Source organism: Hyphobacterium sp., from assembly GCF_965229905.1.
Taxonomy (GTDB): domain Bacteria; phylum Pseudomonadota; class Alphaproteobacteria; order Caulobacterales; family Maricaulaceae; genus Hyphobacterium.
On record NZ_OZ245930.1, the window covers coordinates 229,316 to 340,018 of the forward strand.

Genomic DNA, 110,703 nt, shown 5'->3' on the forward strand with positions numbered 1-110,703 from the left:
AAGGTCCGGCAGCTGGCCCGCATCACCTTCGATGCCGCCGCCCGGCCCTCCTTTGAGGCGCTTGTGGAAACCCTGATGGGTAAGAAACCCGAGTTACGCTTCCAGTATATTCAAGATCACGCGCCGCAGTTCGGACAGGCCTCGCTCGACGTTTGACCTTCCTGCCGCGAACCGATTGAATACCCGCTCGCGTATCCAAGCGGAAACACGGGGTGGAACATCATGGCATTGGATTTGAGAGCCTGGGCGGCGCTGCTCGCGGCCGGGCTGCTCGCCGCCTGTTCGGGCGGTGAAAACGGCGAGAGCGAAACGGACACCGCAACGCCTGACGGTGAGACGGAAACGGCGGCGATCAATCTGGATCCCTATCCGTCGACTTATACGCCGCTGCCGGGCGAGACGACGCTCGTAACCGGCGCCACGATTTTCGACGGGGTCGGCGGTGAAATCGAAAATGGCGACATCCTGATCGAGAACGGCCGGATTGCTGCGGTCGGTCAGGGGCTGGACGCCCCGGAGGGCGCCCTCGTCATTGATGCGTCCGGCCGTTACATTACGCCGGGTGTGATCGATATCCATTCCCATCTTGGCGATTATCCAACGCCCTATGTTGATGCGCATTCCGACGGCAATGAGCTGACCCAGCCGAACACCGCAGAGGTCTGGGCCGAGCATTCGGTCTGGCCGCAGGATCCCGGCTTCGCCCGGGCGCTCGCCGGCGGGGTGACGACGCTGCACGTGCTGCCGGGGTCGGGAAACCTGTTCGGCGGCCGCGGGATCACGCTGCGCAATGTGCCGTCGCGCACCGTACAGGGCATGAAATTCCCCGATGCGCCCTACACGCTGAAAATGGCGTGCGGCGAAAATCCGGCGCGGGTGTATGGCGGCCGTAATTCGTCGCCGGCGACCGATATGGGCAATATGGCCGGCTATCGTGCGGACTGGGTGCGCGCGGTCAATTATCGTGACAGCTGGAACGATTATCGCGACGATCCGGACAATAATTCAGCGCCGACGCGCGATCTCGAACTCGACACGCTGATGGGCGTGCTGGAAGGCGACATTCTCGTCCAGATGCATTGCTACCGTGCCGACCAGATGGCGCAGATTATCGATCTGAGCCGCGAGTTCGGTTATCAGGTCTCGACCTTCCATCATGCCGTCGAAGCCTACAAAATTCCGGATCTGCTCGCCGAAGCCGATATCTGCGCAGCGGTGTGGGCCGATTGGGGCGGCTTCAAGATGGAAGCCTATGACACCATTCGCGAAAACCTGGCCCTCGTGCATGCCAATGGCGGCTGTGCGATGATCCATTCCGACGATGCGCAAGGTATCCAGCGTCTCAATCAGGAAGTTGCGAAAGCGCTTGCTGACGGGCGCCGCATGGGGCTGGAGATCAGCGATGCGGACGCCGTTGCCTGGTTCACCTCGAATCCGGCACGCGGGCTGGGCATTCTCGATGAGACGGGTTCGATCGAGACGGGCAAGCGCGCCGATATCGTGATCTGGTCGGCGCATCCCTTGTCGACGTATGCGCAGGCCGATCAGGTCTATATCGACGGCGCCCTGCTTTTTGATCGCGCTACCGGCCAGCAGCCGGTCAGCGATTTCGATCTGGGACAGATTGGCGAGGGAGACGACTGATGAGACATCTTGTTGTACTCGCGGCCGCCAGCCTCGCGCTGTCCGGCACCGCCCTCGCCCAGGATCTCGCCGTCATCAATGGCCGGGTCATCACCAACACCGCTCAGGGCCAGATCGAATCGGGCGGCGTGCTGATCCGCGACGGCCTGATCGTGGAGGTCGGAGCGGATATCGCTATTCCGGACGGCGTCACCACTATCGACGCCGATAGCGGCTGGATCACGCCGGGCCTGTTCGCGGCCTACTCCCAACTCGGCCTCATCGAGGTGGCGCTCGAAGACGCCTCGAACGACGCCGCAGCAGCCGAAAGCGCATTCTCAGCCGCGCTCGATGTCGCGGACAGTTACAATCCGAATGGCAGCTATCTGGCGACCCACCGTATGGAAGGAATCACCCGCTTCGCGGTTTTCCCGTCCACCGGCCAGAATATTTTCGCCGGACAGGGCGCGCTCGGTCATACCGGCGGCGGCATGGATTCGCTGTTTGCGACGCGCAGCTTCGTGTTCGCCGATCTGAGCCAGTCCGGTGCCGCGACGGCGGGCGGGTCGCGTTCGGCCGCCTGGGCCTATCTCGAAGCGGCGTTCGGCGATGCGCGCGCCTATCCGGGCCGGTATGCCAGCGGCAATGGCGATGCGCTCAACCGCTACGATGCCGCCGCGATGGTCGATGTGGTCCGCGGACGCATTCCGCTGGTCATGGAAGTGGATCGGGCGACCGACATCCGCCGCGCCATCCGCTTTGCCGCGGAAAACGCGCCGGTCCAGATCGTGATCTATGGCGGGGCTGAAGCGTGGATGGTGGCCGAGGAGCTGGCGGCGGCGCGCATTCCGGTGCTGATGGACCCGATCGGCAATCTGCCGGTCTCCTTCGATGCGCTGGGTCACACTCTGGAAGCCGCCGGCCGGCTCAATGAGGCCGGCGTAACGGTCGCGTATACGACGCAAACCGCCGATGGCTATTTCAATGCCCGCCTGCTGGCCCAACATGCCGGCAATGCGGTCACTAATGGGGTGCCTTGGGCGGATGCGTTCCGCGCCATCACGCTGACCCCGGCAGAGATATATGGCGCGGGTGATCAGTTCGGCGCGCTGGCGGCCGGCTATGTCGCCGATGTCGTCGTTTGGGACGGCGATCCGCTGGAGGTCATGTCGGCCCCCACCCATGTCATTATCGAGGGCGAACAAACGGATCTGACCTCGCGCCAGACCCGCTTGCGCGATCGCTATGCTGACATGGAGGACACAACGCCGTTCGGATATCGCCACTAGGCGTGTGTGCTAATTGACAGGGCGGTGGCCATTCGTATGGTGCCGCGAACTTTGAGACGGTCGCGTTTTGAGGAAAACGCGGCCGTTGTCCTGTCAGGTCGAAAGCGCCCTTCGTATGACGACATTTGCCGACCTCGGTTTAGGCCAGAAACTCCTCGATGCACTTGACGCCGCCGGCTATAAGGAGCCGACGCCGATCCAGGCTGGCGCGATCCCGCCGGCGTTGACCGGACGCGATGTTCTCGGCATTGCCCAAACCGGTACCGGCAAGACCGCCGCTTTCACGCTGCCGCTGATCGAAAAGCTCTCGAAAGGCCGCGCCAAGGCGCGCATGCCGCGGTCTCTGATCCTGTCGCCGACCCGCGAACTGGCGGCGCAGATTGCCGAGAATTTCGACAATTATGCCAAGAATACCAAGCTGACCAAGGTCTTGCTGATCGGTGGCGTCGCATTCGGACCGCAAGAGGAAATCCTCAATCGCGGTGCCGATGTCGTGATTGCCACGCCGGGCCGTCTGCTGGACCAGTTCGAACGCGGCAAGGTGCTGCTCAACGGTGTTCAGGTGCTGGTGATCGACGAAGCCGACCGGATGCTCGACATGGGCTTCATCCCGGATATCGAACGCATCCTGAAAACGCTGCCTGCAAAACGGCAGACGCTGTTCTTTTCGGCCACCATGCCGCCGGAAATCCAGTCCCTGGTCGATCGTTTCATGAACGATCCCGAGCGCGTCGAAGTCTCGCGTCCGGCGAGCACCGCCTCGACGATCAAGCAGCTGCTGGCGCGGGTGAAGGACAAGACCCCGAAAACCAAGCGCGACATGCTGCGCAAGGCGATCGAGCGCGACGGCGTGAAGAACGGCATTATTTTCTGCAACCGCAAGCGCGACGTCGATATCGTAGCCCGCTCGCTCGCCAAGCACGGCTTGTCGGCCGCCCCTATTCACGGCGATCTCGACCAGTCTGTACGCACCAGGACGCTCGACCAGTTCAAAAGCGGCGAGCTACGTTTCCTGGTGGCCAGCGATGTGGCCGCCCGCGGACTCGACATTCCCGCCGTAAGCCATGTTTTCAACTACGATATTCCTCACAATTCCGAGGATTATGTGCACCGCATCGGCCGCACCGGCCGGGCCGGGCTCGAAGGCGAAGCGGTGACGATATTCGCGCCGGGTGACGAGAAAAATCTCGCCGCAGTGGAAAAGATGATCGGCAACAAGATCGAAACCGCCGACTTCGCGGCGGGCGGCAAGACCAGGGTGGCGAAACCTGCGGAAGCCGCACCGAACAAAAAGACCAATTCCAAGTCCGGTCGCGACGACAAGCCGCCGCAGAAAAAGCATTCGGAGAAAGCCTCAAAACCGGCCGACCGCGGCGGCGCGCGGGGTGAGCGCGGCAGCTCGGTGAAGGGTTTCGGCGAAGACGTGCCGGATTTTTTCAATCTCGGCTAGGCGCTTTCCACCCCTCGTTTACGGCTTCTTTTCCTTTGAGGGCGATTTTTTCATTGTATCGAATCGCCGGGGTGAGTTCGATCTGTTGCAGTTGAAGGGGTTGGTCGTGAACGGACGCTTGCAGGGACCTGAGGGTCGAACGCTCGCTAAAGAGACACTCGACTTGATGGAGCGGTATGACATCGCGCCGACGCCCGAGAATTACGCGGTCTATTCCTGTTTCGTTTCCGATTCCATTCCCGAGCTCTGTGAGGCTGTGACCGCCCGGATTGATGCCGGCGAAGCCCTCGATCAACAGTTTTGCGACACGCTCTACAACGAGCACTTTGCCATCGCGAAAATCCAAGAAGCGGTCATGGCGAGCTCGGGAGCCATGGCGAAGGAGCTCGTCCAGGTCCGCGAAACGCTCAAGGTCGCCGAGCGGCACACGGCCGAATACGGTGAAACGCTGGCCGGCGCCGAAGGCGCATTCGATGAAAGCGCGGATCCCAGCCGTATGCGCGACGTTATCCGCTCGCTGGTGTCTGCGACCACGAACATGCAGCAGCGCTCCCGCGATCTGGAGCGCCGCCTGCACGAAACATCGAGCGAAGTGGTCAAGCTGCGCTCGAATCTGGAACGGGTACGCGAAGAGGCGATGACCGACGCGCTGACCGGTATCGCCAATCGCAAGCGGTTCGACGAGATGCTGCGCAAGGGCCGGCGTTCGGCCGATGCCAATCGCGAATCGATGTGCCTCATACTGTGCGACATCGATCATTTCAAACGCTTCAACGACACGTGGGGGCATCAGACCGGCGACCAGATCATCCGATTCGTTGCCGGCTGCATGACGCGCAGCGCGGCCGATCATCACACGGTGGCGCGTTATGGCGGCGAAGAGTTCGCCATTGTCATGCCCAAGACAGAGATCGGCGAAGCCAAGGCCACGGCCGAAAAAATTAGGCTCACGGTGGAAGGCAAGCGGCTGCTTCGGAAATCCACGAGCGAGGATCTCGGAAACATCACCATCTCGCTTGGCGTGGCCGAATACCGGCATGGCGAAGCCATCGAGGATTTGATCGAGCGGGCCGACGCCAATCTCTACAAATCGAAGAAAGAGGGCCGTAACCGCGTGACGACCGATGTTGGCGCCGGGGTGCGTTCGGCGGCCTAGCAGCGCCGCTCAATTCCACCTAGGTTTAGCCCCGGACAGGCCATCCGGGGCATTTGCATGACCGAACATACTTCGTCGGAACGCTATTTTGTGTGGCGCGGCCGCAATGTGACGCGGGTGGAAAACCTGTCCGACATCGTTTTCGCGCTGTCGTTGACGCTCATCGTCGCCTCCTCCGTGCCCCACAGTTTCGATGGATTGATTGCGCTTTGGCGCGAGGCCATTGCTCTTGCAATGTGCTTTGCGCTGATCCTTTTGATCTGGTCGAAGCACCACGCTTTCCATCGCCGCTACGGACTCGATGACGGACCGACGATCTTCCTCAACTCCATCGTGCTGTTCCTGATCATGGTCTTTGCCTACCCGCTGAAATTTCTGGCTCTATTCCTCGTCAATTTTTTCACGGGCTTCTACAGGACGGGCGCCGAGATCAACGCGGTCATGCCGCTCGACAGCGTCGCCTGGTTCATCATCATCTATGCCACCGGCTATGCTGCCGTTTTCGGCATCTTTGCGCTGCTCTATGCGCACGCCCTGCGGCGGAAGGAAGATCTGGGCCTGAGCGAGTCAGAAGTCATCATGACGCGACTGGAGGTTCAGCAGGGAATCGCGTCGATCCTGATTTCATTGCTCGCCGCAACCGTCGCGCTGTTGATGCCGTATGGTTTCGCGCCCTTCGGCGGCAGCGTCTATTTCCTGATGTGGCCGGTCATGTCTTTCCTGTCGCGCCGGGCACGAAAGCGCGCCGAACTGGTTTACGCGTCCGCCGGCGGCTGAGTCGCCTGGAATGACGGGCGTTCCGCCCATTTGCCGTAAAATGCCGCCAAGCGGTCGCGCCCGTTCCGCCACTCACTCTCGGGATAGCGGAAGTCGAGATAGCCAAGCGCAATGGCGATCGACATCGCGCCGAGATCGAAGGCGCCGGCAAACTTGTCGGCCTCGGTTTCCAGCAGGTCGAGCGCCCTGCCAATGCCGCTTTCCTGCCGCTTGACCCAATAATCGTGCTGCTTGTCATCCGGCCGGGTCAGCTCGATGCGGCGGCCGACGGTCAGATCCAACATGCCATCGGCGAGCGCCTGAAAGCGCAATACGCGCCAGCGCGCCGCGCCGGATGCCGGAATCCAGCGATCATCGTCGAGACTGTCGATATATTCGCAGATCAAGGGGCTGTCGAAGATGGGCGCGGCATCGTCGCGGATCAGGGCCGGCACCTTGCCCAGCGGATTGCTGGTCAGCAATTCAGCCGGGTCATTGAGCGGCGGCGCTTCGACTTCCGTAATCCGGCTCGTCAGCCCCTGCTCGCGGATCAGCACCCGGCATTTTCTCGCATAGGGCGAGGTTTCGGTCATCAAGAGCTGCAAGGTCCGGCCCCCTGGCTTTGCGGCGTTGGAACCCCCCGCCGCCATATCCCGGGAACATAATGCGCGCTATGGCCGGCTGCGAACGGAAATTGGCAGTCGCAGCGCAGTTTCCGTCAGGCGGGTTGCGCGGGAACCAGCGTGACGCTTTCGCCGCAACCGCACGCGTCGGTCTCGTTGGGATTGCGGAACACGAAACGCGAGGAGATCGGTGTCACTTCCCAGTCGATCTCGCAGCCGAGAAGGAAGAGCAAGGAGGTGGCATCGATGACGATGGTCACGTCGCGGTCCTTGACGACTTCATCGAGCGGATCGGGCTCGGCGACATAGTCCATGACATATTCCATACCCGCACAGCCGCCTTTCTTCACGCCGACGCGAAGATAGCCGGCATCACGGCTTGCCATGATCTCTTTCACCCGCTCTGCGGCGCGTTCGGATATCGTCAGGGCCTGTTTCTGGGTCATGATCGGCGTTCCTAGAACATGTTGAGGGCGAGCCGCGCCTCGTCGGTCATGCGATCCGGCGTCCAGGGCGGGTCGAAGACGAGGTCGACCTTCACCTGCTCGACCCCCTCGACGGTCGCGGCCGCATCATGCACCCACATCGGCATCTCGCCGGCGACCGGGCAACCCGGCGCGGTCAGCGTCATCTGGATGTGCAGGGTGCGATCGTCATCAAGATCGACCTTGTAGATCAGGCCAAGCTCATAAATATCCACCGGAATTTCCGGGTCGAACACGGTTTTCAGCGCGGTCACCACGTCCTGGGTGATCCGCTCCAGCTCCTCTTGAGGAATACTGGTCGCGGGCACGGGGGCGGACGCGGCCGGCTGCACTTCACGGCGATCCGAAAGATCGATCATATCGCGGGTCGTGTCGGTCATATCCATATTAGATGAGAAAGCTCCTGGACTTATTCAATGCCTCGACGAAAGCATCGACATCGGCGGACGTATTGTAGATCGCGAAACTGGCCCGCACGGTCGAGTCGACGCCGAAGCGCCGCATTAGCGGCTGAGCGCAGTGATGCCCGGCGCGAACGGCAACGCCATACTTGTCCATCAGCTGGGCCAGATCATGGGCGTGTGCCCCCTCCATCGCGAAGGAGAGAATAGCGCCCTTGTCCTGGGCCATGCCGATCAGTTTGAGCCCGTCCATGCCGTCAATGCCGCGCATCGCGCGGTCGAGCAGGCTGCGCTCGTGTTCGATAATGGCAGCGCGGTCGAACTGGCCGAGCCAGTCAATGGCGGCGCCGAGCCCGATCACATCGGCAATCGCCGGCGTACCGGCTTCGAATTTGTGCGGCACATCGGCCCAGGTGGAATGATCTTCGTGCACATCGGCGATCATCTCGCCGCCGCCTTGCCAGGGCGGCAGACGGTCCAGCCAGTCGCCCGCCGCATACAGCGCTCCCGCGCCGGACGGTCCGTAAAGCTTGTGACCGGTGAAAACAAAGAAATCGCAACCGATCTCGGTCACGTCGACCGGTAAATGGACCGCCGATTGCGAGCCGTCGAGCAATACGGCGGCGCCATTGTCGTGCCCGAGGCGGACGACGCGCTCGGCATGGTTCACCGTGCCCAGCACGTTCGACATGTGCACGATCGCGATCAGGCGGGTTTTGGCGCTCATCAACCCGGTCAGCGCATCATAGTCGAGCTCGCCCGTCTCGGTGACCGGGCACCATTTCACGACGGCGCCGGTGCGCGCCGCCAGCAATTGCCAGGGCACGATGTTGGAATGGTGCTCCATCTGGCTGATGACGATCTCGTCACCCGGCTTCAGATCCTGACCGAAGCTGTGCGCGACGAGATTGATGGCTTCGGTCGCGCCCCGCGTCAGCACGATCTGGTCGGCCCGCCCGGCCCCCAGGAAGGCCGCGATTTTTCCGCGCGCCGCCTCGAAGGCCTCGGTGGCTTCGTTGGCCAGCGTGTGCAGGCCGCGATGCACGTTTGCGTAGGACTGGCGATACACATTGGCGACCGCTTCGATCACCGCTTCCGGCTTTTGTGCCGAGGCGGCATTGTCCAAATAAACCAGCGGATTGCCGTTAATCTCGCGAGACAGAATCGGGAATTGCGACCGGATCGCCGCCAGATCGAGTTTCGGTTTGGGTGCGTGATGATTCATGCCATCCGCTCCAGCTTCTTTTTCAGCAGGTCGAGAAACACGCTGCGTGCCTTTTCATGGCGGATCGCTTCCAACGGCTCGGACAGGAAACTCTCGATCAGCAGGCCGCGGGCCTTATCCTCTGTCAGGCCCCGCTGGCGCATGTAAAACAGCGCCAGATCATCGAGCGCACCGATCGCATTGCCGTGCGCACAGGCGACGTCGTCGGCATAGATTTCCAACTCCGGCTTGGCGTCGATCTCGGCGCCCTCCTCCAGCAACAGGCCGCGATGATTCATCTGCGCATCGGTCTTCTGGGCCTCCCGGTTGACCAGGATTTTACCCTGAAAAACGCCGTGCCCGCCCTTGGCGACCGCACCCTTGGCAAGCTGTTCGAGTGTTCCGTCCGGCTGCGCCATGGTTGCCAGCGAGGTGAAATCCGCGTGACGTCCCTCGCCGAGCAGATAAACCGCATTCATGGCCGCCTCGGCGTCATGGCCGCCATGCTGCAGCCTTGTTTCCTGGCGGAACAGTTTGCCGCCGAAGGTAAAGGCTGTCTGGTGCAGCTTTGCGCCTTCCGCGAGCGTGACGCCGGACGTGCTCAGGACGATCGCGTCCGGATTCTCGTCGATCAGGATCAGGCGTTCGAGTTCGGCATTTCGCCCGATGGAATACTGCACCGCCACCATCGCCATGGCCTGCGCGGCGGTCTGATAGCGCTCGACGACGGTCGCGATCGAATTCGGCTTCACATTGACCAGGACCGAGGCGAAGGAAACGCCTTTCCCGGCGGAAAAGTCGATATCCAGCGTCTGGCGCGAATGCACGTCGAACAGCGCCGTGCGCTTGGCGGCCGCATGGGCCAGCGCACCAAATGAAAACGTGTCGTCAGCCGGCATGTCGAGGCGGGCCCAACGCGGGCGGGTTGTCGCGCGCAGCAGCAGTTCGCCGTGGCCGGTGATGTCGCGGCTCGCCTTGCGGACATCGCTCCACTTCCAGTCCTCGTCTCGTCGCGTCGGCAGTCCGCGCGATTCAAATACAGAACGCACCTTTGCGCGCCACGGCTCGGGATCGTTCAGCGCCTCGAGAATCGCGGTTTCCGCGTCATTGGGTTTGAAATGCACCCCCATCAGGCCGCCTTCACATACTTATCATAGCCGTCAGCCTCGAGTTCCTTGGCAAGCTCGGGTCCGCCGGTGGCGACGATGCGGCCATCGCTCATCACATGCACCTTGTCGGGCGTGATGTGATCGAGCAGGCGCTGATAGTGGGTGATGACGAGCATGCCGCGCTCGGCCGAGCGCAGAGCGTTGACGCCATCGGACACGACTTTGAGCGCGTCAATATCGAGGCCGCTATCGGTCTCGTCGAGGATCAGGAAGCGCGGCTCGAGTACGGCCGCCTGCAAAATCTCCATCCGCTTCTTCTCACCGCCGGAAAAGCCGACGTTAAGAGGGCGCTTTAACATATCCGGAGAAACATTCAGGAGTTTTGCCTTTTCCCGAACCAGCTTCATGAATTCCGGGGCCGAGAGCTCATCCTCGCCGCGCGCCTTGCGCTGGGCGTTCAAGGCTTCCTTGAGGAAGGTCAGCGTCGGCACGCCTGGGATTTCGACCGGGTATTGGAACGAGAGGAACAAGCCTTTGGCGGCGCGCTCGTCGGGATCCATCTCCGAGAGATCATGGCCGTCATAGGCCATCTCGCCCTCGGTGATCTCGTAGCCATCGCGGCCGGTCAGCACGTAAGACAGGGTCGACTTGCCCGACCCGTTCGGGCCCATGATGGCATGCACCTCGCCCTCGGGGACCGACAGGTCGAGCCCTTTGAGGATCGGCTTGTCGATTTCACCGACGGAAGCGTGGAGGTTTTTGATCTCAAGCATGATTATTTTCGTCCGTATCTGATTGTTTTGCTGGCACCGACAGCGCATGCATGGCCGCAAACAGGACTGCCATCCCGCCGAGCAGAGTCCCGAGAAAAACCATGACGCCGAATGTGCTGTCCAAGCCGACAGACCGCGCTACTGAACTTGTCGCCAAAATCAGCGCCAATATGCCAACAGCCAGAGCTACAAGGCCCATCGGGAGAGTGGGGAGGTAGCGAACATTTGGGCTCCACGCCGGGCCAGCGTTGCGCTCATACTTGACAAAGAGCGGTTTCATTCCACACCCTCCGGCAAATAAGCCACGCAGGCGATCTCGACCCGCGCGCCGAGCGCCAGGGCCTGCACTCCGGCGGTCACCCGTGCCGGCTGATGGCCGTCGAGTGCCGCCGCATAAGCCTCGTTCATGGCGTCATAATCCGCGATGTCGGTCAGATAGACCGTACAGGACACAAGATCCTGCAGGGTCGCACCGGCCAGGGCGAGCGTTGTTTCGATATTGGCCAGCGTCTGCGCCGTTTCGGGCCCGGCGCCGCCCTCGACAATGTCCGTCGTTCCCGGATGCCGTCCAAGATGACCGGAGACATACAGCATGTCGCCGGCGCGCACGGCCGAGCTGAAGGGCGCCCAGTCCGGCAGGCCCTCGACCCGGTAGGTCTGCGGCCCGTGCTGCGCGGACGCAAGGCCCGCCAGAGCCGTTGCGGTACAGATTGCAGTCAGAGCACGGCGCATCACACCTCTCCTTCCCAGAAATCGACCTCGTCGGCCTTGCGGCCGAGATGGTGGAAAGGCGCATCCTTCACCAGCTGGTGACGCTTGAGATGTACGGCCCGGAACTTTCCGCTGTCGGGATACTCGACGATGTCGGTTTCAGGCATTGTCGAGACGCACAGATATTTCAGATCCCGTACACCAGTATTGACGATCTGGTGGGCGGCGTCCTGCTCGCCCGCCGGGAAAGACACGACATCGCCGGCTTTAAGCTTGTCGGTGCGGTTGCCCAGTCGCAGCTCACCCTCACCCTCCAGCACAATCACCAGTTCTTCGATGGCATGGTGATTGTGAAACGGAAAGGCTGCCTTGCCGGGCGGCGTGACTGTCAGCATGCAGCCGAGCTCCTTGGCGCCCAACGCCGGCCCCATCCGGCCCAGCCTGGCCGCGATCATGCCCTTGCCGCCAAAATCCTCCAGCGCCACATCGGCAATATTGATGACCGGTGACTGGCTCATTCCGTTAGCACCGCTCCGCAATAGAAGTCTTCGCCGAGGTCGTCACCACCCTCGACCAACCGGCAGGTCGGCCCTTCGCCCTCGCCAGAGTGCTCATAGGAGATCGAGACCGACGCGATGGCATTCACCGTCCCGTCCTCGAAGGCGAAGAATTCGGCCCAGTAGGCGGCCGCGCTTTCGCGCGAATGCACAACGAACATGCCGTGCGGCGCCGGTTCGATCGTGTGACCATGGGTGCGGAACGGATCGGTCAGGAAACCGTCATCAAGCCCCATGAAGACGGCATAATCCGTATTCACATTGCCGGTGATGAGCGGCACCAGGATCTCCTCGCGCCCGTCCACATTGATGTCCTCGAGCGATGGGTAGAGGAAACTTTCGGTCTCGAACTCGAAGACCTGCAACAGGCGGCCTTCGCCGGTGTTCACTTCCATGCGGCCATTCTGGCCCCACTCACCGTCCGCGAAGGTGAAAGTGACAACCAGCTCGCGGCCATCCACCGGCTGCAAAGCGCAGTCCTCATGCCGGTCATTGCTTTCCAGCCGGTCGCACGCCGGCAGCCCGCCAGCCTCCGGGGTTTCGGACGGGGCAACATCCTGCGCCATCAGCGCGGCGGCGAGTGCGAAAGCGATCATGAAATCTCTCCCGTTTTCTCCCCCTGCTTGCGGGGGGAGTGGCCCGAAGGACCGAGGGGGGCGATTCCCCCTCCGTCAGCTCCGCTGACACCTCCCCCGTAAACGGGGGAGGAAAACAGTCGCGCCTGCGGCCCCATCACCCCACACTCCCTTCGAGCGAGACCTTGAGGAGCTGCTGGGCTTCGACGGCGAACTCCATCGGCAATTCCTGCAGAACCTCGCGCGCGAAGCCGTTGACGAGCAGCGCCGTCGCGGTTTCCTCGTCCAGTCCGCGCTGGCGGGCATAGAAGAGCTGGTCTTCCGAGAGCTTGGTCGTTGTCGCTTCGTGCTCGAGCTGCGCTTTGGGCGTCTTGCATTCGACATAGGGCACGGTGTGAGCGCCGCACCGATCGCCGATCAGCAGCGAGTCACATTGCGTGAAGTTGCGCGCGCCTTCCGCCTTGGCATGAACCGAGACCAGGCCGCGATAGGTATTGTCCGACCGGCCGGCGGAAATGCCCTTGGAAATGATCCGCGAGCGCGTGTTCTTGCCAAGATGGATCATCTTGGTGCCGGTATCGGCCTGCTGCGCGCCATTGGTCACGGCGACGGAATAAAACTCGCCGACCGAATTGTCGCCGCGCAGGATGCAGGACGGGTATTTCCAGGTGATCGCGGAGCCGGTTTCGACCTGCGTCCAGGAGACCTTTGAATTGGTGCCCCGGCAATCGGCGCGCTTGGTCACGAAATTGTAGACCCCGCCCTTGCCGTCTTCATCGCCCGGCCACCAGTTCTGGACGGTCGAATACTTGATCTCGGCATCATCAAGGGCGACGAGTTCGACCACAGCCGCGTGCAGCTGGTTCTCATCGCGCATCGGCGCGGTGCAGCCTTCGAGATAGGAGACATAGGCCCCCTCGTCCGCAATGATCAGCGTGCGTTCGAACTGGCCCGTGCCTTCCGCATTCATGCGGAAATAGGTGGAAAGCTCCATCGGGCAGCGCACGCCCTTGGGCACGTAAACAAATGTGCCATCGGAAAAGACCGCGCTGTTGAGCGTGGCGAAATAATTGTCCGTCGTGGGCACAACCGAGCCGATATATTTCTTCACCAGTTCGGGATGCTCGCGGATGGCTTCCGAAATCGACATGAAGATGACGCCGGCCTTGGCAAGCTCTTCCTTGAACGTCGTCGCCACCGAGACGCTGTCGAACACGGCATCGACAGCAACGCGCGGGGTTTCGCGCGCCTGCGCAGCCGTCTCGGCCGCGCCCTTCACGCCGAGAAGGACTTCCTGTTCCCGCAGCGGGATCCCGAGCTTCTCGAAATCGGCGAGGATTTCCGGCGGCACGTCATCGATCGAGTCGTATTTCGCACCGGACGCCGGCTCGGCGTAATAATAAATGTCCTGATAATCGATCTTCGGATAATCGACCTTGGCCCATTCGGGCTCGACCATTTCCAGCCAGCGCTTGTAAGCGTCCAGCCGCCAGGCGAGCATCCATTCCGGCTCGTCCTTCTTGGCCGAGATATAGCGGATCGTGTCTTCGGACAGCCCCTTGGGCGCACGTTCCTGTTCGATATCCGTGGTGAAGCCGTACTTGTACTTTCCGGCTTCCAGACGCTTCACGTCTTCGATGGTTTCCTTGACAGCAGGCATTATATCTCCGATCGCCCTAGGCGATCTCCTTCAGGCGCGGCTTGACCCGCGCAAATTCGCTCGACCAGGCGCGGATGAAGGCCTCCACATCCGCTTCGGTCGTGTTCCAGCCGAGGCTGACGCGGATGGTGCAGCCGGCCGACTTCTCACACATCATCGATGACCAGGTTTTCGACACGCCGGCCTTCCCCGAAGAACAGGCCGAACCGGAGCTCACGCACACACCGGCGAGGTCCAGCGCGATGACCTGCATTCCGCCTTCCCAGCCGAGCTTGCAGATTGCCGAGGTGTTGGGTGTGCGCGGCGCATTCTTTCCGAGAATACAAAGGTTTGAATCGGTCCTCAGAAGTTCCGATTCAATGCGGTCGCGCCAAGCTTCGATCTGTTTCCATTTCTCACCGTCGGCCAGACAGGCTTCCAGCGCCTTGGCGAACGCCCAAGCCCCGGAGACATTCTCCGTCCCGGACCGCCGGCCTTTTTCCTGACCGCCGCCGCGCTTTTGCACCTCGAACGGTGCATCGCAGGCGAGCATCAGGGCCCCGATGCCCTGTGGCCCGCCCACCTTGTGCGCGGAGATCGCCGCATAATGCGCACCGGACGCTGCAAAATCGAACGGGATTTTCCCGAGCGCCTGCACGGCGTCGATATGGAACAGGCCGCCCGCCTCGCGGATGATCCGTCCCGCCTCTCCGATCGGCTGGATGACGCCGGTCTCGTTGTTCGCCGCATGCAGGCAGACCAACACGCGTTCGTCATCGCCCAGATCGGCCAGCCGCTTTTCCAGCCAGGCGAGATCGGCGATGCCGTCGCGATTGATCGGCAGCAACTCGACGGGCAGGCCAGTACACTCCGCGCCACGGGCTACCGCTTCATGTTCGCTGACGGTGTGGATGATGCGCGTCACGCCGCCGCCCCTCACCGCCCCTTCGATGGCGAGATTGTCGGCTTCGGTGCCACCCGAGGTGAAGATGATGTCGTTCGGCTGGGCGCAGACCGCCTTGCCGATCAGCAGCCGGGCCTGCTCGAGGATCGCGCGCGCGCCACGGCCCACGCTGTGCACCGCCGAGGCATTGCCACAGCGGTCGAGCGCATCCAGAAGCGCCTGGCGCGCTTCGGGGCGCACCGGCGTTGTCGCATTGTGATCCAGATAGACCGGCATTGACCCTCTTTCCTGTTCGCCTATTCCGCGGCCATGACCTCTGCGGCCATTTCATTGGCGCCGCGGGCCGCCCCCATGACCCGCCCGGCAATCACGTCTTCGAGTGTGATCGATCCGAGGAAGAGATAGATGTGACGACTCAACTCATCCCACAAATCATGAGTGATACAGCGACGGCCGTCGTCCATACAGCCCTTGGCCTCACCCTCGCATCGCGTGACGTCCACGGATTCGTCGACCGCGGCCATGATATCAAAGACGCGGATACTCTCCGCCGCGCGTGACAACGTGTAGCCGCCGCCGGGACCGCGGACGGATTCGACGAGCCCGGCTTTTCGCAGGCGCGCGAACAATTGCTCGAGATAGGACAGCGAAATCGACTGCCGCGACGCGATGTCGGCGAGCGTTACCGGCGCCTTCACCGAACGGCGGGCCAGATCGGCCATCGCCATCACCGCGTATCTTCCTTTGGTGCTTAACTTCATGTCTTCACTCCCCAAAACCCTCGCAATTTTCGGCCGGTGTGTGCTATCACCCGGCCAGCCTTGTTCGGGTGGTTGGACCAATACACGCAGTGAGATGTATCTCCGAGTGTTTTAGTCAACTTTTTGCTGCCCGAAAACACATATCGGACGGTTTGTCGCAGTTGAAAGACCCGACAATTCGTTTGGACATGAAAAAAGAGACGAGATTTTTATGCCTGACGTGATTATCCCCGGCCCGGAAGGGCGCCTGGAAGGCCGCTATGCCCCGGGCGAGGCGGACAATTCTCCAATTGCCCTGATCTGCCACGCCCACCCGCTAGGCGGCGGCAATATGGAAAACCATACGTCAGTGATGATGTATGACATTTTCCGCAAGCGCGGTTTCGCGACGCTGCGGTTCAATTTCCGGGGCGTTGGGCGCAGCCAGGGCAGCTATGATCAGGGGCTCGGAGAGCTCTCCGATGCGGCAACCGCGCTCGACTGGGTACAGGCCTATAACAACAACGCGCCGTTTTCCTGGGTCGCGGGACATTCCTTCGGCGCCTGGGTGGGCATGCAGCTTCTGATGCGGCGCCCGGAAGTGGCGGGTTTCATCTCGGTCGCGCCGCCGACCAACATGTATGATTTCAACTTCCTCGCCCCCTGCCCGGCCTCCGGCATCATCCTGCACGGTTCCGAAGACAAGATCGTTCCCTATGACGACATGGAACGGATGATGAGCAAGGTCCGCGTCCAGAAGGGCATCGAGATCGAACGCGAGGAAGTGCCGGGCGCCGGCCACATGTTCTCAAGCCATCTCGAAGAACTCGAAAAGCGGATCGAGGCGTATCTCGACAAGCGCTTGCCGATCGTCATCGAGGAGCGCAAGAACCAGCGTCCGCGCCGCTAGCGCGCCTTCGCGAGCCGGCCACCCGTTGTCGGCTCCGGCACGCCCGTGGTCGACGGCAGGCTCAAGGGTTTGCCCTCCCGGGCCCGCACCGCCAGCCAGGCAAAAGCCTGGGCCTCCATCAGATCGCCATTCCAGCCGACCGTTTCGACCGGCTCGACGGGGCGTCCGAGCTCGCTGGCGATCGCCGCCATCATCACCGGATTCTTGCGTCCGCCTCCGGTTGCAAGCACCCGCTGCGGCAGACCCATTTTGCGGATCGCATCGGCCACCGTTCGTGCGGTAAAGGCCGTCAGCGTTGCGGCTCCGTCTTCCGGCGACAATTCGCTGACGGGATCCAGCGAGAAATCCCACCGGTCGAGTGATTTCGGCGGTTTGAGGTCGAAATAGGGATGATCGAGCAATTGCGCGAGCGCCTCCGCCTTCACCTCGCCGCGGCCGGCGAGCTCGCCGTTCAAGTCGCAGGACCGGCCGACCGTCTGCTCGCACCAGGCATCCAGAAGCCCGCTGGCAGGGCCGGTATCGAAGGCACACGGATCGCCCTCGCCCAGCCAGGAGACATTGGCGACGCCGCCGAGATTGAGCACCGCGACCGGACCGGGCAGCGCATCGCGCTTGAACAGCGCTTCGTGATAAAGCGTCGCCAGGGGGGCGCCATGGCCGCCTGCGGCGACGTCGGCGCTGCGGAAGTCATAGACCACGTCGATCCCGGTCGCGCGGGCCAGCGCTTCGCCATCGCCAAGCTGGCGGGTCGCCCCCTTGCGGTCCTTGGCCGGCGCGCGGTGCAGCACGGTCTGCCCGTGAAAGCCCACCAGGTCGATGTCTCCGGCCTGCAGTCCCGCCATCGCCAGAATGTGGGCGACGGCCGCCGCATGGGCTTCACCGAGCGCGGTCTCCGCCGGTCCGAACGCGTCAGGTTCGGGTCCGTCAAACCGCCAGGCGAGCGCCGCATCGACCGCGGCCTGCAACAGGCGGCGCTGTTCGGGGTGATAGGGATGCTCGGCGCCGGGCCCGAAGCGGATATCGGAGCCGCCATCGGTTTCGATCAGGGCGGCATCGACGCCATCGAGCGAGGTGCCGCTCATCAATCCGATCACGCGATACATGCTGCCCCCTTCCGGCATCCGCCGAGCGCCGCTAAAAGACGCCGCTCACTCCTAATCAGGCCGATGCCATGACCGAATACAAGTCCGATCTCATCCAGACGCTGGTTTCGCGTGGATACCTCAATCAGGCGACCGACATCGAGGCGCTCGATGCCGCTGCCAACGACGGCCGGATCACCGGCTATATCGGCTTCGACATCACCGCCAGCTCGCTGCATGTCGGCTCGCTGGTGCAAATCATGATGCTGCGGCGAATGCAACAGGCGGGACACCGTCCTATCATCCTGATTGGCGGCGGGACGACGAAGATCGGCGATCCGTCCGGCAAGGATCAATCCCGCCAGATGATGAGCGAGGAGAAGATCGCGGCCAATGTCGCCGGTATCCTGAAACCGTTCGAAAGGCTGATGACGATTGGCGACGGGCCCACCGACGCCCTGGTCGTCAACAATGACGAATGGCTGTCGAAATTCGGTTATCTCGACTTTCTGCGGACTTATGGACCGCATTTCACGATCAACCGGATGCTGACATTCGAATCGGTGAAGCTGCGGCTGGAACGCGAGCAGCCCCTCACCTTCCTCGAATTCAACTACATGCTCCTGCAAGCGGTCGACTTCCTGGAACTGGCGCGGCGCTATGACTGCACGCTGCAGCTCGGCGGCGGCGATCAGTGGGGCAATATCATCAATGGCGTGGAGTTGTGCCGCCGGATCGACCAGCGGACGGTGTTCGGCTTCACGACGCCGCTGATCACGACGGCCTCCGGCGCCAAGATGGGCAAGACCGCCGATGGCGCGGTCTGGCTCAATGACGACCTGCTCAGCGCCTATGAATACTGGCAATTCTGGCGCAATACCGAAGACGCCGATGTCGGCAAGTTCCTGAAGCTGTTCACGGATCTGCCACTGGATGAGATCGCGCGGCTGGAGGGCATGGAAGGCGCAGAGCTGAACCAAGCGAAGGTGGTCCTGGCCAATGAAGCGACGGCGATGTTGCACGGAGCCGAGGCCGCCAAAGCCGCCGAAAAAACCGCACAGGCGACATTTGCCGCGGGCGGTGCGGGTGGCGCCCTACCGACCTTCGAGGTCGAGACCGCGCAGCTGTCGTCCGGCCTGCCGGTCCTGGCCTTGTTGACCGGCGCGGGTTTTGCGGAATCAAACGGCGAGGCCAAGCGCCTGGTGAAAGGTGGCGGCGTGCGCGTGAATGGCGAGATCGTCAAGGATCCACAGGCAACGGTGAGCGTCGCGGACCTGCAGGATGGCGCCATCAAGATTTCGGCCGGCAAGAAGCGGCACGCCCTGGCCAAGCCGGGCTGATCAGGGCTCGGGCGGTCCGTCATCGTCTGACGGATCCGTCTCCGCTACGGGTGTGTCCTCGTTCGGCGCGGTGCCGGCGGCCGCATCCTGGCGCGCGCGTTCGCGCTCAGCCGCCGTGCCCTCGAACAAGCGGCGCAAGACGCCCGGCGCGAGCACCGAGAGCGGATTGGCGGCGACCGTCGGCTGGTCAAACGGTCCTTCGATGGAGAAGGTGATCCCAATCACGCCCTCACCAGGGCGCGAGATCAGGGCTTCGCCGACGACCGGCAGATTGCCGACGAAGGAATTAAGCCCGTAAGACGGGGCCAGCACGCCATCGAGCGCGAGGCGTTCAGCGCCGAGATTGATTTCACCCGCCGTGGTGACGCCGAGCGATGGTCCGCTGGCCCGCGCCTCGCTGATCGAAATCGCGTCATTGCCGATCGCCACGCCGGCCTCGAGACGGTCGAAGGCGATCCCGCTGTCACCGCTCAGCAAAGCGGCCAGACCCGGTAGTGAGCCGGCCGCCAGCACACGGGCCAGGACGGGCATTCTGACCAGCGTAAAAGCCTGACTCTGAATGGCGAATTCGGACATGCCGGATTGCCCGGCCGGCGGGATGGAGCCGGTGATCGACAGGCTGCCGCCCCGGACGTTCTGATAGAGGTCGAGCAGGCGCAGCAATTCGCCGAAATCCGGCGCTTCCAGCGCGACCTGGCGGCGGGCGCCGGGTTCGGCCGCCAGATCGAAGGTTAACGGTCCGGACGGCGTTTCCGCCCTGACCGTCATCAACTCGCCAGCCGCCGCATCGGACCGCCAATCAAGCCGCAGCGCTTCATACGTCGTTTCCGGTGCCACGCGCACCTCGTCGAACGCGACGGTCAACGCCAGGGGCGGCGGCGCGCCTGCGCTGCCGGAAAAGTCCGCCAGGCTGGCAACCAGGCCCGTGGCATTGAAAAATGGCCCGGCAATGTCGAAGGCCAGCGCGCTGTCCGGCCCGTCGGGACGCCAGGCGGTGCCGGTGGCATCGACCACGCCTTCAACAAACAGGCGCGACACATCCGCCGACAACAAACGGCCATCACCGGCGAAAGCGGCCCGCGCTTGCACATCGGCACGCTGCGCATCGAGGGTGAATTGTTCCACCTCGACCCGGCCTTCACCCGGAAACCGGATTTCGGCCGTCGCGATCGCCGTATCGCCGGCCGGCTTGGCGAACGGGCTTCCCGGCCACTCGACGCGGGCTGCCGTGAGATCGGCCGTTAGAGACACCTCGTCGAATTCGAAGGCGTTGCCGAGCGTCGCCAGGCGCACATCGACATCGCCATCGACAAAACGGCGCAGCGGAATTCCGAAGCGGTCCAGGCTGCCGGCTTGCAGGCGCGCATCGATTTCCATGCGTGTCGAGGCGGCGTCCTCGCCGAGGCCAAACGTCTCGACCCACCGGATGCGGGTCTCGGTTTCACCCAGCCGCGCTTCGCCGACCGCCTCGAGGGCTTCCGGTGTTGCGGTCAACACCACTTCGCCATCGGTCAACACGGTCGAACGGAATCCGGTATCCAGCGTGACGTCGGAAAAATCCGCGCGGATGTCATAGCCGACATTCTCGACGGCCACTTCGCGGCGCATCGGCCGCTGGATCTCGAAGCGGATTTCACCGGTGCCGGTAATGCTCCCGGGATCGAGGCCGTATTCCGACACCAGGTTGAGCGGCGGCTCGTCGATGAGCGAGAGCACGTCCTGCGCCTGCGCGGTTGCTTCACCACCGAAACGGGCCAGTGCACCGCGCGGATTAAGGCGCGGAATGTCGACGAAGCCGTTGCGGACCGGCGTGTCGCCGATAAAGCCTTGGTCCATGCTCAGGGCGAAAGCATTGCCGAACAGCGTCGCGCGGCCGCGCCCTCGGGTGACCGGGGTCATCGTCGAGATATACCGGAATGCGGCATCTTCGAAGGCGAAGGTCAGGGTCATGCGTTCGTTCGGCAGCCGCCGTGCGACCAGAGATTCCGCATTCAGATCGAGGTCGAGATGGGCGTCATACAAGCGCCCGCTGATGACCGCGCCTTCAATCCAGTCGCGCGCGCCATCCGCCAGTTCGACCGGCCAGAACAGCAGAACGAGTTCGGGCGATACATCGCCCTCGACCGGGCCGACCAGGCGGACATCCGGCAGCCAGCGCCCGTCCTCGACCTGGCGCAAGCGCGCTTCGCCAGTGAAATTGGCGGTGATCGGGCCGATATCCGCGAGCAGCGTATCGAACCCGATTTCAAACGCGCGGGCATTCATCTCACCCGCCAGGCTGATCGACTGCCATTCCGGCGGCGCCTCGAAAACGCCGCCGAGGTCCAATCGCCCCTCGCCTACGGCAAGCTCGTAATTCCAGCGCCTTGGAAAGGCATCGTCGAATTCCCGCAGATCGTAGATCCGCCCGGTCAGGGTCGTGGACAGCCGGTCCGTGTCGAGCACCATCTCGCGGATGTGGATAGCCCCGTCGATCGGTTCATAGTCGACGATCGCTGTCATGCCTCGCACCTGCTGGGCGGCCTCTCCTCGGCCGATCAGCCCCTCACCGACAGCGAGGTTCACATTAGCGGCGCGTATTCCGTCGCGGCGCGAGGCGTTGGCGAAGATTTCCAGGTTGATCGGCGCATTGATCTCGCCAGCGGCCGCAAAGGGGCCGGCCAGCGGCGCAATCGCGCGCGGCGACAAGTTTTCCGCGCTGGCCTCAATCAGGAAGCTGTCGAGATCGGCGGCGGCTTCCATGCGGATCGCGACCGGCGCGAAGCCGGCCGTCGTCACGAACCGACCGGCCAGCTCGGCCTGCAGACGCTCCGCATTGCGTTCCAGACGCAATTCGGCGCGGTCGATATACCAGTCGAGCCCGTTGACATCATCGACGACACGTACCGATGCGGAATGGATCGAGACATCGGTCAGCCGGCCGAGGGCGGCACTGTCATCGGGATTGCGCAGCAATTCGAGTATGGCATCGACATCGCGCCCCGATCCCGGCGGCCGGGCGTCCAACGCCACCCGCTCGGGCGATCCGAGACCGGCGCCGACGGCCCCGTCCGGACGGCGCACGATCGAGACTGCGCCGCCTTCGAGCGTCACACGCGACGGCGCCAGGCGGCCCGTAAACAGGCTGTCGAGCCCGAAACCGGCTTCGATCAAAGGCGCCCGCGTCACGATTTCACCGCCGCGCTCGGCGACCGTGACGTCGCGCGCGGTGAAGAACAAGAGCGCGGTGTCGGGATCGAAGCGGGCTTCGAGCGTACTCAACGATACGAGATCGCCCTCAAACGCCGCGCCGAGGCGCTGTTGCGCGTCCGCCAGCAAGAAATCAAGCTCCAGCGGTCCTTGCGACAAGCGCCACAGCAAGGCGCCGCCGGCAAAAAGTGAGAGCGCGAACAGAACCGCGATCGCTTCCAGCGCGTAAATGACAACGACGCGGAGCGAACGTCTGATCATGGCGTCTCAACTCGTGCAGAAGGCCGGGATGTGTTCACCCGGAAATCTTGTAAGACAGACGTAAACGTATTGCACCCAGCCGCAACAGGGAGAGCCAAGATGACCACTTTAAGCGAAGGCCAGCGCGCCCCGGACTTTGACATGCCAACGGATGGTGGCGGCACCATCCGGCTATCGGATCTCGCGGGCAAGATCGTGGTTCTGTATTTCTATCCCAAGGACAACACGCCGGGCTGCACCACTGAGGCCATCGATTTCTCGGCCCATGCCGCGGCCTTCGCAGAGGCGGGTGCGGTCATTGTCGGTGTCTCCCGCGACAGCGCAAAAAAGCATGACAACTTCAAGTCAAAGCACGATCTAAAGGTGATATTGGGGGCCGATACCGAAGGAAAGGTCACCGAGGATTATGGAGTCTGGATTAAAAAACAGATGTACGGGCGCGAATACATGGGCATTCAGCGCGCAACCTTTCTGATTGATTCGGCAGGCGTAATCCAAAAAATCTGGCCAAAGGTCAAAGTGAAGGGTCACGCGGAGGAGGTTCTGGCGGAAACGCGGGCGCTTTCCTCCTGATTTTGCATCTGTTATCTGGCCTGCCTATTGCATAACGAAATGTTGATATGTCGGGCTGTTTCGTGTCCTATGCCCGACGGATTGGGCGAAGACAGTACAGGTGCGGACCGACGGCATGATTTCTGGCGTCTTTCAAAAGGTTTGGGACATTGCCGAGCAATGGTTCCCCAATCGGCAGATCTACCATCGTAGTGAAGGTCAGGTCCGCTATTTCGAGCTGACCACGACGATGCAGGTCGGTGCACTTGGTGGCGCGATTGCATTAACCGGATGGCTCTGTTTCACGACCGTATCCGTGGCACTGCACGGCTATCAGATGTCGCAGCAAACCGCCGAGATGGAACGGGTTCGCCGCGAGTCGTCCCGCATGGTCAACGAGGCCATGGCCAATGAGGCCGCGACCCAGGCGCTGTTCGAGTCGCAGGTCGAGAATTTCGAATCCACCGCTGAAGAATTCCGCGCGCGTCACGACACGCTGCGCCAGCTGATCGCGCTCGTCGAGGACATCGACGGTGATGATTACGATCCGTCCCCGGCGCTCGACAACGGACGGCTGCTCATGGCGGCAACGCCAGCAGATCCGACGCCGCGGCGGGCGCGTGACGATGTCCTGCTGAGCCTGAATGATCCGAATGCGCCGACCGATCGCGTGAGTTCGCTGATCGAGCAGCAGGATGTGGTGCTGGCGGAAGCCGAGGATGCCGCCGAGGCGCGACTGGAGAATTTGCGCGCCGTGCTGCGCCTGACGGGGCTGCGACCTGACGATGTCCTCGCGGAAAACCGCGAGAATGAGGAAAGCGGCGGTCCCTTCCTGTCGCTTGCCAGCTCGGCCTTCGGCGCGGAACTGGACATGGACGATGCGTTTTCTGCGCGGGTGGCCCGGATTGCCACGCGAATGATCGAAGCGCGCGAGATCGAAGCCGCAGTCCAGGCTCTTCCGCTGCATGTCCCGATTGGCGCCGAATACCGCGAGACCAGCGATTACGGTCCGCGCATAGATCCGTTCACCGGCCGCCCCGCCTTTCACTCAGGTCAGGATTTCGTGGCTTACCGCAATGCCCCCATCCTTGCGGCCGGACCGGGACGCGTCGTTTACGCGGGCTGGCGCTCAGGTTATGGTCGCACCGTAGAGATCGACCATGGGTACGGGTTCATGTCCCGGTATGGTCACCTCAACTCGATTGATGTCAGACGTGGTGATACGGTCCAGGCTGGCCAGCGCATCGGTGGTATGGGATCGACCGGCAGAAGTACCAGCACGCACCTGCATTACGAAGTCTGGAACAATCGGCAAACGCTTGACCCCGAACGCTTTATGAGAGCCGGACAGTATGTTCAACAGAACTAAAGACACCGCCGCCGACAGCGCCGCCAGCGCTGCCCCTCCGCCCCCCGCCAAAAGGTCCGCCATGAAATCGAAAGCCCCCTCCATCATCAGCGCAGACGTGGTGCTGCAAGGTTCTGTCAATTCCGACGGCGAAGTTCAGCTGGACGGCACGGTCGAAGGCGATCTGCGCGCCGGCTCGCTGACCATTGGCGAGGAAGCCTCTGTCGACGGTGAAGTGATCGCCGAGAATGTGATCGTCCGCGGCCGCGTCAAAGGCTCGATCCGCGCCCGTCAGGTGCAGCTGGCCGCAACCGCCCGCATCGAAGGCGATATCGTGCATTCCTCGCTATCGATGGAAAGCGGTGCCTTCTTCGACGGTCATTGCCGCCATTCGTCCGATCCGGTCGCCGACAGCGGCGCGTCCGGCAAGTCGGCGAAACCGCCGAGCAGCCTGCCGTCTTCGCAATCGTCCTCGTCTGCGCCGAAGAGCGAGAGCGGCTCCGGCAGCAGCGGTTCGAGCAGCAGCAATCCTTCGCTGGACCTGCCGAAAGCCAAGACCTCGGCCTAGCCGGCCAAGTCCAATCTGTTCAGGAAGCGCCGCCGACGCCTAGTTGGCGGCGTTTTCATTTTTATCTTCGCCCAGTTGCGCGGCCAATGCCGCGGCCATGAACTCGTCCAGATCGCCGTCGAGCACGCCTTGCGTGTTCGAGGTCTCCACATTGGTGCGCAGATCCTTGACCATCTGGTAGGGCTGCAAAACATAAGAGCGGATCTGACGGCCCCAGCCGATCTCAGTCTTGGCATCCGCTTCGGCCTGGGCGGCAGCTTCGCGCTTCTGCAATTCCAGCTCGTAGACCCGGGCGCGCAACATGTTCCAGGCGGTCGCCCGGTTCTTGTGCTGCGAGCGGTCATTCTGGCACTGCACCACGATGGCTTCGCTCTCGCCCGGCGGCGTGTAGGTCAGGCGGATCGCGCTGTCGGTCTTGTTGACGTGCTGACCGCCAGCGCCGGAGGCGCGGTATGTGTCGACGCGCACATCACTTTCCGGGATCTCGACCTCAATCGTGTCGTCGACCAGCGGATAAGCCCAGACGCTGGCAAAGCTCGTATGCCGGCGCGCCGAGGAATCGAAAGGCGAAATGCGTACCAGGCGGTGAACACCGGCTTCGGTCTTCAGCCAGCCATAGGCATTTTCGCCCCTGATCAGCAGGGTCGCGGATTTGATGCCCGCCTCGTCGCCCGCCTGTTCCTCGATAATCTCCACCTTGTAGCCGTGATCATTGGCCCACCGCGTGTACATGCGCTGCAGCATTGCGGCCCAGTCGGTGGCTTCTGTGCCGCCCGCCCCGGGATGGATTTCCAGATAGCTGTCATTGCCATCGGCTTCGCCCGACAGCAGCGCTTCCAGCTCGGCGCGGCCGGCCTTTTCACGCGCGCGTTCAAGCGCGGAAACGGCCTCCGCGAAGAGGTCGTCATCGCCGTCGGCCTCGGCCAGTTCCGCCAATTCAAGATTGTCGGCGAGATCGCCTTCCAGCTCGCGAATCGCCTTCATGGCGGATTCCAGCCGGTTGCGTTCGCGCATCAGGGACTGGGCTTTTTGCGGGTCGTCCCAGAAGGACGGGTCCTCCGTCCGGGCGGTCAGCTCGTCAAAACGTTTTTCGGCCGTATCCCAGTCAAAGACGCCTCCTTAGCAGTCCGACCGACCGCTGGATTTCGTCTGACAATGCCTGGATGTCTGCGCGCATATTCATGCCCCGTTGCGTCAACTCACCGGATAGCGGCGCCCGCGCGGCCTATCAAGCCGGAGCGCTGCTACGAGAGCGAATGGGTTAGTAGATCCCGCCGAGATCCTCGTCCTCATCCCCGTCGCCGCCGGAGACCGAACCGCCGGTGAAGGTCAGCCCGGTCTCGCCATCATCGCCGCTCTGGCTCGGCTCCGAACCCGGCTGGAATGCTTCGAGGATGGTGCCGGGACGGCCCAGCACAGACGGTTCACCGGAGCGGGAATCGATCGGAACGAGACTAACGCCTTCCGGCACGCGGAAGGGGGCGACGGGATAGTTCTCCAGCGCCACTTCGAGGAAATCCCGCACGATGGGGGCGGCAACACGGCCGCCCGCCTCGCCCGAGCCCATCTCCTGCGGCGTGTCGAAACCGACATAGGCGCCGACCACAATGTCCGGTCCGAAACCGACGAACCAGGCATCGCGGAAGTCGTTGGTGGTGCCGGTCTTGCCCGCCAGCGGCCGGCCAAGCGATCGCAGAGCATTTCCCGTACCGCGCTGAACCGCGCCTTCGAGGATATGAACAATCTGATAGGCAGTGACCGGCGATATGACCGCTTCACCGAGATCCGGCACCTCCGGTTCGATCAGAGCGGGCGACCACTCCTCAACATCATAGGCTTCACTGGCGCGCGGATCGTGGACATAGATAGACTCGCCTTGACGGTCCTGGACCCGGTCGAGAATGGTCGGCTCGATACGGGCGCCGCCATTGACGAGTGCGCCATAGGCCGTAACCAGACGCCACAGCGTCGTCTCGCCGGCGCCGAGCGACATGGCGAGCACCGGTTCGAGATCGTCATATATGCCAAAACGCTCGCCGTATTCGGCGATCGGCTCCATGCCCATTTCCTGGGCGAGGCGGACGGTCATGACGTTGCGCGACAATTCGAGGCCGAGGCGCAGGGTCGACATGCCGTAAAAGCGTTCGGAATAGTTTTGCGGCCGGTAAAAGCGCAGGTCCGGCCCGCCCGATGCCACGAAGGGCGCATCGAGGATCATCGAGACCGGCGTGTAACCATTGTCCAGTGCCGCTGCGTAGACAAAGGGTTTGAAGGACGATCCGGGCTGACGCCGCGCTTGTGTGGCGCGGTTGAACTGGCTCTGCTGGAAGGAATAGCCGCCGGCCATGGCCAGCACCCGGCCGGTATGCGGATCGAGCGCCAAAAGCGCGCCATTGATGGCCGGGACCTGACGCAGGCCGAAGCCATCCGGCTCACCCGCTTCATCGGTCAGGGATTCCACCAGAATGACATCGCCTACCGACAGGACATCAGCCGGGGTATTGATCACCGGTCCCATGAGGCCGTCTTCCAGTGCCTGGCGGGCCCATTCCAGTTCGCTCAAGGCGATCTGTCCCTCGGCCGGGTCGAGCTCGATTTCTTCCTCGTCTTCGTCCTGGCGTTCGATATCGATGACTTCGCTGCCCTCATCCTCGGGCGCGATCAGATAGCCAATGCGCACATCTTGCGCATTCACGGCGAGGACGACAGCCGGCAGCCATTCTGCGTCGACATCGGACGGCATGTCTTCGAAGGCGGCGAGACGCTCCGGCCAGCCCTCCCCGGCCTCGATCTCGCCAAGCGGGCCACGATAGCCATGGCGCCGGTCATAGGCTTCCAGCCCGTTGCGCAACGCCGTCCGCGCGGCAAGCTGAAGCCGCGTATCCAGCGTGGTGCGGATCGACAGGCCGCCATTGTAGAGCTGTTCTTCGCCATAGGTGTCGAAAAGCTGCCGGCGGACTTCTTCCACGAAATACTCGGCCGCGAGATATTCCTCGCCCTGGAAGCGCTCGATGACGCGCAGCGGTTCGTCGGCTGCGGCCTCGGCTTCTTCCTGTGTGATGAATCCTTCTGCGGCCATGCGTGAAAGCACCCAATTGCGGCGGTTCAGGGTGCGTTCGGGATGGCGGATCGGGTGGAAGCGCGCGGGGCCGTTGACGACGGCAGCCAGGAAGGCGCTTTCCGAAAGGGTCAATTCATCGAGCGACTTGCCGAAATAGTTCATCGCCGCCGCCGCAACGCCATAAGACCTCCGGCCGAAGTAGATCTCGTTGAGATACAGTTCGAGTATCTCGTCCTTTTCGAAAGCCCGCTCGATGCGCCGCGCGAGCAGCATTTCGCGCAGCTTCCGCTCAAGGCGCTGCTCGGAGGACAGAAGGAAGTTCTTCGCCACCTGCTGGGTGATGGTCGAAGCGCCTTCCAGCCGGTCGTCGCGGATCACATTGCCGACATTGTTGATGGTCGCGCGGACGATGCCGACGAAATCGAGCCCGCCATGCTCATAGAAATTGGCGTCCTCGGCCGCGAGGAAGGCATTGGTCAGGTCCGGCTGCAGGCGCTCGATCGGCACGAATACGCGGCGTTCGCGCGCGAATTCCGCAATCAGGCGGCCGTCGCCGGCATGCACCCGGCTGGTGATCGGCGGCTCGTATTCGGCCAGCTCGTCAATACTGGGCAGGTCTTGCGACAGGCGACCGAGATAGACCAGCAGGACGATGAGGCCCAACAGTCCGACGGCCAGCAATGTGCCGCCACCCCAGATCGCTGTCCGGAAGAAATTACGCCAAGTGAAAATTTTCATGCCGGTTCCGTTTGACGCCGAGTCATGGCTTTGCCAAGGGGCGATATTATGGCGAAGCCGCTGCGAGAGCGAAAGACGTTTATCGCGTGAAGTGTTTTATGGAATGGGCGTAAGCTGCGCGGAGCGCACCGGATTGTCGTCTGCGACATCGTCGCGCGCAAAATAGGCATCGATCGCGTCGGCGAGCGATTGCATCAGGCGGCCGCGATAGGCGCCCGAATTGAGATTGGCCGCGTCCTGCCGGTTGGTCAGGAATCCCATCTCGACCAGCACCGCCGGCACTTGCGAGTCCAGGAGAACATAAAAGCCGCGCTGGCGATGCCCGTTGGTCAGCACCGGCCCGACTGTTGCCATCGAATCGAGGGCGATTTCGGCGAAGACTGCCGAGCGGTTGCGTTTTTCGCGCAAGGACAGGGATAGCAGGATGTTGCGGACCACGGGCGGCTGGCTGCTGCCCGAGATGTGGGTCCAGTCGCTGGCATTCTCCGGCAAGCGCTGGGCGCGGCCGGCCCCGCTGTCCGACAGCGTGTAGACCGCCGCGCCGCGCGCCGAAGAGCCGGCGCCGGCGCTGTCGGCATGCAGTGACAGGAACAGGTCAGCATTGGCCGCGCGCGCCACATTCACGCGCTGTTGCAGGGTGAGATATCGGTCGTTCTCGCGCGTCATGATCACGTCATAGCGGCCGGTCGCGAGCAAGCGGCGGCGCAAATCGAGCGCTGCGGCTAGATTGACATCCTCTTCATGCACGCCATTGGCAACTGCCCCGGGATCATGCCCGCCATGTCCGGCATCGATGACGATCACACGGCGGGCGCGGTCGGGCTCGGCGAAAGTCGCATCGCCGCGTTCGGCGATCAGCTGACCGAGATCGGACGGTTCCGGAAAGCCGGACTCCTCTTCGAATTCGGATGATTCAACGCGGCGCAGATCAATCACTAGCCGATGATGCGGGTTGTCGGAATTGGCGGGGATGCCGAACTGGTTGACGATCACTGCCGGATTTTCGAGCTCGAAAACGAGGCGCGATGCATCAGCCGAACGGTCAAAAAAGCGGAATTCGTCGACCAGGCCGAAGCCGAGCCCCTCGCCCAGATCGAGCCCGTCGACCGACCAGGCGGCGCGCGGAAAATCCAGCACCAGGCGCATGGTCGGTTCGGACACTGTGAAAGCGCGGAATTCGAGATCGCTTGAGACTTCGACGACGACGCGGGTTTCGTCCTCACCGCCGCCAAAGCGGACCTGCCGGATTTCGGACGCGTCGAGCGCCATGGCCGGGGCGGCGAGCCCCGCCATCAAAGCTGAAATCAGGAATGCGGCCATTCTGCGCATAATTCCACCATCGCAAACGCCGCGATTCGGTGCACGGCTTTTTTCCATTCTTACCTGCTTTGCATTGACGTTTGGTTGACGTGCCGCCATTTGCGGACGCGCTGAACAAGCGCTTTCAAATTGTGGCGCTTTGGGGCATGTTGCGAAGCGTTCCGGAGGGCGAGGCGCATAGCGCCGCCCGGCCGAGGTCCTTGTCCGGAACGCGCCGAGGCGGTCAGCCGCCAAAACGCATCCCATCCGCGGTCCCGCGCTTTGCCGCCGGCCTGCGACCCGAACCGCCGCGAAGTGGCCGCAAGCCGCTTTCGCACCAGGAAAGTTTAACATGCGCGTCGCGCCTGAGCTCCAGACCCCATCAAGACTGACACACGGGCCTGTCCGCCGCGCCGCGCCGCTGCGTCCTTTCCGGACGCGCGCAGGAGCCAATTTGCATGTCAAGGAAAATGCTGATCGATGCGAGTCACTCGGAAGAGACTCGTGTCGCCATCGTCGAAGGAAGCCGCGTCGAGGAGTTTGATTTCGAATCCGCGTCGAAGAAGCCGATACGCGGAAACATTTATCTGGCGAAAGTCACCCGGGTCGAACCGTCCCTGCAGGCCGCGTTCGTCGAATATGGCGGCAATCGCCACGGTTTTCTCGCCTTCAACGAAATCCATCCCGACTACTACCAGATCCCGCATGAGGACCGCCTCGAGCTTCAGGCCGAGGAAGAAAAAGCCGTTGAAGAAGCGCTCGCCGAGACCGAAGAATCCGAGGGCGACGAAAACGGAGAGGCTGCCGAGCACGGCGAGGACGATACCGACGCCGAAGTCGAGGCCGTCGCCCGCAAGCGCCGGCAATTCTTCCGCAAATACAAGATCCAGGAAGTCATCAAGCGGCGCCAGATCCTTCTGGTGCAAGTCGCCAAGGAAGAGCGCGGCAATAAGGGTGCAGCGCTCACCACTTATCTGTCGCTGGCCGGCCGCTATTGCGTGCTGATGCCGAATACGCCGCGCGGCGGCGGCATTTCGCGCAAGATCGCCAATGGCAAGGACCGCAAGCGGTTGAAGGAAATCGTCTCCGATCTTGAACTGCCGACCGGCATGGGTCTGATCGTGCGGACCGCCGGTGCGACGCGCACCAAGGCCGAGATCCGGCGGGACCATGATTATCTGCGCCGCGTCTGGGACGATATCCGCACCAAGACGCTGGAATCGGTCGCGCCCAGCCTGGTCTATGAGGAGGGCGATTTGGTGCGCCGCGCCATTCGCGACATGTATGACCGCGACGTCGAGATTGTGCTGGTTGAGGGCGACGCCGGCTATAAGGACGCCAAGACCTTCATGAAATTGCTGATGCCCTCGCATGCCTCGAAGGTGCAGCAGTACAAGGAGCCGATGCCGCTCTTTGTCCGGCACCATGTCGAAGACCAGCTCGAAGCGGCCTATAATGCCGAAACGTCCCTGAAATCGGGCGGTTACCTCGTCATTCACCAGACCGAAGCGCTGGTGGCGATCGATGTGAACTCCGGCCGCTCGACGCGCGAGCGGAATATCGAGGACACGGCACTGAAAACCAATCTGGAAGCCGCCGACGAGGCGGCGCGCCAGATGCGGTTGCGGGACCTGGCCGGCCTGTTGGTGATCGACTTCATCGACATGGAAGAAAACCGCAATGTCCGCGCCGTCGAGAAACGGATGAAGGACGCGCTGAAAAAGGACCGCGCCCGGCTCCAGATGGGCCGCATTTCGCAGTTCGGCCTGATGGAAATTTCGCGCCAGCGCCGGCGGACATCCATCCTCGAAGGCTCGACCAAGACCTGCCCGCATTGCGGCGGCAAAGGCTATCTGCGGACCGCGCAGTCAAGTGCGCTGGTGGCCCTGCGGGCGCTGGAGGAAGAAGGCGCGCGCAAACGGGCCACCAAGGTGCGGATCAACCTGCCCACCGATGTCGCCCTCTATCTTCTGAATGAGAAGCGCGATCACGTGCTGTCGCTCGAACAGCGCTACGATTTCAGCATCCAGATTTCGGCCGATCCCGATCTCATCCCGCCCGATCATCGCGTCGAGGTTGTTGAAACCCGCAAGGATGCCGACGGTAATGACGTCAAGGAAGCGCCGCCCGCCACACCCGAACCGGTGGAAGAGAAGCCGGCGACGGATGAAGGCAATGGGTCCGGGCGCCGACGCCGCCGACGCCGCCGCAAGAAGGACGAAGAGGCTGCCAGCAACACCGAGGATGCCGTCCAAGAGGATGCCGGTGACGCCGATGCCGAGAGCACGCCCGCTTCCGAGGATGAGGACAGCGCACCGCGCAAGCGCCGCCGCCGTGGCCGCCGCGGTGGCCGCGGACGCCGCCGCAACCGTCCGGCTGAAAATGCCGAGGCCGGATCGGAATCCGGCGACGGCGACGCCACGTCCGACGGAACAGCTGCGGACGATGTGCCCGCCGCCGAAGCCTCCGATGAAGGTGCGCCTGACGCGCTGAAAGTGATCGATCCGGCTGACATGGCCGCCGATATTCCGACCGCCGAGACCGAGCCGGTCAAGCCAAAGCGCCGGACCCGCCGGAAAAAGGCCGCGCCTGACGCCGAAGCCCAGGCCGAAGCGAAAGACGATGCGTCTTCAGCCGAAGCCGCAGCGCCGGCTGAAGAGAAGCCCAAGCGCAAGCGGGCGCCCCGGAAGAAGGCTTCAGATGCCAAGGCGGATGCGACAAAACCGGACGCCGAAGCGGCATCGGACGAGAAGCCGAAGCGCAAGCGCGCACCACGCAAGAAAGCGGCCGAGCCTCAATCGGAGGCCGCAGAGGCAGACAACGCCTCAAACGAGGCGGCTGCCGACGACAAGCCCAAGCGCAAGCGGGCACCGCGCAAGAAGGCCGAGGAAAATCCCAAGCCTGACGAGTCGGCGGCGGAAACCGCCGAGGCTGCCGACGACAAGCCGAAACGCACGGGCTGGTGGCAACGCGGTTCGAAACTGTTCGGAAAATAGATCAATGCATATTGCAGCAACGGGTCGGGCTTGGCCCGTCCGTTAGCTGTGATAGGTTCCAAGTCAGCGGGGGCTGGTTGAAGGAAGTTTTCATGCGTGCCCTTATCGCTCTGATTTCGTTGTTTGCGTCGATCCCGTTGGCGGCCGCGCCTGCCGCTGCGCAATCGCTAATCCGCGATACCGAAATCGAGATCATGCTGCGCGATTACACCGACCCCTTCCTGGAGGCGGCCGGATTGGTGCCGAACGATGTCGGCCTCTACATCGTGGCCGACCCGTCGATCAACGCGTTCGTGACCAATGGGCAGAACATTTTCATCCACACCGGGATGATCCTGGAGGCGGAGAACCCGCTGCAGGTCCAAGGGGTTCTGGCGCACGAAACCGGTCACATTTCCGGGGCTCACCTGGCACGAACCGGCGAAGCGATGAACCAGGCGGCCATTCCCATGTTCGCCACGCTGGGCCTCGGCGTGATCGCCGCACTGGCCGGCGAAGGACAGGCCGGGGCGGCGCTGATGGCCTCCAGCCAGCAATTCGGCGCGCTGCAATTCTTCAGCTATACGCGCACCCAGGAATCCGCTGCCGACCAGGCGGCGCTGCGCTATCTTGAAGCGACCGGCACCTCTCCCGCCGGCCTGATGCAATTCTTCGAGCGCTTCCGCTATCAGGAAGCTTTCAGCCCGGCGCGCCGCTTCCCGTATTTTCAGACTCACCCGCTGTCGTCGGTGCGCGTGACATCCCTGCGCGAGAGCGTGGCCAACTCGCCCTATATCGATCAGGAACCGCCGGCCGAGGAAGTCGAGCGGTTGGCGCGGCTGCAGGCCAAGATCTATGGCTTCATGGCCGAGCCGGGGCATGTCTTCTATCGCTATCCGATCACCGATCAGAGCCTGCCGGCGCGATATGCACGTGCGGTTGCCTACTATCGCGATGCGCAGATGCCGCTGGCCCGGCGCGAGATTGAATCGCTGATCGCAGAAGAACCCAACAATCCGTTTTTCCAGGAGCTCTACGGCCAGATGCTGTTTGAAAGCGGGTTCGCCGAGGAGTCGATCGACTACCATCAGCGGTCGGTCGATCTGTTGCCGCAAGCCCCCCTGCTCCGCATCAATCTCGCCATGTCGATGATCGCATCGGAAGATCCCGAGCATCTGGAAGCGGCCGGCCAGCACCTCCGGGTGGCGCTGGATGTCGAACCGGACAACAGCTTTGCCTGGTACCAGCTGTCCATCGTTCACGAACGCAATGGCGATACGCCGCGCGCGCAGCTCGCCATCGCCGAACAGGCTTTCGCCGTGGGCGACAACAGCCGCGCCATGCAGTTTGCCGCGCGTGCCCGGCCGCAGCTTGAGGCCGGGTCCGTGGACTGGTTCCGGGCCGGCGAGCTGATGGCGGTCGCACAGGCCAGCATGAGCCCCAGTGAATTGCGTGCCCCGCGCCGCGAGCGATAACAGCATCGTCATTGGCAGTTGACCCGGCAGCCGCTAAATCAGGGCGGGAACTCCAAGGGGCTTGTCCATGAATGCGTTGATTGCCGCTTTGACCGGTTGTTTTGCCGCGCTGGCCGTTTTTGCCGCGCCCGCTTACGCGGATGACGGCGACGATGTCTTCAGTGAGGCCCAACGCGCGGAAATCCGCGAGATGGTGGGCAATTACATTCTCGAAAACCCGGAGATTATCGAGGAAGCGCTGATCGAATTGCAACGCCGTGCGCGCCAGCGCGAAACGGCCGCGATGATGAGCGCGATCCGGTCGAATGCCGACCTGATCTATGGCGATGAGCGCGACCCGTCCTTCGGCGATGCGGATGCGCCGATCGTGATCGTCGAGTTCATGGACTACAAGTGCGGTTATTGCCGGATTGCCTCGGAATGGGTGAATGAAGCCCGCGAAGCCTATGGCGAGCATATCCGTTTCGTATTCAAGGAATATCCGATCCTCGGGCCGGAATCGCGTGAAGCCGCCCGCGCCGCGCTGGCGGTGTTGCGTCAGGGCGACGATGTCTACTGGCGTTTCCACACGGCGATGATCCAGTCGAGCGGCCCTTTGCCGGCCGGACGGATCGAGAATTTCGCGCGCCTGGCCGGCGCCGATGTCGACCGGATGCGGGACGACATGGACGATCCGGCGATCCAGACGCATCTCGAGCAGGTCTATGCGCTCGGCCGCGCCATCGGGGCGGACGGCACGCCCTTCTTCATCATCAATGGACGCCCGATCTCGGGCGCCAACCGCGCCGCGCTGGATGAAACTCTGGCGAATGAAATTGCCGCCCTGCGCCGCGCCGAAGCCGGCGGCGGTGAATAGGCGCTACATATTCTCGTCTTGCTCCGGTTAAACCGGAGCATCTCGAACCAAGGGCGCTATCCATTGAGGTCCTCCGGTCAAGCCGGAGGAAGGCGGAACCAAATAAGTCCCAACCCAAAACGCCTCGTCTCGCTCCGGTTAAACCCTCGTCTTGCTCCGGTTTAACCGGAGCATCTCGACCGAAGGGCGCTAAGCATCGAGATCCTCCGGTCGAGCCGGAGGAAGACGGATTTCTATAGATTTCAACCCCACATTACCTCGTCTTGCTCCGGCCCGGCCGGAGCATCTCTATGTGTGCCAGAGCGTTTCGGACAAATCGCGCCAATCCTGATTGCCGGACTCGATAAGCTCGATTTTCCAGGCGCGCAGCCAATGCTTCAGCCGCCGTTCGCGTCCAATCGCAGCTGACATCATCTCGTGCACTTCATACCAAACAAGGCGACGGCAATTGTATTTCGACGTGAAGCCACCGCGAAGCCGCGCCTGATGCTCGTATACCCGGCGAACCAAGTCATTCGTGACGCCGACATAGATCGGACCGTCCTTCCGGCTCGCCATCATGTAGACGGCAATGCAGGGGTAGCGCGTCGACATGACTGCAATCTTTGATTGCATTTCATTTTTAATCAAGGCCGAGGGGCCGAAGAGGTCCTCCGGTCAAGCCGGAGGAAAGCGGGTTTATTTTGATTTCAACCCCACATGACCTCGTCTTGCTCCGGCTCGACCGGAGCATCTCGAACGAAGGGCGTCCTGCCTCGAGATCCTCCGGTTAAACCGGAGGAAGACGGGCGTACAAAAACCTAAATCAGCCCGCCCAGCGGGCTCGACGGGTCGGCATAGCGCTTCTTCGGCATGCGGCCGGCGAGATAGGCGTCGCGCCCGGCGATCACGGCATGCTTCATGGCGCGCGCCATGCGGACCGGATCCTTGGCCTCGGCGATGGCCGTATTCATCAGCACGCCATCACAGCCCAGCTCCATCGCTTCGGCCGCATCAGACGCCGTGCCGACGCCGGCATCGACGATGACCGGGACCTTCGCCTCTTCGATGATGAGACGGATATTGACCGGGTTCTGGATGCCGAGCCCGGAGCCGATCGGCGCACCCAGCGGCATGATCGCGCAACAGCCGGCTTCTTCGAGCCTCTTGGCGTAGACCGGATCGTCCGAGCAATAGACCATCACGTCGAACCCGTCCTTGATCAGCATCTCGGCGGCACGCAGGGTTTCCGCCATGTCGGGATAGAGATGTTTCGGGTCAGACAGGACTTCGAGTTTCACCAAATCCCAACCACCCGCTTCGCGCGCCAGGCGCAGCGTGCGCACGGCGTCCTCGCCTGTAAAACAGCCCGCCGTATTGGGCAGGAAAACGTATTTCTCCGGATCGATAAAGTCGACGAGGCGCGGCTGGTCGGGATCGGTCAGGTTCACGCGCCGCACGGCGACGGTGATCATTTCGGCGCCGGAGGCTTCCAGCGCGCGGGCATTCTGCTCATAGCTTTTATATTTGCCGGTGCCGATGATGAGGCGCGATTTCAACTCTCGGCCGGCCACAGTGAGCGATGTGTCTTGCATGGATCTATCCTCCGCCCACGAACTGGACGATTTCGATTTTATCGCCATCGGCAAGCACCGTTTCCGGATGCAGCGATTTGGGCACGACTTCCAGATTGCGCTCCACCGCGACTTTTTTCGGGTGGAGGCCGAGCGCCTCGACCAGACCGGACACGGTCAGCCCGTCCGCAAACTCGCGCACCTCGCCATTGATCGTCAGTTTCACGTCAGCGGCCTCATTGGCTTGATATCTCCCTTCCGGAGGTCGTAGAACCCGCCTCTCACGTCAAGGGGCAAGGCGCAGATGGCACGAACGCTGATGATCCTCAACGGACCCAATCTCAACCTGCTCGGCACCCGCGAGCCGGAGATTTACGGCCATGAGACATTGGCGGATATCGAGGCCATGTGCGCGAAAACGGCGCGCGAGCACGGGCTGACCATCGATTTCCGGCAGTCAAACCATGAAGGCGAGCTGATCGACTGGGTCCAGGAAGCGCGCAACGGGTTTGCCGCGATCATCATCAATCCGGCCGCATACACGCATACATCCATTGCTTTACACGACGCTTTAAAGGCGGTTTCCATACCCGTTATCGAAGTGCATATCAGCGATCCGAAGTCGCGCGAGGCTTTCCGGCATGTCTCCTATGTCGAGCCCGCCGCGGCACGGAGCATCGCGGGCAAAGGTGCCGCCGGATATGCCGAGGCGGTGGCGGTCGCCGCCAAGCTGATCTAGAACACGCGCGAATCCGCGTTCAAAGAGGGCAAGCAAGCATGACCACGTCATCCAAGTCCGGTGCGAAGAAAGAGACCGCGATCGAACCGAAACTGGTGCGGGAACTCGCCGAGATTCTTCGGGCAACGGAATTGACCGAGATCGAGGTCGAGCGGGGCGAGCTGCGTTTGCGCGTTGCGCGGACGATCCAGGCCGCGCCGATCCAGCAGGTCGCGGCGATGCCCGCAGCGGCTCCTGTTGCCGCCGCTCCGGCCCCTGCGGCCGCCGCGCCCGCCGCACCTGCGTCATCCGCAGGAGAGGCCCCGGCGAATGCGACGCCGTCCCCGATGGTCGGCACGGTCTATCTGCGGCCCAATCCGGATGCCGATGCGTTTGCCGAGGTTGGCAGCGCGGTCAAGGAAGGCGACACCATCCTGCTGGTCGAGGCGATGAAGACCTTCAACCCCATTACCGCGCCGAAATCGGGCAAGCTTTCCGCCATGCTGGTCGAAGACGGCCAGCCGGTGGAATTCGGCGAACCGCTCTTCGTGATCGACTGACCGGCGCTGCGAGATGTTCGATAAAATCCTCATCGCCAATCGCGGCGAGATCGCGCTCCGGGTTCACCGCGCCTGCCGCGAAATGGGCATCAAGACGGTGGCCATTCACTCCGAAGCCGACCGCGACGCAATGCACGTCAAGCTCGCCGACGAGAGTGTCTGCGTCGGGCCCAACCCGGCCAGCCAGTCCTATCTGAAAATCCCGCAAATCATTGCGGCGTGCGAGATCACCGGCGCGCAGGCGATTCACCCTGGCTACGGTTTCCTGTCGGAAAACGCCCGCTTTGCCGAGATCGTTGAAGCGCACGATCTCGTCTTTATCGGGCCGACGGCCGAGCATATCCGGCTGATGGGTGACAAGATCACCGCAAAGCAGGCGGTGAAGGATGCCGGCATCCCGGTGGTACCCGGTTCGGACGGCGGGATCACCGATATCGACGAGGCGGCCAAAATCGCCAAGGAGATCGGCTTTCCGGTGCTTGTGAAAGCCGCCGCCGGCGGTGGCGGGCGCGGCATGAAGGTGGCGCAGACGCCGGACGATTTCCGCGAGGCCGTCGAGACCGCTTCGCGCGAAGCGGAAGCGGCGTTCGGTGACGGGGCCGTCTATCTCGAGAAGTATCTGGGCCAGCCGCGCCATATTGAGATCCAGGTGCTGGCCGACCAGCACGGCAATGTCGTGCATCTCGGCGAGCGCGACTGTTCGCTGCAGCGGCGCCACCAGAAAGTGCTGGAAGAAGCCCCCTCGCCGGCGCTGGACGCCAAGGCGCGCGCCAGGATCGGCCAGATCACGCGCGATGCGGTCGCCGCGATCGGCTATCGCGGGGCTGGCACGGTCGAATATCTCTACGAGAATGGCGAGTTCTACTTCATCGAGATGAATACCCGCCTGCAGGTGGAACACCCGGTCACCGAGGCGATCACCGGCCTTGACCTGGTGCGCGAGCAGATCCGCGTCGCGGCGGGCGAAAAGCTCGGCTACACGCAGGAGGATATCACCTTCGAAGGCTGGGCGATCGAGTGCCGGATCAATGCCGAAGACCCGCAGACCTTTGCGCCCTCGCCGGGCAAGGTCACCGAGTTTCACGCGCCGGGCGGTCTCGGCGTGCGCCTCGATAGCGGGCTTTATGCCGGTTATTCGATCCCGCCTTATTATGACAGCCTGATCGGCAAGCTGATCGTGTCCGGCAAGACGCGCGAGGAGACGCTGCTGCGCCTGAAGCGGTCGCTGGAGGAAATGGTCGTCGGCGGCATCAAGACGACGATCCCGCTGCACCTCGCCCTGCTTGAGGAAGAGGCGTTCCGGTCCGGCGATTACCACATCCGCTGGCTGGAAAGCTGGCTCGCCGACCGCGCGAAAGACTAGACATGCCGGGCTTTGGGCCGGCCGATCTTCTCGACTGCTATCGCACCGGCGTCTTTCCGATGGCGGATTCGGCCGACGATCCGAACCTGTATCTTATCGACCCGCCGGTGCGCGCCAACATTCCGCTGGACACATTCCACGTTCCGCGGCGGTTGCGGCGCACGGTGCGCCAGGACCGGTTCGAGATCTCGATTGACCGCGATTTCCACGAAGTCGTCGCGCGGTGCGCCGAACCGGCACCGGACCGCTCCAATACCTGGATCAACCGGCCGATCCGCTGGCTCTATGGCGAGCTATTCGAGATGGGCCATGCCCATTCGGTCGAATGCCGGAAAGACGGCGAGCTGGTCGGCGGGCTTTATGGTGTGACGCTGGGGGGCGCATTCTTCGGCGAGAGCATGTTTTCACGCGTCACAGACGCCTCGAAAGTCGCGCTGGTGCATCTCGTCGCGCGCCTGAAGATGGGCGGTTTTACCCTGCTCGACGTGCAGTTCATGACCCAGCATCTGCGCCAGTTCGGCACTGAGGAAGTCAAGGCCGAGGCCTACCGGGACAGGCTCGAAGCCGCAGTGGCGCTCGAAGCGGATTTTTTTGCGATGCCGGAGGGGGCGAGTGGCGCCTACGCCCTGCAGTCAATCGGCCAGACGTCGTAGACCGGATGCTCGAGCGGGTTGAGCGCCGGATTGGAGGCAAACATCCAGCCGGAAAAGACCCGCGCGCCGCCTTCCTCGATGATCCCGTCCTCGTCCTGGCGGCGGTCGAAAATCTCCACGAAGACAAAGATTTCCGGCGTCTCCTCCGGCGGACGCTCGCGGCAATAGCGCGGCAGGATGGTCAGCGAGCCGAACTGGAACTCTTCGCCAATGCGGATCTCGAAATCCTCGGTACGGGCCGTCACCTTGTCGAGGCCGCGCATGACCAGGACAGTGCCCGGACGGCTGGACAATTCCTGCGCCGATGCCGCGGCCAGCGGCAGGGCCAGCAGAACGCCAAGAAGAAAACGCCGGATAAGAGTCATGAGACCATGATGCCGTGCAATGGCGATTGCGTCGAGCGCGATCACCCTTCGGGCGACCAGCTTTCATAATCACCGCTGGCGGATTGACGCCGGCCGCCGCGCGATAACGAGCCGGACGGCTTGTAGGCATGCACGGTGCCGGTCAGGTTCGGCTCGTGTTCCTTTTCCCAGACATGGCGCTTTTCGTCGCCCGAGGGCGGATCGGCATAGGTGTGATGCAGCCAGCCATGCCAGGCCATCGGCACTCGGCTGGCATCGGCATAGCCCTTGTAGACCACATAGCGGCGCTTGCGGCCGTCGGACGCGGTCGCCTTCTTTTCCTCGAAATACTTGTTGCCGTATTCGTCCTCGCCGACCTTTGACGCGCCTTTCATGGCGAGCGTCAGATAGGTTCCCGGCGTGGCGTCATTCCACCAGGCAAACAGTTTTCCGAGCATGGCGAGGTCCTTTGATCGGGTCAGACTCGGCGCGGAATATGCCTATCCACATGCTTTTGGTCCAGTGCGCTCTGTGCGCGTTGGGCAGTGCCCGGCCGGGGCGTATGATTTCGACGACGCGAAGTGATTCTCAACCTCGGGAGCTGACCCATGGCGACATCGAAACCGGTCAAGTTCACCACCTTCACGCTGGACGATCCGGATGGCGGCGCGCCGACGGCCTTCCGCGCGCCGGATCAGTGGGATGTCGCGGCCGTGGCGGCGCTGGCCGAAATTTGCAGCGTGCCGCGCCCGGTCGCCACAAAACCCAAAAAGGGCAGCCGCGGGCCGGAGGTCTTCCGGCCGCGTATAGCCGATGGCGCGGAGCGCGCGCTGGAGTCCGACGGTGAGACGGTGCTGCATCGCATCGCGGCTCATTTCGCCCGGCCCTTGAAGGATGTGCCCCTCCCGGACACGCTGATGCGCGATCTCGCCGGCCGGACCGTCGTGCCGGACGCGCATCTCTGGCGCCATGCCGGATCGGATATTGCCTATGGCGATGCGCTGCCGGCTGAACCGCCTGCGCCGGATGTGCCGATCATTCCAGGCGATACCGGCGAAGCGCGCAGCCTCGCACACGAGATCAGCACGGCCCGCATGGAGGCGGCGATCGGCGATGTCGGGGCGCGCGTGCTGCGCGACCGGCTGAAAGCGATTGGCGATGCCGTGGCGGGCTGTGCCGGCGATGTCGAGGACTGTCTCGATCCCGCGCTGAACCCGGCGCTGAAGAAGGCGCTGCAGGCGGCGCGGCGAGACGGGGCGCCGGACGAGGCGATCGAGCATGCGCTGGCGCTGGCGCGGCAGGGCGAGTTCGACGAGCCCGAGCTGGGGCTGACGCCGTCCGCTCCTGCCGAGACCCCCGTTCTGGCCATTCCGGACGCCCTGATCGTTGCCGAAGCGGAGGATGCCGACTGGGCGTTCCATGACGGAACGGAAGTGGCGGCCCGCCAATGGTGGCAGGAGATCGCGCAATCGATCTGGAGCTTCGGGGCGCCGGATTTACGCTTCGCTGACCCAAGATCCGCACCGGGACCGGTCCTGCATCTCAACCTGCCCGCTATTGGCAGAGACCCCGCGGCCATCGGCAAGCTCGCGGGCCGGTGGGGTGACGTCTTGCGGGCGCGGGTCAAAAAGTCCGAGCCCGCCGGGACGTTATCGCTGACCGGGTTTGCTGCGCTCTTTGCCCAATCCGGCCTCGCCTATGACAGCGACGAGGCCCGTGCGCTGGCCGGCGAAATCGCCGCAGCGGTGCGCGATGCGGTTGGCGAGCGGATCACCGTGGCCTGCCTCGATCCCGACGGAAGCGTGGCACGGCTGATGGAAGCCGATTCCTCGGGCCTTGCGCCCTTGAACGACATTCTGATCGAGACAGCGGAGGGCCGCCAGATGCGGCCCTGTGTCATCGCCGGTCTGAAGACACTCGGTCTCGGCCTGTCCGACAAAAGCGCGATGACCACCTTTGCGCGGCCCGCCCCCGATGCCGTCATCCGTCTTGCCAGCGTCCTTCTGGAGACGATTAACGGTCCGGCCGATGTCGACCTGAAACTGCCGCCCGATGCCGGGCCGGACATGGTGGCGCGGCTGATGCGCGAAGCGGGCAAGGCCGGCCTTCCGGATATCCGCATTTCCCGCCCGACTTCTGGCCTGACCGCCCTGCTCGACGAGATCGGCGACGATCTTGAACCCGGCGAAGAACGCATCGTCGAAAGGATCGTCGAAAAAATCGTCGAAAAACAGATTGCGCGCCGCAAGCTGCCGGACCGGCGCAAGGGCTATATCCAGAAGGCCACGGTCGGCGGGCACAAAATCTATCTGCACACCGGCGAGTTCGACAATGGCGAGCTCGGCGAGATCTTCCTCGACATGCACAAGGAAGGCGCGGCCTTCCGCTCGCTGATGAACAATTTCGCGATCGCGATCTCGATCGCGCTGCAATACGGCGTGCCGCTTGAGGAGTTCGTAGATGCGTTCGTGTTCACCCGGTTCGAGCCGGCCGGCGAGGTCGAGGGCAATGACTCGATCCGCCATGCCACCTCGATCCTCGACTATCTGTTCCGCGAGCTGGCGGTCTCCTATCTCGGCCGCACCGACCTCGCCGAAGTCGAGCCGGATACCAGCGGCGGGATCGGCCGCGGCGTGGCCAGCGAGAAAATCCTGCAGGACGATCCGGCGCGCTTCATCTCCAAGGGCTTTTCGCGCGGGCAGCTGCCGGACAATGTCGTCATGCTGACCGCCGATATGCGCAAGGCGAAGACCGATGCGCGCGAAGATGCGCCGGAAGCGGAATTGCTGACCGCGGACGCGGACACGTATGACGGCGATCCCTGCCCGGAATGCGGGCATTTCACGGTGGTGCGCCTGTCAGATGGCGCGCTTGACTGCCAGGCCTGCGGCTGGTCGCAGCGAGAGGGCACGGCGAACTAGCCCGGCTATCGCTTGGAACCCGGGCAGGCCGGCCTAGGTTCATGACCTGTCATGTTCGCCCCTGCCCCGTCCCTTTATCGCGACCGGCTGCGTCCTGAGGATGCCGGCCTGACGCCGGTCGACACTGGCGCGGACGGTTTTCGTCGCCGCCGTTGCGGCAAGGGCTTCACCTATCTCGATACGTCGGGCCGGCGGCTCGGCGGCAAGCAGGCCGCGCGCCTGAAAGCATTGGCCATTCCGCCGGCCTGGGAGGATGTCTGGATCTGCCCCGACCCGGACGGGCATATCCTCGCCTATGGCACGGACGATCAGGGCCGACGTCAATACATCTACCATCCCGACTGGCTGGAGGCCGCCAATGCGGCGAAATTCTCCGACATGGCGCACTTTGCCGAGGCGCTGCCGCGGGTGCGGGCCCATGTCCGGCGTATCCTGGAAAGCTCGGACGATAATGCACTCGTCGCGCATGCCACCGTGGTTCGGCTGATGGACCGGGCCGGGTTGCGGATCGGCAGCTATGCCCATTACCGCCGAACCGGAGCGCGCGGCGCGCTGTCGCTCGGCCGCGACAATATCGAGATCAACGGTCATCGCGTGCGGCTGAATTTCACTGGTAAGGGTGGCCAGGCGCAGGAGATCGAGATCGATGACCCCTATCTCTACGAAAGCCTGAAGCAGATCTTGAAAACGTCCAGCGAGCTGGTGTTCCGGGATGACCGCCGGCGGGTCACCGAAGCCTCGTTGAACGCGATGATGGCCGAACTGTTCGGACGGTCCTTCACGGCGAAGGATTTCCGCACCTGGGGCGGCAGTGTAGCGGCCACGGCCTGGCTGCGCCGGAATGCCGAACCGACGCTCAAAGGCGTTGCGGAGGCCGCGGCGGACTGGCTCGGCAATACGCCGGCGATTGCCCAATCGTCCTATATCCACCCCGCCATTCTCGAAGCCGCGCGCACCGTGCGCGTGCCGGACGATCCGGGCCGGCCGACGCGGTTGCGGGTCGATGAGCGGGCCTGTCTCGGTGTGATCCGGAGCGCCGCCTAGCCTGTCGCCACGCTAGATTAAGAAATAACTCAATGAAATCCGCTAAAAGCGGGAAAATGCCGATCGGCCCGCATGTTGCACCTGCAGGGCCAGTTAGTCCGGAGCGCCCTAGCATGACACGCCTTGCCTGCCTTGCCGCACTGATGATCGCCTTCGCCGGGCCCGCCCATGCCCAGGATGCAAACCAGATTGCCCGCGTGCAAAACGGGCAGTCCTGCGCAGGCTGCAATCTCTTCCAGGCCGATTTGTCGTATCGCGATCTGCCGAATATCGACCTCTCCGGGGCGCGTCTGCGGCAAGCCAGCCTGGCGCTGGCGACCATGAATGGCGCGAATTTCAGCGGCGCTGACCTGTCGACCGCTTACATGTTCGGCGGACGGTTCACGAGTGCCAATTTCCGGCATGCCAATCTTGAAAATGCCAACCTGGTCGGGGTCTATTTCGGGCGCGCCGACCTGACCGGCGCGCGGCTGTCGGGGGCGATCTTGTCGGGCGCCGAAATGGAGCGGGTCCGCGGCCTGACGCAGGCCCAGCTCGACACAGCGTGCGGCGACATCGCCACACGATTGCCGCAGGGATTGCGCATTCCGCAGTGCTGAGCAGAATGTCGGCGGAGTTACAGCGATTTAAGTCGTCAGCGCCAATATTTTTGCTTATTTGCTACTCGCGTGAAACAGATTACCACTCATATCCTCGCAAGCTTTTTACTGGCGGCCGCTTCCGGCGGTGCGTTGGCGGGCGACGACCATCCGCATCGCACCATCACGATTTCCGGACAGTGTCACAGCTGTGATCTGGCGCGTGAAAACCTCTATGGCGCGCAAATTGTCGGGGCGTCCCTCATCGAAGCCAGTTTTGACGACACCAATCTCAACCATGCGGTGATCGTGGAATCGCGCTTTATCGGCTCCAGCCTGACCCGCGCCGATTTTGCCACGTCGCGGCTGTCAGGTGTCATGTTCCAGGAATCGGACATGCAGGATTCGGTTTTCGTCAACATGCACGGCGAACGCCTGCGCTTCGACGGATCGAACCTGACCGGCGCCGATTTGTCCGGCGCGCTGATGATCCTTGCGAATTTCATGGAAACCGATCTCACCGGTACGACTTTCGCGAATGCGCGGCTGTTCAATTCGCGGTTCGACGGCGCGACGATGAATGAGGCCGATTTCAGGCACGCGCGCATGCCCGGCGTGCTGTTGCGCGGCGCTGAAGGCGAAAATGTCATCTTCACCCGCGCCAATTTGCGCGGCGCGGATCTGTCCGGCGCCCGCTTTGTCCGGGCCGATTTCAGCGGTGCCAACCTGCAAGGCGCCCGCCTCGCCGGCACGGTGCTGATCGAGGTCGAAGGGCTGACGGCGGAGGCTCTGCGCGATGCCTGCCGCACCGCCAGCAGCGAGCTGCCGGACGGGATCGAGCTCAATGATTGCCATGACCGGCCGGAGGACAATGTTCGGCGCCCCGAACGGTCCTCCCTGCGGGTCTGGGTCACGACCGGCGGCGAGGACGGAGTCACAATCCTTCCGAATGGCGGCGGGACTGTGCTGGTCGAAGAAATCCGCGAAGAGCAGCGCCGCGCGATCGCCGAATTCGAGCTGCGCCGCGAAGCACTGGCGGAAACCCGCCGCGCGCTGGCCGCTGCCGAAAGCCGGTTGCGCGATTCAGGGCTGGAGCGTGAACAGTTCGAGGAGCTGGAAGCGGAGATCGCCGAGGAATTGCGCGATGTCGAAGAGATCGAGCTGGAGCTTCGCGATCAGCAAGCCGAGCTGATGGAGCGGGTCCGCGGCAATCCGGAAGAGCTGCTGACCGTCGAGCGCATGGGCGAGCGCCTCATCTTCTCGGAATATCCGGGCCGCCAGGTCATGATTGAGGGTAATCCGAGCATTGTGGTCGATGGCAATCGCTACCGCCTCAGCGGCCGCTATGAGTGGGTTTACGATCTGCCCGTCGAAGACCGGCTGGGACCGAAAGGGCCCGGATCTCCCGAAGCCCCGCCGGCACCCGACCCCGTCCAGAACAATTGATCAGGATTTCTTCGCGTCGGGCAGTACGACCCGCAGGCTCAGCTCGCGCAATTGCGCGGCGTCTGCGTCCGCCGGCGAATTCATCAGCAAGTCCGCGGCCTGCTGGTTCATCGGGAACAGGCTGACCTCGCGCAAATTCTTGGCCCCCACCAGCAACATAACGATGCGGTCGACACCGGCGGCCATGCCGCCATGCGGCGGAGCGCCATACTGGAAAGCCCGGTAAAGCGCACCGAAGCGGTCCTTGACCACGTCGGGGCCGAGGCCGGTGATGCCAAAGGCCTTGATCATGGTTTCGGGAATGTGATTCCGGATCGAGCCGGACGCAATCTCGAACCCGTTGCAGACAAGGTCGTATTGCTGGGCTTTCAGAGCCAACAGCGCGTCCGTTCCGTCTTTCTCGGCGGCTTCCAGCGCCGCCAGGCCGCCGCGCGGCATGGAAAACGGGTTGTGCGAGAAATCGATCTTCTTGTTGTCCTCGTCCCATTCATACATCGGGAAGTCGACAATCCAGGCGAGCGCGAACCGGTCCTCGTCGACGAGATTCAGTTCCGATCCGACGCGATCGCGGGCCTTGCCGGCAAACGCCGCAAAATCGGACGGCACGCCGGCGACGAAGAACACCGCGTCGCCATCGTTCAGATCGAGCTGCTGGCGAATCGCGTTGGTCCGGTCCGCGCCGATATTCTTGGCGATCGGGCCGGCGCCCTCCCCGTCGCGGAAGAAGATATAGCCCAGGCCCGGCTGGCCTTCCTTCTGGGCCCAGGAATTCATGCGGTCGCAGAAGGCGCGGCTGCCGCCGGATGGCGCCGGCACGGCCCAGACACGGACCTTCGGATTCTTCTCGATCATGCCGGCGAAGATTTTGAAACCGGAGCCCGCGAAATGCGGCGTAACATCCTGCATCTCGATCGGGTTCCGCAGATCCGGCTTGTCGGTGCCGTATTTCGCCATCGCGTCGTCGTACGGGATGCGCGGGAATTCGGCGGTCACCGGCTTGCCTTCGGCAAAATCCGCAAAGATCTCGCGAATGATCGGCTCCATCGTCGTGTAGACGTCTTCTTCCTCGACGAAGCTCATCTCGACGTCGAGCTGGTAAAACTCGCCCGGCAGACGGTCGGCGCGCGGATCCTCATCGCGGAAGCAGGGCGCGATCTGGAAATAGCGGTCGAAGCCGGAGACCATGATCAGCTGTTTGTATTGCTGTGGGGCCTGCGGCAGGGCGTAGAATTTGCCGGGATGCAGCCGGCTCGGCACGAGGAAGTCGCGCGCGCCCTCAGGCGAGGACGCCGTCAGGATCGGGGTCGCGAACTCGAAGAAGCCGGCAGCCGCCATCTTCTCGCGCATGGCGCGGATCACTTCGACGCGGCGCATGATGTTGGCGTGCAGGGTCTCCCGGCGCAGATCGAGGAAGCGGTGTTTCAAACGCACTTCTTCGGACCATTCCGGTTCACCGAAGACCGGCATCGGCAATTCTTCAGCGGCGGATTGGACCTCGAAGTCCTCGACGCGGAGCTCGATCCCGCCGGTCGGCAGGTTCGGATTCACCGTCTCCTTCGAACGGGCGACAACCTTGCCGGTAATGGTGACGACACTCTCGACCCTTGCCCGTTCGAGCTTCTCGAAATGCGGACTTTCGGGTTCGAGAACGCATTGCGTCAGCCCGTAATGATCGCGCAAATCGACAAACAAAAGGCCGCCATGATCGCGCTTGCGGTGGATCCAGCCCGAAATCCGGGCGGTGGTGTCGACATCGCTGGCGCGAAGCTGGGCACAGGTATGTGTGCGATAGGCGTGCATGGCGAATATTCCGTTCGGGGAGCCTGTTGAATGGGACCGGCGCGACATGGCGGAGATGACGGCCCATTGTCAAGAAATGCGATGCGGTTGAGCTGTCACCGGTTCCCCACTGCGCCAAAGAATCAGGTAAGTGTTTCGTTATCTTTAGGTTGTTAGTTAGTGTAGGCTGGGACCGGGCCGCACTAAACGGGGGACCGCCATGCGTGTGCTGATAGTCGATGATGATGACGGCGATGTACTCATCATGAAGAATTGCCTCCACGGCAATGATAATAATGTGGAAATTCTACGCGCCTATGATGGCGGCGACGCGCTGGCCATCCTCTCCAGCGATGACGACGCGCCCGATCTGGTTCTGCTCGACCTGAACATGCCAGGCGTGGACGGCCACGAAACCCTGAAAGAAATCCGCCGAATGCCAGCCCATGAGGTGACACCTGTTGTGGTGTTCACCACGTCATCTTCGAGCAAAGACATCGTTATGGCGTACAGAAACCGCGCCAATGCCTATGTGCAGAAGCCTGGAAGCCTCGCCAGGTTCCGCGAAACCATGGGGGACATCAAAGCGTTCTGGCTACGAACCGCGAAGACGGTTGGTCGCCACGCTCATGCCTGAGACGCCGCGCAATCCCAGCCGCGTCCTACAACTTACAGAAGCCTATGGCGGTGTCGGCTACTGGCAGGTCGACCTGGCCAATGGAACGGTGTTCTGGTCGCGCGAAGTCTTCCGCATCCATGGCGTCGATCCTGCCGACGGGGAACCCGCGCTCGAAGATGCCATCAACTTCTATCATCCCGACGACGTAGCCATGGTGCAAAGCGCCGTCGATGCGGCTTCCGCCGAGAGCAAGCCCTTCCAATTCTACGGCGCGCGCATTGTGCGGCCGGATGGCGGGATCCGGCATGTTTTTTCGCATGGCGAGGTTACCAATGATAAGACCGGAACCCCGATCCGGATTTCGGGGATTTTCCGCGATGTCAGCGACGAGATCGAACGCGACCGGAATCTGAGATCGACCAAATCCCGGCTCGACCTCCTCGTCTCCTCCGGCGTTGGGATATGGGACTGGGACCTCAAGCGCGACAGCGTCTGGATCTCCAGCAAGCTGGCCGAACTGATGGGGCTGCCGGCCACCGAGATTGTGCTTTCGATTGAGGAGTTCATGTCCGGCATGCCGCCCGATGTGCAGGCCGAGGTGCGCGCTCAGCTTGAAGCCCATCTCGAAGACGGCCGTCCGTATCTGGTCGAACATCCCGCCAATGCGCGCGAACGCGGGACGATCTGGCTGCGCTCGCGTGGACAGGCCGAACGCGACGCCGAGGGCCTCCCGCTGCGGATGGTCGGCTGGTCGGAAGATATTACGGAATTGCGGCGCGCCGACGAGGAACGGCGTGTCATCTTCAACTCGGTGCCGTCCATGATCTGGCTGAAGGACGATCAGAACCGTATTGTGCGGCTTAATCAGAAAGCCGCCGAAACGATGGGCGGGAAGATCGAGGATTTCGAGGGCGCCGATACCTATGAGCTGTTCGGCGACATGGCGAAAAAATACCATGACGACGATCTTGCGGTCATCCGCAAGGGCGAGCCGATTTTGGGCATTGTCGAGGAGTATACGCCCGCCAATGGCGAGGCCGGATGGGTGCAGACCGACAAGATCCCGCTCAGCAGCGACGGCAATGCGCTCGACCGCGTCCTTGTGGTCTCGACCGACATCACGGCCATGCACGATGCCGAGCAAGCCGCGCGCGAAAGCGACGGACGATTTCAGCTCGCGGCCAGCGGCGCTTCCGTGGGGATTTGGGATTGGGTCGATATCGGCGGCGACGAGGAAATCTGGTCGGACATATTCTACGAGCTGATCGGCTATGAGCGCGATGAGCTGCCGGCGAGCCTTTCGGCCTTCCAAAGCCTGCTTCATCCCGACGAACAGGACATGACGTTCGCGGCCGTTAATGCCCATTTCACGGAGCGCGTACCCTTCCGTGTCGAATATCGGCTCAAGCACAAACGCGATGGCTATCGCTGGTTCCTGGGCACCGGCCAAGCGTCGTTCGACGATGATGGCAGTCCGCAGCGCATGGTCGGCACCATCCAGGATATTCACGATCGCAAGATCGCCGAGGAAAAGCTGATTGAAACCAATCGGGAACTTGAGCGCTTCGCCTACATTGCCTCGCACGACCTGCAAGAGCCGCTGCGAAAGATCAATCAATTCTCGGCCCTGCTCGAAACCGAATACTCGGCACTGCTTGATGGTGACGGAAAAGTCTATCTCAACTTCCTGATGGATGCGTCCGAACGGATGCAACAGCAAATCACCGACCTTCTCGAATATTCCCGCGCTGGCCGCGCCGCGGTCAATCTGGAATGGGTCGATGTCGAATCCGTCGCAAATACCGTTTGGAAGGATTATTCAGGCTCGCTGGAGGGATTGCACGCGCGCCTGACAGTTTCGGCAGACGGACCGATTCATGCCGATCCGGAACTGCTTTACCGCTTGCTGTTCAACCTGTTCGGAAACTGCATCAAATACCGCTCGACGGAGCGGCCGCTTGAAGTCACGGTCCGTGTCATCAACCAGGGCCGCAATGACGTCGTTGACGTTTCAGACAACGGTATCGGCTTCGATCCGCGTCACCAGCAGGATATTTTCGCGATCTTCCATCGGCTGCATCGCAAGGAAGCTTATCCCGGGACGGGGCTGGGCCTGGCGCTGTGCGAGCGAGTCACGCAATTGCATGGTGGCGAGATTCGCGCAGAAGGCCGCAAAGGCGAAGGCGCGACCTTCATCGCCACCTTCCCGAGGCCACCGGACAGCTAGCGCAATTCGTGCCGCAATACGGCGACAAACAGATCGTTGCCGACCGAGCGGTCCGCCAGCTCGCTGATTCGCGCTTCGAACTTGCGGCGCTGGCCTTCGCGGTACAACCATACTGAAGCACTTGTCGCCAGCGTCCGGCCGTGTTCGAAGAAATCGGTCCAGGCCTGATCCGGATTGTCGGCCATCAGACGCTCTCCGGCTTCATTGGCCCAGAACACCTGACCGAAGGCGTCGACCACCAGGACCGGATCCGCCATCGCCTCCAAAACCGCCTCGAAGCGGTGATCCGACCCGGCTGCCACCGCCGCGGCGGGTGGCGGCGGTTCCGCTGCGGCGAGGCTGGCGATTTTGGCTTCCAACAATTCGGCGCTGACATCCGCCTTGCGGATGTGGTTCAGCGTCCGGCCGCGGCCAAGTGTATCCGAGATCGCGGCAGCTTCGAGTCCGGTCACGAAAAGGATCGGTGCCGAGCTGCACCGGCGGACTGCGACCACATCGAACCGCAATACAGCGGCATCCGGCAAATTGACATCGAGCAAGATCAGATCGACGCGATTGGACCGCAGATGGGTGAGCCCGTCGCTCAACCGGTCGACATGGACGTAATTGCCGATGTCCAGCGAAGACGCGGACAGGGCTCTCGAAACCAGCAACGCATCCCCGTGGTCATCCTCGATGTGAAGGATTGTTAAAGGCTTTGTCGCTATCGCTGCAGTGGTGCTCATTACCATTTTGAAATGGTTTGACGAGTCGATGGGAAAAGCAAGCAAATCAATGGGGTGCTTATGCCGGGCCTGGTCAATATCGAACGCAAAATCCATGTCCTTCATGTCGAGGACGATGATGGCGACGCCTTCTTGACGGCGCGGGCTTTCAGAGCCCACGGGTCCGGGATTGAACTGCATCGCGTGACCGGCGGTCAGGACGCGCTGCAATTCCTGACCCGGTCCGGACCCTATGCCGACGCGCCGCGCATTCGCTGCGTTTTGCTCGATCTGCAGATGGTCAATGGCGACGGGTCCTGGCTGCTCGACCGGATGGCCGAACTCGACCGGCTTGTTGTTCCGCCCACCATCGTCGTGTCCGGTGATCCGGACGGGGTTGTCGAAAGCCGTCAATATCCGTTCGTGAGCTGCTCGGTGGTGAAGCCGGATTCGAATGAAGCCTTCGCCGCCCTGCTCGAGACCGTCCGCCGGATCACCATGATCAGCGTCGGAATGGTTGCCTGACCGGCGTCCGGCGAACGGTCCATCACGCGCATTCCGTCGCCCACCGGCTGGCGTCACCCGACCCGCTTCTGCGGGTTCGCCTTGCAATGACTGCCGCCATCACGCTGTGGCAGGTCCCGCATTCATATCGGGATCATGCCAGGTTCAGGGCCGGAACCGGCGCCGGACAGGGTAAATCCGCCCTGGTCCGGTTTGTTATCCACGGCCTGTGCCGCCGAGTATCCCGAACATTCACCCCGCTTATCCCCAAAACCATGCTCTTTGAGCGATGTAAGTAATTATTCACTTGCATTATCTCGCCAGCACCATTATCGCTTTTGTAAATGAACGCTCACTTACGTCGGAGGCGATGATGGAAACCTATCTCGATGTCACGCTGCTGGAGCGCGGTCCGGAGGATCGCGGCATTACGGGCAAGCCTGGCTCGACCAAGGCGCGGATCGAACGCAACGCCTTGAAATTATTTGCGGCGAAAGGTGTGGACGGGGTGTCGATCAAGGAAATCGCGCACGCTTGCGGGATATCGAATGGTGCCATGTACCGGCATTTCGAAAGCAAGGACTCGCTCGCCCAAACCCTGTTTCAGGCGATCCATGCGAACTTGCTCAATGTGTTGACATCACGCCTTGAACCCGGTGACGACCTGGCCACATCCGTGCGCGCTCTGGTCATGGCCTATTGCGATCTGGCGGAACGCGACCCGGCGGCCTTTGCCTATCACCTCACCGCCCGCAACACCGTGTTGGCGCGCGCCGGCGATGGCGGCGCCGATCCGTCGGACCTGCTGACCCGCCGGCTGGAAGCGGCCATGGCCGCTGGCGACGTTCCTGCCGCCGATCCCGAACTGAAATCCGCGATGGCTTTGGGCGTCGTGCTGCAGGCCGCTGAATACCGGCTTTACGGGCGCATCAAGACCCGCCTCACCGATCATGTCGATGCCTTTGTCGCCGCCATCATGGCGGTCCTGCACAGCCAAGGATGACCGCCATGCGCGCGACGATCTTCAATATCCTGTACTGGACGATTTCCGGCCTTTACGCCGTGATCTGTGCCCTGCTCGCTTTGATTCCAGGCAAGTTCTTCCTGATGCACGGCGTCCGGTCGTATTGCCGCCTGACCGTGCTCTTGATGCGGGTCGTCTGCGGCATCAGGGTCGAGGTGCGCGGCCGCAAACCGAAGAATCAGGCGGTTATCATCGCCGCTAAGCACCAGTCCTGGGGCGACGGCATCGTCCTGGTCGCGAAAACCGGCAATGTGAACTTCGTGGTCGGCGATCACATGCTGAAATTTCCGCTGATCGGCTGGGTGCTGCAGCGTCTCGGCGCGATTGTTGTCAATAATGGTGGCGGACGCAAAGCCGTGGAATCGCTGAAGAATGGCATCGACCGTTCGCAGGCCGAAGCGCGTCCCATCCTCATCTATCCGGAAGGCCATTTGACCGAGGTCGGCACTGGCAAACCCTATCGCAAAGGCGTCTACCGGCTCGCCGCGAAGCTCGACCGGTCCGTCGTGCCAGTGGCGACCAATCTCGGCTGTTTTTGGCCGCAACAGAAATGGGAGAAGCATCCCGGCACGGCGGTGATCGAGTTCCTCACGCCGCTTTCGCCGAAGCTTGACGCCGCCACTTTCATGGCCACGCTGGAAACCACGGTCGAGGCGCACTCGCGCCGCCTGGAACAGGAGGCGCTGAAATGAGTGCCAAGATCGCCGTATCGCTCATCGGCCAACGCCGTTACTGGCCGATGCTCGTGGCGCAGTCGCTGGGCGCGTTTAACGACAATTTCTTCCGCTACGCACTGGTGACCATTGTGGCGTTTCAGGGCGTAACGCTGTTCGGCCTCAACTCGGAAATGCTAGTGCCCATCGCGGCCTCGGCCTTCACCTTGCCGATTTTCCTGTTTTCGGCTTTCGCCGGCCGGATCGCCGACAAGTTCGACCGCACCCGCATCATGCGGTTTGCGAAGTTTGCCGAAATCTGGCTGATGCTGATCGCCGCGTCCGGTTTCATTCTGCGCGAGCCGCTCTTACTCATCATCACCCTGTTCTTCATGGGCGTGCAGTCGGCCTTCTTCGCGCCGGCAAAGAATTCTGCGCTGCCGACCCTGTTGCAGCCGCACGAGCTGGTCGCCGGCAATGCCATGATTTCAGGATTGCTGAACATTTCCGTGCTGGTGGGGATCGGCTTTGGCACCGTGCTGATCACGCGCGAAAGCGGGCCCCTGATCGTCGGCTCGGTGCTGGTGCTGATTGCGGTCACCGGCTGGATCTCGATGCGCCAACTGCCGCCGGCCCCGGCAAGCAATCCGGACATGAAAATCTCGTTCAATTTCCTCTGGGAAATCGTCCGGGTTTTGCGGTCCGCCTTCAAACACCCGCAGGTTTTGCGGCCTTTGCTCGGCACGGCCTGGTTCTGGATGCTGGCCGCGTCCATTGTCACGCTGATCCCGAATTTCGCACGCGGGGTTCTCGGTACCGACGAAACCGCGGTCCTCCTGTTCAGTGCCCTGTTCACGATCGGCGCGGCGGCCGGCGCGATCCTGTGCGGCGCTTTGTCGGGAAAGGGCGACGCCCTGCCCTTTTCCGTGGTCGGCGCCATCGGTCTAGTCGTTTTCAATGTCGATGTCGCGCTGATCACCTGGAACAACCCGCCAGTGCCCGCCGATGCGGAGCTGATCCCGGGGCTCGACTTCGTGCGCGATCCCGCCAACCGGCGGCTGTTGATCGACCTTGTCCTGGCCGCCGTTTCGGCTGGCCTGTTCGTGGTGCCCCTGCAAGCGATGGCGCAACGCCGGTCGCCCGCCAACATGCGCGGTCGATTGCTGGCTGCCGGGGGCCTTCTGAACGCTTTTACCGCAACGCTAGGCCAGTTCACGCTGGCGGCGATCGCCTTCCTTGCTTTGCCCCTGCAATCCGCTTTTCTCTACATCGCCGGTGTCAGCCTGGTGGTGGCGATCGTGGCCTTTGTGCGAATGCTGAAGCTGCGCAGTCAAACCCCCTCGCCAAGCGGCTAGAACGCCGCTAAATGCGAGCCCAATGGAATTGATCACGACCACCCCGCAGCTTGACTCTGCGTGCGATGCGTTGCGCCAGTGCGACTTCATCGCCATCGACACCGAATTCATCCGCGAAAGCACGTTCTGGCCCCAACTCTGCCTGATCCAGGCGGCCGGCGGCGAAACCGAGGTTCTGATCGACCCGCTCGCCGATGGCCTTGATCTGGAACCGTTCTGGGATCTGATGGCGGACGAGCGCGTGATGAAGGTTTTCCACGCGCCCCGGCAAGACCTGGAGATCTTCTTCCACCTGGCCGACGGCCTGATTCCGGAACCCATTTTCGACAGCCAGGTCGCCGCCATGGCGCTCGGCCTGGGCGACTCCATCGCCTATGACAAGCTGGTGCAGGCGGTGTTGAAACGGCCAATCGACAAGGGCCCGCGGTTCACCGACTGGTCACGGCGCCCGCTGACCAAGGCGCAATCCGGATATGCGCTCGCCGACGTCACGCATCTGCGCGATCTCTATCCCACAATCCGTGACCGCCTTGAAAAGGCCGACCGATTGAGCTGGGTCGCCGAGGAGATGGCCATCCTCACGGACCCCGCCACCTATGAGCAGCATCCGGAAAATGCCTGGCAGCGGCTGAAGATCCGCAAGAACAGCGCCAAATGGTTGGCGGTGCTGCGCGCAGCGGCCGCCTGGCGCGAGGAAGAAGCGCAGACGCGCGATATCCCGCGTCAGCGCATTGTGAAGGATGAGGGCCTTTACGAGATTGCCCACGCTGCGCCAGCCAAAGCCGACGATCTGGCCGGCATGCGCGCCTTGCCCCGTGGTTTTGAACGGTCACGGCCGGCTGAACGGCTCATCGAGAAGCTGAAACCGGCCCTGGCGGACCCGAAAGCCTACGCACCCGACGTACCGCCGCCGCCCCGGCGGCCGGAGGGCGCCAGCGCGACGGTCGAATTGCTCAAAGTTCTGCTGAAGCTCGTGGCCGAAGAGAAAAGCGTTGCGGCGCGGCTGATCGCGACCGTGCCGGATCTGGAAGCCATTGCCACCAGCGATGACGCGGATGTTCCCGCTTTGCGGGGCTGGCGCCGAGAGGTTTTCGGAGAGACCGCGCTCGACCTGAAGCGGGGCAAGATCGCACTTGTGCTCGAGAATGGACGCGTAACGGCCAAGCCGCACTAGACGGATTTCAGGGCCGGCGTCAGTTCCAGTGCGTCGGCGAGCTGCTCGAACCGGTGGCGCGCGCGCTCGACCACAAGATCGGTATCCGCCGCGGGTGCGTTCAGGATGAGTTCGCTTTCGCTTCCGGATAGCGAAAAGCGGCTCAGCAGCGCTTCAGACCGCCCCGACAATGCCGCGGCGAAGCGCAAGCCCAACCCGTAAGCCAGGGCATGCTGACGGGTTTCCTCATCGAGGAGGTGATGAAAGACCCGGCTGTCAGCGGGTGTCCGCTTGCCGTCATAGCGATGGTGCAACACCAGTCCCATATAGGCACGCTCCGCATGGGCAACGCCGGCAAACGGGGCAAACAGGGCCAATTCGCGTGCCAATGATGCGCGGTGGTCGGGATGGTGGCGGGCGCCGACATCGCACAGACGCGCTGCGGCGGCGCGGACGAGCGCGCTGCGATTGCCAAAATGTGTATCACGTGCCGCGAACACCGGCTCGAGCCAGGCGGCAATCGCGCGGCCGAAGCTTGGACTCGGCGCGGCCGGCCGCGCCACGGCCTCGGCGCCCGCCAGCAGCGGATCGGCCGACTGGACGGGTTCCGGAAGACGGTCGAACACGGCGCCCTCGCGCAATCCATAGGCCGAAAACACAACCCGGTTGAACTTGCCCGTTTTCATCAACCGCTTCAGTAGCAATCCGGCATAGGGCAGCATGGCGGCGCGCCGCGGAGCAACGCCGGGCGTGCCGGCCAATGACGCCACCGACAGTCGCGCTGCGAAATCCGCGATCTGCTTTGCCGCGCCACGGCTAAGCTGGAACTGGTGTATCACGCGCAGGGGATAGTCAGCTTCCGCGATCGCGAGCTGAGCCAAGGCACGCCAAGAACCGCCGACCGCATAAAGCGTGTCGCCACACTGCCCGAGCACCGGTCCGGCGGCTTTTAGACGCTCGTCTATCCAGCTCTTGGCCGCTTTCCGGTTCTGCATCAGATCATCGGGCGCAGCCAACGGGCCCAATGACACGGTGATACCCTCGCCCGGTGTCGCCCGGGCGACCGGTATGATTTCAAGGCTGGATCCGCCGAGATCCGCGGCGGCCCCTGTGGCATTTGGAATGCCGGCCACCACACCGAGGGCTGCCAGCCGCGCTTCGTCCTTGCCGGAAAGGACGGTAATCCTTGTATCGGCTTCCTTCTTGGCGCGCTTCAGAAAGGCTTTGCCGTCTTCCGCATCGCGCACGGCAGCCGTAGCAAAAACGATGCGCTCGCTGACCCCTTTCGCGTCAAGCAGGATATTGAAGCGGCGCAGCGTACGCAGTGTACTTTCGACGCCTTCCGGATTGAGATTCCCGGTTTCGCCGAGGCCCTTGCCCAGCTCGGCACTGGTCTTTTCGTTGAACACCGGCCACAGCGCCCTTCCCTCCAGCCGGAAATGCACCAGCCGCACGGAATTCGAACCGATATCGATGACCGCGATATCCCGTTCCATCGCGTTCTCCACACCGAAGGTATCCGGCGACAGGGTCAAAGGCGTGGTCCGGCGTAAGGCAGGGTCAGGGGCTGGTCATTCTTCAGCGCCTGACCCCGCCCGGACAGGCTCGGATTGGTCATGAAATAGCTGTGCGCGCAAAACGGTTTGGCGACGTCGCTGACATCAACGCGCTCGTATTCACCATTGCCGCGCATGTACCAGCTTTGCTCCTCGTCATTGAGATTGGCGACCATGATCTGGTCGAGTATCTGCCGATGAACAGTCGGGTTTTGGATGGGACACAGCGTTTCGACGCGGCGATCCAGATTGCGCGGCATCCAGTCGGCTGACGAAATATACACCTTGGCCGAAGCGCTCGGCATGTCTTCGCCATTCGCGAAACAGACGATCCTGGAATGCTCAAGGAAGCGGCCGACGATCGACTTCACACGGATGTTTTCCGACAGGCCCGGCACGCCCGGCCGAAGGCAACAAATCCCCCGCACGACCAGCTCGCAGCGGACGCCGGCCTGGCTGGCACGATACAGCGCATCGATGATTTCGGGGTGGGTGACGGAGTTCAGCTTGGCCCAGATGCCGGACGGCTTGCCGGCCTCCGCATTCGCGATCTCGCGGGCGATCAGCTTGAGCAGGTTCTTCTTCAGGCTGACGGGCGAAATGGCCAGTCTTTCCATGTCTTTCGGACGCGCATAACCCGTCACATAATTGAAAATCCGGCCGGCGTCGCGGCCGAAGGCCGGGTCCGCGGTGAACAGCGCCAGATCGGTGTAAATCTTGGCCGTGATCGGGTGATAGTTTCCGGTTCCGAAATGCGCATAAGTTTGCAGTCCGCCCGCCTCGCGGCGGACCACGAGGCTCACCTTGGCGTGGGTCTTGTACTCGGTGAAACCGTAGACAACCTGCACCCCGGCGCGTTCCAGATCTCGCGCCCATTTCAGATTCGCCTCCTCGTCGAAGCGCGCCTTCAGCTCGACCAGAGCGGTAACATTCTTGCCGCTTTCGGCCGCCTCAATCAGGGCAGCGACAATGGGGGAGTTCTTGGACGTCCGGTAGAGCGTCTGCTTGATCGCGACGACTTCTGGATCCAGCGCCGCCTGACGCAGGAACTGCACGACGACATCAAAGCTCTCATAGGGGTGGTGGACGAGAATGTCCTTGGCCTTGATGGCCGCAAAGCAGTCGCCGCCATAATCCTTGATGCGTTCGGGAAAGCGCGGTTCATAGGGCTTGAAGACCAGGTCGGCGCGATCGTCGGGGATCAGTTGTGACAGCTGCGCCATGCCGAGAATGCCGTCAACCTCGATGACATCCTCTGGCTCGGCCTTCAAATGTTCAATGATGAAGGCCTTGAGGTCCTCCGGCATGCTGGCTTCGATCTTGAGGCGCACGAGGACGCCGCGGCGGCGTTCCTTCAGCAATTCCTCGAACTCGCGCACCAGATCCTCGGCCTCTTCCTCGATCTCGATATCGCTGTCGCGGATGATCCGGAAACCGCCATAGCCTTCCAGCTTGTGCCCCGGGAAGAGCTGGTCGAGGAACATCGAGAAAACGGTTTCCAGCGCCACGAATCGGCGGACCGGAAGTCCCGCCTTGTTCTTGCGCCGGTCGGGCAACTGGATGAAACGGCTGACGCCGGACGGCATCGGTATCAAGGCCGTCATCGGCTTGCCGTTCTTCTTGCGCCGCAGCTTGAAAACCATCGAAAAACCGAGATTCGGAATGAAGGGAAACGGGTGCGCCGGGTCGATCGCCAAGGGCGTGATCACCGGAAGGATGTGCTGCAGGAAATCTTCGGCCAACCAGTCGCGGTCCTGCTTGGATACATCCTCGACATTCATCAATTTCACGCCAACCCGCGTCATCTCGCGCTTGAGCTGTCGCCAACGCATTTGCTGTTCGTGCAGCAACTCACCGGCGAACTGATTGATGCGGCGGAGCTGTTCTGCCGGGGTCAGCCCGTCAATGGACGGTGTGGTGACACCATTCCGGACCTGAGCGCGCAAGCCGGCGACGCGCACCATGTAGAACTCGTCGAGATTGCTGGCCGAGATCGACAAGAAGCGCAGGCGCTCAAGCACCGGATGATCCCTGTTCGCTGCTTCCTCGAGCACCCGTGTATTGAATTGCAGCCAGGACAGCTCCCGGTTCAGGAACCGCTCGGGCGACTCCATCAGATCGGTTCGCGCCGTTTCCATGGGCTCGATCCGCTCCGGCTGGCTGTTTCCGGCGACATCATCCATTACGCAACCTCATCATTGGCTTGCTCGCCCAGCACGCGCCGCGCGACGCCGCGATTGATCGGCGTTCGGCGCGCCAACGCTTCGCGGTCCAGCGCATCGACCAACCGCCGCGCACCTTCTACCGATCGCTCCATACGCGGTATCAGATAGGCAATCAGCCCGTCCACCAGCGGCGACTGGCGATCGGCAAAAAGTTTTGCCAGAAGCCGCGCGAGAAGCTCATCGTCCGGCTCGTCGAGCGCCGCGGTCGGCAGAGCAAGCAGGCGCGACCGCAAGTCCGGAATGTCGGCGTCCCAGCGCGACGGGGCTTCCCGGGCGGTCAGCAGCAAGGCCTCAGCGGTCTCGTTTTGTGCGCGATTGAGCAGATGGAACAGCGCCGTCCGGCTGGCGGTCCGGTCGGCGTCTTCCACGACGATCGCACGATCTGCCGGCAGTTCGTCGAGGGCGGCCTCCAATTGCGAACCGCGGACGATCAAAGCACCGCTTTCTGCCGCCCACATGTGCGCGAGATGCGTCTTGCCTGTTCCGGGCGGCCCGTAAATCGCCAGCACCCGCCCCGGCCAGGCCCGCCATCCCGCAAGGGCCCAGCGCGCCGCAGCATTGGCTTCGCCGTCCACAAAGCTGGCTGCGCTGAAATCTTCTCGCGGCGGCAAGCCTAACGCGAGTTGTTCACCCATGACGGTCTCTTTCTATCGCGACCGGACGACCAGGCCGAGATCGGCATCTTCTTCAAGACGCGCTCCGCGAGCATCCAGTTCACGCTGCAATTGATAGAGCTGCCCTCGGAATTCCAGCGTCATCATGGCGCCCGTCGGAGCGATCGCATCGAGCTGGGCCGAGCGGATCAGCGATGTTCCGGTGATCGCCGTCTGCAGCCGGCGCCATTCTGCCAACGAGCCGTAAAGCACCGAGACGTTGAGCGTCTCCGCGCCGCCACCGCGCACGATCGCCTCGGACTTCCAGGCATTCTCTAGATCGGTGACAAAACGTGTAGCGGCGGCCCGGAAGCTGCCGGTGGCGATGGTCGGCACTTGCTGGCTGCTGGCCTCACCCACCCCGTCAAACGAGAACAGCCGGCCGTCAATGCGAACGCCACCGCCCTGGCGGGCGATCAATACTGCGACACGCGACACGCCATAGGCTTGCGCGACGGATCTGAGCTGGTCTTCATTCATTTCCACCGCGCTGGCGCCATCGATCAGCATACGGCCCGCATCACCCGCGGGGGCGCTGACCGGCGAGAGCGCGTGCTGATAGCCGCCGGTCCGCCATTCGGTCAGCCAAGGCTGTTCATTGATTTCGCCAGTATCCGGATCGGTGGTGTTCCAGAGCCAATAGCTTCCCGAGGCGGTCTGCAGAACCGGCAGAACCAGAATCTCGCGCGCCTGGCCTTCGACGAAGGGGACCCCCAACCCGTTCAGCCAGCGCCGCACGGCGTTGGCCGAGAAACTGACGGTCAGCTCGCCGAGATAGCGGGTCGCGCTGCGCTGCTCGTTGCGAACCTGAAGCCCGCTGATCATGCTCGCGGCGTCTTCGTTCGTGATCTGGGGAATCTGCAGCCGGTCCTCCGGCAAAGTCAGCCGCTCGACCAGGACGCGCACCGCGTCGACCTGACCCTGGCGCATGGCGATCGATTGGGCTTCGAGCGCATTCGACGCCGTCGCATCGATGGGCACGCCGACCACCGTATAGGGCGTATCCGCCGCTGCGATGCCGGACCAGACGGTGACCGCAACAATCGCTGCAAAAATCTGACGCATCATGGCGCGCTTCCCTTCGCTTTGAGCTATACGCCCCGTTATACCCGCCTGAAGCCCGCGGTGAAGCCCGCGACTTGCGTGACGGCTGAGTTTAGAGGAACAGTCGCGCCGCGCCGAAACTGGAAAAGCCGCCATGTCACAGGACAAGAAGAACAGCCTGACCTATGCCGATGCCGGCGTCGATATCGATGCAGGCGATGCGCTGGTCGACCGGATCAAGCCGCTGGCGAAATCAACTGCGCGTCCCGGCGCAGAGGCTGCGCTGGGCGGTTTCGGCGGCGCCTTCGATCTGAAAGCCGCCGGCTATGAAGACCCGATCCTGGTATCCGGCACGGATGGCGTGGGGACCAAGCTGCGGATCGCGATCGAAACCGGCCGGTTCGACACGATCGGCATCGACCTGGTCGCCATGTGTGCCAATGACGTTCTCGCCCAAGGCGCGGAACCGCTGTTTTTCCTGGATTATTTTGCGACCGGCAAGCTCGACCCGGCGCGCGGCGAAGCGATTGTCGCGGGCATCGCCGAGGGCTGCCGGCAGTCTGGATGCGCGCTGATCGGTGGTGAAACCGCGGAAATGCCCGGCATGTATGCCGGAGATGATTTCGACCTGGCCGGCTTTGTGGTCGGCGCCGCCGAACGGGGCACGCTCTTGCCGCGAACCGATGATATGCAGGCCGGCGATGTACTGATCGGTCTCGCGTCATCCGGCCCCCATTCAAATGGTTATTCGCTGATCCGGAAGGTCGTCGAGATCTCCGGCCTGGCCTGGACGGATGAGGCGCCGTTCGCCTCCGGCACATCGGTCGGCGAAGCCCTGCTGACGCCGACGCGGCTTTATATCAAATCCTGCGTGCCATTGATCCGCGAAGGCATGATCAAAGGCCTCGCCCATATCACCGGCGGCGGCCTGGTGGAGAATCCGCCGCGCATGCTGCCCGGCCATCTGGGGTTCTCGCTCGACTATTCCGCCTGGCAGCGCCCCTCCGTGTTCGACTGGCTGGCCGAAACGGGCGGCATTGACGAGGCCGAGATGCGGCGCGCTTTTAACGGCGGCATCGGCATGCTGCTCGCCGTGGCGGCAGAAGATGCCGATGCCCTCGTGGTGACGCTTAACGATGCGGGCGAAGAGGCTTTTGTGTGCGGCGAACTGACCGCAAGGTGACACACCGCGTCGCGATCCTGATCTCCGGGCGCGGCTCGAACATGCGCGCGCTTTGCGAAGCCATGGCGGCGGATGATTTTCCCGCCGAACCTGTGCTGGTCCTGTCCAACCGGCCCGAGGCTGCGGGACTGGCATACGCCGAGTCCGCGGGCATTCCCCGCAAGATCATTGATCATAAATCCTTCAATACACGGGACGCGTTCGATCACGCCCTTGATACCGCCTTGTCGGATGCAAACCCGGATGTTGTCTGCCTGGCGGGCTTCATGCGCTTGCTGACACCCGGTTTCGTCAACAAATGGGCGGGAAAGCTGATCAATATCCATCCCTCGCTGCTGCCGAAATATCCCGGCCTGAACACGCATCAGCGCGCGCTGGACGCCGGCGATTCCGAAGCCGGTTGCACGGTGCATTATGTCGTGCCGGAAATGGATGCCGGCGGGATCATCGGCCAAGCGCACGTACCGATCCTGCCCGGTGATACAGCGGGAACGCTGGATGCGCGGGTGCGGGAGGCGGAGCACGTTCTCTATAAGGAATGCCTCCGCAAATTGGTTACTCAGTCGGCGGCGGATTGATCCGCGCGGCGCTGCCACTGGCTTCCCAGCGAGGCGATCGCCGCCGTGATCATGCCGGCGTCGTCGAGATAGCCGGCCACGGGAATGATGTCCGCGACCGCGTCGGTCGGGAGGATCAAATAGCCCAGTGCGCCCACGCAGGTCGCCTTTACCCAACGCGGCGTTGCCGGATCGCGCAGCAGGCCGTAGAGGCCGCCCGCCTGATCGACAAGCTGGCCAATCCCGCTGATATTCTTCAGCTTGTGCCGGAATTTGCGTCCGCTGTAATGGCGCGAATAATCCATAGCCGCCTCCGCTAATGGCTTGCCGGAAACATCCGGCTAGCGCGCAAATGAGGCCAAATTTCGTTGCGGAACCCGGGAAGCCATGCAGATCACCGAGAGCCTTTTCATCGATGAAAGCGAATTTGAGGAGCGGTTTACCCGCGCTTCCGGCCCCGGTGGCCAGCACGTCAACAAGACGGAGAGCGCCGTCCAGCTCCGCTTTGATGTGACGGCCTCCGCCGCTTTGCCGGAGGCCGTCAAGCAGCGCCTGAAGCGCCTGGCGGGACGGCGGATGACCAAGGAGGGCGTGCTCGTCATCGAGGCCAGCGGGTCTCGCTCGCAAGAGCGTAATCGTACCGCCGCGCGCGAGCGCCTGAAGGCGCTCGTCATCAAGGCCCTGGAGAAACCCAAGCCACGCAAGAAAAGTCGGCCATCCCTATCCTCGATCCGCAAGGTGAAAGAGGCCAAGGCTCAACTTTCCCAAAAGAAGGCGTTGCGTCAGAAGCCGGCGCGCGAAGATTGAGCGACGGACGGAAAAAAAAGCCCGGCGCAATGGCCGGGCTTTGATCTGGGAATGATTGCGGGTTGGTCCTAACCCACGATCTCGTCTTCGGAGAAGAAGAACGGGATTTCCTGGGCCGCGGTTTCCGGGGCGTCGGAACCGTGAACCGAATTGGCTTCGATCGACTCGGCGAATTCCTTGCGGATTGTGCCGTCGGCGGCGTTTTCCGGATTGGTCGCCCCCATCACGTCGCGATATTTGGCAATCGCGTCCTCGCCTTCCAGCACCTGAACCACTACCGGGCCCGAGATCATGAAGCTGACGAGGTCATTGTAGAACGGGCGCTCCTTGTGAACGGCATAAAAGCCCTGCGCCTGCTCCTTGGTCATGTGAATGCGCTTTTGCGCGATAATCCGCAGGCCGGCGTCTTCGATCTTGGCGTTGATCTTGCCGGTCAGATTACGGGCGGTGGCATCGGGTTTGATGATGGAAAAAGTGCGCTGGATCGCCATGGTCAGAACTCCGGTTAGCGGGGAGGTTGGAAGAGTCGCGCGGGCTTATAGACGCCGCATCACCTGTTGAAAAGCGGCGGAGTGCTATCCGGCGGCTTTCAGCGAGAAACGGTCCCGCCAAGCCAGGACGAGATAGACACCCGCCGCGGCATAAAGCGCCGACACGATGATGAATATCCAGCCGGTATGCGCGATGGCATGGGGCGAACCCACCGGAGCGACATACAAAAGGCCCGCGAGGCCCAGCCGAATGACGCCATAAAGAGCGAGCAGGACTCCCCAGGCGCGAACCGCGAATTCGGCTGTCTTGCGGCCAGCAAGGCGTGCGGCCAGCAAAACCAGCAGAACCGCTGAAATGAAAACGAGCGGCAAAATTGAACCGGCGCAAAAATAGATTGCCGCCCGCACCAGGAAAGCAACCAGTGTCAGCGCCAGGACAAGGCTCGGCAGATGCCGGCTCACAATGCCTGCCCGCGCACGGCCGCAAGCAGAACCGCCTGCATCAACCGCGTATTGCGCGCCAGATAGGCGTGATTGAGCGTGTCAGCCGAATCGGTTGGCCGGTGCCTGTGCGGAGAGGAATCGCGCGCCCTGAAGGCTTCGCCCAGACAAATCGCGTCAATGCCCCGCTCCCGGAACGGCACGTGATCGCTTGAATCATACGTCACACGGGTCACGGGAATGCCCATGCGGCTGGCTGCCGCCGCGTAGCGTGGGAACCAGCTATCGGGCGCATCAATCTCGATCGCACCATCATTGTCGCTGTCCCAGCCCGCCATATCGATGGAATGCATGAAATGGATATCCGTGCCGTCATTCAGCAACTGGCGGACGAGTGCGGCGCTGCCGACCTTGCCTTCTTCTTCCTGGTCGAAAAAGGCGAGCATCACCGCGTAATGGCGATACTCCTCCGCGGCGATCGCTTCGGCGATGGTCAGCATGGCCGCGATGCCGCTGGCATTGTCGTCGGCGCCCGGGCTGCCGGCTTCGGTGTCATAATGCGCACCGATCACGATAACCGGCGCGCCGGCGCGGGTGGCCGGTATGGTCGCGGTGATGTTAGTGCCGCTAAAGGGCGGCATGACGAGGTCGAGCAAGGGCGTCACGTTCGGCGCACGGTAGGAACGCCGTTCTCCGGTCAAGCCACGTTGTGCGAGCTCGTCCATCAAGACATCGGCGGCAATGGCGCGTTGGCGCGCCGAGCTGCGGGCGGGTGCGGTCGCGGTCTGAAATCGTTCGATGAAGTCGCGCTGATCTGCTGCCAGCGGGTCCTGCGCGTTCAGGGGTCCGGCCGCCAACAGAGCGGCCACGGCGCCCATTGCCCATCCCTTCACCATCGCATCCTCCCTCATGCGATGGCAAAGGGAACAGGGCTTTGCGGCAACAATGCGGCCCGTGATCCGGTTTCCCGCTGGACGGGCCTATTGCCAGCCGCGGGCGGGCGGGCTAGCGGCAGCCCCATGCTCCACGTTAACGACCTCACCTGCCGGATGGACGGCCGCATCCTGATCGATCAGGCGACATTCCATCTGCCGCCCAAAACCCGGATGGGACTGGTCGGCCGCAACGGGTCGGGCAAGTCGACGCTGTTCCGTATCATCCGCGGAACCTTCGCGGCGGAGACCGGCGATGTCTCGATCCGCAAGGGTGCACGGGTCGGCTCGGTCGAGCAGGAGGTTCCAGGCGGGCCCGACAGCCTGATGGCTGTCGTGCTGGCGGCCGATACGGAACGTGCGGACCTGCTCGCCGAAGCGGAAACCGCCCACGACCCGCACAGAATTGCTGAAATCCAGACGCGCCTGGCCGATATCGAGGCGCATTCCGCCGAAGCGCGCGCCGGAACGATCCTGGCCGGGCTCGGCTTTACGGCGGAGGAGCAGCGGCGGCCCTGCTCGGAGTTTTCCGGCGGCTGGCGGATGCGTGTGGCGCTCGCCGCGACCCTGTTCGCCCGGCCCGACCTCCTTCTGCTGGACGAGCCGACCAATTATCTCGATCTGGAAGGCGCGATCTGGCTGGAAAATTATCTCAAATCCTTCCCGGGCGCGGCGCTGGTGATCAGCCATGATCGCGACCTCCTTAATGCCATGGACAAGATCGCGCATCTGCGCGCAAAGAAGATCACAGTCTATGAAGGCGGTTACGATACGTTCGAAAAGACGCTCGCGGAGCGACAGCGCCTGCAGATGAAGCTGAAGGCGAAGCAGGACGACGAGCGCCGCCATCTGCAGAGTTTCGTTGACCGTTTCCGGGCCAAGGCGAGCAAGGCCAAGCAGGCGCAAAGCCGGATCAAGCGGCTGGAGAAAATGCAGCCGGTGGCGACGATCGTCGAGGACCCGGTCGCGCCCTTCCTTTTCCCCGCACCGCAGCGCGACATGGCCCCGCCGCTGATGCGGATCGAAAACGCCACGCTGGGCTATGAACCGAACAAGCCTGTGTTGCGCGATCTCGACCTGCGGATCGATCCCGACGACCGGATCGCGCTGCTCGGCAAGAACGGCTCGGGCAAATCGACTTTCGCCAAGATGCTCGCCGGGCGATTGGCGCCGCTGGCAGGGCATTTTCGCCATCACAAGAAGGTCGAGATCGCGTTTTTCGCGCAACACCAGCTCGACGTGCTGCCACCCGAAAAGTCGGCTTATGACCACGTGCTCGAACGCATGGAGGAAGCCACCGAAGCGCAACGCCGCGCACGGCTGGCGAGTTTCGGCCTGCCGATACATCTGCAGGAAACGCCGGCGAAGCATTTGTCCGGTGGCGAGAAGGCGCGGTTATTGCTGAACCTGATCGTGTTTGACGGCCCTCACCTGTTGATCCTCGACGAACCCACAAACCATCTCGACATGGACAGCCGTGCCGCGCTGATTGATGCGGTCAATACCTATGAAGGTGCGGTGATCCTGATCGCCCATGACCGGCACCTGATCGAGAGCTGCGCCGACCGGCTCTGGCTTTGCGCCGATAGCGGGATCGCGCCCTATGACGGGGATATGGAGGATTACCGGCTCTTCGTGACCGGCAAGACACCGAAAGCCGAGCGCGGCCGCAACCGCACGGCCACGGACGATAAGTCCGAACGCCGGCGCGAGGCCGCCCAGCGGCGCGAAGAGATCAAGCCGCTGAAACTCGAGGCCGCGAAGTGGGAAAAGGAGACCGACCGGCTGCGCGGCGTCCTGACGGTGATCGATAAGGGCCTCGCGGCCCCGGGCTTGTACGAAAAGGATCCGAAAGCGGCAACGGAGCTGCAGATCAAGCGCGCCAAGGCCGAAGAACTGATCGAAGCGGCGGAGATCAAATGGCTGGACGCGCTTGAACGACTGGAAAGGCTGGAGAACTAGCCGCAGGTGACGTTGGTCACGGTGCCGTTTGCATCGAAACGGATCAGCAGGCGCTCCGCGCGATATTCGCCGCGCGGTTCGCCGTCATGAGCGTACACCTCGAAGGGCTGCGGCAAGGTTTCGAGATCGACATCGGCCACCGGTTGGCCGATCAGCACATTCATGGGCTCGGCCGGGCAGGTGATCGGCTCGATCGCATTGAAGGCGAGATCCGAAGCAAAAACGGCTTCCTGTGAAACGCCCGGCGCCGTCGCGGCCCAGAAGGCCCCTGCACTGACGAGGGTAGCACCCAATAGCATGGCGATATTCGACCGGCCGGACATGGGACAGGCTCCTTCTTCTGCGTATTGCAGGAAGTTAACGCCCTGACCCGGCCGGGGTTCCGCGAAATCTGACTTGGCTAACCGCAGTAGACGCGGACGATTTGACCGCGTTCGTCGAGTTCGAAATTGGTGCGGTCTTCGCGATAATCCATCGTCACCGCCATGCCGGGCCGGATGATCCGATGAGGCCGCGGCAATGTCGCGGTGTCCACTTCATCAATGTCCTGACCCACCAGGTAGGCCAACATGGCCGCGTCACAGCCACCTTCGCCCAGGGCCGGTGTGTCGATGGGAGCGGCGGGCCCGTCGGCCTGAGGCGTCGCGCACGCTGCCAGGATGAGCGCGAAAAGGGACACATATCTCTTCATCGGGTCAGCCTCCCGGTGGCCGGTCAAAATCGCTGCGCAGCCAATGACCGTGCAGCGAGGCGAAGAAAGGATCGATAAACACCCACTCGCCGTCAAGCTGAACAACCTCCACGACCGCCCATTCGATCATGTAGTCATTGACGGGATGATGATCCCAGAACTCGCCCGACGTATAGAAAATGATGAGGTCGGTCCGGATTCCATCTGCGTTGAAATTCCGGTGACTGCGGATGTATTCGATGCCGCCGTCCTCGCGCGAGAGAATGTTCGCCACCGAGGTATATTGCGGATCGTTTTCGCGGTCCGCCAGATAGCCGTCATCGTACAGCCACGCTTCAACCGGTGCGATGAACCCGTCATTGTCGAAGTGCCAGTCGCTGACACCGTGCGCGCGCAGAAAGGCGATATCACGATTGAGAACCGCATCCCGCGTCAGTTCAGCGAAATGTTCGATAGAGCCCTCGCGCGGGCTTCCCGGACCGCAGGCGGAAAGCGCACCCGTCAGCAAGACAATCGCTGTCCAGCGCAAATATTGCATCCGTCCCTCCCCGTTCCGGATAACCGGCATGCCGGACAGCGCGACAGGTCACAACTTACAAATCGGCGAGGATCAGGCTTTCTTTTCCCAGCGCCCCTCGATGGATTGCTGCCAATAGGCCAATGAGCGGCCATCCGCCTTGGCCTGTTTCCAGAGCGCCCGCGAAGCGGCGACGGCGTCTTCGTCGGACGCGTCGAACATGACACAGCAACGCTCGAAGGCGTCAGGGTTTTCAGGCGCGATCCCATCCAGCGTGAACAGGATTTGAGCCTGGTTCAAATTATCTTCCTGAAGCGACAGGAGGACGGGCTGGCGTTCCGGATCGGGCGCATCGGCACGGCCATGCGCGAGGAAGCTGTCATCGCGGCAGGTCCAGAGATGCTGGTCGAGTTCTTTGAGCCGGTCCGGCGAGCCGGCGCGCACGAGTGCCCGCCAGCCCTTATCCAGCGTTTTCTCGAGCAGTTCCGGCAGCGCATCGGCGAGCGTGGTCCGCTCAAGATGATAGAACCACAGCTCGCCGGGCATCAGTCCTAGCTCTCGTAATTATCCCGCACGAAGCGGTCGAGCAGGCGTACGCCATAACCGGTGCCGAAAGTCGGCAAGCGCGGATCCTTGGCGCCCGACCACATGCCGGTCCCGGCAATGTCGATATGAACCCAGGGCTTGTCGTTGACGAAGCGCTGTAGGAATTGCGCGGCGGTGATCGAACCGGCGAGACGGCCCTCGCCGATATTCTTCATGTCAGCGATCGGCGAATCGATCTGGCGGTCATATTCCGGACCGATCGGCAAGCGCCAGACCTTCTCGTCGGTCGCCAGGCCGGCTTTCGTCAGACCCTCGGCCAGCTTGTCATCGTTCGAGAAAATCCCGGCATGCTCGCGGCCGAGCGAAATCAGGATCGCGCCGGTCAGCGTCGCCAGATCGATCATGAATTCCGGATCGTATGTTTTCTGTGCGTACCAGAGTACGTCAGCGAGCACGAGGCGGCCTTCGGCGTCCGTGTTGAGGATTTCGATCGTCTGTCCGGACATGGACGTGACCACGTCTCCCGGACGCTGGGCATCGCCATCCGGCATGTTTTCGACCAAGCCGACGAGGCCGACTGCGTTGACCTTGGCGTTGCGCTTGGCCAGCGTCGCCATCAGGCCGACAACGGCGGCCGATCCGCCCATGTCGCCCTTCATTTCTTCCATGCCGAGGCCCGGCTTCAGCGAGATACCGCCGGTATCGAACGTCACGCCCTTGCCGATAAAGCCCAGAGGCTTATCGCCCTTCTTGCCGCCATTCCATTTCATGATGACGATCTTGCTTTCGGCGACCGAGCCCTGCCCGACGCCTAGCAGCGAGTGCATGCCAAGCTTTTTCATTTCCTTCTCGCCGAGCACCTCGATCTCGAGACCGAGATCGGCGAGCTTCTCGATGCGCTTGGCATAGTCCGGCGGGCGCAGGAAATTCGACGGCTCGTTGACGAGGTCGCGGGCGAGATAGACGCCATCGGCGACCGCCTCCATGCCTTTCCAGGCTTTCTTGGCTGCGGCGTCATCGTCGGTCGACACCGTCAAAGATTTCAGCGACGGTTTCTTGTCGTCGCTGAGCTTGGTGCGGTAATGATCGAAGCGGTAGGCGGCGAGCATTGCACCGAGGCCGAATCGGCCCGCTTCTTCGGCGTTGCCAACGCCTTCCAGATGCACATGCAGCGAAGTCTCGCCCGAGGTGAGCACCGCTTTCACCAGTCCGGCCCCGGCCTGCTCCATGGCATTGCCGTCGGTCTTTTTCTTGCCGACGCCGAAGACGACCAGACGGTCGGCATGGATACCGGAAGGTGCGGTGATGACCAGGGTGTCGCCGGCCGCGCCTTTGAAGCGCGACGCCTTGATCGCGCGGGCGATCGCGCCGCCCGACGCCTGATCGGCGTCCTTTGCTGCTGCGGAGAGTTCGGCCTTGTCGAACGCTGCAACCGCGATCGAGCCCTTTGCCGGCGCTTTCGAAAACTTGATTTTCATGCCTCACCTTCGGTCTGTTTCGGTACGGAGCGCGAATTGCTCCGCGAGCTGTGTCGGCGAAGTGGTATCCGATCAAAGGGTGTTATAGAAGGCCGAAACCGCAACCGTCTGCAGGTCGAATGATTCTCGTACAGCGATACATGTTCCGGCAATTATTGATGCCGTTCGTTACCGCAGCCGTCGCTTTTGCCGGTCTGGCATTGCTCACGCAATCGCTGTCGAATATCGATTTCATCTCGAATTACCGGGAAACGGCGTTCACCTTCGTCAAGGTGACCTTCCTCGCCCTGCCGCAACTGATTGCGCTGCTGTCACCGTTCGCACTGTTCATCGCGGTGCTGGCCGGCCTGTCGCGGCTCTATTCGGACTCGGAAGCGACTGTCGCCTCTGCGTCAGGCCTGTCGCGCTGGGGCTTGCTGTCTCCGGTCCTGCGGCTCGCCTTTCTCGCTGCAATACTGAACCTTGCCGTGAACCTGTTCGTCCAGCCGCTCGCCTATCAGGAAATGCGGCGCAGCGTGTTCGAGTTACGCACCGATATCGCCGCCAGCCTCGTGCGCCCGGGCGAATTCGCCAACCTCGCCGCAGGTGTCACGCTGTATGCACGGGAATCAGACGGTAGCGGACGCATGTCCGACATCTTCATTCACGACTCGCGCGATCCGGACGAAGTCTCGACCTATGCGGCACGCGAAGGCGTGATCGTGCGCGGCGAAGAGCGTCCGTCAATGGTGTTGATCGACGGCAATGTGCAGCAGGTTGACGAATCCGGAGCACTCAATTTCCTGACCTTCGATCGCTACGAGTTCGACCTCGGTGACTTCGTTGATCCGCAGCTGATATTCTTCTTCAAGGAATCGGATCTCTTCCTGCAGGAGCTGTTCTTCCCCAGCGCCGCCTCGCTGGCGCGGGCGCGCGGGGTCGAGCGTCTACAAGCCGAAGCCCATTACAGATTGTCCGGCCCGCTCTACAATATCGCGCTCGCGCTGATCGCGGCGGCGGCCTACATGGCCGGGTCGCACTCACGCTTGGGCAATACCCGCAAGGTCGTAGCCGCGGTGGCTGCCGCCCTGACCGTCCGCCTGCTTGGCTTTGCTGCGCAGGCCGCGGCCACCGATGATACGGCGTTCAACTATGTGCAATACGCCATCCCGCTTCTGGCCATCATTGCATCTTTGACGCTGATCTGGTGGCGCAAACCGAAGCCGGCGCGATATGCGGCGCCGGAGCCGGGAGTGCCGGCATGAATTTCAAGATAAGCCGGCTCAGCCGCTATCTGGCGCGGCAAATCCTGTTCGGCCTGCTGGTTTCGGCAGGCATTGTGGCGACCATCATCATCCTGGTCGATTTCGTCGAGCAATCGCGGTCCATCGGGACTCGGGTCGACATATCGGCGTTCGACATTCTGCTGCTGACCTTGATGCGCGCGCCTTTGCTGCTGGAAGAGACGCTGCCCTTCATTTTCCTGTTCGGTGTGCTGTTTGCCCTGTTCCGGCTCAATCGCCGCTCCGAACTCGTCGTCATGCGCGCATCGGGCTACTCGGCCTGGCGGATCGTCAATCCGGCGATCGTGATCTCGCTGGTCCTCGGCATTCTCGGCGCAACACTCCTGAATCCGGTCGGGTCATCGCTGAATGCCCAGTTCGAAGCGCGGCGCGATGCCTTGACCAATGTCGATACCGAGCAGCTCCAGGCGCAACAGATCTGGCTTCGCGAAACAACATCTGACGGTTTCATCGTCATCTCCGCCGGGCAGCTTGAGGAGAATGTCCGCGAATTGCTGCAACCGGCTTTCCATTTCTACAACACCAATGAGGCCGGCACTCCCGATCTCGACCGGCGGGTGTCGGCCGAGACGGCGCGGCTCACGGCCGGTTTCTGGGCGCTGGAAGGCGCGGTGGAATTGGCGCCCGGCGCCGAACCCGTCGAACTCGGCGATATTTCGCTGCCGACCTCGATCGACCGGCAATCGCTTTTCGAGCGCATCCGTTCACCGCGGGGCGTTTCGTTCTGGGATCTTCCGGGACTGATCGCGTCAGCGGAATCCGCAGGGCTGGCGGTCGAACGCTTCGAATTACGCTGGCAGGGCTTGCTGACCCTGCCCCTGACCTTGATCGCCGCGAGCCTGATCGCCGCGGCGGCCACATTGCGCCTCTACCGGTTGGGCGGCGCCGCTGCTTTCGCGCTGACCGGCGGTGCGGCCGGCTTCCTGGTCTATTTCGTCCAGGAAGTGCTCTACACGCTGGGCGAGAACGGGACTTTGCCACCGCTGACCGCGGCCTGGGCGGCGCCCTTGCTGACAACCCTGCTCGCGCTCGCCTATATCGCCTCGACGGAAGATGGCTAGCAAAGCAACGTGGACGGCCTGGAGCGAAGCGGCTAAGTCAGTGATCTGGGCGGGGAATGCCTTGGGGAGTTTTTAATGCGGTCTCTGCTTTTGTCTGCGGTCTATGTCACGGTTCTCGTCCCCGGCATATCCGTCGCGGCGACCTGTGCGATGTCGCAAGACGACCAGAGCGGGCTCCTGACCGCCGGAAATCCCGACGAACCAGTTTATATCGAAGCCGACACGCTGATCGAAGACCGCGATCGCGGCAGCTATATCGCGCGCGGCAATGTCGTCGCGCGGCAAAATGGCCGGACCGTTGAGGCTGATGAGCTGGAATATCGGCCGGGCGACAATCGCGTCATCGCGCGCGGCAATGTCGCCATCTTCTCCGACAATGCTCCGCCGCAATATGCCGACGAGATTCAGCTCGACGATGCGTTGGGCGAAGGCCTTGCGGTCGGGTTTTCAACCCTGCTGGAAAACAATGGCCGGGCCGCCGCCGCGTTCGCGGCGCGGCGCGCCGACGGCTCGCTAGAGCTGACCAACGCCTATTACACCGCTTGCCGGATCGGAACCGATGGCGATGCGCCGACCTGGCGTTTGCGCGCCGCCCGCGCCGTTCAGGATACGGAAGCGGAGATGATTTATTACCGCGACGTGCGGCTGGAAGTGCTGGGTGTTCCGGTCGCGTATGCACCGGCTTTTGCGCATGCGGACCCCTCGTCCGACCGGCGGTCGGGACTCCTGTTTCCGGCGTTTGGGGTTTCATCGCGCCTCGGCGCCTTCTACGGCCAGCCCTATCTGTGGGCGATTTCGCCCTATCAGGACCTGACCCTCACGCCGCGGATTATGGCCAATGCCAATCCGCTGATCGAGCTCGAATACCGCAAGCGCTTCTGGTCCGGCGATCTCGGATTTGAGACGAGCTATACGCGCGAACGCGATATCGACAGTGACGGTGAATTGCTCAATGACGCCGAGCACCGCTGGCATGTGTTCGGCGGCGGCGAGTTCGATCTAATGGAAGACTGGGTCTGGGGCTTCGGCGTCCAGTTGGCTTCCGGTGATTTCCACTTGCGGACTTACGACATCAGCGAGGTTTACGATGAGTATCCCGGCGTGCTGGAGCCCGCCCCGCGGCGGCTGATGAACCAGCTTTACGTGCAGGGGCGCGGCGAGCGGTATTATGCCGAACTCATCGGGGCCGGCGTGCAGAGCCTGCGCGAGAACGAAAACGACGACCGGCTGCCCATTATGGCGCCCCTCGGCGAGATGCGGATCACCTATCCGGCCGGCGAAGCGATGGGACGTTTGCGTACCGTCGCCTCGACCGCCGTACTGACACGTGATGACGGCGTCGATTATCAGCGCGCGTCGGCCTCGGTGGACTGGCAGGCCCAGTTTATCGCTCCGGCAGGGCTCGTCCTTGAGCCGTTCGCTGCCGGCCGCGCGGACTATTTCAGCTTCGATGATGTGCCCGGCGCCCTGCCGACCGATCCGACCACCGAGGAGTCCTTCGGCCGGTTTCTCGGATATGCCGGCGCAGAGCTTAGCTGGCCGCTCATCTCATCCTCGGGCGGTGCCGACACCATTCTCGAGCCCATGCTGCAGGGCCTCATCGCGAGCGATGCGAGCGAAGCCGACCGGATCATCAATGAGGACAGCCAGACCGCCGAGCTGGATGAAACCCTGTTGTTCGACCACAACCGGGCGACCGGATACGACCTTTGGCAGGACGGTACGCGGCTGACCTACGGTCTGCGCACAACAACATTCTGGGGCGAAAACAATCGCCTGCGCGGCTTCATCGGGCAGAGCCGCCGCCTTGATGGCGATCCGGTGTTTGCCGCGAATAGCGGGCTGTTCGAGGATGAATCCGACATCATCGTGGCTGGCGAGGTCGATCTGGGGAGTTTCTCGGTGGGTGCGCGGACGCGGATCGACTCCGATGACGGCACATTGAACCGGCTTGATCTGAATGCCAGCTTCACGAGCCGGCGTTTGACAGCGCAGGTCCGCTATTTCGGATTTGCCGATTCCCTTGGGCGCGCCGGCACAAGCGAAGAGCTCTTCCTGACCTCGCAGATCCACCTGACCGATAATTGGAGCCTGGTCTACAATCTGCGGCGCGATATCGATGCCCAGGTGGATCGGCGCGAACAGGTCGGTTTCCGCTATCGCGATTTCTGCACCGATCTTGAAGTTCTTTATCAGCGCGAGAACCTGAATGTCGGGGATTTGGGGCCTTCTGAATCGATTCAGGTCCGGATCACGCTGTTCACCCTTGGAGGCGTCGGCTCCGAATAGCAGCCCGCCGCCGCGACGCGCCGTTGCGTCGCGCGTGACTATCGGTATTTTCGAGCGCGAACAGACACGTATCGGCAAAAGTATGAAACGCAGCCTCACCGCATTCCTTGCCCTGGTGACGACCCTTTTCGGCGGTGCCGTCCATGCCCAGCAGGTAGAAGGCATTGCCGCGCTGGTGAACGATTATCCGATCACCACGATCGACGTGCGCAACCGCATGCGCCTGATCATTGTGTCCTCGGGCGTTCAGCCCAGCGAGCAGGACCTGTTGCGCATTCAGCAGGAAGCGCTGCGGTCGCTGATCGAGGAAACGCTACAGATCCAGGCCGCGCTGGAATACGATGTGGAAGTCGAGCCGGCCGAGATCGATGCGGCCATCGCCAACATTGCCGTCCAGAACAATGCCGATCCGTCGCAGATCGCCAACGAACTTGCCGCAAGCGGTGTCGATATCTCCACTCTGCGCCGCCAGCTCGAGGCGGAGATCGCCTGGCAGATCATTGTGAGCGGCGTCTACAGCAACCGAATCCGGATCTCGAACGAGCAGATCGAAGCGACGCTTGAGCGTGTCGCCGCGACCGCGGCGCAACCTCAATACCGCATCGCCGAAATCTTTATCGAGATACCCCTGTCGGCCGATGACTCCCAGGCGCAGCAGCGTGCCATCGCGGTGATGACGCAACTCTCGCAGGGCGCGCCTTTCCAGTCGGTTGCCCAGCAATTCTCGGATGCCCCGTCGGCCGCAAACGGCGGCGATATCGGCTGGATGCTCGAAGGCCAGATGCGCCCCGAAGTCGTGCAGATTGCGCGCATTCTCCAACCCGGACAGCTGTCGCGGCCCTTCCGGGTCCCGGGCGGGCTGATGATCATCGCGCTGATTGACCGCCGCGAAAGCTCGGCCACGCTGCAATATCAACTCATTCAGGCGACTCTGCCCGCAAGCCGTATCAATGACGAAAGCCGGGAAGATTTCGCGGATGCCGTGTCGCGGATCCGGTCGTGTGCTGGCATTGATGCCGCACTCGCAGGCGTGGACGGCGCGTTTTCGTCCAATCTTGGCGACGTCTCGCACGACGCCCTGCAGGCCGACATCGCAGACCGCTTGTCCAGTCTCGGCGAAGGCGAAAATACCGGCCTGCTCGATACCTCGGCGGGCTTGCAAGTATATTTTGTGTGCGACCGGACGATCGGCGGACCCGGCGTTCCCTCACCCGATGACATTGAGCGCCAGTTGCGCAATCAGCAACTCTCTTTGCTCGCGCGCCAGTGGCTGCGCAATCTGCGCCGCGACGCGACTATCGAAATCCGCTAATGGCCGCGCCGCTGGCGGTCACAATGGGCGACCCGGCGGGTGTCGGGCCGGATATTACGCTGGCCACCTGGCAGGCATTGAAAGCCAGTGGACCGGCATTCTTTGTGGCCGGCGATCCCGCGCTTTATGGCGATCATGCCGTCGCGATCGCCGAGCCGGAAGAAGCACAAGGGCTTTTCAATACGCACATTCCGGTGCTGCCTTTCCCGTTGCCGTCGGCAGCCATACCCGGCCAGCCCGATGCCGCCAACGCGCCGGCTGTCCTTGCCTCGATCGAGCAATCGGTCGCCCTGGTCCGGGCCGGCCAAGCCTCGGCCGTGGTGACCAATCCGATCGCAAAATCCGTGCTGTATACCGCCGGTTTCCGCCATCCGGGCCATACCGAATTCATCGCCGACCTGACCCGAAATATCGACCAACCGGGTCCGCGCGGGCCGGTCATGATGCTGGCCGGAAACCTCCTTCGCGTGGCGCTGGTGTCCATTCACAAGCCGCTCCGCACGATGCTCGACGAGTTGTCGGTCGATGCCATTGTACACACCGCCAAGGTCACAGCGGCCGCGCTGAAGTGGGATTTCGGGATCGCTTCGCCGCGCCTGGCTCTCGCCGGACTCAATCCGCATGCCGGAGAGGCGGGTTCTCTGGGCCGTGAGGAAATCGAGATTGTTCAGCCCGCAGCCGAGCAGCTAAGAGCCCAGGGCATCGATATCAGCGATCCGATGCCGCCGGATGCGATGTTTCATGCCGAAGCCCGCGCGCAATACGACGCCGCGGTCTGTCTCTATCACGACCAGGGGCTGATCCCCTTCAAGGCGCTGGATTTCTGGAGCGGCGTCAATGTCACGCTTGGCTTGCCGATCGTCCGGACGTCGCCCGATCACGGCACGGGTTTTGACATTGCCGGCCAGCGGATCGCGAAGCCCGACAGCCTGATCGCGGCCATCCGCATGGCCGCCGATATGGCTGCCCGGCGATCGTCATGAGGGAGCTTCCGCCGCTGCGGGAGATGATCGCCGAGTACGGGCTCAGGGCGGACAAGTCGTTTGGCCAGCATTTCCTGCTCGACCTCAATCTGACGGCCAAGATAGCCAGCCTTTGCGGTACCGTAACGGATGCGGTGTTGATCGAGGTTGGACCGGGACCGGGCGGACTCACGCGGCCACTCCTGGCCTTGTCGCCGAAGCGCATGGTGGCCCTGGAAATGGATGCCCGCTTCATTCCAGCGCTCGAAGCGACGGGTGACGCCTTTGACGTGCCATTCTCCGTGATCCAGGGCGACGCGCTGAAGGCCGACGAGGCCGGCATCGCCGCCGGCGAGCCCTGCGTTATTGCTTCCAACCTGCCCTACAATGTCGGCACCGCCCTGCTCATCAAATGGCTGAAGGCCGACCCGCTATTCTGGCGGCGCATGGTCCTGATGTTCCAGAAGGAAGTCGCCGAGCGTGTGGTTGCCCCGACCGGCAGCAAGGCTTACGGGCGGCTGGCGATCCTGACGGCCGCCGTCGCTTCGGCCCGCATCGCGCTGAAAGCCCCTGCCCGCGCCTTCACACCGCCACCGAAGGTCGACAGCGCGGTGGTGGTCTTCGAGCCATTGGCCGACGACAAACGATTCCGTGACCTTGCCGCGCTGGAAGTCGTCACCGAAAGCGCGTTCGGTCAGCGCCGGAAAACGCTCCGTAAAAGCCTTGGGGTTGCTGCCGGCAAGGCTGGTACATCCGCGGAAGCGCTTCTAACGGCTGCCGGGATCGATCCGGGCGCTCGTGCAGAAACGATTTCGCCCGAAGGCTTTTTCAAGCTCGCTGAGGCGTGGCGGGCCGCGCGGACCTAATCGCGTTCTCTCATCAACTCATCGACGAAACCGCGCAGCCAGGGCCGCCGGGCGCGCTTCAGGCGCTCGGCTTTCAGGATCAATTCAAGCTCTTCGAGCGCGCCTGAGAAGTCCTCATTGACGATGACGTAATCGTATTCCTCCCAGTGCGATATCTCGTCCTCGGCGCGCTGCATTCGGCCGTTGATGACATCGGTTGAATCCTGGCCGCGCTTGCGCAGCCGATCTTCGAGCAGCTTCATCGAGGGCGGCAGGATGAAGATCCGGACCACATCCCGCGGTGCTTGCTCGGCGAGCTGTTTGGCGCCCTGCCAGTCGATATCGAACACCACGTCACGACCTTCCGACAATGCGTCCTGCACCGGGCCCTTCGGCGTGCCGTAATAATTGTCGAACACCTTGGCGTGCTCGAAAAAATCGTCGCCCTCGAGCCGCCGCTCGAATTCAGCGTGATCGACGAAGAAATAGTCCTCGCCATCCTTCTCACCGGGACGCGGAGGCCGCGTGGTGGCCGAAATGGACAACACCACATCGGGATGATGCATGATCAGGCGTTTCGAAAGTGTCGTCTTGCCGGCGCCCGACGGGCTCGACAGGGCCAGCATCATGCCGCGGCGGCCACCCCTGTAACGGGGCGCCTTGGGGCGATCATTCGACATTCTGAACCTGCTCCCGGAACTGATCGACCGCGGCTTTCAGCGCCAACCCGATACGGGTCAGCTCGGAATCACCGGACTTGGAGCATAGCGTGTTGACCTCGCGATTGAACTCCTGGGACAGGAAATCGAGCTTGCGGCCCACCGGCGAGCCGCCCTCGATCAGTTCCCGGGCACTGACGAGATGCGCTTCCAGCCGGTCCAGTTCCTCGCGGATATCGGCTTTCACGGCCAGAATGGCGGCTTCCTGCGCCAGCCTGTCCTCGGGCAGGTCGCGGCCCAGCAATTCGGCAAGCTTGGCGCGGAATCGCTCAAGCATCTGCTCGGGCCGGTCAGCGGCCAGCTGAACTGCGGTTGTGCGCAATGCCGCAATCTCATCGAGTACGGTGAGCAGCATGCCCGAAAGGGCTGTCCCCTCGTCGTGCCGCGCGGCCGTCAGTCCTGCGAGCGCTTCGTCGAAAGCCTTGAGGATCGCGCCTTCCAGTTCGTCGCGGCTTTCCTCGCTACACTCGTCATCGCCCGCAAGAACGCCGCGCACGGTGAGCAGTCCATCGAAGGTAGGCCGCTGGGCGCGCCCAGCGGCGACATAGGGCTGTGCCACCTCGATCAGGGCGTCGATCAGATCATGATCGACCGACGGTCCGGCAACGCCGGCATCGCGGGCCACGGTGAGGCTGGCTTGCAGCGAGCCGCGATGCAGCGCGGCCTTGGTGCGATCCCGGGCCGCGAGTTCCAGCGCGTCATAGCCGGGCGGGGTCCGGAACCGGACTTCCAGGCCCTTGCCGTTGACGCTCTTGATCTCCCAGCCAATGGTCCAGGCCTCGTGCGTGGCGGACGCCCGCGCGAATCCTGTCATGCCGGACAGCGCGGCCATCACCGGCGCTCCCGTTCGATCCGCCGCCAATTCGCGACATTCCGCTGATGCTCGCGGTAGGTCTCGGCGAAGGCATGCCCGCCCGTCCCGTCAGCGACGAAGAAGAGATAGTCGGTATCCGGTGGGTTCAGCACCGCCGCGATGGCATCGCGGCCGGGATTGGCGATCGGCGTGGGTGGCAATCCATCAACGAAATAGGTGTTGTAGGGATTGTTGGCATTGTCGAGTTCCGAGCGGCGAATCCCGCGGCCCAGGGGCTCGCCCTGCGTGATGCCATAGATAATCGTCGGATCGCTTTCGAGGCGGATGCCACGGCGCAGCCGGTTGACGAAGACAGAGGCGACCAGCGGACGCTCCGATGCAACGCCGGTCTCCTTCTCGACGATTGACGCCAGGACGATCGCCTCTTCCGGCGTTTCGATCGGCAGATCCGCCGCGCGGTCCGGCCAGAGCTCGTCGAGCAGAGCCTGCTGATCCGCGCGCATGCGATCGAGAATGTCCTGTCGGCTATCGCCGCGGTGGAAGCTGTAGGTTTCGGGCAGCAGGGTGCCCTCCGCCGGTATCTCTGAGATCTCGCCGGTGAGCACCGGATTGTCGGTGAGAATGCGGACGATCTGGGCACTTGTCCGGCCTTCCGGCGCGGTGACGAAATACTGGATCGTGTCGCCTTCACGCAATTGCGTATAGATGTCGAGCATGCTGGCCCCGGCCGGTATGGCATATTCGCCGGCCTGCAGGTCGCGGTCGCCGCCATCGATCGTCACCCAGACGCGGAAGACGCGCGCATCGGATACGACGCCAGCCGTTTCCAGCTGCTGGGCGATAGCGATCAGCCCTGATCCGCGTGGCAACAGGACCACGGTTTCCTCGGTGGCGGGCCCTTCCTCCGCAACCTCGTTCTGGAGCCAGGTCCAGGCCAGCCAGGCCGCACCGCCTGCCAGAATCAGGCCTGCGGCGATCAAAATCAGCAGGCCTGTCAGCAGCCGGGCCAGAACGCCTTTTTTCTTTGCGGGTTGCTTGTCGGTCATGACGGCGGTCATTCGACGGCGCGGAAAATGACCGACGCATTGGTGCCGCCAAATCCGAACGAGTTCGACAGAGCCGCGCGGACCGGTTTTTCAACCGCGGTGTGCGGGGCCAGATTGATCGGCGTTTCAACCGAGGGATTGTCCAGGTTGAGCGTCGGCGGACAGATGCCGTCGCGGATCGCGAGAATCGAGAAAATCGCTTCCACTGCCCCCGCTGCGCCGAGCAAGTGCCCGACGGAGGACTTTGTCGACGACATGACGATATTGCCCGCGTGATCGCCGAACAGGCGTTCGACGGCTTTCAACTCAATCTCATCGCCCTTCGGGGTCGAGGTGCCGTGCGCATTCACATAGTCGATGCCGGACGGTGTCATGCCCGCATCTTTGAGCGCCGCCTGCATTGAGCGGAAACCGCCATTGCCGTCTTCGGCCGGTGCGGTGATGTGGAAAGCGTCGCCGGACATGCCGTAGCCTGCCACTTCGGCGTATATCGTGGCGCCGCGCGCTTTTGCGCTTTCATACTCTTCGAGCACCAGAACGCCTGCGCCCTCGCCCATCACGAAACCGTCGCGGTCGCGATCATAGGGCCGGGAGGCTTTTTCCGGCGTGTCGTTGAAGCCGGTGGACATGGCGCGGGCCGCGACGAAGCTCGCCACGCCCAGCCGGCAGATCGCCGCTTCGGCGCCGCCTGCCAACATCATGTCGGCATCGCCGTATCTGATCATGCGCGCGGCATCGCCAATCGCATGGGCGCCCGTCGAACAGGCTGTGACGACCGCATGATTTGGGCCCTTCAACCCATGGCGGATCGAGACCTGGCCCGAGATCAGGTTGATGATGATGCCGGGAATGACGAAGGGCGAGATGCGCCGCGGACCTTTCTCCTTTAAAAGGATCGAGGTCTCGTAAATGGTGCCGAGTCCGCCAGTGCCCGAGCCGATGAGGACGCCGGCGCGTTCGGCCTGCTCCTCGGTTTCGGCTTTCCAGCCGGAATGTTCGAGCGCCTGATCGGCGGCGGCAATGCCGTAGAGAATAAACTCGTCGATGCGCTTTTGCTCGCGCGGCGACATGACGGCGTCGGCATCAAAGGCGTGCGGATCGTCCGCACCGCCGCCGCGGCCGTCCTGTCTTGGAACAATGCCAGCGATCCGGCTACCCAGATCGCTGGCATCGAAATGTTCGATCGGACGAATGCCCGAAGCCCCGTCGATCAGACGTTTCCAGACAGGCTCTATCCCGCAGCCCAGCGGCGATACGATGCCCAGCCCGGTAACGACGACGCGGCGCATAATGATCCGTGCTTAGCCGGTTTTCTCTTTGATGAATTTCACAGCATCGCCGACCGTTTGGATGTGCTCGGCGGCATCGTCCGGAATTTCAATATCGAACTCTTCTTCGAACGCCATGACGAGCTCGACATTGTCGAGCGAGTCAGCGCCCAGATCATCGATGAAGGAGGCGTTTTCCGTGACCTTCTCTTCTTCGACGTCGAGATGCTCGACCACGATTTTCTTCACTCGGGCAAGAACGTCGGACATAAGCGATTCCCTTCTGCAATCCTTCGCAAAACCTTAGGCGGGGCTGGATAATCCGTGAAGCACCGATGACATGCACTTCATCCCCTCAAGACCGGAGAGCGGCACCTAGCATGCCCTTTTCAGCTTGGCCAGCCGCCATCGCTCCCGGTCTTATCCCTTCTAGATCATGGCCATACCGCCATTGACGTGCAAGGTCTGGCCCGTGACGTAACGGGCTTCCGCACTGGCGAGATAGACAACAGCGGCGGCGATGTCGTCTCCGGAGCCGAGATCGTTCATCGGGATTTTTGACAGGATGGCGGCGCGCTGATCGTCATTCAGCGCATCGGTCATCGGCGAGGCGATGAAGCCTGGCGCCACACAGTTCGCGGTCACGCCGCGCGCGGCCACTTCCTGGGCCAGCGATTTAGTGAAGCCGATCATGCCGGCTTTCGAGGCGCAGTAATTCGCCTGTCCCGGATTGCCCATCACACCGACGACAGAGGTGATGCCGATGATGCGGCCATGGCGCGCTTTCATCATGCCGCGCAGCGCCGCGCGAGACAGCCGGAAATAGCTTTCCAGATTGACCTTGAGCACCTGCTCCCAGTCCTCGTCCTTCATCCGCATCAAAAGGCCGTCCTTGGTGATACCGGCATTGGCGACCAGGATATCCAGCCCGCCCATCGCTTCGGCGGCCTGCTTGGGCAGGGCATCGACCGCTTCACCGTCCGAGAGGTTGCAAGCCGTGGCGTGAACGCGCTCGCCGAGCTCGGCCTTCAGCGCGTCGAGCTTTTCCTGCCGCGTGCCGGAAATCGTGACCGTCGCGCCCTGAGCGTGCAGCGCGCGGGCGATCGATCCGCCAATGCCGCCGGTCGCACCGGTCACAAGCGCGGTTTTTCCTTCGAGTGAAAACATCGGTTCTATCCTTTTAGCGAAGCGGCGAACGCTTCCAGATCGTCGGGCGTGATGAGCGCGGTGCCGGCCGCATCGGGAGCCGTCCGGCGCAGCATGCCGGTCAGCACCTTGCCGCCGGCTTCCGCAAACTGGGCAATGCCGCCTTCGCCCGCCATCCATTCGACGCTCTCGCGCCAGCGCACGCGGCCGGTGACCTGCTCAACGAGCAATTTGCGGAGGGCGTCCGGATCGCTTTCCGGACGGGCGCGGACATTGACCACCACCGGCACTTTCGGTGCCGCAATGTCGGCATTGGCGAGCGCTTCGGCCATCGCATCCGCCGCGGGTTGCATCAAAGAGCAATGGAAGGGTGCGGAGACTGGCAGGGTCATGGCGCGTTTCACGCCCCGGCCCTTGGCAAACTCGATGGCGGCATCCACCGCAGCAGCCGCGCCGGAAATCACGATCTGGCCCGGTGCGTTGTCATTCGCGAACTGGCAAACGCCGTGCTGCGCGCCGGCATCGGCGGCCGCCTGAGCGGTTTCTGGATCGGCCCCGATCAGGGCCGCCATGGCACCCTCTCCCACCGGCACCGCCGCCTGCATAGACTTGCCGCGCAATTTCAGGAGTTTGGCAGCATCGGTGATGGACAGTGACCCGGCAGCGGCCAAAGCGGAATACTCGCCGAGCGAATGCCCGGCGACATATTTCGCAGCCTCAACGCCGATCCCGAACTGGTCTTCCAGCACGCGCATCACGGCAAGCGAGGCGGCCATGATCGCCGGCTGCGCGTTTTCCGTCAGGGTGAGGTCTTCTAGCGGGCCGTCCGCCATCAGGTGAGAAAGCTTCTGGCCGAGCGCCTCGTCGACTTCGTCCAAGACGGCCTGGGCGGCGGGATAGGCGCCTGCCAGCTCGGTACCCATACCGACGGCCTGCGAACCCTGTCCCGGAAATACGAATGCCAGCGTCATTGTCTTGCGCCTCCTCGTCACTCTGGAGGCTTCGATAAACAGCGCGGCGTCTTTAATCAATCGTCAGAGGTCAGCCAAACGATCGCCTCGTCGCGGTTGCGGAACACACGGGAGTTCAGACCGGGCCCGGATGTCGCCAGCATCTCGAACAGTTTGATAATACCCAGATCGAGATCCTTCTCGACGAGGATCGCCTCCTTCAGCCCGGCCATCGCGCCCGAGCGGGCTTCCTTCATGGCGGGGATCAGAACATCCTTGTAGCCCTCGAAGGTGAAATCGCTGAAATCGGCATCCGCCGACGCAATGCCGAGAATCTGTGTCGACTTGTTGAATTCAGGGCGGGCCATGCATTCGGGTATGTAGGCCGCAATCTCCGCGACGGTCATCTTGCCCTGGGTGCGCATCTCGAAGACGTTCACATCGTCCAGGTATCGAATGGTGTAGGGCATCGCCCGGTCCCGCAGCTAACGCTCTCGAAAGCTGCCTGTTTCAGACAGCCAACTTAACATAGATCGTTTTCAATTGTAGGCAGTCCATCGAAATGACCACATCATGCGGGCGGGTATGGGTTGACGCGTCCGGTTCCTTCAAGCGTTAGAAGCAGGCCGAATACAGTTGGGAGCACGCCATGCGCCGCAAACCACCGCTCGCTGTCCGCTTTCTCTATGTCGTGCTTTTCCTGGCGGTTGGCGGAAGCGTTCTGATGGGCATCGCCTTGTGGGCCGACCCCATCAAGCGCTGCGAGGAACGCGGCGGCACGTTCCATATCGCCGGACGCTGGTGTGAGGAAGCGCCAGAAACCCCGTGAATTGTCACCGCGTCTCGTTTTGGCTAATTTAGGCAAATTAGCTAATCTGGGACAAGGCCATGAAGACCTACACGGCGACCGAGGCGAAAAACAAGTTCGGACAATTGCTGGATGATGCCCAGCGCGGGCCGGTTCGTATTGAAAAACACGGACGGGCATCGTCCTATGTGGTGTCCGAAGCCGACTATGAAGTCATCCAGGCGCAAAAGGAAAAAGCGCTGAAGGACATTCTCGACGCCAGCCAGCGCGATATCGATGCCGGGCGGACGGTTCCCATGGAACAGGTCCACGCCGAGATTCGCGAGATGCTCGAACAGGCCAAGCTAAATGCCGAGAGTTGACTATTCGGAGCGAGCCAGAGCGAACATCAAGCACATTGGCCGTTATACCATTCTGAATTGGGGCGCCTTCCAGGCCGACAAGTATGTGGGTGAGCTTTTGCAGCGGATCGAAAAGGCCATGGACTGGCCTGAAGGAGCGCCAGAAATAACCATCGGCGGCGAAATCATGCGCAAGCTGACTGTCGGCCATCATGTCGCCTATTATTCGATCGAACCGGACCGGGTGCTGATCCGGGCCATTTTGCATTTCAGTCAATTGCCGGACCGGCTGCGCGATTAGCCCCGCCCCACTTGCCACCAATCAGCCTTTCCTGTAAGAGCCGCCGCTTCGAACGGATGCGGTCCTTTCTCCCGCTTGTAACGTGCGCACAGGGCGCATGGGAAAAGGAGCCACCGCGGCACGGCCCGACCCTTCGGCCACGCTGCGCCGCACCCGCCAGAGAAGGGAGTACTCACATGGCTCTTTACGAGCATGTCTTTATTGCGCGCCCGGACATTTCGCCGGCGCAAATGGAATCGCTGACCGAAGAAATCCGCAGCCTCATCGAGGAAAAGGGCGGCAAGGTCGGCAAGACCGAATACTGGGGTCTGCGCAACCTCGCCTACCGCGTGAAAAAGCACCGCAAGGGGCATTACGGCCTCCTCGACGTCGATGCGTCTGCCGAGATCGTCAGCGAACTCGACCGGCGTCAGCGCCTTTCCGACGATGTCATCCGTCACATGACGGTGCGCGTCGACGAGCACCAGGAAGGTCAGTCGGCCATCCTGTCGAAAAAAGATGACCGGCGCCGCCGCGATCATCGCAACTAGGCCGAAGGAGACACGCAAATGTCTGATCTGAATATCTCGAATATTCCGGCCCGCCGCCCGTTCCAGCGCCGGCGGAAAGTGTGCCCGTTCTCCGGTGAACATGCGCCGAGGATCGATTACAAGGATCCCAAGCTCTTGCAGCGCTACATGTCGGAAAAGGGCAAGATCGTCCCGGCCCGCATCACCGCGGTTTCGGCCAAGAAGCAGCGTGAACTGGCCCGCGCCATCAAGCGTGCGCGTCAGCTGGCGATCCTGCCCTATGCGGTCGATTAAGGAGAGATACGATGCAAGTCATTCTTCTTGAACGCGTCGATAATCTGGGCGCCATGGGTGAAGAGGTCACAGTGAAGCCGGGCTATGCCCGCAACTTCCTCTTGCCGCAGGAAAAGGCGCTGCGCGCCACCGAAGCCAACCGCAAGCGTTTCGAAGCGCAACGCGAAGCTCTCGAGAAGCGTAATGCCGAACGCCGCGATGCGGCCGCCAGCTCGGCCAAGGGTATCGATGGCGAGACCTTCGTCATGATCCGCCAGGCCGGCGAAACCGGTCAGCTTTACGGTTCGGTCAATACGCGTGACATCGCCGAGGCGGTGTCCACCGATGAGGTCAAGGTCAGCCGCGCGATGGTCGTGCTCAACGATCCGATCAAGACGCTCGGTCTGCACGAGATCGAAATCAAGCTGCACGCCGAAGTGACGATCACCGTCACCATCAATGTCGCCCGCTCCGAAGAGGAAGCCGCGCGGCAGGCGGCCGGTGAAGACGTGATCGCGGCCCAGGCCGAGGAAGACCGCGCCATCGCCGAAGCGCAAGCCGCCGAGCTGTTCGAGGCCGGCGCCGAGCCGGAAGACCTTGTTGCGGCTGAAGAAAACGCCGAAGTCGAAGCCGAGGCTGCGGCTGAAGCTGACGAGACAGGCGACGAAGAGAAGGCCTAGCCCTTTTCGTTTCTGTACGGATAAAAGGCGGGCCGCTTCGGTCCGCCTTTTTTCTTGCCCTGCGACTCAAGTTATCCACAGATCGGCAATTTTCTGTTGGCGAACTGAAAAAGCTCAATGTCAATTGAAAAGACCGGCTTGTGACGTATTAGGACTTCGTTAAGAACCCTCTCATGGCATTGCATGACCTCCCCCATCCGGAAGACACCAGCGCGGACGCCGCCCCGCACAATATCGAAGCGGAACAAGCTTTCCTGGGGGCGCTCCTGTATGACAATGAGGTGTTGCACCGGGTCAGCGACTGGCTGAGGGCCGAGCACTTCTACGACCCGGTTCATGGCCGCATCTACCAGGCTACATCCGATCGCATTCAACGCGGCGCCCTCGCCGATGCCATTGTTCTTAAAACGGATTTCGAGCGCGATGGTGGTCTGAAGGAGATCGGTGGCGCGGCCTATCTGGCGCTTCTGCTGGAGAGCGCGTCGGACTCGGTCGCGGCGATTGAATACGCCCAGCTGATCTATGATCTGGCGCTTCGCCGCGCGCTCATCCGCGTCAGCGCGGAGCTCTCGCATGAAGCGACAGAAGCCACGCCGGAGACCCATGCCCGCCTGTTGATCGAGAGCGCCGAACGCAAGCTGTTCGAGCTGGCCGAGACCGGCGGCAATCAGCGCGGCTTTGTCAGCTTCAAGGAAGCGCTCACCGAATCTGTCGAGATGGCCGCGGCCGCCTATGAACGCGATGGCGGCCTGTCCGGGATATCCTCCGGCCTGACGGCCATGGATGAAAAACTCGGCGGTCTGCACTCGTCGGACTTGATCATCCTGGCCGGCCGGCCGTCGATGGGGAAAACCGCGCTGGCGACCAATATCGCCTTTGCGATTGCGCGGGCCTATCAGTATTCCACCCTGCCCGATGGCGCCAGGAAAACCGAGAAGGGCGGCGTGGTCGGTTTCTTCTCGCTGGAAATGAGTGCCGAACAGCTCGCCACGCGTCTGATCGCGGACTATACCGGCATTCCAGGCTACCAGATCCGGCGCGGCGATATTGACCCCGCGCAATATGAAGAGATCCGCGATGCGGTGCTCGAGATCCAGGGATTGCCATTATATATTGACGACACCGGTGGTCTCTCGATCGGGGCGCTGTGTGCCCGTGCGCGGCGATTGAAGCGCCTGCATGGCCTCGATCTCATCGTCGTCGACTATCTGCAACTGGTAACCGCTTCAGCGTCGAAGGCCGGCCAGGGCCGGGTGCAGGAAGTTTCCGAAGTCACCCAGGCGCTCAAGGCGCTGGCCAAGGAATTGTCGGTGCCGGTGATCGCCCTGTCGCAGCTCTCGCGCCAGGTCGAGCAACGCGACGACAAGAAGCCGCAACTGGCCGACCTCCGGGAATCGGGCTCCATCGAACAGGACGCCGACGTGGTAATGTTTGTTTACCGCGAGAGCTACTACAAGGAACGCGAGAAGCCGAAGGACGGCACGCCGGAATATCTCGCCTGGGAAGAAGAATTCCGGCAAATCGAGCGGCGCGCCGAGGTGATCATCGGCAAGCAGCGTCATGGCCCGATCGGCACAGTCGACCTCGCCTTCGATGCCGCCCGCACGAAATTCTCGGACCTCACGCGTGATGATCGCTATGAGAGCATCGCGCATTAAGGCGCATTCCGGATAGACAACTACGGGTTGAGTCGCTATTGTCCGATCGCATCAGAATTCCGCTGGAATTGCGAATGACAAGGAGCTTCGATTGAAGAAGGGTGTCATCCATCACGTAACGCCGAATATCAACGGCGGATGGAGTGTACGAAAATCGGGCGCCAGCAAGGCCATCCGCGTTTTCAAGAACAAGGATGACGCCATATCCTTTGCGAACCGGATTGCGAGAGATTCCGAGACGGGGCTCTTCATCCACAAGCGCGATGGCAGGGTCACGACATTCAAGACGTTTGAGAAAAAGCGCGCTTGATGACGTTCGAGACGAACGTTTTCTACAACTGCCCCTTCGACAAAGACTACAAGCCGATCCTCGAAGCGGTCGTATTCTGCCTGAAATACCTGCAACTGACTCCTCTGCTTGCATCGCAGGAGAACGATGGAGGTGAAAGCCGGGTCGACAAGATCTGCCGCCTCATCGCTTCGGCCAAATACGGCATCCACGATCTCTCGCGTATTCGCGCAAAGAAGAGGGGCGAAATTTTCCGGCTCAACATGCCGTTCGAACTCGGCATCGATTTCGGGGCCCGCCGACTGTACTCCGAAAAATATGGTGACAAGTCACTTCTGATTCTAGGAATCGAACCGTTTCGCTATCAAGCGGCGCTGTCAGATCTCGCGGGATCCGACATTCGCTCGCATGCGGGCCGGGCCACTGATGCTGTCGAAGAAGTGCGGAACTGGTTCTCGGCGAGACTGCCAGGCGAGACACCGGGGCCCTCTATGATCTGGGGGCGGTACAATGATTTTCGGGGCGAGAATTACATCCGATTGACTGAGCGGGATTTCAATAACGCGCAGATCAGCCGGCTGCCGATTTCAGAATTGATGTCCGACATGGACGATTGCTGCAGGATAATCGCTAACATCGGTTTTCAAGCGGTGAAGTGATTCGTTATGGCGCGTGGAGACAGCCAGTTCGTTTGCCAGTCCTGCGGGGCCGTCCACGCCAAGTGGGCGGGCCAGTGCAGCGATTGCGGCAGCTGGAACACGCTGGTCGAGGAAGTCGCTGCCGCGCCGCTTGGCACTCAGGCGAAACCCCGCAAGGCCGGGCGCCGCGGCGGATTGGAGCTTCTGCCATTGGCCGGCGAAGGCGGCGAACCGCCCCGCCATGAAAGCGGCGTCGCCGAGTTCGACCGGGTTTGCGGCGGCGGGCTGGTTCCCGGGTCGGCGTTGCTCGTCGGAGGCGATCCCGGCATCGGCAAGTCGACGCTGCTCTTGCAGGCGGTCGCCCAGCTCGCCGGATCGGGTGCCAAAACGGTCTATGTATCGGGCGAAGAGGCGATAGATCAGGTCCGCAGCCGGGCCCGCCGCCTGGGGCTGTCCGATCGGCCCGTCGCGCTCGCCTCGGAAACCTCGGTCGAAAACATTTTGGACGGGCTGAAGTCGGAAAAGCCTGACATTGCGGTGATCGATTCCGTGCAGACGCTGTGGACCGACCAGCTGGCGGCCGCCCCGGGCACAGTCGCCCAGGTCCGCGCTTGTGCACAGGAATTGGTCCGCTTCGCCAAAAAATCCGGCTGCGCTGTCATTCTGGTCGGCCACGTCACCAAGGACGGGCAGATTGCCGGGCCGCGCGTCGTTGAACACATGGTCGACGCCGTGCTCTATTTCGAGGGCGACCGCAGCCATCAGTTCCGCATCCTGCGGGCCGTCAAGAACCGGTTCGGACCGACCGATGAAATCGGCGTGTTCGAGATGGGCGATGCGGGCCTGCGCGAAGTGGAAAACCCTTCTGCCCTGTTCCTTGATGATCGCGGCGAGCCGACGCCGGGATCGGCCGTGTTTGCCGGAATGGAGGGCACACGTCCCGTGCTGACCGAGATCCAGGCGCTGGTTGCGGCCTCGCCGCTCGGCACGCCGCGGCGGACGGTCGTGGGCTGGGATTCCGGGCGGTTATCCATGGTGCTCGCCGTGCTCGAAGCCAGATGCGGGCTTTCTTTTGGCGGACGTGACGTTTATTTGAACGTGGCAGGCGGCTTGAAAATCGGTGAACCGGCCGCGGATTTGGCAGTGGCAGCAGCAATCGTGTCTTCCGCGCTCAACGCGCCCATTCCCGCCGACGCGGTCGTGTTCGGTGAAATCAGCCTGTCCGGAGATATCCGCGCCGTGGGACGCAACGAATCGCGCCTCAAAGAAGCGGCCAAGCTGGGTTTCGCCCAAGCGCTGGCGCCGATGTCGGCCAGCGAAGGCGCGCCGCCCGTTAAGGTCCGCGGCCTTGCCGGCGTGACCGATCTGGTCACCACCATCAGCGCCTGGCGGCAGGAGGATTAGATGATGGGCGGGCTGACACCGATTGACGGCGCCATCCTGCTGTTCATCGCCGCCTCCGCCTATCATGCGCTTGTGCGCGGTTTCGTCAGCGAAGCCCTGTCGATGACCGCCGCCATCGTTGCCGCCATTGCCGCGCTGTGGAGCCGGCCGCTATTTGTCACGCTGACCGATGATTTCGTGCCGGCCGGCTGGATCGCCAACCTGGTGACGCTGGGCGTGGTGTTCACGCTCGTCTTCATGGCCGTCAGCTTTCTGACGGCACCGATGCGCGCCAATGTGAAACGGGGCGACGAAGTCGGGTTTCTGGACCGCACGCTGGGATTTTTCTTCGGCATTGTCCGGGCTTTGTTGGCGCTCGGCTTTTTTCTCATCCTTTCCAGCCTGGCCAATTCGGGACAGCCGCCCAGCCAGCTCACGGATGCACGCCTCTATCCGCTGGTGAACACCTCGGCGCGGCTGCTGCAATCGCTGGCCCCCGGGGATTCGCGTATTGGGCAATCTGACCCTATATCTCCCGCCGACTCACCGGCGCGGCGGAACGAGGAATCGTATGACGACCGGGACCGCGACCGGCTTGACGATCTGATCGGCGATGCCAGCGAGGATGATGACGGATGAGATTTCCTGCTCCCCCGCTTCCCTATGATCCGGGCTCGGATCATCTAAGGGAGGAATGCGGCGTCTTCGCCGTTCACGGCGCCGAGGATTCGGCGCTGATGATCGCGCTCGGCCTGCACGCCTTGCAGCATCGCGGGCAGGAAAGCTGCGGCATTGTCACCCATGACGGCGCACGCGTTTATGCCGAGCGGCACATGGGTCTGGTCGGCGAGCATTTCGCGGAAGGCGACACGCACAAGCGATTGCCCGGCAAGATCGGGATCGGCCATGTGCGCTATTCGACCTCCGGGGCGACCGTGGTCCGCAATATCCAGCCGCTCTATGCCGATGTACGCGGTGGCGGAATCGCTGTCGCTCATAATGGCAATCTGACCAATGCGCGGACGCTGCGCGACGAGCTGGTCTCGAGCGGTGCGATTTTCCAGTCGACCAGCGACACGGAAGTCATTCTGCAGATCGCCGCGCGGTCGGCGCGAACCAGTTCGACCAAGCGTTTCCTGTCCGCCCTGAAACAGATCGAAGGCGCGTTCGCGCTGGTGGCCCTGGTCAATGGCAAGCTCGTCGTGGCGCGCGATCCATTTGGCATCCGGCCGCTCGTCCTTGGCGAGCTGGACGGGGCTACGATCGTCGCCTCGGAAACCTGTGCGCTCGACGTCATCGGCGCGAGCTATGTGCGCGATGTCGAACCCGGCGAAGCGATCATCGTCAGCGATGAGGGCATGAAGTCGGAACGCTTTGCGCCGACACGGACCGCCCGCACCTGCGCCTTCGAATACATCTATTTCGCGCGGCCCGATTCCGTCATTTCCGGGATCAGCGTCTATGAGGCGCGCAAGCGCATGGGCGCGCAGCTCTACAAGGACGCCCCGGCGGAAATCGATGTGGTCATACCGGTTCCGGATAGCGGCGTGCCGGCCGCGCTCGGTTATGCCCAGGCAGCGGGTGTGCCCTACGAGATGGGCATCATCCGCGGTCACTATGTCGGCCGGACCTTCATCCAGCCGACGCAGGCGAAACGGGATCTCGGTGTGCGCCGCAAACACTCCGCCAATCCGCCCGTCATCAAGGGCAAGCGCGTGCTGCTGGTCGACGATTCCATCGTGCGCGGCACAACCTCGCGGAAAATCGTCGAGATGATGCGCGAGGCCGGCGCGACGGAAGTGCATTTCCGGTCGGCCTGCCCGCCGATCAAGTTTCCGGATTTCTACGGCATCGACATGCCGAGCCGGACCGAATTGATGGCCTCGTCGCAGGAATGCGAGGACATGGCGCGCGCACTGAAAGCCGACAGTCTCGGCTTCCTGTCGCTCGACGGCCTCTATGAGGCGGTGCTCGGCGCCCCGCGCAACGACAAGGCACCGCAGCTCGCCGATCATTACTTTACCGGCGAATACACCACCCGGCTGCTCGACCATGAGCGGGCAGCGTCCGACAAGGACCGGCAACTTTCCCTGCTGGTTGATGCGTGAGATCCATGATGTTGAATGACAAGCTGGCGCTGGTTACCGGCGCATCGCGCGGTATTGGCCGCGCCATTGCGAAAGGTCTCGCCGCGGAAGGTGCGCATGTCATCGTGACCGCACGCACGCAAGGCGGGCTCGAAGACCTCGACGATGAAATCAAGGCCGCGGGCGGCAAATGCACGCTGGTGCCGCTTGACCAGATGGACCCCGAGGGCATCGAGAAGCTGGCGCAGATCGTCGACGAACGCTGGGGCAGACTGGACATTCTGGTCGCCGCTGCCGGTCAGCTCGGCGAACTGACACCAGCCTCACAGGTTACGGCCAAGACCTGGAACGAAGTGCTGGGCGTTAATGTGATCGCGCCGGCGCGGCTGATCCGCGCATTCGAACCGCTGTTGCTGAAGTCCGACGGCGGCCGCGCCGTTTTCCTGACATCCGGTGCCGCGAAGTCCTGCCGCGCCTATTGGGCGCCCTATGCGGCCAGCAAGGCGGCGCTCGATGCGCTGGTGACGTCGTGGGCGGACGAGCATGACAAATCGTCCTTGCGCATCAATCTCGTCAATCCGGGGCCGATGAAAACGGCGATGCGCAAGAAGGCCTTCCCGCAGGAAGACGAGAGCAAGCTGGCCAAGCCGGAAGACATTTTGCCGCTGGTCCTGTCGCTGGTCGGCGATGACACAACCCGCCATGGCGAGTGGATCGACTTTCCAACGGAGGGGTAGGGCTAAGAAGTTGGATTTCTCCCCCCGTTCACGGGGGAGTGTCGCGAAGCGACGAGGGGGGCCTGCCCCCTCCGCCTCGCATCCGCTCGGCACCTCCCCCGCAAGCGGGGGAGGAAAATCACTGCCACCTCACCCCTTCGCGCAGGGATTCTTTCCTGACTTTCTGTTCAGCCGGATCGGGACACCGGACGCCTTAATCCTCTGAAACAAAACGTAAAACCTGTGTCCGGACACGATATTTGTATTTCCGGGCACGTATTCGGTTACATTTCGATCTGGGAAACGCCATCTGGATTGAGCCATGAAAAATGACGATCCGAAACAGCGCGAGCCGAAAAAGACGGTCTCGATCGAAGTTCGTGTCAGCGAGGAGGACAAGCACGCCTTCTGGGATGCCTGCCGCGCTGCCAATCAGCCCGCCAGCGCCGTACTGCGCCGCCTGATGGGATTGTTCGTGGCTTTTCGAAATCTAAGACAAAGGATGTTTGCCATGATGACCCGCGTTTCCCGCCGCCCCGTCAGTGCGGCACTGGCCGGCCTGGCTTTGGCCGTCAGCCTGTCGCTCAGCCTCTTGCTCGCCCCCGTCGCCGCCGCCGATGTCAGGTTGACCTACCAGGTCGTCGTCGAGGACGGAATCGGTCAAATCGTCTCGCAAGGACAAGCTGTCTTCGACGTCCATGCCGGGGACGCCGACATCATCAGCGATACGCTCGGTGAAGACGTTCGCTATGCCTTTGCGGCGCAAGCTTGCGATCCCGCGACGGAAACGTCCTGTGCCGAAGGCGGTGCGATGGTTCATTTCAGCATCTGGGAATCCCGGAATGGCGAAGATGTCGTCGCGATTGAACGCGGCATTGCCGTCGTGCCGAGTGGTGAAACCCGGTTCGAAACGGTCCTGAGCGATGGCCGCGTCCTGTCCGTACTTTTCCTGCCTCAAGCGTGATTGCGCCGGGGCGCGGCGCCGGCCCTATTTCTTCGCGTAGGGGTTTTTCTGCGATTTCACGATCAGCCGGATCGGCACGCCGGGCATGTCGAACGCCTCACGGATGCCGTTGACCAGATAGCGCTTGTAGCTTTCCGGCAGATCGCCGGCGCGCGAGCACATCAACACGAAGGTCGGCGGGCGCGACTTGGTCTGCGAGAGATAGCGCGGCTTGATGCGCTTGCCCTGGACGGCGGGCGGCGGATGGCGCGCCGTCATCTCCTGCAGCCAGTCATTGAGGTCGCGGGTTTTGATCTTGGCGGACCAGTCGCGGTGCAGGCGGGTGACCGCCGGCATGATATCCTCCAGCCCCTTGTTCTTGATCGCGGAGACCGGGATCAGCGGCGCGCCCTTGGCCTGCGGCAGCAAGCGTTCGAATTCGTACTGCAATTCCTTTAGGGCTGCCTGGCGGTTGGGGACGAGATCCCATTTCGCCAGCACCATGACCAGCGCCCGCCCTTCGCGCAGCACAAGGTCGGCGAGCGTGAGATCCTGTTTCTCGAACGGGTGTTCGGCATCGACCAGCAAGAGCACCACTTCGGCAAACTTGATGGCGCGCAGCGTGTCGGCCGCGCTCATGCGCTCCAGGCGGTCATTGACCTTGCCCTTCTTGCGCAGGCCGGCCGTGTCGTGCAGGCGCACGCGCTGGCCGTCCCATAGCCAGTCGACGGCGATGGCGTCCCGCGTCACGCCGGCCTCCGGTCCGGTGATCAGGCGGTCTTCGCCGATCAGGGCGTTGATCAGGGTGGACTTGCCGGCGTTCGGCCGGCCGATCACCGCAATGCGCAGCGGCGGCTCGTCCTCTCGGTCCTCGTCAAGGCGATCATAATCGCCGAGCTCTTCCGACAGGCGGACATGGAGATCGCCCATGCCTTCGCCATGGGAGGCGGAAATGGCTACCGGTTCGCCGAAACCGAGCGCATAGCTCTCGGTAATACCCTCCATGCCGGCGCGGCCTTCGGCCTTGTTGGCCACGAGGATGACCGGTTTACCGGCGCGGCGGATGACATCACCGAATGCCTGATCGAGCGCCGTAATCCCCTCGCGCGCATCAATCACGAACAGGCAGACATCGGCCTCACGCAGCGCGGCGTCGGTCTGAGCGCGCATGTCGGTGCCGAGCTTGGTGGCATCGGCGTCGTCAAATCCGGCGGTATCGATCAGGCGAAGCGGAATATCGCCGAGACGCCCCCTCGCCTCGCGGCGGTCGCGGGTGACGCCGGGGCGGTCGTCGACAATGGCCAGCGGCTTGCCCGCCAGCCGGTTGAACAGGGTCGACTTGCCAACATTCGGGCGGCCCACCACCGCAATTGTGGGGACAGCCATGACGATTAGCGCAGCGCGATCAGGCGCGCCTCATCGGTCACGACGTAGATCGTTTCGTTGACGATGATGGGCGCGATGAAGACCGGGTCGCGGAGATTCATCTCGCGCAGCACCGATCCGTCGGTAGCCGACAACACGACGGCGCGGCCGTTCGAAGCGGCCAGGAACAGCCGGCCACCCGCCAGAACCGGACCGGCCCAGGCCAGACGTTCGCGGCGGCTCTGCTCGCGCTGATAGATCTGCAATTGCGTGATCCAGCGGATTGTGCCGGTCCGGCGTTCAAGGCAAACCACTTCGCCGTCCGTGGTCACCAGGAACAGGAAGTCGCCCGCAACCCATGGCGCATGAAGCCCGCCGGCGGGCTGGGTCCAGATGCGTTCACCGGTGCGCAGATCGAACGCCGCCAGGATGCCGGAATGGCTCATGGCATAGACCTGATCGTCGACGATGACCGGGCTGCCGGCGACATCGTTGATCGCGGAGATTGGCGTCAGCCCCCCCTGGCGGGTCAGCGCGTCATTCCAGATCGGGTTGCCGTTTTGCAGGCGCAGCGCCGTCAGCTCGCCCGACGCATAAGGCGCCACAACGGTTTCGCCATAGACCGCGACGCTGGGCGCCGTGATGAGCCGCGCCGGCTCGGCGATGCCCTGGTGGTTCCAGATCACCTCGCCATTGTCCTGGTCGATCGCATAGAGCTCATTGTCGTCGGTCGACACGAAGACATTGCCATTCACCGCCGTTGGCGAGGAATGGAACGGCGTCAGCGAGCTCGTGCGCCAGATCTCGGCGCCGTTCGTGGCGTCAAGCGCGGCCAGGAATCGGCGGCCGGTGTGCACGAAAAGACGGCCATTGTCGTAAGCCAGCCCGCCGCCAAAACCGATCCGGTCGCGCCGGTTGTCGGAGCGGATCCGCTGCTCCCAGATCTCGCGGCCGGATTCCGGATCGAGCGCATAGACACGGTCGGCGGCATCGAGCACGTAGATCCGGCCATCGGCGAAGATCGGGCGGGCATTGATGCGGCTGGAGCGGTCCGAGCCTTCGCCAAAGCGGCGGCGGAACATGATGTCGAGATTGCCGCTCGCCTGCGTGTGCTGCATGGCGTGGGTCGGGTAACCATCGGGCTGGGCCCAGATCGTATTTGCATACGCCGTCGGCAATTCAATCGGCTGAAGCGCGGCTTCCGGATCGGCCTGCAGGGATTGTTCGAAGGACAGGATCGATACGCGGTCGTCGATAGCCGGCGCGTTGGGATCGTCGGTTTCCGGCGCACGGAACACGTTGAAACGCGAAGCAGTTTCCGACACGGATGAGCAGGCCGCGAGACCAAGCAGCGCGACCAGAAGCAATGCGCGGGCGGATTGAGTCAGTGTCATCGCGTCAGTCCTGTCCGTCATCATCATTGGAAGTGTCGAGCACGGCAGCCGCATCGGGCTGCGCCGGGGAATCTACCGACAGGCTCGCCGCCGCGTCGGACTGTGTTTCGTCCGCTGCATTGAAATTGAACTGCGGTGTTTCATCATCCGCCGAAGCCGGTGCCGCGTCAGCTTCCGGCGCGGCGGTTTCGTCCGTTCCGCCCTCGGTCGCCTCAATCCGGTCGATCAGCGCGAGCGCCGCCTGGGCGCGGGCCGCAACCGGCAAGCTCAAGGCGTCCAGATCATTCGCGATGGCTTCGTATTCCAGCCGCGCCCGCTCAAGATTGCCCGTGTCGAAGGCTTTGGCCGCCACCACTTCCATCGCCAGCAGGCGGTAAGGGCGTTCCGGCTGCATGGTTTCGCCGAGCCGGTTATCGAGATCATCGGTCGAAAGTTCGTCGAACAGGGCCATCGCGGCTTTAACGCGCGCGAGATCGGCGAAGGCCTGCACCGTGAAGCGCTCGGCAGCCTGCTCGAACATGTATCCGGCACCGGCATTATCGCCGTTCTGCAGCAACAGCTCGCCGCGTTGCATGAGGGCCAGTCCGGCATAGCCCGGCGAGGCCTCGTCCACGAGCTGCTGGAGGGCAAGGTCGGCGTCGTCATAGCGTTCCGCTTCGACGAGATCGAGTGCCGCGAAATACTGATCCGACTCGCTCCATGCGGACTGCCGCTGGAGATAGGACCATCCCTGCCAGCCCGCGGCGCCAAGCACGACCGCCAAGGCCGCGGCGAGCGCCAGCGGCCCCCATTTGCGCAGGAGTTCGTTATACTTGTCCTTGCGAAGTTCTTCTTCGACTTCGTGGAAGATATCGGCCACGGAAAAACGCCCTGATTTCTCTGGTCAATTGGTGCGGGACACTAGCCGCGCCGATGCGCAGCGGCAACCGCGCTTAGCCGTTCTTCGGCTTGAAGGAATAGGTTTCCGCAGCCGCTGGAAAGGCACGCGATTTGACATCGGCGGCGTAAGCCTTGACGGCGTCTTCGACGATGTCCGTCAGGCGGGCGTAGCGGCGCACGAATTTTGGCGTCCAATCGAACAGGCCGAGCATGTCCTGGGTGACGAGTATTTGACCATCGCACGTTGCCGAGGCGCCAATGCCGATGGTCGGCACGTGCACCGCCTTGGTGATGTCGGCCGCCAGATCTTCCGCCACGCCTTCGATGACAATGGCAAATGCGCCGGCAGCATCGGCTTCGCGGGCCTCGTGGAAGACGCGGGTGCGTTCCATGTCATCGCGCCCCTTGGCTTTGAAACCGCCTTCATTAAGCGCCGCCTGCGGGCGCAGGCCGACATGCCCCATCACCGGGATGCCGCGTTCGGTGAGAAAGCGGATCGTGTCGGCCGCATAGGTACCGCTCTCGATCTTCACGGCCTGGGCACCGGTTTCCGCCAATACACGGGATGCGCTCGCGAAGGCCTGCTGCGGCGATTGCTCATAACTCCCGAAGGGCAGGTCGATCACGACCAGGGCCTGCTTGGCGGCGCGCATCACTGCCTTTCCGTGCAGGATCATCATGTCGAGCGTGACGCCGATCGTGGAATCGAGTCCGTGAACGACCATGCCGAGACTGTCGCCCACGAGCAGCAGATCGCAATGCGGATCGAGCAATCGCGCCATCGGGGCGTCATAAGCCGTCAGGCAGACGATCGGATCGCCGCCCTTGCGGGCGCGAATGTCAGGAACGCCAATACGTTTGATCTTGCTTTGCGCGGACATGGCCGCCCTCTTAGCGCATGTTGCAGTGCAGCGATAGGCGGCGGCCGATCAGATCGTTTTGGGGATGATGATCGCAAACCCGGCGATCATGATGGCCAGCACGCCGGCCGCCAGCGTTTCCGGCGACGCGTAGGCAAAGACCTGGCCCATAATGCCGTCCGCCGGCAAGAGGTCGGGATTGGAGAACAGGCCCTCCAGCTGGGTTCCCGCCACGGCCGAGCCCGTCGAACCGGCTCCGCCGAGAATGAGCGCGCGGCGGCGGTCAGGCCGCTTGATGCGCGACTGGACCTTGCGCACGAATTCTTCGGCATCGCTCTGATCCGGCTCGGCGGCGGCAAAGGCCGCGCGCAGGCGATCGTCAAAGGGATCATTCATGGTCATGACGCCATAGCCTCCTCAGCCTCAAACCAGGCCTTCAGCTTCTCCCGTCCCCGGTTCACATGCGATTTGACAGTTCCCAGCGGCATTCCGGTCGCTTCGGCGGCTTCCGAATGCGACATGCCTCCAGCATAGCACATTACGACACACACGCGCTCGTCTTCCTTCAGTGTTTTCAGACCGCGGTCGAGATCCACGACGGAACCCATGTCACGCGGCGCTTCGACATCGTCGGTGTCCTGCTTGAAGCGTTCCATGGCTTTCTCCGTCGCCTTGCGCTTGCGCGCGGACATCAGAAACTCGTTGTATGCGATGCGGCAGAGCCAGGCGCGGAACGACCCCTTGCCGCTATAACTGCCGATCTTGCTGAACGCCTTGATGAAGGCTTCCTGGGCCAGATCGTCCGCGAGCGCGTGATTGCCGCACATCCGGGTCATCAGACCCCGTACGACGCCCTGGTGGCGGCGAACCAGCTCGCCGAAAGCCGCGCCGTCCTTGGCGGCCACCACCAGTGCAATCAGTTCCTCGTCCGAGGCTCCCCGAGACACAGCGTGCTCCCTGTCCTGCCCGCGCGCGTCTTAAGCGTTGTCCGACGGATTCTTCAAAAAGACGCCCATCAGAACCAGCGCCAGACCGACAAAGCCCGGGAATGCGGCGATACCGGACATGATCCAGAAGCCTTCAACATCACCTTCGACGCCGGAGACAACGAATCCCAGCGTGAAGAAAGCCGCCGCAATCGCGAGCAGCACAATTCCCCAGCGGATATCACGGCCTTCGGAGCGCCGGGGCATGCCCAGGGCACGGATGACTTCCGGTGTCAGCTGGGTGCCCGACTGGGCCGCTGTACGGACCGTTTCCAATACTTCGCGGCGGTTCTTGGAACCGAAGTGAAACACGATCCAGACGATCAGAACAATCGATCCGAATACGGTAAGGGGAGCGAGAATTTCGGGTCCCATAACAATTCCTTTCATCTCTCGACCAGCGCATGGTCGCGCTTTCGGAATAGTGATGCGTCGTGGTGCCGATTTGGATGCAAGACTATCCGATTATGCCCACTCCGAAGAGATAGACGTGAAAACGCGCCAACAGCGCCGCCAACAAAGCGCCGATCACGATGGCTACGACGTCGCCGCCCCAGCCTTGGGGGGGCTTCGGTGGATGGTCGCCGCGGACGAACGCCGCGATCATCGTCACAACTGACCAGACGAAAAACGCACCGAACAGATAGACGGCGGCGCGTTCGCCATTGGCCGCGAGGTGGGATCCTGACCAGAGCACCACGCCCAGCAACATGGGATGCTGGACAAAGCGGCGGATATGGCTCGGCGTGTACGCGGCGGCGATGAGGATCAACGCTAGGGGCACGGCAAACAGGGCCAGCGTGCGTCCCCATTCGGGCGGATAGTAGAGCGTTTCGGACGGGTGCGCCTGGATTTTCCCGATGATGATCAGGACGAATCCGATCAGCGAAATCAGCGTGTAGAGGACTTTGAAACCGCCCGCGCCGAACCCCGAAATCAGGGCGGCGCGTCCGCCGGGCACTAGCCGGATCGAATGAATGCCTATGAACAGGACCAGCCCGACGATCAGTAAAGCCATTGATTACCCCCGCTATGTTGCCGGGAGCCTAGACCGAGTCTTTGGCAATTGACGAGACTTGGGCTTGCGAGGGCCGCGACAAAGCTGCGGAGATCCTCCGGTCAAGCCGGAGGAAAACGGGTTTTTCGTTGGTGTTCCGCCCGCTCTTTTTCCTCGACTCTCTCCGGCTTAACCGGAGGGCCTCATCACAACGCGATACGGATCGCCAATGCGTCGGGCCGTCCCGCGCGGCCTGACCCTAGCGAATCAGCCGCCACGGCAAAAAGCGCGGCAGCCAGATGCCGGCCGCAACGATGGCCGCCGTCAACATAAGGGCCGGCATGCGCGCAACTTCGCCGGCAAAACCCAACGCATCCGAAATGATGGCCGGTCCCGACGCCGCATAGAGCCCGTAACCAATGGCGGCGATCGCGATCGCTCCGGCAGCGATCCGCTGCAGGCGCTGGAAAAGACGGATCCGCGCCATGCGTTCGTCGAGGCGCGCCATGAAGGCCGCATCGAAGTCCGGTGCCCGGTCGGCTTCCAGATACGCTGTCAGCTTGTCATTGGCCGTCATGTTTCGTCTCCCAGCGCGGCCAGCAACTTCGCGCGGCCGCGCTTGATATGAGATTTGATCGTTCCCACCGGCATGTCCAGTGCGGCGGCCGCTTCGGCATGCGACCAGCTGCCGGCCAGGCACAGCGCGATGCAGGCCCGCTGGTCAGCGGTCAGTGCGGCCATCGCATCCTCCAGAGCCATGGCCTCTTCCGGCGCAACGCCGTCGGGGCGCGCCTGTTTCTGGACACCAGACCAATCGGTCTCGCGCCGCAACCGGCGGCCAGCCGCGCGCCGTTCCTCCGATGCCAGACGCCAGCCAATACCGAACAGCCAGCTCTTGAACGCCGAAGCTTCCTTCAGTTGGTCCAGCCGCTGCCAGGCGCGGATCAGAGCGTCCTGAGCCATGTCATCGGCAATAGCATGATCGCGGCAGACCCCGCGGAGAAAGCTCCGCAGGGCCGGGCTGTGGCGCACCGCCAATTGTTCGAACGCAAGATCGCGTCCGCGCCGCGCAGCGGCGACCAGATCCGCATCGCTGACCGGCATATCGGCTTATTTGCGGCGACGGCGTCCGAACAAGCCGCCGAACAGGAAGGCCACCGCCAGCACGCCCAGGATCATGGCCACGAAATACATCGACGTCGTGTCACCCAGCCAGCCGGAATACCCGACATAGGTGAAAACGCCCGCCAGGCCGCCGAACAGGATCACCAGGAAGGCCGTCGACCCGCCGCCAGAGCCCTCATCGTCCGACTTATGCCAATTTCCGTCCGCGTCGCCGTTCTGGTTGAGCGCCGAGACCAGCTCGGGCGGCGGTGTGTTGCCCGATTTTGCGTAGGCCTTGAGCAGTTCCACCTTCGCCTGCGTCCGCTTGTAGCTCATGAAACTGTTCCAGCCCGCGAAGATGAAAAAGGCCAGCGGGACCAGCAGCCACCAATAGCTCTGAAATAATTCGACGAATGCATTCATTTTTTATCCTCCAATCGACCGGCCATTTGGCCTTGCATCAGATGAGTGGTCACGGCGCTACCATTTGGAGGCAGGCGGGTTGCGAAAATTTCAATCGCGGCGAAGCGAGCAGCAGCCGTCGAGCGCCCGGTCCGACTGGCCCGGCAGCACGATCTGCAGTGTCCAACCCTGGGGGATATCGCTCATCCCGTCCGAACAATAGCGCGGATCCAGGACGGCCACGCCGCCACCGGCCAGCATGAGGAAGACCGGATAGCCGATCGTGCGGGCCCGCGGCGCCGCTTCGATCATATAAGAGACAGATTCCGGTTGTTGCCAGAAGGCGCTGAATTCGAACGAGTTCTCGCTGATGGCCGCAAACCAGAACGGTTCCGTTCCGCCGCAGGTCAAGCCGGCGGGAATGCCATGCCGCAGCGTGGGCGGTTCATCGCGTTGCAGATAGGCGGCAGACGCCCAGCCAGCCTGTTCACCGCTGCTCACCTGAACCCATTCGCCCGATTGCGCCGTCACCTCGATCCACCGGGCATCAGGCGCGAGCGTTCCGATGATTTCTGCACCGGCATGGGGTTCGGAACGGATATTCAAGACGTCGTCTTCGGCGACACCGGCAACGTCGAAATACCCGGTTTCATAGGGTGTCTGGGCCGCCGCTGCTGGCGCGACCAGTAGCGTGGCGATGCAAATAAATCGATTCATGTCCCTCCCCCAAGGTCCTGAATTTAGAATCCTATCACAGTTCGCGGCGGTCGGCGGTCAAGGCCGCGAACCCTGCGGCGTGCGTCCTCCTTCATGTATCGATTCAAGTTCATGTTCTGAGTGAGCTGTAAGGGCCGGCCGCATCCCGATCGGCGCGAATTGAACCGCTTGCGCTCTCGCGCGTTCTATCCCCTGTCGCCACACACGCCGATTGATGAAAACTGCTGCGCGCATTGTCCTGACCTTATTTGCCCTGCTCGCCGGTCTGGCGGCTCTGGTTGTGCTTGCCGCCTGGCTGTTTGGCTGGGACTGGTTGCGCGCGCCGGTGGAAAACCGCGCTTCCGCCGCCTTGAACCGGCCAGTCGCCATCGAAGGTGAGTTTGACGTTCGATGGGACTGGGATTTAAGCCCGCGGCTGATCCTTACCGATGTCTCGGCCGGGCCAGCGCAATGGGAATCCACGCGCGAGCCTTTGGTCCGCATCGGCCGCTTGGCCTCCGATGTCGAGCTGTGGCCACTGATCTTCGGCCGTCTCAGCCTCAACGATGTGCGCGCCGAGGGCTCGGATTTGCGCCTCTATCTGAATGCGTCCGGCGAGGCGAACTGGCCGCGCGGACGCTCCGTCGGCGGGCAAAGCCTGTCGATTGACGGGCTGACATTGCGCGACACAAGTGTCCGCTACCGGAATGACCGCATCGATCTTTCCTTCGAGGGCACGCTGGAACAATTCGTCGAAGAGGACCGGGCGGCGCTAACCGGGTCGGGTACGTCGCGTGGCCGCGCCTACACCGCAGAGCTGAGGATCGGTCCCATCGTTCAGATTTTCCGCTCACTCGAGAATTATCCCCTGGCGGCAACGGTTCGCTCGGACCCGCTGGAAGCGCGCTTCAAGGGCAATGTGAGGCCTTCCGATGATATTCGCCTTGGCGGACAGTTGGATTTGTCGGGCACGAGTCTCGACGAGACCTATGCCTTCATCGGCATTCCGGCGCCGGTGACGCCCCCTTTCAATCTTTCCACCCGCCTGGTGCGCACAACCGATAGCTGGGAATTGCGCGAGATGAGCGGCCGCGTCGGCGACAGCGATCTGGCCGGCGATGTCATGGTGCGGCGGGAGGCGGGATCGCCACGCTTCGATGCTGAACTCGAATCGGAACGGCTCGACTTCGACGATATCGGCGCGATTATCGGCTTGCCGGTGGATGTCAGCGAGACCAGCAATGCCGAGCTGGACGCCCGCAGTGAAGCCTTTGCCGGCAGCGCAAGGATTTTCCCCGACGCCCCGCTCGCCGTCGAGCGCATATCCCGCATCGACGGGACGTTAAGCTACAGCGCCAGACGGGTGACCGGGTTCGGATCGGATGACCTCGGACGGCTGGACCTTGAACTGGAACTGGAAGACCAGGTGCTGCAGCTCACGCCACTGGCACTCGATGTCGAACCGGGGCGCCTCGAGCTCTATTCCACCACCGACGCCAGCGTGTCGCCGCCGGCCAGCGATATTCTCATATTGTCGAACGACATGCGCCTTCAAAACCTAGTGCCCAACGATCAGGTGTCGGGGCGGGTCGATGGGCGTCTGGAGCTGAGCGGAACGGGCGACAGCATTCGCGCCACGCTGTCGAACGCGAATGGCCGGTTGCAGGCCGCAGTGGATAATGGGCAGATCCGGTCGGCCTTTGTGGAAGCCATCGGGCTGGATTTGCTCAGCCTGTTGGCGACGGACAGCAACCAGCGTCAGCCGGTCTGCCTGGTTACCAGTTTTCGCATTGAAGACGGAATGGCCCAGGTCGATGAGCTGCTCGCGCATACGGACGAAACCGTCATCCGCGGCACCGGCCGTATCAATCTGGCGAATGAAACGCTCGACCTTGAGCTTGAAGCCAATGACGAGCAGCTCAATCTCGGCACGATTGGCGGTCCGGTAAATGTCGGCGGCACGCTGCGCGATCCAGCCATCGGGCTGGGCAGTGAAACGGCGCTGCGCGGGCTTGCCGGCGTGGTGCTGGGCGCTGCCCTCAGTCCAGCGGCTGCCTTGCTGGCCACGCTGGAAGTCGACCCGCCGGAAAACAGCGCCTGCCAGTCCACCGCCAATCTGGCCGCCTCGCCGCCGGACTAGAACGGGCTGGCCGTGAAATCCGGCAGGTCGACGACGATTTCTGCGGGTATGCCGTCCTCGTTTTGCATGAAGCGATGGATGGCCGCGGCAACGTCCGGCGAGGACATGAACAGGTTATGCCCTGCATTGACGACGGTGACTGCGGTCACACGGCTCAGCCCGGCCACGGCTTGATGCTGGCTCTCCGGATAAGTGCGGCCGTCCAGCGTGCCCGACAACATCAAAACCGGGATATCGCCGACCGGACCGGCGCGAAACTCATCGCCGAGATCCAGATCCGGCCAGAGGCCAGCGAGCTGTGGCATCGGGGCGTTGAGATAGCGGCCGATGATGCCGTCCGGCGCTTGCGCTTCGAACAGGGCCAGGCGCTCGGCGCTGATCCCGGACGCCACATCCATCGCTGTCGGCATAGCGCGCAAACGGATCGGAGCGTCGAGTCCCCCGAAGCGAGCAATCATGCCTTCCAGAACGGCCGTCTCGCCGGCGTCAAGCTGGGCATAGATTGCGGCAAGCAGGCTGACGCGCGACGGGTCGGAGATCAGGAATGACGCCAGCTGTTGCATATCGGCGCGCTGGATCAGGCCGAGCGCTGTCTCCATCGGCTGTTCGTCGAGGCGCGCATGAACACGGCGTATCAGCCCGGGCAGATCGGGATAGATCGCGGCGGCCGCCGGTTGCGTATCAATCGCCGCCTTCAGGCGCTGGAAATAGGCATCCGTCCGGGCCGGCAATTTCACTGTCTGGTCCAGCCCCTCTACGCTGGCCAGCACGGCGCGGTCGATTTCATCGGGGATCCAATCGATGGCAGCCAAGGCGAGATGGCTGCCATAGGAAATTCCCCAGAGCGTGATCTGTTCGGCACCGAAATGAGCGCGCACGGCGCTTAAATCGGCGACGCTGTCGAGCGTGGTGTAATTGGCGATATCCACGCCTTCGCCAAACCAGAACTCCCGGCACTCTCGCGCCGCGGCCCGAAAGGCGTCAGCGACCTCTTCGTCCGTGTGCACCGTCATCGAATCCAGCACGATGCCGGACTCGCAGTCCGGCAGGGCGGTGGACTGGCCTGTGCCACGCTGATCGAACGCAATGACATCGCCGTGGCGCCGCATTTCCATGAACAGCGAAAAGCGGGGCCCGCGGGCCGTTGCAATACCGGATCCGCCGGGTCCGCCGGCGAGATAGACGATGGGGTTGCCGGGCTGTTCACCGGTTGCCGGGAACCGGACATAGGCCAGCTCAATCACCCGGCTCTGGGCGTCCGAGCGATTTTCCGGAACCGTAATGCGGCCTTCGAATGCGTCTGCCGTTTCGCCGTTTGACGCTTCGAACTGGATCGCCGTTTCGCCGGCAAAGATGCGGTCGCTGGCATGGGCTTGAGCACCCGCCACTGCCAGCAGGACGATCATCGCGGTCAGACATTTCATGGGGCGTGCCTCTCGGTTCAACTTTTCGCATCCTGCCCAAATACATGCCGTTCGCGGGAGACAATCCGGCCAACGGCAGTGATATTCCGCTTAGCGGGCGGACGAACCGGTCGAGCGGCACTATGCTGGTGCCATGATCCGCGCGGTTCTCCTCGTTTTCGTCTTCCTGCTTGCGGGCGGCCCGGCGGCGGCCCAATTGGCAGAACCGCTCGTGCGCATCTGTCCGGCGGGCGATGAAACCGAACCGCCCGACTTTCAATCCGAGGTTTGCGAGTCAGGACTTTTGTTCGAAGTTGACCCGCAAGGGCGGATGATCTGGGTGGAGTTCTACATCAACCTGTCGCCCGAGGCCGTCATGCGCGAAGGGCCGACAGGCCTCTATGTGTCCGCTGCCGCCTCGTCGAGCGCTTTCATGAACGGTGTACCGCTGGGCTCCAATGGTACGCCGGGCATAAACCGGGCGAGCGAAACTCCCGGACAGATGGACACGATTTTTTTCGTGCCGCCCCAGGCCCTGCAGACCGGCCTCAACCGGATTGCGATGAAAATGTCATCGCATCACGGCCCCATCACATTCTCCTATCCTCTGCACCAGGTGACGATGGGACGCTATACGAGTGCGCAAGAGCGCATATTGCAGGCCTATCTGCCAGCGCTGTTTCCGCTCGGCGCCTTCATTCTGGGCATTCTGATCTTCGGCTTCCGCGCCCTCGCCAGCGATCAGCGGGAAGCCGCCTTGATCCTGCTCGCCGTGTCATTGTTTGCCAGTTTGCAGCTACTCGCGGAAACCAGCCGCGGCTATTACGCCTATCCCTACCCGTTTCACGGCATCCGGATGATTCTGGTGCTGATCGGTGCAGCCGGACTGGCGCTGATGATGCTGGCGCATACGATCCACCGCTTCCTTGATGTTTCGGCCGGATGGCGCTGGCTCGGCTGGTCAGGCTATGCCGTGCTGATCCTTGCCATCGTGCTCATCGTTCCGGCTTTCGATCCGAAAACCGCCATCGCCCTGCTGCTGCCATTGTTGGCAAGCCTGATTATTTCCGTATGGGCGGTGTTCAAACGCCGGCCGGTGGCGATCGGCTATGCGGGCTTCTTTCTTCTGGCCGTCATCCTGCTCGTCTGGCGGCCGAATCTGGCGCTGGATATCGGTATCTTCTACCTGACCGCCGGATTCATCATCTTCCTGCTGGTCGAGCAGGCCGCCGCGCTGATCCGGGCGCGGCAAACACTGCTGGAGGAGCGCGATCGCGCATCGCGGCTCGAACTCGCGCTGGAACGGGCGCGGCAAAAGGACGTTCCGAGCGAGATCCAGCTGACCAGCGCCGGCAAGATCCACCGGTTGTCAGCGGACCGGATCGTCAGCCTGAAAGCCGCCGGCGATTATGTCGAGCTGGCGCTCTCCGGCGGCCGCTCAGAACTGTTCTCGCTGACCTTGAGCGAAGCAGAAACGCGCCTGCCTGACACCTTCCTGCGGATCCACCGATCGCACATCGTCAACACGGACTATGTGAAGACGCTGACGCGGGCCGCCAGCGGGGTTGGCGAGCTCGAGCTGACCGACGGCACTGTGCTGCCGGTCAGCCGGAGGATCATGCCCAAAGTGCGCAGCGTGCTGCGCGATTAAGCGCTACTGGCCCTGCCCCAGCGAATAACCGCGCTCGCCGTCGAAGGTGTAGAGGTTCTCGGTCTTCACCACATCGATGCCGGCATCCGCGAATTTGGCGAGCACGCGCGCAATGTCGGCGGTGGAAGCCGCCTCCTTCGCCTCGAACCGGCAGCGCCAGTGATCGGTGCAGAAGGTTTCCGGCAGTCCCTGCGGCCAGACTTTCACGCCGCGATTGGTAATCACGACAAGCTCGAACGGACCTTCGGCAACCGCATTCAGGCGGGCGGCCAACTTGTCGGCTGTGCTGCGATGATGGGTGAAAACGTCCACCCCCACGAGCGCTTTGTCGGCCGGCGCCGGACGCTCAGGGGTTTCGATCACGATCGGCTTCTGGTCGGGATCATAAGCCGCTTCGGCCAATGTCCGGGGCGTTTGACCGAGGCGGGCGATGACCGCGGCCGCAAATTCGCTGGTGCCGACGGTTTCGGTTTCCGGCGACATGTCGCCGGTGCCGACGCCGTCCTCGACCGTTTTCAGCCAGGCATTGTGGATGCGCGCGGCGGCCTCGTTCTGTCCGAGATGGACCAGCATCA

115 protein-coding genes (2 of these 115 only partly in view) are annotated in these 110,703 nt (G+C 62.6%); 55 read left to right on the forward strand and 60 right to left on the reverse strand.

Translation table 11 applies throughout. The features are described from left to right. From parE to ACO08C_RS01210, 6 genes are all read left to right on the forward strand, one after another. A protein-coding gene (gene parE, locus ACO08C_RS01185; protein WP_421786800.1) for a DNA topoisomerase IV subunit B crosses the window boundary here: on the forward strand, positions 1–156 show its 3' portion. The gene continues 1,878 nt to the left of window position 1, outside the view; 156 of the gene's 2,034 nt are visible here — the last part of the coding sequence; its start codon lies off the left edge, out of view; the stop codon is at positions 154–156. 66 nt (positions 157–222) lie between these two features. Next, a complete protein-coding gene (locus tag ACO08C_RS01190; RefSeq protein ID WP_421786802.1) occupies positions 223–1,644 on the forward strand; it encodes an amidohydrolase family protein in 1,422 nt (473 codons plus the stop codon). Next, positions 1,644–2,912 (forward strand): amidohydrolase family protein, encoded by a 1,269-nt coding sequence (locus ACO08C_RS01195; RefSeq protein WP_421786803.1) that lies wholly within the window; start codon positions 1,644–1,646, stop codon positions 2,910–2,912. Before ACO08C_RS01190 ends, ACO08C_RS01195 begins: the two co-directional genes overlap by 1 nt. Positions 2,913–3,027: 115 nt before the next feature. Then, the gene (locus tag ACO08C_RS01200) at positions 3,028–4,362 is read left to right on the forward strand and encodes a DEAD/DEAH box helicase (protein WP_421786805.1); all 1,335 of its coding nucleotides are present in this window, start codon (positions 3,028–3,030) and stop codon (positions 4,360–4,362) included. A 106-nt stretch (positions 4,363–4,468) separates the two neighbouring features. Continuing rightward, positions 4,469–5,518: a GGDEF domain-containing protein gene (locus tag ACO08C_RS01205; RefSeq protein WP_421786807.1), complete on the forward strand. Its 1,050-nt coding sequence runs from the start codon at positions 4,469–4,471 to the stop codon at positions 5,516–5,518. Positions 5,519–5,575: 57 nt separating this feature from the next. Then, a complete protein-coding gene (locus tag ACO08C_RS01210; protein ID WP_421786808.1) occupies positions 5,576–6,295 on the forward strand; it encodes a TMEM175 family protein in 720 nt (239 codons plus the stop codon). Here ACO08C_RS01210 and ACO08C_RS01215 read toward each other — a convergent pair. The 13 genes from ACO08C_RS01215 to ACO08C_RS01275 all read right to left on the reverse strand — a co-directional run bounded on the left by ACO08C_RS01215 (position 6,274) and on the right by ACO08C_RS01275 (position 16,016). After that, positions 6,274–6,867 (reverse strand): glutathione S-transferase N-terminal domain-containing protein, encoded by a 594-nt coding sequence (locus tag ACO08C_RS01215; protein WP_421786810.1) that lies wholly within the window; start codon positions 6,865–6,867, stop codon positions 6,274–6,276. The two genes, ACO08C_RS01210 and ACO08C_RS01215, sit on opposite strands and share 22 nt — an antisense overlap. A 125-nt stretch (positions 6,868–6,992) precedes the next feature. Continuing rightward, positions 6,993–7,343 (reverse strand): HesB/IscA family protein, encoded by a 351-nt coding sequence (locus tag ACO08C_RS01220; RefSeq protein WP_421786812.1) that lies wholly within the window; start codon positions 7,341–7,343, stop codon positions 6,993–6,995. An 11-nt stretch (positions 7,344–7,354) separates the two neighbouring features. Further along, entirely contained in the window at positions 7,355–7,762 is a 408-nt protein-coding gene (locus ACO08C_RS01225; RefSeq protein WP_421786814.1) for an SUF system Fe-S cluster assembly protein, read from the reverse strand. Between the two features lie 7 nt (positions 7,763–7,769). Then, positions 7,770–9,008: a cysteine desulfurase gene (locus tag ACO08C_RS01230; protein ID WP_421786816.1), complete on the reverse strand. Its 1,239-nt coding sequence runs from the start codon at positions 9,006–9,008 to the stop codon at positions 7,770–7,772. After that, entirely contained in the window at positions 9,005–10,117 is a 1,113-nt protein-coding gene (locus ACO08C_RS01235; protein WP_421786818.1) for a SufD family Fe-S cluster assembly protein, read from the reverse strand. Before ACO08C_RS01235 ends, ACO08C_RS01230 begins: the two co-directional genes overlap by 4 nt. Next, the gene (sufC, locus tag ACO08C_RS01240) at positions 10,117–10,869 is read right to left on the reverse strand and encodes a Fe-S cluster assembly ATPase SufC (RefSeq protein WP_421786819.1); all 753 of its coding nucleotides are present in this window, start codon (positions 10,867–10,869) and stop codon (positions 10,117–10,119) included. The genes ACO08C_RS01235 and sufC overlap by 1 nt, the downstream gene beginning before the upstream one ends. Next, entirely contained in the window at positions 10,862–11,149 is a 288-nt protein-coding gene (locus ACO08C_RS01245) for a hypothetical protein (protein WP_421786821.1), read from the reverse strand. The genes sufC and ACO08C_RS01245 overlap by 8 nt, the downstream gene beginning before the upstream one ends. Next, positions 11,146–11,601 carry a RidA family protein gene (locus tag ACO08C_RS01250; RefSeq protein ID WP_421786822.1) on the reverse strand — a complete coding sequence of 152 codons (456 nt, stop codon included), beginning with the start codon at positions 11,599–11,601 and terminating at the stop codon, positions 11,146–11,148. The genes ACO08C_RS01245 and ACO08C_RS01250 overlap by 4 nt, the downstream gene beginning before the upstream one ends. Next, the gene (locus ACO08C_RS01255; RefSeq protein ID WP_421786824.1) at positions 11,601–12,098 is read right to left on the reverse strand and encodes a cupin domain-containing protein; all 498 of its coding nucleotides are present in this window, start codon (positions 12,096–12,098) and stop codon (positions 11,601–11,603) included. Before ACO08C_RS01255 ends, ACO08C_RS01250 begins: the two co-directional genes overlap by 1 nt. Then, positions 12,095–12,733 (reverse strand): hypothetical protein, encoded by a 639-nt coding sequence (locus ACO08C_RS01260; protein WP_421786826.1) that lies wholly within the window; start codon positions 12,731–12,733, stop codon positions 12,095–12,097. Before ACO08C_RS01260 ends, ACO08C_RS01255 begins: the two co-directional genes overlap by 4 nt. A gap of 136 nt (positions 12,734–12,869) precedes the next feature. Then, on the reverse strand, positions 12,870–14,372 hold the full coding sequence (gene sufB, locus ACO08C_RS01265) for a Fe-S cluster assembly protein SufB (protein WP_421786828.1): 1,503 nt from the start codon (positions 14,370–14,372) through the stop codon (positions 12,870–12,872). A gap of 16 nt (positions 14,373–14,388) precedes the next feature. Beyond that, the gene (locus tag ACO08C_RS01270; protein WP_421786829.1) at positions 14,389–15,531 is read right to left on the reverse strand and encodes a cysteine desulfurase family protein; all 1,143 of its coding nucleotides are present in this window, start codon (positions 15,529–15,531) and stop codon (positions 14,389–14,391) included. A 20-nt stretch (positions 15,532–15,551) separates the two neighbouring features. Next, entirely contained in the window at positions 15,552–16,016 is a 465-nt protein-coding gene (locus ACO08C_RS01275) for an Rrf2 family transcriptional regulator (RefSeq protein ID WP_421786831.1), read from the reverse strand. A 211-nt stretch (positions 16,017–16,227) separates the two neighbouring features. On the opposite strand from ACO08C_RS01275, the gene ACO08C_RS01280 reads away from it, so the two are divergent. Beyond that, on the forward strand, positions 16,228–16,905 hold the full coding sequence (locus tag ACO08C_RS01280; protein ID WP_421786833.1) for an alpha/beta hydrolase: 678 nt from the start codon (positions 16,228–16,230) through the stop codon (positions 16,903–16,905). Here ACO08C_RS01280 and ACO08C_RS01285 read toward each other — a convergent pair. Further along, positions 16,902–18,008 carry an anhydro-N-acetylmuramic acid kinase gene (locus ACO08C_RS01285; protein WP_421786835.1) on the reverse strand — a complete coding sequence of 369 codons (1,107 nt, stop codon included), beginning with the start codon at positions 18,006–18,008 and terminating at the stop codon, positions 16,902–16,904. The genes ACO08C_RS01280 and ACO08C_RS01285 overlap by 4 nt on opposite strands. Positions 18,009–18,076: 68 nt before the next feature. Between ACO08C_RS01285 and tyrS the strand changes: the two genes are divergently transcribed. Next, positions 18,077–19,327 (forward strand): tyrosine--tRNA ligase, encoded by a 1,251-nt coding sequence (gene tyrS, locus ACO08C_RS01290; RefSeq protein WP_421786837.1) that lies wholly within the window; start codon positions 18,077–18,079, stop codon positions 19,325–19,327. Here tyrS and ACO08C_RS01295 read toward each other — a convergent pair whose 3' ends face one another. After that, entirely contained in the window at positions 19,328–22,777 is a 3,450-nt protein-coding gene (locus ACO08C_RS01295) for an AsmA-like C-terminal region-containing protein (protein WP_421786839.1), read from the reverse strand. Between the two features lie 99 nt (positions 22,778–22,876). Here ACO08C_RS01295 and ACO08C_RS01300 point away from each other — a divergent pair, with 99 nt between their 5' ends. From ACO08C_RS01300 to ACO08C_RS01310, 3 genes are all read left to right on the forward strand, one after another. After that, the gene (locus tag ACO08C_RS01300; protein ID WP_421786841.1) at positions 22,877–23,350 is read left to right on the forward strand and encodes a peroxiredoxin; all 474 of its coding nucleotides are present in this window, start codon (positions 22,877–22,879) and stop codon (positions 23,348–23,350) included. Positions 23,351–23,465: 115 nt separating this feature from the next. After that, positions 23,466–24,698, forward strand: coding sequence for a M23 family metallopeptidase (locus tag ACO08C_RS01305; RefSeq protein ID WP_421786843.1), 1,233 nt, complete (start codon positions 23,466–23,468; stop codon positions 24,696–24,698). A 61-nt stretch (positions 24,699–24,759) separates the two neighbouring features. Further along, on the forward strand, positions 24,760–25,245 hold the full coding sequence (locus ACO08C_RS01310; protein WP_421786844.1) for a bactofilin family protein: 486 nt from the start codon (positions 24,760–24,762) through the stop codon (positions 25,243–25,245). A gap of 39 nt (positions 25,246–25,284) precedes the next feature. On the opposite strand, the gene prfB is transcribed toward ACO08C_RS01310, so the two are convergent. The 3 genes from prfB to ACO08C_RS01325 form a co-directional block, all read right to left on the reverse strand. Beyond that, positions 25,285–26,422 (reverse strand): peptide chain release factor 2 gene (gene prfB / locus ACO08C_RS01315; RefSeq protein ID WP_421786846.1). Its coding sequence is split into 2 segments (ribosomal slippage): positions 25,285–26,352 and positions 26,354–26,422, totalling 1,137 coding nucleotides; the frame shifts between segments, so codons are not numbered across the junction. Between the two features lie 84 nt (positions 26,423–26,506). Next, a complete protein-coding gene (locus ACO08C_RS01320) occupies positions 26,507–29,044 on the reverse strand; it encodes a penicillin-binding protein 1A (RefSeq protein ID WP_421786847.1) in 2,538 nt (845 codons plus the stop codon). A 96-nt stretch (positions 29,045–29,140) separates the two neighbouring features. Beyond that, complete coding sequence (locus ACO08C_RS01325) at positions 29,141–30,364, reverse strand: N-acetylmuramoyl-L-alanine amidase (protein ID WP_421786849.1); 1,224 nt, start codon at positions 30,362–30,364, stop codon at positions 29,141–29,143. 437 nt (positions 30,365–30,801) lie between these two features. Between ACO08C_RS01325 and ACO08C_RS01330 the strand changes: the two genes are divergently transcribed. The 3 genes from ACO08C_RS01330 (at position 30,802) to ACO08C_RS01340 (ending at position 35,649) form a co-directional block, all read left to right on the forward strand. Continuing rightward, the gene (locus ACO08C_RS01330) at positions 30,802–33,339 is read left to right on the forward strand and encodes an Rne/Rng family ribonuclease (protein ID WP_421786851.1); all 2,538 of its coding nucleotides are present in this window, start codon (positions 30,802–30,804) and stop codon (positions 33,337–33,339) included. Positions 33,340–33,431: 92 nt separating this feature from the next. Next, complete coding sequence (locus ACO08C_RS01335) at positions 33,432–34,793, forward strand: M48 family metalloprotease (RefSeq protein ID WP_421786852.1); 1,362 nt, start codon at positions 33,432–33,434, stop codon at positions 34,791–34,793. 67 nt (positions 34,794–34,860) lie between these two features. Next, complete coding sequence (locus ACO08C_RS01340) at positions 34,861–35,649, forward strand: DsbA family protein (RefSeq protein ID WP_421786854.1); 789 nt, start codon at positions 34,861–34,863, stop codon at positions 35,647–35,649. A gap of 288 nt (positions 35,650–35,937) precedes the next feature. On the opposite strand, the gene ACO08C_RS01345 is transcribed toward ACO08C_RS01340, so the two are convergent. From ACO08C_RS01345 to thiS, 3 genes are all read right to left on the reverse strand, one after another. Next, positions 35,938–36,243 carry a GIY-YIG nuclease family protein gene (locus ACO08C_RS01345; RefSeq protein WP_421786856.1) on the reverse strand — a complete coding sequence of 102 codons (306 nt, stop codon included), beginning with the start codon at positions 36,241–36,243 and terminating at the stop codon, positions 35,938–35,940. Positions 36,244–36,449: 206 nt separating this feature from the next. Then, positions 36,450–37,223 (reverse strand): thiazole synthase, encoded by a 774-nt coding sequence (locus ACO08C_RS01350; RefSeq protein ID WP_421786858.1) that lies wholly within the window; start codon positions 37,221–37,223, stop codon positions 36,450–36,452. Positions 37,224–37,227: 4 nt separating this feature from the next. Next, the gene (gene thiS / locus ACO08C_RS01355) at positions 37,228–37,428 is read right to left on the reverse strand and encodes a sulfur carrier protein ThiS (protein ID WP_421786860.1); all 201 of its coding nucleotides are present in this window, start codon (positions 37,426–37,428) and stop codon (positions 37,228–37,230) included. 78 nt (positions 37,429–37,506) lie between these two features. Here thiS and aroQ point away from each other — a divergent pair, with 78 nt between their 5' ends. The 4 genes from aroQ to aat are packed head-to-tail and all read left to right on the forward strand — an operon-like array spanning position 37,507 to position 40,496. Continuing rightward, positions 37,507–37,941: a type II 3-dehydroquinate dehydratase gene (gene aroQ / locus ACO08C_RS01360; RefSeq protein ID WP_421786861.1), complete on the forward strand. Its 435-nt coding sequence runs from the start codon at positions 37,507–37,509 to the stop codon at positions 37,939–37,941. A gap of 38 nt (positions 37,942–37,979) precedes the next feature. Next, positions 37,980–38,480 (forward strand): acetyl-CoA carboxylase biotin carboxyl carrier protein, encoded by a 501-nt coding sequence (gene accB, locus ACO08C_RS01365; protein WP_421786863.1) that lies wholly within the window; start codon positions 37,980–37,982, stop codon positions 38,478–38,480. A 13-nt stretch (positions 38,481–38,493) separates the two neighbouring features. Then, positions 38,494–39,843 carry an acetyl-CoA carboxylase biotin carboxylase subunit gene (gene accC, locus ACO08C_RS01370; protein WP_421786865.1) on the forward strand — a complete coding sequence of 450 codons (1,350 nt, stop codon included), beginning with the start codon at positions 38,494–38,496 and terminating at the stop codon, positions 39,841–39,843. 2 nt (positions 39,844–39,845) lie between these two features. Then, entirely contained in the window at positions 39,846–40,496 is a 651-nt protein-coding gene (gene aat / locus ACO08C_RS01375) for a leucyl/phenylalanyl-tRNA--protein transferase (protein ID WP_421786867.1), read from the forward strand. On the opposite strand, the gene ACO08C_RS01380 is transcribed toward aat, so the two are convergent. Continuing rightward, on the reverse strand, positions 40,463–40,861 hold the full coding sequence (locus ACO08C_RS01380; protein ID WP_421786869.1) for a DUF2155 domain-containing protein: 399 nt from the start codon (positions 40,859–40,861) through the stop codon (positions 40,463–40,465). The genes aat and ACO08C_RS01380 overlap by 34 nt on opposite strands. A gap of 41 nt (positions 40,862–40,902) precedes the next feature. Beyond that, positions 40,903–41,298, reverse strand: a complete 396-nt coding sequence (locus tag ACO08C_RS01385) for an NADH:ubiquinone oxidoreductase subunit NDUFA12 (RefSeq protein WP_421786870.1) — start codon at positions 41,296–41,298, stop codon at positions 40,903–40,905. 150 nt (positions 41,299–41,448) lie between these two features. Between ACO08C_RS01385 and ACO08C_RS01390 the strand changes: the two genes are divergently transcribed. The 4 genes from ACO08C_RS01390 to ACO08C_RS01405 all read left to right on the forward strand — a co-directional run bounded on the left by ACO08C_RS01390 (position 41,449) and on the right by ACO08C_RS01405 (position 46,829). After that, positions 41,449–43,761, forward strand: a complete 2,313-nt coding sequence (locus ACO08C_RS01390; protein ID WP_421786872.1) for a hypothetical protein — start codon at positions 41,449–41,451, stop codon at positions 43,759–43,761. Between the two features lie 51 nt (positions 43,762–43,812). Next, positions 43,813–44,805 (forward strand): DNA topoisomerase IB, encoded by a 993-nt coding sequence (locus tag ACO08C_RS01395; protein ID WP_421786874.1) that lies wholly within the window; start codon positions 43,813–43,815, stop codon positions 44,803–44,805. 113 nt (positions 44,806–44,918) lie between these two features. Beyond that, on the forward strand, positions 44,919–45,404 hold the full coding sequence (locus ACO08C_RS01400; protein ID WP_421786876.1) for a pentapeptide repeat-containing protein: 486 nt from the start codon (positions 44,919–44,921) through the stop codon (positions 45,402–45,404). A 69-nt stretch (positions 45,405–45,473) separates the two neighbouring features. After that, positions 45,474–46,829 (forward strand): pentapeptide repeat-containing protein, encoded by a 1,356-nt coding sequence (locus tag ACO08C_RS01405; protein WP_421786878.1) that lies wholly within the window; start codon positions 45,474–45,476, stop codon positions 46,827–46,829. Here the strand turns inward: ACO08C_RS01405 and aspS are convergent, their stop codons facing one another. Next, a complete protein-coding gene (gene aspS, locus ACO08C_RS01410; RefSeq protein WP_421786879.1) occupies positions 46,830–48,629 on the reverse strand; it encodes an aspartate--tRNA ligase in 1,800 nt (599 codons plus the stop codon). Between the two features lie 199 nt (positions 48,630–48,828). Here aspS and ACO08C_RS01415 point away from each other — a divergent pair, with 199 nt between their 5' ends. Both ACO08C_RS01415 and ACO08C_RS01420 read left to right on the forward strand, forming a co-directional pair. After that, positions 48,829–49,245 carry a response regulator gene (locus tag ACO08C_RS01415; protein WP_421786881.1) on the forward strand — a complete coding sequence of 139 codons (417 nt, stop codon included), beginning with the start codon at positions 48,829–48,831 and terminating at the stop codon, positions 49,243–49,245. Further along, complete coding sequence (locus ACO08C_RS01420; protein WP_421786883.1) at positions 49,238–51,454, forward strand: PAS domain-containing sensor histidine kinase; 2,217 nt, start codon at positions 49,238–49,240, stop codon at positions 51,452–51,454. The genes ACO08C_RS01415 and ACO08C_RS01420 overlap by 8 nt, the downstream gene beginning before the upstream one ends. Here ACO08C_RS01420 and ACO08C_RS01425 read toward each other — a convergent pair. Continuing rightward, the gene (locus ACO08C_RS01425; RefSeq protein ID WP_421786885.1) at positions 51,451–52,107 is read right to left on the reverse strand and encodes a PAS domain-containing protein; all 657 of its coding nucleotides are present in this window, start codon (positions 52,105–52,107) and stop codon (positions 51,451–51,453) included. The genes ACO08C_RS01420 and ACO08C_RS01425 overlap by 4 nt on opposite strands. Positions 52,108–52,239: 132 nt before the next feature. On the opposite strand from ACO08C_RS01425, the gene ACO08C_RS01430 reads away from it, so the two are divergent. From ACO08C_RS01430 to rnd, 5 genes are all read left to right on the forward strand, one after another. Further along, positions 52,240–52,683 (forward strand): hypothetical protein, encoded by a 444-nt coding sequence (locus ACO08C_RS01430; RefSeq protein WP_421786887.1) that lies wholly within the window; start codon positions 52,240–52,242, stop codon positions 52,681–52,683. A 352-nt stretch (positions 52,684–53,035) separates the two neighbouring features. Beyond that, complete coding sequence (locus ACO08C_RS01435; RefSeq protein WP_421786889.1) at positions 53,036–53,665, forward strand: TetR/AcrR family transcriptional regulator; 630 nt, start codon at positions 53,036–53,038, stop codon at positions 53,663–53,665. A 5-nt stretch (positions 53,666–53,670) separates the two neighbouring features. After that, entirely contained in the window at positions 53,671–54,378 is a 708-nt protein-coding gene (locus ACO08C_RS01440) for a lysophospholipid acyltransferase family protein (RefSeq protein WP_421786891.1), read from the forward strand. Next, on the forward strand, positions 54,375–55,694 hold the full coding sequence (locus ACO08C_RS01445; protein ID WP_421786893.1) for an MFS transporter: 1,320 nt from the start codon (positions 54,375–54,377) through the stop codon (positions 55,692–55,694). Before ACO08C_RS01440 ends, ACO08C_RS01445 begins: the two co-directional genes overlap by 4 nt. 22 nt (positions 55,695–55,716) lie before the next feature. After that, complete coding sequence (gene rnd, locus ACO08C_RS01450; protein WP_421786894.1) at positions 55,717–56,868, forward strand: ribonuclease D; 1,152 nt, start codon at positions 55,717–55,719, stop codon at positions 56,866–56,868. Here the strand turns inward: rnd and ACO08C_RS01455 are convergent. The 4 genes from ACO08C_RS01455 to ACO08C_RS01470 are packed head-to-tail and all read right to left on the reverse strand — an operon-like array spanning position 56,865 to position 62,349. Next, a complete protein-coding gene (locus ACO08C_RS01455; protein WP_421786896.1) occupies positions 56,865–58,343 on the reverse strand; it encodes a Ppx/GppA family phosphatase in 1,479 nt (492 codons plus the stop codon). The genes rnd and ACO08C_RS01455 overlap by 4 nt on opposite strands. Positions 58,344–58,378: 35 nt before the next feature. Continuing rightward, a complete protein-coding gene (locus tag ACO08C_RS01460) occupies positions 58,379–60,541 on the reverse strand; it encodes an RNA degradosome polyphosphate kinase (protein WP_421788743.1) in 2,163 nt (720 codons plus the stop codon). A gap of 44 nt (positions 60,542–60,585) precedes the next feature. Further along, positions 60,586–61,263 carry an AAA family ATPase gene (locus tag ACO08C_RS01465; protein WP_421786898.1) on the reverse strand — a complete coding sequence of 226 codons (678 nt, stop codon included), beginning with the start codon at positions 61,261–61,263 and terminating at the stop codon, positions 60,586–60,588. Between the two features lie 12 nt (positions 61,264–61,275). After that, the gene (locus tag ACO08C_RS01470) at positions 61,276–62,349 is read right to left on the reverse strand and encodes a DUF2066 domain-containing protein (RefSeq protein ID WP_421786900.1); all 1,074 of its coding nucleotides are present in this window, start codon (positions 62,347–62,349) and stop codon (positions 61,276–61,278) included. Positions 62,350–62,479: 130 nt separating this feature from the next. Between ACO08C_RS01470 and purM the strand changes: the two genes are divergently transcribed. Continuing rightward, positions 62,480–63,508: a phosphoribosylformylglycinamidine cyclo-ligase gene (gene purM, locus ACO08C_RS01475; RefSeq protein WP_421786902.1), complete on the forward strand. Its 1,029-nt coding sequence runs from the start codon at positions 62,480–62,482 to the stop codon at positions 63,506–63,508. Positions 63,509–63,549: 41 nt separating this feature from the next. Next, positions 63,550–64,086, forward strand: a complete 537-nt coding sequence (gene purN / locus ACO08C_RS01480; RefSeq protein ID WP_421788745.1) for a phosphoribosylglycinamide formyltransferase — start codon at positions 63,550–63,552, stop codon at positions 64,084–64,086. Here purN and ACO08C_RS01485 read toward each other — a convergent pair. Continuing rightward, positions 64,068–64,370, reverse strand: a complete 303-nt coding sequence (locus ACO08C_RS01485) for a YkvA family protein (RefSeq protein ID WP_421786904.1) — start codon at positions 64,368–64,370, stop codon at positions 64,068–64,070. The genes purN and ACO08C_RS01485 overlap by 19 nt on opposite strands. A gap of 82 nt (positions 64,371–64,452) precedes the next feature. Between ACO08C_RS01485 and arfB the strand changes: the two genes are divergently transcribed. Further along, positions 64,453–64,872 (forward strand): alternative ribosome rescue aminoacyl-tRNA hydrolase ArfB, encoded by a 420-nt coding sequence (arfB, locus tag ACO08C_RS01490; RefSeq protein WP_421786906.1) that lies wholly within the window; start codon positions 64,453–64,455, stop codon positions 64,870–64,872. Positions 64,873–64,940: 68 nt separating this feature from the next. On the opposite strand, the gene ndk is transcribed toward arfB, so the two are convergent. From ndk to ACO08C_RS01505, 3 genes are all read right to left on the reverse strand, one after another. Continuing rightward, positions 64,941–65,363: a nucleoside-diphosphate kinase gene (gene ndk / locus ACO08C_RS01495; protein ID WP_421786908.1), complete on the reverse strand. Its 423-nt coding sequence runs from the start codon at positions 65,361–65,363 to the stop codon at positions 64,941–64,943. A gap of 84 nt (positions 65,364–65,447) precedes the next feature. Further along, positions 65,448–65,825, reverse strand: coding sequence for a hypothetical protein (locus ACO08C_RS01500; protein WP_421786910.1), 378 nt, complete (start codon positions 65,823–65,825; stop codon positions 65,448–65,450). Beyond that, positions 65,822–66,700 (reverse strand): M28 family metallopeptidase, encoded by an 879-nt coding sequence (locus ACO08C_RS01505; protein ID WP_421786911.1) that lies wholly within the window; start codon positions 66,698–66,700, stop codon positions 65,822–65,824. The genes ACO08C_RS01500 and ACO08C_RS01505 overlap by 4 nt, the downstream gene beginning before the upstream one ends. Positions 66,701–66,823: 123 nt before the next feature. On the opposite strand from ACO08C_RS01505, the gene ACO08C_RS01510 reads away from it, so the two are divergent. After that, complete coding sequence (locus tag ACO08C_RS01510; RefSeq protein WP_421786913.1) at positions 66,824–68,698, forward strand: ABC-F family ATP-binding cassette domain-containing protein; 1,875 nt, start codon at positions 66,824–66,826, stop codon at positions 68,696–68,698. Here ACO08C_RS01510 and ACO08C_RS01515 read toward each other — a convergent pair. The 5 genes from ACO08C_RS01515 to ACO08C_RS01535 form a co-directional block, all read right to left on the reverse strand. Next, on the reverse strand, positions 68,695–69,021 hold the full coding sequence (locus ACO08C_RS01515; RefSeq protein WP_421786914.1) for a hypothetical protein: 327 nt from the start codon (positions 69,019–69,021) through the stop codon (positions 68,695–68,697). The genes ACO08C_RS01510 and ACO08C_RS01515 overlap by 4 nt on opposite strands. A gap of 77 nt (positions 69,022–69,098) precedes the next feature. After that, complete coding sequence (locus tag ACO08C_RS01520) at positions 69,099–69,389, reverse strand: I78 family peptidase inhibitor (RefSeq protein WP_421786916.1); 291 nt, start codon at positions 69,387–69,389, stop codon at positions 69,099–69,101. Positions 69,390–69,393: 4 nt separating this feature from the next. Continuing rightward, on the reverse strand, positions 69,394–69,927 hold the full coding sequence (locus ACO08C_RS01525) for a hypothetical protein (protein ID WP_421786918.1): 534 nt from the start codon (positions 69,925–69,927) through the stop codon (positions 69,394–69,396). Between the two features lie 72 nt (positions 69,928–69,999). Beyond that, complete coding sequence (locus tag ACO08C_RS01530) at positions 70,000–70,452, reverse strand: DNA polymerase III subunit chi (protein ID WP_421786920.1); 453 nt, start codon at positions 70,450–70,452, stop codon at positions 70,000–70,002. Between the two features lie 5 nt (positions 70,453–70,457). Further along, on the reverse strand, positions 70,458–71,930 hold the full coding sequence (locus ACO08C_RS01535) for a leucyl aminopeptidase (protein WP_421786921.1): 1,473 nt from the start codon (positions 71,928–71,930) through the stop codon (positions 70,458–70,460). A 158-nt stretch (positions 71,931–72,088) separates the two neighbouring features. Here ACO08C_RS01535 and ACO08C_RS01540 point away from each other — a divergent pair, with 158 nt between their 5' ends. The 6 genes from ACO08C_RS01540 (at position 72,089) to rsmA (ending at position 79,703) form a co-directional block, all read left to right on the forward strand. Then, positions 72,089–73,174, forward strand: coding sequence for an LptF/LptG family permease (locus ACO08C_RS01540; protein WP_421786923.1), 1,086 nt, complete (start codon positions 72,089–72,091; stop codon positions 73,172–73,174). Further along, positions 73,171–74,274 carry an LptF/LptG family permease gene (locus tag ACO08C_RS01545; RefSeq protein WP_421786925.1) on the forward strand — a complete coding sequence of 368 codons (1,104 nt, stop codon included), beginning with the start codon at positions 73,171–73,173 and terminating at the stop codon, positions 74,272–74,274. The genes ACO08C_RS01540 and ACO08C_RS01545 overlap by 4 nt, the downstream gene beginning before the upstream one ends. A 75-nt stretch (positions 74,275–74,349) precedes the next feature. Then, positions 74,350–76,563, forward strand: coding sequence for an LPS-assembly protein LptD (locus tag ACO08C_RS01550; protein ID WP_421786927.1), 2,214 nt, complete (start codon positions 74,350–74,352; stop codon positions 76,561–76,563). A gap of 82 nt (positions 76,564–76,645) precedes the next feature. Beyond that, complete coding sequence (locus ACO08C_RS01555; RefSeq protein ID WP_421786929.1) at positions 76,646–77,875, forward strand: peptidylprolyl isomerase; 1,230 nt, start codon at positions 76,646–76,648, stop codon at positions 77,873–77,875. Next, a complete protein-coding gene (pdxA, locus tag ACO08C_RS01560; protein ID WP_421786931.1) occupies positions 77,875–78,858 on the forward strand; it encodes a 4-hydroxythreonine-4-phosphate dehydrogenase PdxA in 984 nt (327 codons plus the stop codon). The genes ACO08C_RS01555 and pdxA overlap by 1 nt, the downstream gene beginning before the upstream one ends. After that, a complete protein-coding gene (gene rsmA / locus ACO08C_RS01565) occupies positions 78,849–79,703 on the forward strand; it encodes a 16S rRNA (adenine(1518)-N(6)/adenine(1519)-N(6))-dimethyltransferase RsmA (protein WP_421788747.1) in 855 nt (284 codons plus the stop codon). Before pdxA ends, rsmA begins: the two co-directional genes overlap by 10 nt. Here the strand turns inward: rsmA and gmk are convergent. From gmk to ACO08C_RS01605, 8 genes are all read right to left on the reverse strand, one after another. After that, positions 79,700–80,362: a guanylate kinase gene (gene gmk / locus ACO08C_RS01570; RefSeq protein ID WP_421786933.1), complete on the reverse strand. Its 663-nt coding sequence runs from the start codon at positions 80,360–80,362 to the stop codon at positions 79,700–79,702. The two genes, rsmA and gmk, sit on opposite strands and share 4 nt — an antisense overlap. Then, on the reverse strand, positions 80,352–81,233 hold the full coding sequence (locus ACO08C_RS01575; RefSeq protein ID WP_421786934.1) for a YicC/YloC family endoribonuclease: 882 nt from the start codon (positions 81,231–81,233) through the stop codon (positions 80,352–80,354). Before ACO08C_RS01575 ends, gmk begins: the two co-directional genes overlap by 11 nt. Further along, positions 81,233–82,261: an endolytic transglycosylase MltG gene (gene mltG, locus ACO08C_RS01580; RefSeq protein ID WP_421786936.1), complete on the reverse strand. Its 1,029-nt coding sequence runs from the start codon at positions 82,259–82,261 to the stop codon at positions 81,233–81,235. The genes ACO08C_RS01575 and mltG overlap by 1 nt, the downstream gene beginning before the upstream one ends. A gap of 8 nt (positions 82,262–82,269) precedes the next feature. Then, positions 82,270–83,550, reverse strand: a complete 1,281-nt coding sequence (fabF, locus tag ACO08C_RS01585; RefSeq protein ID WP_421786938.1) for a beta-ketoacyl-ACP synthase II — start codon at positions 83,548–83,550, stop codon at positions 82,270–82,272. Between the two features lie 12 nt (positions 83,551–83,562). Then, positions 83,563–83,799 (reverse strand): acyl carrier protein, encoded by a 237-nt coding sequence (locus ACO08C_RS01590; protein WP_421786940.1) that lies wholly within the window; start codon positions 83,797–83,799, stop codon positions 83,563–83,565. Between the two features lie 159 nt (positions 83,800–83,958). After that, positions 83,959–84,696, reverse strand: coding sequence for a 3-oxoacyl-[acyl-carrier-protein] reductase (gene fabG / locus ACO08C_RS01595; RefSeq protein WP_421786941.1), 738 nt, complete (start codon positions 84,694–84,696; stop codon positions 83,959–83,961). 5 nt (positions 84,697–84,701) lie between these two features. Beyond that, entirely contained in the window at positions 84,702–85,646 is a 945-nt protein-coding gene (gene fabD / locus ACO08C_RS01600; protein ID WP_421786943.1) for an ACP S-malonyltransferase, read from the reverse strand. 56 nt (positions 85,647–85,702) lie between these two features. Then, positions 85,703–86,095: a hypothetical protein gene (locus ACO08C_RS01605; protein ID WP_421786945.1), complete on the reverse strand. Its 393-nt coding sequence runs from the start codon at positions 86,093–86,095 to the stop codon at positions 85,703–85,705. Positions 86,096–86,274: 179 nt separating this feature from the next. Here ACO08C_RS01605 and ACO08C_RS01610 point away from each other — a divergent pair, with 179 nt between their 5' ends. The 14 genes from ACO08C_RS01610 to ACO08C_RS01675 all read left to right on the forward strand — a co-directional run bounded on the left by ACO08C_RS01610 (position 86,275) and on the right by ACO08C_RS01675 (position 96,272). Next, the gene (locus ACO08C_RS01610) at positions 86,275–86,454 is read left to right on the forward strand and encodes a hypothetical protein (RefSeq protein ID WP_421786947.1); all 180 of its coding nucleotides are present in this window, start codon (positions 86,275–86,277) and stop codon (positions 86,452–86,454) included. A 59-nt stretch (positions 86,455–86,513) separates the two neighbouring features. After that, positions 86,514–86,795: a type II toxin-antitoxin system Phd/YefM family antitoxin gene (locus ACO08C_RS01615; protein ID WP_421786948.1), complete on the forward strand. Its 282-nt coding sequence runs from the start codon at positions 86,514–86,516 to the stop codon at positions 86,793–86,795. Then, complete coding sequence (locus ACO08C_RS01620; protein WP_421786950.1) at positions 86,782–87,075, forward strand: type II toxin-antitoxin system RelE/ParE family toxin; 294 nt, start codon at positions 86,782–86,784, stop codon at positions 87,073–87,075. The genes ACO08C_RS01615 and ACO08C_RS01620 overlap by 14 nt, the downstream gene beginning before the upstream one ends. A 176-nt stretch (positions 87,076–87,251) precedes the next feature. Further along, the gene (gene rpsF / locus ACO08C_RS01625; protein WP_421786952.1) at positions 87,252–87,605 is read left to right on the forward strand and encodes a 30S ribosomal protein S6; all 354 of its coding nucleotides are present in this window, start codon (positions 87,252–87,254) and stop codon (positions 87,603–87,605) included. Between the two features lie 18 nt (positions 87,606–87,623). Then, the gene (gene rpsR / locus ACO08C_RS01630) at positions 87,624–87,878 is read left to right on the forward strand and encodes a 30S ribosomal protein S18 (protein WP_421786954.1); all 255 of its coding nucleotides are present in this window, start codon (positions 87,624–87,626) and stop codon (positions 87,876–87,878) included. 11 nt (positions 87,879–87,889) lie between these two features. Further along, the gene (gene rplI / locus ACO08C_RS01635; protein ID WP_421786956.1) at positions 87,890–88,537 is read left to right on the forward strand and encodes a 50S ribosomal protein L9; all 648 of its coding nucleotides are present in this window, start codon (positions 87,890–87,892) and stop codon (positions 88,535–88,537) included. A gap of 173 nt (positions 88,538–88,710) precedes the next feature. Continuing rightward, positions 88,711–90,195, forward strand: coding sequence for a replicative DNA helicase (locus ACO08C_RS01640; protein WP_421786958.1), 1,485 nt, complete (start codon positions 88,711–88,713; stop codon positions 90,193–90,195). Between the two features lie 91 nt (positions 90,196–90,286). Beyond that, the gene (locus ACO08C_RS01645; protein WP_421786959.1) at positions 90,287–90,505 is read left to right on the forward strand and encodes a DUF2188 domain-containing protein; all 219 of its coding nucleotides are present in this window, start codon (positions 90,287–90,289) and stop codon (positions 90,503–90,505) included. Next, a complete protein-coding gene (locus tag ACO08C_RS01650; RefSeq protein WP_421786961.1) occupies positions 90,505–91,143 on the forward strand; it encodes a hypothetical protein in 639 nt (212 codons plus the stop codon). The genes ACO08C_RS01645 and ACO08C_RS01650 overlap by 1 nt, the downstream gene beginning before the upstream one ends. 6 nt (positions 91,144–91,149) lie before the next feature. Next, a complete protein-coding gene (radA, locus tag ACO08C_RS01655) occupies positions 91,150–92,526 on the forward strand; it encodes a DNA repair protein RadA (RefSeq protein WP_421786963.1) in 1,377 nt (458 codons plus the stop codon). Continuing rightward, complete coding sequence (locus tag ACO08C_RS01660; protein ID WP_421786965.1) at positions 92,527–93,144, forward strand: CvpA family protein; 618 nt, start codon at positions 92,527–92,529, stop codon at positions 93,142–93,144. It begins immediately after the preceding gene. Then, complete coding sequence (purF, locus tag ACO08C_RS01665; protein WP_421786966.1) at positions 93,141–94,613, forward strand: amidophosphoribosyltransferase; 1,473 nt, start codon at positions 93,141–93,143, stop codon at positions 94,611–94,613. Before ACO08C_RS01660 ends, purF begins: the two co-directional genes overlap by 4 nt. A gap of 5 nt (positions 94,614–94,618) precedes the next feature. Next, positions 94,619–95,329, forward strand: a complete 711-nt coding sequence (locus tag ACO08C_RS01670; RefSeq protein ID WP_421786968.1) for an SDR family NAD(P)-dependent oxidoreductase — start codon at positions 94,619–94,621, stop codon at positions 95,327–95,329. A gap of 301 nt (positions 95,330–95,630) precedes the next feature. Beyond that, entirely contained in the window at positions 95,631–96,272 is a 642-nt protein-coding gene (locus tag ACO08C_RS01675; RefSeq protein WP_421786970.1) for a hypothetical protein, read from the forward strand. 24 nt (positions 96,273–96,296) lie between these two features. Here the strand turns inward: ACO08C_RS01675 and der are convergent, their stop codons facing one another. The 12 genes from der to ACO08C_RS01735 all read right to left on the reverse strand — a co-directional run bounded on the left by der (position 96,297) and on the right by ACO08C_RS01735 (position 104,955). Continuing rightward, positions 96,297–97,637, reverse strand: coding sequence for a ribosome biogenesis GTPase Der (gene der / locus ACO08C_RS01680; protein ID WP_421786971.1), 1,341 nt, complete (start codon positions 97,635–97,637; stop codon positions 96,297–96,299). 5 nt (positions 97,638–97,642) lie between these two features. Continuing rightward, positions 97,643–99,010 carry a PQQ-binding-like beta-propeller repeat protein gene (locus tag ACO08C_RS01685; protein ID WP_421786973.1) on the reverse strand — a complete coding sequence of 456 codons (1,368 nt, stop codon included), beginning with the start codon at positions 99,008–99,010 and terminating at the stop codon, positions 97,643–97,645. A gap of 4 nt (positions 99,011–99,014) precedes the next feature. Continuing rightward, on the reverse strand, positions 99,015–99,869 hold the full coding sequence (locus ACO08C_RS01690) for a tetratricopeptide repeat protein (RefSeq protein WP_421786975.1): 855 nt from the start codon (positions 99,867–99,869) through the stop codon (positions 99,015–99,017). A 73-nt stretch (positions 99,870–99,942) separates the two neighbouring features. Continuing rightward, entirely contained in the window at positions 99,943–100,770 is an 828-nt protein-coding gene (gene panB, locus ACO08C_RS01695; RefSeq protein WP_421786977.1) for a 3-methyl-2-oxobutanoate hydroxymethyltransferase, read from the reverse strand. A gap of 48 nt (positions 100,771–100,818) precedes the next feature. Continuing rightward, the gene (locus tag ACO08C_RS01700) at positions 100,819–101,151 is read right to left on the reverse strand and encodes a hypothetical protein (RefSeq protein WP_421786979.1); all 333 of its coding nucleotides are present in this window, start codon (positions 101,149–101,151) and stop codon (positions 100,819–100,821) included. Then, complete coding sequence (locus ACO08C_RS01705; protein WP_421786981.1) at positions 101,148–101,696, reverse strand: RNA polymerase sigma factor; 549 nt, start codon at positions 101,694–101,696, stop codon at positions 101,148–101,150. The genes ACO08C_RS01700 and ACO08C_RS01705 overlap by 4 nt, the downstream gene beginning before the upstream one ends. Before the next feature lie 30 nt (positions 101,697–101,726). Next, positions 101,727–102,110, reverse strand: a complete 384-nt coding sequence (locus ACO08C_RS01710) for a DUF6249 domain-containing protein (RefSeq protein WP_421786983.1) — start codon at positions 102,108–102,110, stop codon at positions 101,727–101,729. A gap of 82 nt (positions 102,111–102,192) precedes the next feature. Beyond that, positions 102,193–102,753: an NnrU family protein gene (locus ACO08C_RS01715; RefSeq protein WP_421786985.1), complete on the reverse strand. Its 561-nt coding sequence runs from the start codon at positions 102,751–102,753 to the stop codon at positions 102,193–102,195. Positions 102,754–102,991: 238 nt separating this feature from the next. Beyond that, positions 102,992–103,309 carry a hypothetical protein gene (locus ACO08C_RS01720; RefSeq protein WP_421786986.1) on the reverse strand — a complete coding sequence of 106 codons (318 nt, stop codon included), beginning with the start codon at positions 103,307–103,309 and terminating at the stop codon, positions 102,992–102,994. After that, entirely contained in the window at positions 103,306–103,836 is a 531-nt protein-coding gene (locus ACO08C_RS01725; RefSeq protein ID WP_421786988.1) for an RNA polymerase sigma factor, read from the reverse strand. The genes ACO08C_RS01720 and ACO08C_RS01725 overlap by 4 nt, the downstream gene beginning before the upstream one ends. A 6-nt stretch (positions 103,837–103,842) precedes the next feature. Next, entirely contained in the window at positions 103,843–104,259 is a 417-nt protein-coding gene (locus ACO08C_RS01730; RefSeq protein WP_421786990.1) for a hypothetical protein, read from the reverse strand. A gap of 90 nt (positions 104,260–104,349) precedes the next feature. Continuing rightward, positions 104,350–104,955 (reverse strand): SH3 domain-containing protein, encoded by a 606-nt coding sequence (locus ACO08C_RS01735; protein WP_421786992.1) that lies wholly within the window; start codon positions 104,953–104,955, stop codon positions 104,350–104,352. A 214-nt stretch (positions 104,956–105,169) separates the two neighbouring features. Between ACO08C_RS01735 and ACO08C_RS01740 the strand changes: the two genes are divergently transcribed. Beyond that, a complete protein-coding gene (locus ACO08C_RS01740; protein WP_421786994.1) occupies positions 105,170–107,074 on the forward strand; it encodes an AsmA family protein in 1,905 nt (634 codons plus the stop codon). Here the strand turns inward: ACO08C_RS01740 and ACO08C_RS01745 are convergent. Further along, positions 107,071–108,498, reverse strand: coding sequence for an alpha/beta fold hydrolase (locus tag ACO08C_RS01745; RefSeq protein WP_421786996.1), 1,428 nt, complete (start codon positions 108,496–108,498; stop codon positions 107,071–107,073). The two genes, ACO08C_RS01740 and ACO08C_RS01745, sit on opposite strands and share 4 nt — an antisense overlap. A gap of 133 nt (positions 108,499–108,631) precedes the next feature. Between ACO08C_RS01745 and ACO08C_RS01750 the strand changes: the two genes are divergently transcribed. Next, positions 108,632–110,128 carry a LytTR family DNA-binding domain-containing protein gene (locus ACO08C_RS01750; protein WP_421786998.1) on the forward strand — a complete coding sequence of 499 codons (1,497 nt, stop codon included), beginning with the start codon at positions 108,632–108,634 and terminating at the stop codon, positions 110,126–110,128. A gap of 3 nt (positions 110,129–110,131) precedes the next feature. Here the strand turns inward: ACO08C_RS01750 and ACO08C_RS01755 are convergent, their stop codons facing one another. Then, on the reverse strand, positions 110,132–110,703 hold the 3' portion of the coding sequence (locus tag ACO08C_RS01755; protein WP_421788749.1) for an NADP-dependent isocitrate dehydrogenase. The gene runs 802 nt beyond the window's last position; 572 of the gene's 1,374 nt are visible here — the last part of the coding sequence; the start codon falls outside the window, past its right edge; it ends in the stop codon at positions 110,132–110,134.

What these genes read in the sequence shown, in the direction of transcription:
- ACO08C_RS01190 (WP_421786802.1), top strand. Translation starts at nt 223, where the DNA reads ATGGCATTGGATTTGAGAGCCTGGGCGGCGCTGCTCGCGGCCGGGCTG.
- ACO08C_RS01195 (WP_421786803.1), top strand. Translation starts at nt 1,644, where the DNA reads ATGAGACATCTTGTTGTACTCGCGGCCGCCAGCCTCGCGCTGTCCGGC.
- ACO08C_RS01200 (WP_421786805.1), top strand. Translation starts at nt 3,028, where the DNA reads ATGACGACATTTGCCGACCTCGGTTTAGGCCAGAAACTCCTCGATGCA.
- ACO08C_RS01210 (WP_421786808.1), top strand. Translation starts at nt 5,576, where the DNA reads ATGACCGAACATACTTCGTCGGAACGCTATTTTGTGTGGCGCGGCCGC.
- ACO08C_RS01215 (WP_421786810.1), bottom strand. Translation starts at nt 6,867, where the DNA reads ATGACCGAAACCTCGCCCTATGCGAGAAAATGCCGGGTGCTGATCCGC.
- ACO08C_RS01220 (WP_421786812.1), bottom strand. Translation starts at nt 7,343, where the DNA reads ATGACCCAGAAACAGGCCCTGACGATATCCGAACGCGCCGCAGAGCGG.
- ACO08C_RS01225 (WP_421786814.1), bottom strand. Translation starts at nt 7,762, where the DNA reads ATGACCGACACGACCCGCGATATGATCGATCTTTCGGATCGCCGTGAA.
- ACO08C_RS01230 (WP_421786816.1), bottom strand. Translation starts at nt 9,008, where the DNA reads ATGAATCATCACGCACCCAAACCGAAACTCGATCTGGCGGCGATCCGG.
- ACO08C_RS01235 (WP_421786818.1), bottom strand. Translation starts at nt 10,117, where the DNA reads ATGGGGGTGCATTTCAAACCCAATGACGCGGAAACCGCGATTCTCGAG.
- sufC (WP_421786819.1), bottom strand. Translation starts at nt 10,869, where the DNA reads ATGCTTGAGATCAAAAACCTCCACGCTTCCGTCGGTGAAATCGACAAG.
- ACO08C_RS01245 (WP_421786821.1), bottom strand. Translation starts at nt 11,149, where the DNA reads ATGAAACCGCTCTTTGTCAAGTATGAGCGCAACGCTGGCCCGGCGTGG.
- ACO08C_RS01250 (WP_421786822.1), bottom strand. Translation starts at nt 11,601, where the DNA reads ATGCGCCGTGCTCTGACTGCAATCTGTACCGCAACGGCTCTGGCGGGC.
- ACO08C_RS01255 (WP_421786824.1), bottom strand. Translation starts at nt 12,098, where the DNA reads ATGAGCCAGTCACCGGTCATCAATATTGCCGATGTGGCGCTGGAGGAT.
- ACO08C_RS01260 (WP_421786826.1), bottom strand. Translation starts at nt 12,733, where the DNA reads ATGATCGCTTTCGCACTCGCCGCCGCGCTGATGGCGCAGGATGTTGCC.
- sufB (WP_421786828.1), bottom strand. Translation starts at nt 14,372, where the DNA reads ATGCCTGCTGTCAAGGAAACCATCGAAGACGTGAAGCGTCTGGAAGCC.
- ACO08C_RS01270 (WP_421786829.1), bottom strand. Translation starts at nt 15,531, where the DNA reads ATGCCGGTCTATCTGGATCACAATGCGACAACGCCGGTGCGCCCCGAA.
- ACO08C_RS01275 (WP_421786831.1), bottom strand. Translation starts at nt 16,016, where the DNA reads ATGAAGTTAAGCACCAAAGGAAGATACGCGGTGATGGCGATGGCCGAT.
- ACO08C_RS01280 (WP_421786833.1), top strand. Translation starts at nt 16,228, where the DNA reads ATGCCTGACGTGATTATCCCCGGCCCGGAAGGGCGCCTGGAAGGCCGC.
- ACO08C_RS01285 (WP_421786835.1), bottom strand. Translation starts at nt 18,008, where the DNA reads ATGTATCGCGTGATCGGATTGATGAGCGGCACCTCGCTCGATGGCGTC.
- tyrS (WP_421786837.1), top strand. Translation starts at nt 18,077, where the DNA reads ATGACCGAATACAAGTCCGATCTCATCCAGACGCTGGTTTCGCGTGGA.
- ACO08C_RS01295 (WP_421786839.1), bottom strand. Translation starts at nt 22,777, where the DNA reads ATGATCAGACGTTCGCTCCGCGTCGTTGTCATTTACGCGCTGGAAGCG.
- ACO08C_RS01300 (WP_421786841.1), top strand. Translation starts at nt 22,877, where the DNA reads ATGACCACTTTAAGCGAAGGCCAGCGCGCCCCGGACTTTGACATGCCA.
- ACO08C_RS01305 (WP_421786843.1), top strand. Translation starts at nt 23,466, where the DNA reads ATGATTTCTGGCGTCTTTCAAAAGGTTTGGGACATTGCCGAGCAATGG.
- ACO08C_RS01310 (WP_421786844.1), top strand. Translation starts at nt 24,760, where the DNA reads ATGAAATCGAAAGCCCCCTCCATCATCAGCGCAGACGTGGTGCTGCAA.
- ACO08C_RS01320 (WP_421786847.1), bottom strand. Translation starts at nt 29,044, where the DNA reads ATGAAAATTTTCACTTGGCGTAATTTCTTCCGGACAGCGATCTGGGGT.
- ACO08C_RS01325 (WP_421786849.1), bottom strand. Translation starts at nt 30,364, where the DNA reads ATGGCCGCATTCCTGATTTCAGCTTTGATGGCGGGGCTCGCCGCCCCG.
- ACO08C_RS01330 (WP_421786851.1), top strand. Translation starts at nt 30,802, where the DNA reads ATGTCAAGGAAAATGCTGATCGATGCGAGTCACTCGGAAGAGACTCGT.
- ACO08C_RS01335 (WP_421786852.1), top strand. Translation starts at nt 33,432, where the DNA reads ATGCGTGCCCTTATCGCTCTGATTTCGTTGTTTGCGTCGATCCCGTTG.
- ACO08C_RS01340 (WP_421786854.1), top strand. Translation starts at nt 34,861, where the DNA reads ATGAATGCGTTGATTGCCGCTTTGACCGGTTGTTTTGCCGCGCTGGCC.
- ACO08C_RS01345 (WP_421786856.1), bottom strand. Translation starts at nt 36,243, where the DNA reads ATGTCGACGCGCTACCCCTGCATTGCCGTCTACATGATGGCGAGCCGG.
- ACO08C_RS01350 (WP_421786858.1), bottom strand. Translation starts at nt 37,223, where the DNA reads ATGCAAGACACATCGCTCACTGTGGCCGGCCGAGAGTTGAAATCGCGC.
- aroQ (WP_421786861.1), top strand. Translation starts at nt 37,507, where the DNA reads ATGGCACGAACGCTGATGATCCTCAACGGACCCAATCTCAACCTGCTC.
- accB (WP_421786863.1), top strand. Translation starts at nt 37,980, where the DNA reads ATGACCACGTCATCCAAGTCCGGTGCGAAGAAAGAGACCGCGATCGAA.
- accC (WP_421786865.1), top strand. Translation starts at nt 38,494, where the DNA reads ATGTTCGATAAAATCCTCATCGCCAATCGCGGCGAGATCGCGCTCCGG.
- aat (WP_421786867.1), top strand. Translation starts at nt 39,846, where the DNA reads ATGCCGGGCTTTGGGCCGGCCGATCTTCTCGACTGCTATCGCACCGGC.
- ACO08C_RS01380 (WP_421786869.1), bottom strand. Translation starts at nt 40,861, where the DNA reads ATGACTCTTATCCGGCGTTTTCTTCTTGGCGTTCTGCTGGCCCTGCCG.
- ACO08C_RS01385 (WP_421786870.1), bottom strand. Translation starts at nt 41,298, where the DNA reads ATGCTCGGAAAACTGTTTGCCTGGTGGAATGACGCCACGCCGGGAACC.
- ACO08C_RS01390 (WP_421786872.1), top strand. Translation starts at nt 41,449, where the DNA reads ATGGCGACATCGAAACCGGTCAAGTTCACCACCTTCACGCTGGACGAT.
- ACO08C_RS01395 (WP_421786874.1), top strand. Translation starts at nt 43,813, where the DNA reads ATGTTCGCCCCTGCCCCGTCCCTTTATCGCGACCGGCTGCGTCCTGAG.
- ACO08C_RS01400 (WP_421786876.1), top strand. Translation starts at nt 44,919, where the DNA reads ATGACACGCCTTGCCTGCCTTGCCGCACTGATGATCGCCTTCGCCGGG.
- aspS (WP_421786879.1), bottom strand. Translation starts at nt 48,629, where the DNA reads ATGCACGCCTATCGCACACATACCTGTGCCCAGCTTCGCGCCAGCGAT.
- ACO08C_RS01415 (WP_421786881.1), top strand. Translation starts at nt 48,829, where the DNA reads ATGCGTGTGCTGATAGTCGATGATGATGACGGCGATGTACTCATCATG.
- ACO08C_RS01420 (WP_421786883.1), top strand. Translation starts at nt 49,238, where the DNA reads ATGCCTGAGACGCCGCGCAATCCCAGCCGCGTCCTACAACTTACAGAA.
- ACO08C_RS01430 (WP_421786887.1), top strand. Translation starts at nt 52,240, where the DNA reads ATGCCGGGCCTGGTCAATATCGAACGCAAAATCCATGTCCTTCATGTC.
- ACO08C_RS01435 (WP_421786889.1), top strand. Translation starts at nt 53,036, where the DNA reads ATGGAAACCTATCTCGATGTCACGCTGCTGGAGCGCGGTCCGGAGGAT.
- ACO08C_RS01440 (WP_421786891.1), top strand. Translation starts at nt 53,671, where the DNA reads ATGCGCGCGACGATCTTCAATATCCTGTACTGGACGATTTCCGGCCTT.
- ACO08C_RS01445 (WP_421786893.1), top strand. Translation starts at nt 54,375, where the DNA reads ATGAGTGCCAAGATCGCCGTATCGCTCATCGGCCAACGCCGTTACTGG.
- rnd (WP_421786894.1), top strand. Translation starts at nt 55,717, where the DNA reads ATGGAATTGATCACGACCACCCCGCAGCTTGACTCTGCGTGCGATGCG.
- ACO08C_RS01455 (WP_421786896.1), bottom strand. Translation starts at nt 58,343, where the DNA reads ATGGAACGGGATATCGCGGTCATCGATATCGGTTCGAATTCCGTGCGG.
- ACO08C_RS01460 (WP_421788743.1), bottom strand. Translation starts at nt 60,541, where the DNA reads ATGGAAACGGCGCGAACCGATCTGATGGAGTCGCCCGAGCGGTTCCTG.
- ACO08C_RS01465 (WP_421786898.1), bottom strand. Translation starts at nt 61,263, where the DNA reads ATGGGTGAACAACTCGCGTTAGGCTTGCCGCCGCGAGAAGATTTCAGC.
- ACO08C_RS01470 (WP_421786900.1), bottom strand. Translation starts at nt 62,349, where the DNA reads ATGATGCGTCAGATTTTTGCAGCGATTGTTGCGGTCACCGTCTGGTCC.
- purM (WP_421786902.1), top strand. Translation starts at nt 62,480, where the DNA reads ATGTCACAGGACAAGAAGAACAGCCTGACCTATGCCGATGCCGGCGTC.
- purN (WP_421788745.1), top strand. Translation starts at nt 63,550, where the DNA reads ATGCGCGCGCTTTGCGAAGCCATGGCGGCGGATGATTTTCCCGCCGAA.
- ACO08C_RS01485 (WP_421786904.1), bottom strand. Translation starts at nt 64,370, where the DNA reads ATGGATTATTCGCGCCATTACAGCGGACGCAAATTCCGGCACAAGCTG.
- arfB (WP_421786906.1), top strand. Translation starts at nt 64,453, where the DNA reads ATGCAGATCACCGAGAGCCTTTTCATCGATGAAAGCGAATTTGAGGAG.
- ndk (WP_421786908.1), bottom strand. Translation starts at nt 65,363, where the DNA reads ATGGCGATCCAGCGCACTTTTTCCATCATCAAACCCGATGCCACCGCC.
- ACO08C_RS01505 (WP_421786911.1), bottom strand. Translation starts at nt 66,700, where the DNA reads ATGGTGAAGGGATGGGCAATGGGCGCCGTGGCCGCTCTGTTGGCGGCC.
- ACO08C_RS01510 (WP_421786913.1), top strand. Translation starts at nt 66,824, where the DNA reads ATGCTCCACGTTAACGACCTCACCTGCCGGATGGACGGCCGCATCCTG.
- ACO08C_RS01515 (WP_421786914.1), bottom strand. Translation starts at nt 69,021, where the DNA reads ATGTCCGGCCGGTCGAATATCGCCATGCTATTGGGTGCTACCCTCGTC.
- ACO08C_RS01520 (WP_421786916.1), bottom strand. Translation starts at nt 69,389, where the DNA reads ATGAAGAGATATGTGTCCCTTTTCGCGCTCATCCTGGCAGCGTGCGCG.
- ACO08C_RS01525 (WP_421786918.1), bottom strand. Translation starts at nt 69,927, where the DNA reads ATGCAATATTTGCGCTGGACAGCGATTGTCTTGCTGACGGGTGCGCTT.
- ACO08C_RS01530 (WP_421786920.1), bottom strand. Translation starts at nt 70,452, where the DNA reads ATGCCCGGCGAGCTGTGGTTCTATCATCTTGAGCGGACCACGCTCGCC.
- ACO08C_RS01535 (WP_421786921.1), bottom strand. Translation starts at nt 71,930, where the DNA reads ATGAAAATCAAGTTTTCGAAAGCGCCGGCAAAGGGCTCGATCGCGGTT.
- ACO08C_RS01540 (WP_421786923.1), top strand. Translation starts at nt 72,089, where the DNA reads ATGCCGTTCGTTACCGCAGCCGTCGCTTTTGCCGGTCTGGCATTGCTC.
- ACO08C_RS01545 (WP_421786925.1), top strand. Translation starts at nt 73,171, where the DNA reads ATGAATTTCAAGATAAGCCGGCTCAGCCGCTATCTGGCGCGGCAAATC.
- ACO08C_RS01550 (WP_421786927.1), top strand. Translation starts at nt 74,350, where the DNA reads ATGCGGTCTCTGCTTTTGTCTGCGGTCTATGTCACGGTTCTCGTCCCC.
- ACO08C_RS01555 (WP_421786929.1), top strand. Translation starts at nt 76,646, where the DNA reads ATGAAACGCAGCCTCACCGCATTCCTTGCCCTGGTGACGACCCTTTTC.
- pdxA (WP_421786931.1), top strand. Translation starts at nt 77,875, where the DNA reads ATGGCCGCGCCGCTGGCGGTCACAATGGGCGACCCGGCGGGTGTCGGG.
- gmk (WP_421786933.1), bottom strand. Translation starts at nt 80,362, where the DNA reads ATGTCGAATGATCGCCCCAAGGCGCCCCGTTACAGGGGTGGCCGCCGC.
- ACO08C_RS01575 (WP_421786934.1), bottom strand. Translation starts at nt 81,233, where the DNA reads ATGGCCGCGCTGTCCGGCATGACAGGATTCGCGCGGGCGTCCGCCACG.
- mltG (WP_421786936.1), bottom strand. Translation starts at nt 82,261, where the DNA reads ATGACCGACAAGCAACCCGCAAAGAAAAAAGGCGTTCTGGCCCGGCTG.
- fabF (WP_421786938.1), bottom strand. Translation starts at nt 83,550, where the DNA reads ATGCGCCGCGTCGTCGTTACCGGGCTGGGCATCGTATCGCCGCTGGGC.
- ACO08C_RS01590 (WP_421786940.1), bottom strand. Translation starts at nt 83,799, where the DNA reads ATGTCCGACGTTCTTGCCCGAGTGAAGAAAATCGTGGTCGAGCATCTC.
- fabG (WP_421786941.1), bottom strand. Translation starts at nt 84,696, where the DNA reads ATGTTTTCACTCGAAGGAAAAACCGCGCTTGTGACCGGTGCGACCGGC.
- fabD (WP_421786943.1), bottom strand. Translation starts at nt 85,646, where the DNA reads ATGACGCTGGCATTCGTATTTCCGGGACAGGGTTCGCAGGCCGTCGGT.
- ACO08C_RS01605 (WP_421786945.1), bottom strand. Translation starts at nt 86,095, where the DNA reads ATGCCCTACACCATTCGATACCTGGACGATGTGAACGTCTTCGAGATG.
- ACO08C_RS01610 (WP_421786947.1), top strand. Translation starts at nt 86,275, where the DNA reads ATGCGCCGCAAACCACCGCTCGCTGTCCGCTTTCTCTATGTCGTGCTT.
- ACO08C_RS01615 (WP_421786948.1), top strand. Translation starts at nt 86,514, where the DNA reads ATGAAGACCTACACGGCGACCGAGGCGAAAAACAAGTTCGGACAATTG.
- ACO08C_RS01620 (WP_421786950.1), top strand. Translation starts at nt 86,782, where the DNA reads ATGCCGAGAGTTGACTATTCGGAGCGAGCCAGAGCGAACATCAAGCAC.
- rpsF (WP_421786952.1), top strand. Translation starts at nt 87,252, where the DNA reads ATGGCTCTTTACGAGCATGTCTTTATTGCGCGCCCGGACATTTCGCCG.
- rpsR (WP_421786954.1), top strand. Translation starts at nt 87,624, where the DNA reads ATGTCTGATCTGAATATCTCGAATATTCCGGCCCGCCGCCCGTTCCAG.
- rplI (WP_421786956.1), top strand. Translation starts at nt 87,890, where the DNA reads ATGCAAGTCATTCTTCTTGAACGCGTCGATAATCTGGGCGCCATGGGT.
- ACO08C_RS01640 (WP_421786958.1), top strand. Translation starts at nt 88,711, where the DNA reads ATGGCATTGCATGACCTCCCCCATCCGGAAGACACCAGCGCGGACGCC.
- ACO08C_RS01650 (WP_421786961.1), top strand. Translation starts at nt 90,505, where the DNA reads ATGACGTTCGAGACGAACGTTTTCTACAACTGCCCCTTCGACAAAGAC.
- radA (WP_421786963.1), top strand. Translation starts at nt 91,150, where the DNA reads ATGGCGCGTGGAGACAGCCAGTTCGTTTGCCAGTCCTGCGGGGCCGTC.
- ACO08C_RS01660 (WP_421786965.1), top strand. Translation starts at nt 92,527, where the DNA reads ATGATGGGCGGGCTGACACCGATTGACGGCGCCATCCTGCTGTTCATC.
- purF (WP_421786966.1), top strand. Translation starts at nt 93,141, where the DNA reads ATGAGATTTCCTGCTCCCCCGCTTCCCTATGATCCGGGCTCGGATCAT.
- ACO08C_RS01670 (WP_421786968.1), top strand. Translation starts at nt 94,619, where the DNA reads ATGATGTTGAATGACAAGCTGGCGCTGGTTACCGGCGCATCGCGCGGT.
- ACO08C_RS01675 (WP_421786970.1), top strand. Translation starts at nt 95,631, where the DNA reads ATGAAAAATGACGATCCGAAACAGCGCGAGCCGAAAAAGACGGTCTCG.
- der (WP_421786971.1), bottom strand. Translation starts at nt 97,637, where the DNA reads ATGGCTGTCCCCACAATTGCGGTGGTGGGCCGCCCGAATGTTGGCAAG.
- ACO08C_RS01685 (WP_421786973.1), bottom strand. Translation starts at nt 99,010, where the DNA reads ATGACACTGACTCAATCCGCCCGCGCATTGCTTCTGGTCGCGCTGCTT.
- panB (WP_421786977.1), bottom strand. Translation starts at nt 100,770, where the DNA reads ATGTCCGCGCAAAGCAAGATCAAACGTATTGGCGTTCCTGACATTCGC.
- ACO08C_RS01700 (WP_421786979.1), bottom strand. Translation starts at nt 101,151, where the DNA reads ATGACCATGAATGATCCCTTTGACGATCGCCTGCGCGCGGCCTTTGCC.
- ACO08C_RS01710 (WP_421786983.1), bottom strand. Translation starts at nt 102,110, where the DNA reads ATGGGACCCGAAATTCTCGCTCCCCTTACCGTATTCGGATCGATTGTT.
- ACO08C_RS01715 (WP_421786985.1), bottom strand. Translation starts at nt 102,753, where the DNA reads ATGGCTTTACTGATCGTCGGGCTGGTCCTGTTCATAGGCATTCATTCG.
- ACO08C_RS01720 (WP_421786986.1), bottom strand. Translation starts at nt 103,309, where the DNA reads ATGACGGCCAATGACAAGCTGACAGCGTATCTGGAAGCCGACCGGGCA.
- ACO08C_RS01725 (WP_421786988.1), bottom strand. Translation starts at nt 103,836, where the DNA reads ATGCCGGTCAGCGATGCGGATCTGGTCGCCGCTGCGCGGCGCGGACGC.
- ACO08C_RS01730 (WP_421786990.1), bottom strand. Translation starts at nt 104,259, where the DNA reads ATGAATGCATTCGTCGAATTATTTCAGAGCTATTGGTGGCTGCTGGTC.
- ACO08C_RS01735 (WP_421786992.1), bottom strand. Translation starts at nt 104,955, where the DNA reads ATGAATCGATTTATTTGCATCGCCACGCTACTGGTCGCGCCAGCAGCG.
- ACO08C_RS01740 (WP_421786994.1), top strand. Translation starts at nt 105,170, where the DNA reads ATGAAAACTGCTGCGCGCATTGTCCTGACCTTATTTGCCCTGCTCGCC.
- ACO08C_RS01745 (WP_421786996.1), bottom strand. Translation starts at nt 108,498, where the DNA reads ATGAAATGTCTGACCGCGATGATCGTCCTGCTGGCAGTGGCGGGTGCT.
- ACO08C_RS01750 (WP_421786998.1), top strand. Translation starts at nt 108,632, where the DNA reads ATGATCCGCGCGGTTCTCCTCGTTTTCGTCTTCCTGCTTGCGGGCGGC.